The 115,343-nt window shown below is 42.8% G+C and carries 111 protein-coding genes, 11 tRNA genes, 4 pseudogenes, 3 riboswitches and 1 other annotated feature (1 of these 130 running past the window's edge); of the genes and pseudogenes, 85 read left to right on the top strand and 41 right to left on the bottom strand.

The window, feature by feature from the left end; genetic code table 11:
• Positions 1 to 51: 51 nt before the first annotated feature.
• The 13 genes from D0466_RS12645 (at position 52) to D0466_RS12705 (ending at position 2,888) form a co-directional block, all read left to right on the top strand.
• Positions 52 to 127: transfer RNA gene (locus D0466_RS12645), tRNA-Asp, on the top strand.
• A 27-nt stretch (positions 128 to 154) separates the two neighbouring features.
• Positions 155 to 239 (top strand) — tRNA-Tyr (locus D0466_RS12650).
• Positions 240 to 247: 8 nt separating this feature from the next.
• A tRNA-Trp gene (locus D0466_RS12655) sits at positions 248 to 321 on the top strand.
• 8 nt (positions 322 to 329) lie between these two features.
• Positions 330 to 405 (top strand) — tRNA-His (locus tag D0466_RS12660).
• 8 nt (positions 406 to 413) lie between these two features.
• Positions 414 to 488, top strand: a tRNA-Gln gene (locus D0466_RS12665).
• A gap of 59 nt (positions 489 to 547) precedes the next feature.
• A tRNA-Cys gene (locus tag D0466_RS12670) sits at positions 548 to 621 on the top strand.
• Positions 622 to 628: 7 nt separating this feature from the next.
• Positions 629 to 710: transfer RNA gene (locus D0466_RS12675), tRNA-Leu, on the top strand.
• A 20-nt stretch (positions 711 to 730) separates the two neighbouring features.
• Positions 731 to 804 (top strand) — tRNA-Gly (locus D0466_RS12680).
• A gap of 4 nt (positions 805 to 808) precedes the next feature.
• Positions 809 to 885, top strand: a tRNA-Ile gene (locus tag D0466_RS12685).
• A 15-nt stretch (positions 886 to 900) separates the two neighbouring features.
• Positions 901 to 975, top strand: a tRNA-Asn gene (locus D0466_RS12690).
• A 13-nt stretch (positions 976 to 988) separates the two neighbouring features.
• Positions 989 to 1,079 (top strand) — tRNA-Ser (locus D0466_RS12695).
• Between the two features lie 257 nt (positions 1,080 to 1,336).
• Positions 1,337 to 1,846 carry an RNA polymerase sigma factor gene (locus D0466_RS12700; protein WP_325048720.1) on the top strand — a complete coding sequence of 170 codons (510 nt, stop codon included), beginning with the start codon at positions 1,337 to 1,339 and terminating at the stop codon, positions 1,844 to 1,846.
• Positions 1,839 to 2,888 (top strand): hypothetical protein, encoded by a 1,050-nt coding sequence (locus D0466_RS12705; protein WP_117322943.1) that lies wholly within the window; start codon positions 1,839 to 1,841, stop codon positions 2,886 to 2,888. The genes D0466_RS12700 and D0466_RS12705 overlap by 8 nt, the downstream gene beginning before the upstream one ends.
• A gap of 126 nt (positions 2,889 to 3,014) precedes the next feature.
• On the opposite strand, the gene D0466_RS12710 is transcribed toward D0466_RS12705, so the two are convergent.
• From D0466_RS12710 to D0466_RS12730, 5 genes are all read right to left on the bottom strand, one after another.
• Entirely contained in the window at positions 3,015 to 3,746 is a 732-nt protein-coding gene (locus D0466_RS12710) for an ABC transporter permease (RefSeq protein WP_117322944.1), read from the bottom strand.
• A complete protein-coding gene (locus tag D0466_RS12715; protein WP_117322945.1) occupies positions 3,746 to 4,450 on the bottom strand; it encodes an ABC transporter permease in 705 nt (234 codons plus the stop codon). The genes D0466_RS12710 and D0466_RS12715 overlap by 1 nt, the downstream gene beginning before the upstream one ends.
• A complete protein-coding gene (locus D0466_RS12720; RefSeq protein ID WP_117323146.1) occupies positions 4,428 to 5,363 on the bottom strand; it encodes an ABC transporter ATP-binding protein in 936 nt (311 codons plus the stop codon). The genes D0466_RS12715 and D0466_RS12720 overlap by 23 nt, the downstream gene beginning before the upstream one ends.
• Positions 5,364 to 5,537: 174 nt before the next feature.
• Positions 5,538 to 6,899, bottom strand: a complete 1,362-nt coding sequence (locus D0466_RS12725; RefSeq protein ID WP_117322946.1) for a HAMP domain-containing sensor histidine kinase — start codon at positions 6,897 to 6,899, stop codon at positions 5,538 to 5,540.
• Complete coding sequence (locus D0466_RS12730; protein WP_117322947.1) at positions 6,896 to 7,567, bottom strand: response regulator transcription factor; 672 nt, start codon at positions 7,565 to 7,567, stop codon at positions 6,896 to 6,898. Before D0466_RS12730 ends, D0466_RS12725 begins: the two co-directional genes overlap by 4 nt.
• 251 nt (positions 7,568 to 7,818) lie before the next feature.
• Positions 7,819 to 7,896, top strand: a riboswitch (glycine riboswitch).
• Between the two features lie 81 nt (positions 7,897 to 7,977).
• Here D0466_RS12730 and D0466_RS12735 point away from each other — a divergent pair.
• The gene (locus D0466_RS12735) at positions 7,978 to 8,256 is read left to right on the top strand and encodes an ACT domain-containing protein (RefSeq protein ID WP_117322948.1); all 279 of its coding nucleotides are present in this window, start codon (positions 7,978 to 7,980) and stop codon (positions 8,254 to 8,256) included.
• A 16-nt stretch (positions 8,257 to 8,272) separates the two neighbouring features.
• Positions 8,273 to 9,634 carry a PFL family protein gene (locus tag D0466_RS12740; protein ID WP_117322949.1) on the top strand — a complete coding sequence of 454 codons (1,362 nt, stop codon included), beginning with the start codon at positions 8,273 to 8,275 and terminating at the stop codon, positions 9,632 to 9,634.
• Positions 9,635 to 9,829: 195 nt separating this feature from the next.
• Here D0466_RS12740 and D0466_RS22225 read toward each other — a convergent pair whose 3' ends face one another.
• Positions 9,830 to 9,967: a hypothetical protein gene (locus D0466_RS22225; protein ID WP_158555900.1), complete on the bottom strand. Its 138-nt coding sequence runs from the start codon at positions 9,965 to 9,967 to the stop codon at positions 9,830 to 9,832.
• Between the two features lie 454 nt (positions 9,968 to 10,421).
• Here D0466_RS22225 and D0466_RS12745 point away from each other — a divergent pair, with 454 nt between their 5' ends.
• Positions 10,422 to 11,654: a benzoate/H(+) symporter BenE family transporter gene (locus D0466_RS12745; protein WP_117322950.1), complete on the top strand. Its 1,233-nt coding sequence runs from the start codon at positions 10,422 to 10,424 to the stop codon at positions 11,652 to 11,654.
• A 133-nt stretch (positions 11,655 to 11,787) separates the two neighbouring features.
• On the opposite strand, the gene D0466_RS12750 is transcribed toward D0466_RS12745, so the two are convergent.
• Positions 11,788 to 12,003 carry a hypothetical protein gene (locus tag D0466_RS12750; protein WP_233522636.1) on the bottom strand — a complete coding sequence of 72 codons (216 nt, stop codon included), beginning with the start codon at positions 12,001 to 12,003 and terminating at the stop codon, positions 11,788 to 11,790.
• Between the two features lie 147 nt (positions 12,004 to 12,150).
• On the opposite strand from D0466_RS12750, the gene D0466_RS12755 reads away from it, so the two are divergent.
• The 3 genes from D0466_RS12755 (at position 12,151) to D0466_RS12760 (ending at position 14,238) form a co-directional block, all read left to right on the top strand.
• Positions 12,151 to 13,050, top strand: coding sequence for a glycosyltransferase (locus D0466_RS12755; RefSeq protein WP_158555901.1), 900 nt, complete (start codon positions 12,151 to 12,153; stop codon positions 13,048 to 13,050).
• 224 nt (positions 13,051 to 13,274) lie between these two features.
• Positions 13,275 to 13,424, top strand: coding sequence for a hypothetical protein (locus D0466_RS22570; protein WP_199484553.1), 150 nt, complete (start codon positions 13,275 to 13,277; stop codon positions 13,422 to 13,424).
• Complete coding sequence (locus D0466_RS12760; protein ID WP_117322952.1) at positions 13,408 to 14,238, top strand: prohibitin family protein; 831 nt, start codon at positions 13,408 to 13,410, stop codon at positions 14,236 to 14,238. The genes D0466_RS22570 and D0466_RS12760 overlap by 17 nt, the downstream gene beginning before the upstream one ends.
• 422 nt (positions 14,239 to 14,660) lie before the next feature.
• Here D0466_RS12760 and katA read toward each other — a convergent pair whose 3' ends face one another.
• From katA to D0466_RS12775, 3 genes are all read right to left on the bottom strand, one after another.
• Positions 14,661 to 16,115, bottom strand: coding sequence for a catalase KatA (katA, locus tag D0466_RS12765; RefSeq protein ID WP_117322953.1), 1,455 nt, complete (start codon positions 16,113 to 16,115; stop codon positions 14,661 to 14,663).
• A 284-nt stretch (positions 16,116 to 16,399) separates the two neighbouring features.
• Positions 16,400 to 16,636, bottom strand: coding sequence for a hypothetical protein (locus D0466_RS12770; protein ID WP_117322954.1), 237 nt, complete (start codon positions 16,634 to 16,636; stop codon positions 16,400 to 16,402).
• A 133-nt stretch (positions 16,637 to 16,769) separates the two neighbouring features.
• Positions 16,770 to 16,994: an alpha/beta-type small acid-soluble spore protein gene (locus D0466_RS12775; RefSeq protein WP_117322955.1), complete on the bottom strand. Its 225-nt coding sequence runs from the start codon at positions 16,992 to 16,994 to the stop codon at positions 16,770 to 16,772.
• Positions 16,995 to 17,406: 412 nt separating this feature from the next.
• On the opposite strand from D0466_RS12775, the gene D0466_RS12780 reads away from it, so the two are divergent.
• The 8 genes from D0466_RS12780 (at position 17,407) to D0466_RS12815 (ending at position 26,028) form a co-directional block, all read left to right on the top strand.
• Positions 17,407 to 18,378, top strand: coding sequence for a hypothetical protein (locus D0466_RS12780; RefSeq protein WP_117322956.1), 972 nt, complete (start codon positions 17,407 to 17,409; stop codon positions 18,376 to 18,378).
• A 188-nt stretch (positions 18,379 to 18,566) separates the two neighbouring features.
• Positions 18,567 to 19,001: a DMT family transporter gene (locus D0466_RS12785; RefSeq protein WP_117323148.1), complete on the top strand. Its 435-nt coding sequence runs from the start codon at positions 18,567 to 18,569 to the stop codon at positions 18,999 to 19,001.
• Positions 19,002 to 19,039: 38 nt separating this feature from the next.
• Positions 19,040 to 19,525, top strand: coding sequence for a GNAT family N-acetyltransferase (locus tag D0466_RS12790; RefSeq protein WP_158555902.1), 486 nt, complete (start codon positions 19,040 to 19,042; stop codon positions 19,523 to 19,525).
• Positions 19,526 to 19,603: 78 nt separating this feature from the next.
• Complete coding sequence (locus tag D0466_RS12795) at positions 19,604 to 19,924, top strand: hypothetical protein (protein WP_117322958.1); 321 nt, start codon at positions 19,604 to 19,606, stop codon at positions 19,922 to 19,924.
• Between the two features lie 336 nt (positions 19,925 to 20,260).
• The gene (locus D0466_RS12800) at positions 20,261 to 23,305 is read left to right on the top strand and encodes an efflux RND transporter permease subunit (RefSeq protein ID WP_117322959.1); all 3,045 of its coding nucleotides are present in this window, start codon (positions 20,261 to 20,263) and stop codon (positions 23,303 to 23,305) included.
• A 62-nt stretch (positions 23,306 to 23,367) separates the two neighbouring features.
• Positions 23,368 to 24,615 (top strand): amidohydrolase family protein, encoded by a 1,248-nt coding sequence (locus D0466_RS12805; protein ID WP_117322960.1) that lies wholly within the window; start codon positions 23,368 to 23,370, stop codon positions 24,613 to 24,615.
• 131 nt (positions 24,616 to 24,746) lie between these two features.
• Entirely contained in the window at positions 24,747 to 25,565 is an 819-nt protein-coding gene (locus D0466_RS12810; protein ID WP_117322961.1) for an STAS domain-containing protein, read from the top strand.
• An 85-nt stretch (positions 25,566 to 25,650) separates the two neighbouring features.
• Positions 25,651 to 26,028: a GNAT family N-acetyltransferase gene (locus D0466_RS12815; protein WP_325048721.1), complete on the top strand. Its 378-nt coding sequence runs from the start codon at positions 25,651 to 25,653 to the stop codon at positions 26,026 to 26,028.
• Between the two features lie 47 nt (positions 26,029 to 26,075).
• Here D0466_RS12815 and D0466_RS12820 read toward each other — a convergent pair whose 3' ends face one another.
• Entirely contained in the window at positions 26,076 to 26,249 is a 174-nt protein-coding gene (locus D0466_RS12820) for a response regulator (protein WP_117322962.1), read from the bottom strand.
• A 304-nt stretch (positions 26,250 to 26,553) separates the two neighbouring features.
• On the opposite strand from D0466_RS12820, the gene D0466_RS12825 reads away from it, so the two are divergent.
• Complete coding sequence (locus tag D0466_RS12825) at positions 26,554 to 28,263, top strand: alpha-keto acid decarboxylase family protein (RefSeq protein ID WP_407675635.1); 1,710 nt, start codon at positions 26,554 to 26,556, stop codon at positions 28,261 to 28,263.
• Between the two features lie 230 nt (positions 28,264 to 28,493).
• On the opposite strand, the gene D0466_RS12830 is transcribed toward D0466_RS12825, so the two are convergent.
• From D0466_RS12830 to D0466_RS12845, 4 genes are all read right to left on the bottom strand, one after another.
• A complete protein-coding gene (locus D0466_RS12830) occupies positions 28,494 to 28,628 on the bottom strand; it encodes an FbpB family small basic protein (RefSeq protein WP_117322964.1) in 135 nt (44 codons plus the stop codon).
• A gap of 103 nt (positions 28,629 to 28,731) precedes the next feature.
• Positions 28,732 to 29,868, bottom strand: coding sequence for an NAD(P)/FAD-dependent oxidoreductase (locus D0466_RS12835; RefSeq protein WP_117322965.1), 1,137 nt, complete (start codon positions 29,866 to 29,868; stop codon positions 28,732 to 28,734).
• A gap of 559 nt (positions 29,869 to 30,427) precedes the next feature.
• Positions 30,428 to 31,645, bottom strand: coding sequence for an MFS transporter (locus D0466_RS12840; RefSeq protein ID WP_233522637.1), 1,218 nt, complete (start codon positions 31,643 to 31,645; stop codon positions 30,428 to 30,430).
• 95 nt (positions 31,646 to 31,740) lie between these two features.
• Positions 31,741 to 32,313 carry a DUF2087 domain-containing protein gene (locus tag D0466_RS12845; RefSeq protein WP_117322967.1) on the bottom strand — a complete coding sequence of 191 codons (573 nt, stop codon included), beginning with the start codon at positions 32,311 to 32,313 and terminating at the stop codon, positions 31,741 to 31,743.
• A 234-nt stretch (positions 32,314 to 32,547) separates the two neighbouring features.
• Between D0466_RS12845 and D0466_RS23630 the strand changes: the two are divergent.
• Positions 32,548 to 32,714 (top strand): annotated as a pseudogene (locus D0466_RS23630) (ATP-binding cassette domain-containing protein); the annotation flags it as partial.
• Between the two features lie 293 nt (positions 32,715 to 33,007).
• Positions 33,008 to 33,376: a hypothetical protein gene (locus tag D0466_RS12855; RefSeq protein ID WP_117322968.1), complete on the top strand. Its 369-nt coding sequence runs from the start codon at positions 33,008 to 33,010 to the stop codon at positions 33,374 to 33,376.
• Positions 33,377 to 33,743: 367 nt separating this feature from the next.
• Here the strand turns inward: D0466_RS12855 and D0466_RS12860 are convergent, their stop codons facing one another.
• Positions 33,744 to 34,634 carry a manganese catalase family protein gene (locus D0466_RS12860; RefSeq protein WP_117322969.1) on the bottom strand — a complete coding sequence of 297 codons (891 nt, stop codon included), beginning with the start codon at positions 34,632 to 34,634 and terminating at the stop codon, positions 33,744 to 33,746.
• Positions 34,635 to 34,698: 64 nt separating this feature from the next.
• Positions 34,699 to 34,953 (bottom strand): YuzF family protein, encoded by a 255-nt coding sequence (locus D0466_RS12865; protein WP_325048722.1) that lies wholly within the window; start codon positions 34,951 to 34,953, stop codon positions 34,699 to 34,701.
• Between the two features lie 213 nt (positions 34,954 to 35,166).
• Between D0466_RS12865 and D0466_RS12870 the strand changes: the two genes are divergently transcribed.
• The 5 genes and pseudogenes from D0466_RS12870 (at position 35,167) to D0466_RS12890 (ending at position 39,695) form a co-directional block, all read left to right on the top strand.
• A complete protein-coding gene (locus D0466_RS12870; RefSeq protein ID WP_117322971.1) occupies positions 35,167 to 35,454 on the top strand; it encodes a hypothetical protein in 288 nt (95 codons plus the stop codon).
• Positions 35,455 to 35,906: 452 nt separating this feature from the next.
• Positions 35,907 to 36,818: an ArsR/SmtB family transcription factor gene (locus D0466_RS12875; RefSeq protein WP_117322972.1), complete on the top strand. Its 912-nt coding sequence runs from the start codon at positions 35,907 to 35,909 to the stop codon at positions 36,816 to 36,818.
• Between the two features lie 4 nt (positions 36,819 to 36,822).
• Positions 36,823 to 38,082 (top strand): MDR family MFS transporter, encoded by a 1,260-nt coding sequence (locus D0466_RS12880; protein WP_117322973.1) that lies wholly within the window; start codon positions 36,823 to 36,825, stop codon positions 38,080 to 38,082.
• A 79-nt stretch (positions 38,083 to 38,161) separates the two neighbouring features.
• Positions 38,162 to 38,717 (top strand): annotated as a pseudogene (locus tag D0466_RS23480) (DJ-1/PfpI family protein).
• Positions 38,718 to 39,071: 354 nt separating this feature from the next.
• A complete protein-coding gene (locus tag D0466_RS12890; protein ID WP_117322974.1) occupies positions 39,072 to 39,695 on the top strand; it encodes an exonuclease domain-containing protein in 624 nt (207 codons plus the stop codon).
• Positions 39,696 to 39,748: 53 nt separating this feature from the next.
• On the opposite strand, the pseudogene D0466_RS12895 reads toward D0466_RS12890, so the two are convergent.
• Together D0466_RS12895 and brnQ are read right to left on the bottom strand one after the other, a co-directional pair.
• A pseudogene (locus D0466_RS12895) lies at positions 39,749 to 40,343 on the bottom strand (flavodoxin family protein).
• Positions 40,344 to 40,469: 126 nt separating this feature from the next.
• The gene (gene brnQ / locus D0466_RS12900) at positions 40,470 to 41,804 is read right to left on the bottom strand and encodes a branched-chain amino acid transport system II carrier protein (protein ID WP_117322975.1); all 1,335 of its coding nucleotides are present in this window, start codon (positions 41,802 to 41,804) and stop codon (positions 40,470 to 40,472) included.
• Between the two features lie 50 nt (positions 41,805 to 41,854).
• Positions 41,855 to 42,101, bottom strand: a binding site (T-box leader).
• A gap of 519 nt (positions 42,102 to 42,620) precedes the next feature.
• Between brnQ and D0466_RS12905 the strand changes: the two genes are divergently transcribed.
• A complete protein-coding gene (locus D0466_RS12905; protein WP_117322976.1) occupies positions 42,621 to 42,851 on the top strand; it encodes an excisionase family DNA-binding protein in 231 nt (76 codons plus the stop codon).
• Between the two features lie 119 nt (positions 42,852 to 42,970).
• On the opposite strand, the gene D0466_RS12910 is transcribed toward D0466_RS12905, so the two are convergent.
• On the bottom strand, positions 42,971 to 43,240 hold the full coding sequence (locus D0466_RS12910; RefSeq protein WP_117322977.1) for a hypothetical protein: 270 nt from the start codon (positions 43,238 to 43,240) through the stop codon (positions 42,971 to 42,973).
• 356 nt (positions 43,241 to 43,596) lie between these two features.
• Between D0466_RS12910 and D0466_RS12915 the strand changes: the two genes are divergently transcribed.
• The 5 genes from D0466_RS12915 to D0466_RS12935 all read left to right on the top strand — a co-directional run bounded on the left by D0466_RS12915 (position 43,597) and on the right by D0466_RS12935 (position 50,367).
• Entirely contained in the window at positions 43,597 to 46,359 is a 2,763-nt protein-coding gene (locus D0466_RS12915; RefSeq protein ID WP_117322978.1) for a dynamin family protein, read from the top strand.
• 202 nt (positions 46,360 to 46,561) lie between these two features.
• On the top strand, positions 46,562 to 47,821 hold the full coding sequence (locus D0466_RS12920; RefSeq protein ID WP_233522641.1) for an esterase/lipase family protein: 1,260 nt from the start codon (positions 46,562 to 46,564) through the stop codon (positions 47,819 to 47,821).
• 282 nt (positions 47,822 to 48,103) lie between these two features.
• Positions 48,104 to 48,925: a basic amino acid ABC transporter substrate-binding protein gene (locus tag D0466_RS12925; RefSeq protein ID WP_117322979.1), complete on the top strand. Its 822-nt coding sequence runs from the start codon at positions 48,104 to 48,106 to the stop codon at positions 48,923 to 48,925.
• A 66-nt stretch (positions 48,926 to 48,991) separates the two neighbouring features.
• A complete protein-coding gene (locus D0466_RS12930; protein WP_117322980.1) occupies positions 48,992 to 49,648 on the top strand; it encodes an amino acid ABC transporter permease in 657 nt (218 codons plus the stop codon).
• Positions 49,645 to 50,367, top strand: a complete 723-nt coding sequence (locus D0466_RS12935) for an amino acid ABC transporter ATP-binding protein (protein ID WP_117322981.1) — start codon at positions 49,645 to 49,647, stop codon at positions 50,365 to 50,367. The genes D0466_RS12930 and D0466_RS12935 overlap by 4 nt, the downstream gene beginning before the upstream one ends.
• An 86-nt stretch (positions 50,368 to 50,453) precedes the next feature.
• Here the strand turns inward: D0466_RS12935 and nadR are convergent, their stop codons facing one another.
• The 3 genes from nadR to D0466_RS12950 form a co-directional block, all read right to left on the bottom strand.
• The gene (gene nadR, locus D0466_RS12940; RefSeq protein WP_117322982.1) at positions 50,454 to 51,497 is read right to left on the bottom strand and encodes a multifunctional transcriptional regulator/nicotinamide-nucleotide adenylyltransferase/ribosylnicotinamide kinase NadR; all 1,044 of its coding nucleotides are present in this window, start codon (positions 51,495 to 51,497) and stop codon (positions 50,454 to 50,456) included.
• On the bottom strand, positions 51,494 to 52,177 hold the full coding sequence (pnuC, locus tag D0466_RS12945) for a nicotinamide riboside transporter PnuC (protein WP_117322983.1): 684 nt from the start codon (positions 52,175 to 52,177) through the stop codon (positions 51,494 to 51,496). The genes nadR and pnuC overlap by 4 nt, the downstream gene beginning before the upstream one ends.
• 283 nt (positions 52,178 to 52,460) lie before the next feature.
• Positions 52,461 to 52,811 carry a hydrolase gene (locus tag D0466_RS12950; protein WP_407675636.1) on the bottom strand — a complete coding sequence of 117 codons (351 nt, stop codon included), beginning with the start codon at positions 52,809 to 52,811 and terminating at the stop codon, positions 52,461 to 52,463.
• A gap of 164 nt (positions 52,812 to 52,975) precedes the next feature.
• Between D0466_RS12950 and D0466_RS12955 the strand changes: the two genes are divergently transcribed.
• Positions 52,976 to 53,722: an alpha/beta hydrolase gene (locus tag D0466_RS12955; RefSeq protein ID WP_117322985.1), complete on the top strand. Its 747-nt coding sequence runs from the start codon at positions 52,976 to 52,978 to the stop codon at positions 53,720 to 53,722.
• A gap of 79 nt (positions 53,723 to 53,801) precedes the next feature.
• Here the strand turns inward: D0466_RS12955 and D0466_RS12960 are convergent, their stop codons facing one another.
• Entirely contained in the window at positions 53,802 to 56,183 is a 2,382-nt protein-coding gene (locus tag D0466_RS12960) for a M14 family zinc carboxypeptidase (protein WP_117322986.1), read from the bottom strand.
• A 349-nt stretch (positions 56,184 to 56,532) separates the two neighbouring features.
• On the opposite strand from D0466_RS12960, the gene D0466_RS22965 reads away from it, so the two are divergent.
• The 3 genes and pseudogenes from D0466_RS22965 to D0466_RS12970 all read left to right on the top strand — a co-directional run bounded on the left by D0466_RS22965 (position 56,533) and on the right by D0466_RS12970 (position 58,796).
• On the top strand, positions 56,533 to 57,276 hold the full coding sequence (locus tag D0466_RS22965; RefSeq protein WP_407675637.1) for an HAD-IC family P-type ATPase: 744 nt from the start codon (positions 56,533 to 56,535) through the stop codon (positions 57,274 to 57,276).
• Positions 57,270 to 57,695 (top strand): annotated as a pseudogene (locus D0466_RS23635) (HAD-IC family P-type ATPase); the annotation flags it as partial. The gene D0466_RS22965 and the pseudogene D0466_RS23635, both read left to right, overlap by 7 nt.
• Positions 57,696 to 57,863: 168 nt before the next feature.
• Positions 57,864 to 58,796, top strand: a complete 933-nt coding sequence (locus D0466_RS12970; protein ID WP_117322987.1) for a cation diffusion facilitator family transporter — start codon at positions 57,864 to 57,866, stop codon at positions 58,794 to 58,796.
• Here the strand turns inward: D0466_RS12970 and D0466_RS12975 are convergent.
• Together D0466_RS12975 and D0466_RS12980 are read right to left on the bottom strand one after the other, a co-directional pair.
• Positions 58,793 to 59,119, bottom strand: coding sequence for an ArsR/SmtB family transcription factor (locus tag D0466_RS12975; RefSeq protein ID WP_117322988.1), 327 nt, complete (start codon positions 59,117 to 59,119; stop codon positions 58,793 to 58,795). The genes D0466_RS12970 and D0466_RS12975 overlap by 4 nt on opposite strands.
• A gap of 107 nt (positions 59,120 to 59,226) precedes the next feature.
• Complete coding sequence (locus tag D0466_RS12980) at positions 59,227 to 59,931, bottom strand: DUF421 domain-containing protein (RefSeq protein WP_117323151.1); 705 nt, start codon at positions 59,929 to 59,931, stop codon at positions 59,227 to 59,229.
• A gap of 176 nt (positions 59,932 to 60,107) precedes the next feature.
• Between D0466_RS12980 and D0466_RS12985 the strand changes: the two genes are divergently transcribed.
• Complete coding sequence (locus D0466_RS12985) at positions 60,108 to 60,362, top strand: hypothetical protein (RefSeq protein WP_117322989.1); 255 nt, start codon at positions 60,108 to 60,110, stop codon at positions 60,360 to 60,362.
• Positions 60,363 to 60,384: 22 nt separating this feature from the next.
• Here D0466_RS12985 and qoxD read toward each other — a convergent pair whose 3' ends face one another.
• From qoxD to D0466_RS13010, 5 genes are all read right to left on the bottom strand, one after another.
• Positions 60,385 to 60,669 carry a cytochrome aa3 quinol oxidase subunit IV gene (qoxD, locus tag D0466_RS12990; RefSeq protein ID WP_117322990.1) on the bottom strand — a complete coding sequence of 95 codons (285 nt, stop codon included), beginning with the start codon at positions 60,667 to 60,669 and terminating at the stop codon, positions 60,385 to 60,387.
• Position 60,670: 1 nt separating this feature from the next.
• Positions 60,671 to 61,267 carry a cytochrome aa3 quinol oxidase subunit III gene (qoxC, locus tag D0466_RS12995; protein ID WP_117322991.1) on the bottom strand — a complete coding sequence of 199 codons (597 nt, stop codon included), beginning with the start codon at positions 61,265 to 61,267 and terminating at the stop codon, positions 60,671 to 60,673.
• A complete protein-coding gene (gene qoxB / locus D0466_RS13000; protein WP_117322992.1) occupies positions 61,267 to 63,213 on the bottom strand; it encodes a cytochrome aa3 quinol oxidase subunit I in 1,947 nt (648 codons plus the stop codon). The genes qoxC and qoxB overlap by 1 nt, the downstream gene beginning before the upstream one ends.
• A 72-nt stretch (positions 63,214 to 63,285) precedes the next feature.
• Positions 63,286 to 64,212, bottom strand: a complete 927-nt coding sequence (qoxA, locus tag D0466_RS13005) for a cytochrome aa3 quinol oxidase subunit II (RefSeq protein WP_117322993.1) — start codon at positions 64,210 to 64,212, stop codon at positions 63,286 to 63,288.
• Between the two features lie 366 nt (positions 64,213 to 64,578).
• A complete protein-coding gene (locus D0466_RS13010; RefSeq protein ID WP_117322994.1) occupies positions 64,579 to 64,713 on the bottom strand; it encodes a BA3454 family stress response protein in 135 nt (44 codons plus the stop codon).
• 469 nt (positions 64,714 to 65,182) lie between these two features.
• Here D0466_RS13010 and queF point away from each other — a divergent pair, with 469 nt between their 5' ends.
• The 3 genes from queF to D0466_RS13020 all read left to right on the top strand — a co-directional run bounded on the left by queF (position 65,183) and on the right by D0466_RS13020 (position 66,280).
• Positions 65,183 to 65,680 carry a preQ(1) synthase gene (gene queF, locus D0466_RS13015; protein WP_117322995.1) on the top strand — a complete coding sequence of 166 codons (498 nt, stop codon included), beginning with the start codon at positions 65,183 to 65,185 and terminating at the stop codon, positions 65,678 to 65,680.
• Between the two features lie 99 nt (positions 65,681 to 65,779).
• On the top strand, positions 65,780 to 65,923 hold the full coding sequence (locus D0466_RS22230) for a hypothetical protein (RefSeq protein ID WP_158555903.1): 144 nt from the start codon (positions 65,780 to 65,782) through the stop codon (positions 65,921 to 65,923).
• Positions 65,924 to 66,043: 120 nt separating this feature from the next.
• Complete coding sequence (locus D0466_RS13020) at positions 66,044 to 66,280, top strand: hypothetical protein (protein ID WP_142919931.1); 237 nt, start codon at positions 66,044 to 66,046, stop codon at positions 66,278 to 66,280.
• A 250-nt stretch (positions 66,281 to 66,530) separates the two neighbouring features.
• On the opposite strand, the gene D0466_RS13025 is transcribed toward D0466_RS13020, so the two are convergent.
• Complete coding sequence (locus D0466_RS13025) at positions 66,531 to 66,722, bottom strand: hypothetical protein (protein ID WP_117322997.1); 192 nt, start codon at positions 66,720 to 66,722, stop codon at positions 66,531 to 66,533.
• Between the two features lie 276 nt (positions 66,723 to 66,998).
• On the opposite strand from D0466_RS13025, the gene D0466_RS13030 reads away from it, so the two are divergent.
• From D0466_RS13030 to D0466_RS13100, 15 genes are all read left to right on the top strand, one after another.
• On the top strand, positions 66,999 to 67,574 hold the full coding sequence (locus tag D0466_RS13030; RefSeq protein ID WP_117322998.1) for a DUF6230 family protein: 576 nt from the start codon (positions 66,999 to 67,001) through the stop codon (positions 67,572 to 67,574).
• A 20-nt stretch (positions 67,575 to 67,594) separates the two neighbouring features.
• Positions 67,595 to 67,999, top strand: coding sequence for a DUF6114 domain-containing protein (locus D0466_RS13035; protein WP_117322999.1), 405 nt, complete (start codon positions 67,595 to 67,597; stop codon positions 67,997 to 67,999).
• 13 nt (positions 68,000 to 68,012) lie between these two features.
• On the top strand, positions 68,013 to 69,305 hold the full coding sequence (locus tag D0466_RS13040; protein ID WP_117323000.1) for a hypothetical protein: 1,293 nt from the start codon (positions 68,013 to 68,015) through the stop codon (positions 69,303 to 69,305).
• A gap of 609 nt (positions 69,306 to 69,914) precedes the next feature.
• Positions 69,915 to 71,282, top strand: a complete 1,368-nt coding sequence (locus D0466_RS13045) for an aspartate kinase (protein ID WP_117323001.1) — start codon at positions 69,915 to 69,917, stop codon at positions 71,280 to 71,282.
• Between the two features lie 255 nt (positions 71,283 to 71,537).
• Positions 71,538 to 73,259 carry an ABC transporter ATP-binding protein gene (locus D0466_RS13050; protein WP_117323152.1) on the top strand — a complete coding sequence of 574 codons (1,722 nt, stop codon included), beginning with the start codon at positions 71,538 to 71,540 and terminating at the stop codon, positions 73,257 to 73,259.
• Between the two features lies 1 nt (position 73,260).
• Positions 73,261 to 75,072: an ABC transporter ATP-binding protein gene (locus D0466_RS13055; RefSeq protein ID WP_117323002.1), complete on the top strand. Its 1,812-nt coding sequence runs from the start codon at positions 73,261 to 73,263 to the stop codon at positions 75,070 to 75,072.
• A gap of 319 nt (positions 75,073 to 75,391) precedes the next feature.
• On the top strand, positions 75,392 to 75,817 hold the full coding sequence (locus D0466_RS13060) for a DUF4064 domain-containing protein (protein WP_158555904.1): 426 nt from the start codon (positions 75,392 to 75,394) through the stop codon (positions 75,815 to 75,817).
• 44 nt (positions 75,818 to 75,861) lie between these two features.
• Positions 75,862 to 76,170 (top strand): hypothetical protein, encoded by a 309-nt coding sequence (locus D0466_RS13065; protein ID WP_117323004.1) that lies wholly within the window; start codon positions 75,862 to 75,864, stop codon positions 76,168 to 76,170.
• A gap of 219 nt (positions 76,171 to 76,389) precedes the next feature.
• On the top strand, positions 76,390 to 76,647 hold the full coding sequence (locus tag D0466_RS13070) for a type B 50S ribosomal protein L31 (protein ID WP_117323005.1): 258 nt from the start codon (positions 76,390 to 76,392) through the stop codon (positions 76,645 to 76,647).
• Between the two features lie 242 nt (positions 76,648 to 76,889).
• A complete protein-coding gene (locus D0466_RS13075; protein WP_117323006.1) occupies positions 76,890 to 78,941 on the top strand; it encodes a carbon starvation CstA family protein in 2,052 nt (683 codons plus the stop codon).
• 14 nt (positions 78,942 to 78,955) lie between these two features.
• Positions 78,956 to 79,159: a YbdD/YjiX family protein gene (locus tag D0466_RS13080; RefSeq protein WP_117323007.1), complete on the top strand. Its 204-nt coding sequence runs from the start codon at positions 78,956 to 78,958 to the stop codon at positions 79,157 to 79,159.
• 473 nt (positions 79,160 to 79,632) lie between these two features.
• Positions 79,633 to 80,859 carry an ammonium transporter gene (locus D0466_RS13085; RefSeq protein ID WP_117323008.1) on the top strand — a complete coding sequence of 409 codons (1,227 nt, stop codon included), beginning with the start codon at positions 79,633 to 79,635 and terminating at the stop codon, positions 80,857 to 80,859.
• Between the two features lie 12 nt (positions 80,860 to 80,871).
• Positions 80,872 to 81,234, top strand: coding sequence for a P-II family nitrogen regulator (locus D0466_RS13090; RefSeq protein ID WP_117323009.1), 363 nt, complete (start codon positions 80,872 to 80,874; stop codon positions 81,232 to 81,234).
• Positions 81,235 to 81,553: 319 nt separating this feature from the next.
• A complete protein-coding gene (locus D0466_RS13095) occupies positions 81,554 to 82,126 on the top strand; it encodes a TetR/AcrR family transcriptional regulator (protein WP_117323010.1) in 573 nt (190 codons plus the stop codon).
• Between the two features lie 53 nt (positions 82,127 to 82,179).
• Positions 82,180 to 83,106, top strand: coding sequence for an SDR family NAD(P)-dependent oxidoreductase (locus D0466_RS13100; RefSeq protein ID WP_117323011.1), 927 nt, complete (start codon positions 82,180 to 82,182; stop codon positions 83,104 to 83,106).
• A 77-nt stretch (positions 83,107 to 83,183) separates the two neighbouring features.
• Here D0466_RS13100 and D0466_RS13105 read toward each other — a convergent pair whose 3' ends face one another.
• The gene (locus D0466_RS13105; RefSeq protein WP_117323012.1) at positions 83,184 to 83,546 is read right to left on the bottom strand and encodes a VOC family protein; all 363 of its coding nucleotides are present in this window, start codon (positions 83,544 to 83,546) and stop codon (positions 83,184 to 83,186) included.
• Between the two features lie 169 nt (positions 83,547 to 83,715).
• On the opposite strand from D0466_RS13105, the gene D0466_RS13110 reads away from it, so the two are divergent.
• From D0466_RS13110 to D0466_RS22980, 4 genes are all read left to right on the top strand, one after another.
• Positions 83,716 to 84,492 carry a class I SAM-dependent methyltransferase gene (locus D0466_RS13110; RefSeq protein ID WP_233522644.1) on the top strand — a complete coding sequence of 259 codons (777 nt, stop codon included), beginning with the start codon at positions 83,716 to 83,718 and terminating at the stop codon, positions 84,490 to 84,492.
• Positions 84,493 to 84,583: 91 nt separating this feature from the next.
• The gene (locus D0466_RS13115) at positions 84,584 to 84,820 is read left to right on the top strand and encodes a hypothetical protein (RefSeq protein WP_117323014.1); all 237 of its coding nucleotides are present in this window, start codon (positions 84,584 to 84,586) and stop codon (positions 84,818 to 84,820) included.
• A gap of 289 nt (positions 84,821 to 85,109) precedes the next feature.
• On the top strand, positions 85,110 to 85,763 hold the full coding sequence (locus D0466_RS22975) for a hypothetical protein (RefSeq protein ID WP_233522645.1): 654 nt from the start codon (positions 85,110 to 85,112) through the stop codon (positions 85,761 to 85,763).
• A gap of 32 nt (positions 85,764 to 85,795) precedes the next feature.
• A complete protein-coding gene (locus tag D0466_RS22980; RefSeq protein ID WP_233522646.1) occupies positions 85,796 to 86,368 on the top strand; it encodes a hypothetical protein in 573 nt (190 codons plus the stop codon).
• Between the two features lie 111 nt (positions 86,369 to 86,479).
• Here D0466_RS22980 and D0466_RS13125 read toward each other — a convergent pair whose 3' ends face one another.
• Both D0466_RS13125 and D0466_RS13130 read right to left on the bottom strand, forming a co-directional pair.
• A complete protein-coding gene (locus D0466_RS13125) occupies positions 86,480 to 87,895 on the bottom strand; it encodes an NAD-dependent succinate-semialdehyde dehydrogenase (protein ID WP_117323015.1) in 1,416 nt (471 codons plus the stop codon).
• Positions 87,896 to 88,138: 243 nt separating this feature from the next.
• Positions 88,139 to 88,507 (bottom strand): sensor histidine kinase, encoded by a 369-nt coding sequence (locus tag D0466_RS13130; RefSeq protein ID WP_233522647.1) that lies wholly within the window; start codon positions 88,505 to 88,507, stop codon positions 88,139 to 88,141.
• A 229-nt stretch (positions 88,508 to 88,736) separates the two neighbouring features.
• Positions 88,737 to 88,841, top strand: a riboswitch (SAM riboswitch).
• Positions 88,842 to 89,057: 216 nt separating this feature from the next.
• Between D0466_RS13130 and D0466_RS13135 the strand changes: the two genes are divergently transcribed.
• From D0466_RS13135 to D0466_RS13155, 5 genes are all read left to right on the top strand, one after another.
• Positions 89,058 to 89,771: a phosphoadenylyl-sulfate reductase gene (locus D0466_RS13135; protein WP_117323016.1), complete on the top strand. Its 714-nt coding sequence runs from the start codon at positions 89,058 to 89,060 to the stop codon at positions 89,769 to 89,771.
• 76 nt (positions 89,772 to 89,847) lie between these two features.
• A complete protein-coding gene (sat, locus tag D0466_RS13140) occupies positions 89,848 to 90,996 on the top strand; it encodes a sulfate adenylyltransferase (protein WP_117323017.1) in 1,149 nt (382 codons plus the stop codon).
• A gap of 21 nt (positions 90,997 to 91,017) precedes the next feature.
• A complete protein-coding gene (gene cysC / locus D0466_RS13145) occupies positions 91,018 to 91,614 on the top strand; it encodes an adenylyl-sulfate kinase (protein ID WP_117323018.1) in 597 nt (198 codons plus the stop codon).
• Between the two features lie 66 nt (positions 91,615 to 91,680).
• Entirely contained in the window at positions 91,681 to 92,421 is a 741-nt protein-coding gene (locus tag D0466_RS13150) for a sirohydrochlorin chelatase (protein ID WP_117323019.1), read from the top strand.
• A gap of 70 nt (positions 92,422 to 92,491) precedes the next feature.
• Positions 92,492 to 93,397, top strand: a complete 906-nt coding sequence (locus D0466_RS13155) for a sulfite exporter TauE/SafE family protein (RefSeq protein ID WP_117323020.1) — start codon at positions 92,492 to 92,494, stop codon at positions 93,395 to 93,397.
• Positions 93,398 to 94,478: 1,081 nt separating this feature from the next.
• Here D0466_RS13155 and D0466_RS13160 read toward each other — a convergent pair.
• The 3 genes from D0466_RS13160 to D0466_RS13170 form a co-directional block, all read right to left on the bottom strand.
• Positions 94,479 to 95,744 (bottom strand): dicarboxylate/amino acid:cation symporter, encoded by a 1,266-nt coding sequence (locus D0466_RS13160; protein ID WP_117323021.1) that lies wholly within the window; start codon positions 95,742 to 95,744, stop codon positions 94,479 to 94,481.
• Positions 95,745 to 96,045: 301 nt separating this feature from the next.
• Positions 96,046 to 96,957 carry a ketopantoate reductase family protein gene (locus D0466_RS13165; RefSeq protein ID WP_117323022.1) on the bottom strand — a complete coding sequence of 304 codons (912 nt, stop codon included), beginning with the start codon at positions 96,955 to 96,957 and terminating at the stop codon, positions 96,046 to 96,048.
• Positions 96,958 to 97,092: 135 nt separating this feature from the next.
• Positions 97,093 to 97,665 (bottom strand): 3D domain-containing protein, encoded by a 573-nt coding sequence (locus D0466_RS13170; RefSeq protein WP_117323023.1) that lies wholly within the window; start codon positions 97,663 to 97,665, stop codon positions 97,093 to 97,095.
• Positions 97,666 to 97,894: 229 nt separating this feature from the next.
• Between D0466_RS13170 and D0466_RS13175 the strand changes: the two genes are divergently transcribed.
• Entirely contained in the window at positions 97,895 to 98,332 is a 438-nt protein-coding gene (locus D0466_RS13175) for a ferritin-like domain-containing protein (protein ID WP_117323024.1), read from the top strand.
• 105 nt (positions 98,333 to 98,437) lie between these two features.
• Here the strand turns inward: D0466_RS13175 and D0466_RS13180 are convergent, their stop codons facing one another.
• Positions 98,438 to 99,514 carry a M20 family metallopeptidase gene (locus tag D0466_RS13180; protein WP_117323025.1) on the bottom strand — a complete coding sequence of 359 codons (1,077 nt, stop codon included), beginning with the start codon at positions 99,512 to 99,514 and terminating at the stop codon, positions 98,438 to 98,440.
• Between the two features lie 388 nt (positions 99,515 to 99,902).
• On the opposite strand from D0466_RS13180, the gene treP reads away from it, so the two are divergent.
• From treP to D0466_RS13200, 4 genes are all read left to right on the top strand, one after another.
• Complete coding sequence (treP, locus tag D0466_RS13185) at positions 99,903 to 101,324, top strand: PTS system trehalose-specific EIIBC component (RefSeq protein ID WP_117323026.1); 1,422 nt, start codon at positions 99,903 to 99,905, stop codon at positions 101,322 to 101,324.
• A 116-nt stretch (positions 101,325 to 101,440) separates the two neighbouring features.
• On the top strand, positions 101,441 to 103,138 hold the full coding sequence (gene treC / locus D0466_RS13190) for an alpha,alpha-phosphotrehalase (RefSeq protein ID WP_117323027.1): 1,698 nt from the start codon (positions 101,441 to 101,443) through the stop codon (positions 103,136 to 103,138).
• A 23-nt stretch (positions 103,139 to 103,161) separates the two neighbouring features.
• Entirely contained in the window at positions 103,162 to 103,872 is a 711-nt protein-coding gene (treR, locus tag D0466_RS13195; RefSeq protein WP_117323028.1) for a trehalose operon repressor, read from the top strand.
• 125 nt (positions 103,873 to 103,997) lie between these two features.
• Positions 103,998 to 104,552 (top strand): general stress protein, encoded by a 555-nt coding sequence (locus D0466_RS13200; RefSeq protein WP_117323029.1) that lies wholly within the window; start codon positions 103,998 to 104,000, stop codon positions 104,550 to 104,552.
• Between the two features lie 60 nt (positions 104,553 to 104,612).
• Here D0466_RS13200 and D0466_RS13205 read toward each other — a convergent pair whose 3' ends face one another.
• Positions 104,613 to 106,676, bottom strand: coding sequence for a molybdopterin oxidoreductase family protein (locus D0466_RS13205; protein ID WP_117323030.1), 2,064 nt, complete (start codon positions 106,674 to 106,676; stop codon positions 104,613 to 104,615).
• Positions 106,677 to 106,886: 210 nt separating this feature from the next.
• Between D0466_RS13205 and putP the strand changes: the two genes are divergently transcribed.
• The 6 genes from putP (at position 106,887) to ribH (ending at position 113,918) form a co-directional block, all read left to right on the top strand.
• Complete coding sequence (gene putP, locus D0466_RS13210) at positions 106,887 to 108,356, top strand: sodium/proline symporter PutP (protein WP_117323031.1); 1,470 nt, start codon at positions 106,887 to 106,889, stop codon at positions 108,354 to 108,356.
• A gap of 145 nt (positions 108,357 to 108,501) precedes the next feature.
• A complete protein-coding gene (locus D0466_RS13215) occupies positions 108,502 to 109,638 on the top strand; it encodes a DEAD/DEAH box helicase (RefSeq protein ID WP_117323032.1) in 1,137 nt (378 codons plus the stop codon).
• A 127-nt stretch (positions 109,639 to 109,765) separates the two neighbouring features.
• Positions 109,766 to 110,965, top strand: a complete 1,200-nt coding sequence (megL, locus tag D0466_RS13220) for a methionine gamma-lyase (protein ID WP_117323033.1) — start codon at positions 109,766 to 109,768, stop codon at positions 110,963 to 110,965.
• 280 nt (positions 110,966 to 111,245) lie between these two features.
• Positions 111,246 to 111,376, top strand: a riboswitch (FMN riboswitch).
• Between the two features lie 215 nt (positions 111,377 to 111,591).
• Complete coding sequence (gene ribE / locus D0466_RS13225) at positions 111,592 to 112,230, top strand: riboflavin synthase (RefSeq protein ID WP_117323034.1); 639 nt, start codon at positions 111,592 to 111,594, stop codon at positions 112,228 to 112,230.
• A 17-nt stretch (positions 112,231 to 112,247) separates the two neighbouring features.
• Positions 112,248 to 113,438 (top strand): bifunctional 3,4-dihydroxy-2-butanone-4-phosphate synthase/GTP cyclohydrolase II, encoded by a 1,191-nt coding sequence (locus D0466_RS13230; RefSeq protein ID WP_117323035.1) that lies wholly within the window; start codon positions 112,248 to 112,250, stop codon positions 113,436 to 113,438.
• 12 nt (positions 113,439 to 113,450) lie between these two features.
• Positions 113,451 to 113,918, top strand: a complete 468-nt coding sequence (ribH, locus tag D0466_RS13235; protein WP_117323036.1) for a 6,7-dimethyl-8-ribityllumazine synthase — start codon at positions 113,451 to 113,453, stop codon at positions 113,916 to 113,918.
• Between the two features lie 170 nt (positions 113,919 to 114,088).
• On the opposite strand, the gene D0466_RS13240 is transcribed toward ribH, so the two are convergent.
• Positions 114,089 to 114,358, bottom strand: a complete 270-nt coding sequence (locus D0466_RS13240) for a hypothetical protein (RefSeq protein WP_117323037.1) — start codon at positions 114,356 to 114,358, stop codon at positions 114,089 to 114,091.
• Between the two features lie 134 nt (positions 114,359 to 114,492).
• On the opposite strand from D0466_RS13240, the gene D0466_RS13245 reads away from it, so the two are divergent.
• Positions 114,493 to 115,343: the 5' portion of a DHH family phosphoesterase gene (locus D0466_RS13245; protein ID WP_117323038.1), read on the top strand. It continues 337 nt past the right edge of the window; only the first 851 of its 1,188 coding nucleotides appear in the window; the start codon lies at positions 114,493 to 114,495; its stop codon lies off the right edge, out of view.

Consider the following 115,343-nt stretch of genomic DNA (forward strand, 5'->3'; position numbering starts at 1 on the left):
GGCTCATAACCCGAAGGTCGCAGGTTCAAATCCTGTCCCCGCAATCGAAGTGGTCCCGTGGTGTAGCGGTTAACATGCCTGCCTGTCACGCAGGAGATCGCGGGTTCGATTCCCGTCGGGACCGCCATAAACAAAAATTCTCCTAAACAAATATGGAGGGGTAGCGAAGTGGCTAAACGCGGCGGACTGTAAATCCGCTCCCTAAGGGTTCGGCGGTTCGAATCCGTCCCCCTCCACCATCCATGATAGGGGCATAGTTTAACGGTAGAACAGAGGTCTCCAAAACCTCTGGTGTGGGTTCGATTCCTGCTGCCCCTGCCAGCATCATGGCGGCTGTGGCGAAGTGGTTAACGCATCGGATTGTGGTTCCGACATTCGTGGGTTCGATTCCCATCAGCCGCCCCATATACTATTGGGCTATAGCCAAGCGGTAAGGCAACGGACTTTGACTCCGTCATTCGTAGGTTCGAATCCTGCTAGCCCAGCCATCTTTAGGAAAAAGCATTGTAGAGGTAAAAACCTTGGAATCACTAGAAATCCACAGATTGGCGGCATAGCCAAGTGGTAAGGCCAAGGTCTGCAAAACCTTTACCACCGGTTCGAATCCGGTTGCCGCCTCCAATATTATGCCGGTGTGGCGGAATTGGCAGACGCGCACGACTCAAAATCGTGTTCCGTAAGGAGTGTCGGTTCGACCCCGACCACCGGTATTTATAATTTTTATGTTTATGCGGGTGTAGTTTAATGGTAAAACCTCAGCCTTCCAAGCTGATGTCGTGAGTTCGATTCTCATCACCCGCTCCAATATGGGCCTATAGCTCAGCTGGTTAGAGCGCACGCCTGATAAGCGTGAGGTCGATGGTTCGAGTCCATTTAGGCCCACCATATTGAAATATTTGTTCCGCAGTAGCTCAGTGGTAGAGCAATCGGCTGTTAACCGATCGGTCGTAGGTTCGAGTCCTACCTGCGGAGCCATTTTTATGTTTATGGGGAAGTACTCAAGAGGCTGAAGAGGCACCCCTGGAAAGGGTGTAGGTCGCGTGAGCGGCGCGAGGGTTCAAATCCCTCCTTCTCCGCCATATAAGCTGCACCTTCTCTCTCAATAGGATAGAGCAAATTGTGCGAAGCTTCACTGGGATTTTTCACTGTACATAACGAACTGTTGGATGAATTCTTTTTGAGGTCAGGACAACGATTCGTGATAAGTTTGCTAAAATTGGTGAAAAACGACCTTTTATATAAGGGTCTTTTTTTTATATAAAATTTTTCGAAAAGTGCGATAAGTGCATATCCAGTACGTCTAAATAAGAAAGAGATGTCAGTCGAGGGGGCTGGGGTGTTGGGCAATAGGGATGTGCTGGAGTGGTTTCAATTATACAGTGATGTTATATACCAGTTCTTGATTTACCGGACGGGTTCAGCCGATGTGGAAGATTTAGTTCAAGAGGTATTTATAAAGGCGATGAAAGGAATTGAAAGGTATGAAGGAAATGCCAGCCCAAAAACATGGCTTTTTAGTATTGCCCGCAATGTTGCAATTGACGAGATCAGGAGAAGGAAAAGGTACCGGATAAAAAACTTATTATTTGAGTCTCAACATACGCGGGAAACTATTAATAATCCAGAAGAAATTCTGCTTTTAAATGAAGAAAACAAATATATTTTCAGGGTCATTCAATCGCTTAAAGCAGCCTATCGGGACGTTCTCATTATGAGAGGAATCCAGCAGCTCTCTGTGGCGGAAGCCGCTGCGGCACTCGAATGGAATGAAAACAAAGTCCGTTCCACTTATCATCGAGCACGAAAAGCGCTAAAGCAAAGGTTGGGAGGGATATCGGATGAGTAATCAAGATTTGAACGAAATCGACCGGAAACTTAAAGGCATGCCTAAACCTGCTTTAAATAGTCAAAGAAAACAGGAGATATACCATTCCTTGGAGGAGTTTTCTTTGGGACGCAGCAAAAACAATAGGACGGCACACATAACGAAGGAAGTGTTCGTTAAACTGGCGGGTGCATCAGCATTAGCATTAGTTTTCGTGCTATCTGTTATATTTACAAATAATGATAATGATGAATCCATCAGTATAAATTTGCCTGACAGCCAACAAGGAGAAGAAAACACTCGGAAGCCTAATCCAACCTTTATAGTTAACGGCCAAACACTTTACGGCGTAAAAGGGAAGCTCGGAATTAGAAAAGTCAACGGGGAACAACATGAACCAGAATTTATTGGCGGGCCGCAGGGGCGTCACTATGAAGTATATTTTTGGGGGAAGAAGGACGAACTGAATGGAAAGAGATACAAAATGACAGGTACACACGCAGAAACCGGGGGAAAAGTTAAACTGTATGAAACAGAGATTTCCGCTTCTGGAAATAGTGTAATTAAGGCCGATGCCCATAGCGCTGCGAAATTTAGCTTGGATAAACCGGGACTTTGGAAAATCGATGTTACTGTTGACGATAAAGAATTCGCCAGTTTTCAAGTAGATGCAAGAAAACCTTTGACTATTCCGAACGAGTATGACCATGCCAAGGAAATGCTGCATTCCATAAATAAATATGGAATCAACATCCAGGGAATACATAACTCTAATTATATGGCCTTTTTTCATACAAAACCAAATTTTTCCATGATCCTAAAAACGGATACCGGATTTATTTCCTTGATCCATCTTGAGAATAAAACTGGTAAGACATATAAAATTATAAGAAAAGATGGAGCAGAAGACCGCTATCTATATCAAATAATACAAAATGGCAAAAAGAAGCAGCTCTTGGACTCAAATGCAAACATATTTTTCAATATAAACGATGAATATATTTCCATGACAAGGGATAAAAAGCTTCATGAGAAAGTGAAAGCGATTTTTCAGCTTGAATAAAATCAAGTATTGACCTTTGATACAACAAATCAGTGCCATTTAAAGGTGGGAGCGGCTGTACTTTAAGAGGGGAATTGCTATGCAACTCTTTTTGATCCCGCCTCTTTACCCAACCTTTATGCTTCCTTATACTGTTTTTCTGCGAATATATATGAGCCCACCCATGAAAAAGATGATAAATCCCCCCATTATGGCAAAAACAATGGATTCAAAAGAAACAAATAAGGCGCCCCATGATTCTTCACCTGGCGGGACCATGGTTAAAAAGGGCTGAATCCATGGATAATAGGGAGCAAACTTTTCTGAGTTGGCAATAAGGATATTAGGGAGCGTGAATATCACATTAAGCGCCAGTGGTGCAGCAAAGCTGGCCCATGCCATTGATACCCAAAGCATAACAGCAGCGAGGGGCAGTGTTGCGATCCATCCTCCCATCAGCACTTTGCTTAATACTTCAAAAGGAAATGGGTCGGAAAATCCCTTCACAAGTCCTATTCCAATCCATCCGGCAGCAAAAAGAAGCTGATTTAAAGCAATCATTGATATGACGACAATAAATTTTGCAAGATAGACCTGTTCACGGCGGACCGGCAGACTCAGCAATTGCTTCCAGCCGCCATGTAGATGCTCATAACGGCACACAAAGCTCGAAAAGACACCAATTAAAAGAGGAAGAAAGATCAAAGCGTGAACGAAAGTCATAAAAATCAAAGGAGTTACCCAATCATTAGGCGAGGCTTCTATTTGTGTTATCGAAAAACCTACCATTGTGGCTAGGATCGGACTTACAAACACCAATGATAAAATGTTTGTTTTTCGGATTTTAAAAAATTCCGTTTGTATAAGTGACGACAGCATTACTTCACATCCCTTCTTTGAAAATCGACCATTCCAATCAGAAAAAAAATAAATCCGACCAGGATTCCGGCTAAGACAAACCGGTTCGGATCCTGATCGCCTAAAATTAGCGGCCACTTCCAGATGAACCAGACAGGGGCCTTATACGATAACATACAAAAAACGGCTCCAGATATCCCTAATGTAAGCGGGTACGCCTGATTTTGAAAGGTAATCGAAAGCCAGATTTGGAGAGCAAGCACTGGCAGCCCGGCTAACAATGGGTAAAAGCTGTTTCCAAGAAGACTTTGGAAGGGGAAATCCCAGCCAAACTTTAAAGCCACACCCAAGAGAATCGTTCCGATAAATAGCAACAAGCATGAAACGATAAGCATCATGACAGCGATCATGAATTTTGATGAAAAAACATCCCTGCGCCTGATGGGCAAACTGAGCAGATGCTTCCAGGAACTTTGCTGATGCTCAATGTTTGCCAGCTGAGAGGCGATAATTGTCATCCCAAGCAACATAGCTGGTGCTACAAACATATTTACATTTTCCATGAGCCCTTTCCAAACATCCGGCTGCTGCTGGATTAAATAGTCATACCTCACCCGGTAATTCACTATTTGAAGGGCGATGACACCAAATGGACCTAGAAAGACAAGGAACCAAAGCCATTTGCGTTTAACTTTAAGCATGTCAGCTTGCAGAAGTTTTAGCATGTTTCGCACCCCCTTCATCTGTAAGGCCTAGGAAGATCTCTTCCAACGATTTTCGCTGTTCTTCGACCCGATAGATCCCAATGCCATTTTGGACAAGTAAATTGATTACCTTGGCTACATTGTGATCCCTTACATCCTTCAGGTGTAACGCATTGTCTCCTTGTTTGAGCACAAACCCTTTGCCTAAAAGCAGATTTTTTGCTTGCTCCGCATTTTCCACGCGGAGTTTAATTTGCGTTTGCGCCTTATTCCTGAGCGCCTCGATGGAATCATGGAATATCATTTCTCCTTTTGAAATAATCCCCACCTTTGTGGCCATTTGATCGATTTCACTAAGTAAATGGCTGGAAATCAACACTGTTATTCCATATTGCTGAGGCATACTTTTGATTAAATCACGGATTTCATGGATGCCGGATGGATCCAGGCCGTTTGTCGGTTCATCCAGAATCAGCAGCTCTGGATTTCCGAGGAGTGCCGAGGCAATTCCCAGGCGCTGCTTCATTCCGAGTGAATATCCCTTTACAGCCCGGTCTGCATCTTCCGTCAATCGTACAATGGATAAAACCTCATCGATCCGGCTTTTCGGAACGTATATCAGCTTCCGGATTGCTTCTAGGTTCTCCCTGGCTGTAAGATGGGCGTAATAGGAAGGAGACTCCACTAAAGAACCGATTTTTTTTAAAGCTTCAAGATGGCTTCGTTTTACATTTTTTCCGAACAACTCAATCGTTCCTGAATCAGGTTTCATCAATCCAAGCAGCATGCGAATCGTGGTTGTTTTACCAGCCCCGTTCGGACCCAAAAAACCATAAATTTCACCTTTTTCAATCGACAGGTTAACCGACTTAACTGCCGGCCTTCCTTTAAATTTTTTAACTAAATCCGTTGTCTGCACTATTATTTCCTTCATTTCCATCACCTCATTTCCTATATTAACCAGCCAAGGTTAAAAGAGAGGTGCAATGAAGTTTAAAAAGAACTTAAAAAAACACTTTATATATTTGATGGAGTGCAAGATTATAAAAGAATTTTACGTCTGTTTTTTTGCGGAATACACCAACTTTTTTGGAACAAAGGAGTTAACCTATAAACAGCTTCCCGAGGCGTCGAGCTTTCTAATATATATCGTTGTGCCTGTGCCAGTTGATTCGATTTCCCATTCCAGTCCCATTTCCCTTACCATCAGGTCAATGATAACCATTCCGATTCCCGCACCTTTTTGTTTGCTCTCCTGGGAAAAGCCTCTCCCTTTATCTTTAAAAATAAGCTGATTATCGGTCAATGATATTTCTACAAATTTTCCCTCTCTCGCATGGCGAACCACATTTTGGAGCAGGTTATCAATGATTCTCTCGATCCAGTTAGGGTCAACGGTCCAAAAGGCCGGTTGCTGTTGCATTTGCAATTCAACTTCTATTTCATGTTCCTCCAGGATTGGATACCAACCAGCCGCGGCTTCCCGGATAAATCGGTTCATTTCAACTCGATTCAGGTGGCATGGATATTTTCCGGCCGATAACAAAGTGTAAGAAAAAAGGTTATCAATGAGTCCGCTTAAGAAGTCAATTTTATGATCGATTGTCTCTAGGGCTGCTTTTCCTTTTGCAGTATCAATTTCTTGGTTTATGCTGTTCAGGTGGCCCCGGATCGTAGTTAGGGGTGTTCGGATGTCGTGGGATAGATTCGCAATGAGTTCCCGGCGTAATTTTTCCTCTTGTATTTCGCGAAGGCGGCTTCCTTCTAATGCTTGCACCATGCTGTTAAAGCTTTCTTCGATTTGGCCGATTTCATCCATTTTTGAAATTTTGATAGCTAATGGGATACCGGACCCCTTTTTTGCTTCCATGGCCTCCTTCAGACGCAGCAGCCGTTTTCGAATACTCCTGATAAATAAGTAAGAAAGTAAAGCAAATAGAAGCATAAAGGCCAGAAAAACGATTATGAATGCATAATTGTATCCCTCGCTAAGACGTTGGACTGGCGGCTCCAACAGTATACGGTCAACCTTGATCACCATAAAGCCGCTATCCTTTTTTTTTCCTAAGAATGCAACCACCGTATAAGGATCGGCGTCGAAGCTGTCTTTCATAAATTGGATGGTATACGGCACAGACCACTTACCTGGAAGGGTTCCTGAGTAAGAAAAGGTGTCCCGGGTCCGGCCAGTGTGATCCACCCAAAAGATTTCCGATTTAGGGTACTTGTCATTTAACTCTTGAAGCCGCTTTTTAATCTTGGAATCTTCTTTTCCCTCAAGATTTCGCGCCTCACTATGCCACATTTCTGTCAGCTCATTAAATCCTTCATACGGGGTATTTTCATATTCAATGAAAACACCGGGTATATATGTCACCATTGAAGTGAGAGGCATCACAATGGGGATAAACATAATCGCAATCAAAACAAATACGGCAAATTTGAACTGGATCGAGTTATGCCACTTCATCCTTTCACCCGATAGCCGATGCCGCGGATGGTTTCTATGATTTCCGGCTCTGATGGATTTTGTTCAATTTTTTCACGCAAATAGCGGATATGTACCATTAATGTTTTATGATCTCCCTCTATATACTGATCTCCCCACACTTTTTCAAAAAGTTGCTCTTTGGTTAATATTTGGTTTAAATGGCGCAAAAAATATTTGAAAATCTGAAACTGCTTTCCTGTAAGAATAATCTCTTCATTTGTGATAGTGTTTATAATGCTATTTGTCTTTTGATCGATTTCCAGGTGGCGTATCCGGAGCTTAGAAGAAAGGGACTTGTCGTACCTTCGCAGATGGACTTCCACCCGCTTGGCCAATTCCTCTGCATGAAATGGCTTTGTTAAATAATCATCTGCAAATTCGAGACCTTCAAGTTTGTCTTCTATTGCTGATCTTGCGGACAACATAATAATAGGCATCTGAGAGTGCTTGTTTTTTAAACGCTTCCCTAATGAAAATCCGTCCAGCCCGGGAAGCATGACGTCGAGAATTGTTAAATCGTATCCGTCCTCGCGTTCAGGGAGATGAAGGCCTGAAGTGAACCAGTCCACTTCGTATCCCCTGGATTCCAAATATTCCTTGACCCACTTCCCGATTTCCAAATCATCTTCCAGATATAATATTTTCATGAATATCTCTCCCAACTCTTATCTGGTTTAATTTTACAATAGATAGATGGAAAAATGTCTCTGAAATTATCGAAACCAAAACTAGGGAGGTCTAACATGCACATTATAGGGGGCATGGTTCCAATCCTATCATGTGCCAATTTTATTTGGTTCGGATAAAATATTATATTGACCTTGTTATTGGGGATTGTTATAATCGGTTTATTATTTTTAAATAGCAAGCAATGATCGTTGTGGGTAACACTATAACGGGAGCAGCTTCTGGAGAGACCGCTTGCATGCGGCGCCGAAGGATTCACAATCTCAGGCAAAAGGACAGAAGAGTAACTTATGCATATCTTAGGTTATTCTGCTGACTTTCGAGATTGGAGTAATTCCAATCTTTTTTTATTATATTCACAATCAGGGAGATGGACAGTATGAGACGTGCGGTAGTAAGTGTCGTCGGACAGGACAAAGTAGGCATTATTGCGAAAGTGACAAGGGTTTTATCAGACAATGACATCAATATCCTGGATATAAGCCAGACGATCTTACAAGATTTTTTTACAATGATGATGATTGTGGACGTTGCCGGAATCGAAAATCTGGATCGTCTGCAAGATTTGCTTAATGAGGCAGGGGAGGAGCTTTCCCTGAAAATAAATATCCAGCTTGAAGAAATTTTTCAAGCGATGCACCGTGTATGAACAGGAGGGGAAAAAGATGACGATTGCACTCGATGAAATGATGGAAACGATTCGGATGATCCAGATGGAAAACCTGGATATACGCACCGTAACGATGGGGATCAGCCTCCATGATTGTGCGGATTCAGATTTTCAGATTATGAACAAGAAAGTGTATGAGAAAATTGTTAGCTATGCCGGCAATTTGAAGGCGGTCGCTGAAGATGTTGAAAAGGAATATGGCATTCCGATCATAAATAAGAGGATTTCGATAACACCCATTGCCGAAATTATAGGGAATGCAACGAAAGACCAGGCAATCGAACTGGCAAAAACACTTGATAAAGCAGCTATAGAGCTTGGTGTCGATTTTATTGGCGGATATTCCGCGCTTGTACATAAAGGAATCACAAAGGGTGACCAGACTTTGCTTGACGCCCTTCCGGAAGCATTAAGCGTCACAGAGAGAGTTTGTTCCTCCGTTTCAGTTGCCACGACAAGGACGGGAATCAATATGGATGCTGTCCGCCAGATGGGCGTGATTATCAAGGAAGCTGCTGAACGGACAAAAGATCAGGATGGAATGGCCTGTGCCAAACTGGTTGTCTTTTGTAATCCTGTCGAAGATAATCCGTTTATGGCAGGGGCTTTCCATGGAGCCGGAGAAGGAGAAGTTGTCCTCAATGTTGGTGTAAGCGGTCCCGGGGTTGTGCTAAGCGCATTGAAACGCCATCCGGAGGCAGATTTAGGTGAAGTCTCGGATGTCATCAAAAAAACGGCGTTCAAAATTACCCGTGCAGGGGAGATAATCGGGAGGGTCGTGGCAGAACGGTTGGGAGTGCCGTTCGGAATCATGGATCTATCGCTTGCACCGACGAATGCCATGAATGACAGCGTCGCTGAAATTCTCGAGGAAATCGGACTGGAGCGCGTTGGCACACATGGAACGATTGCGGCACTTGCCCTTATGAATGACGCCGTGAAAAAAGGCGGGGCCATGGCAAGTTCGTACGTGGGCGGCTTAAGCGGGGCTTTTATCCCTGTCAGTGAAGACAATGGAATGATCAGAGGCATCATGGATAATTCCCTGACGCTTTCCAAATTGGAAGCCATGACATGCGTATGTTCCGTTGGACTTGATATGATTGCCCTGACTGGTGATGTATCGGCAGCAACATTGTCAGCCCTGATCGCTGACGAAGCGGCGATCGGGATGATTAATAAGAAAACGACAGCAGTAAGGGTGATCCCCGTTCCTGGCAAAGAAGAAGGGGAAATGGTTGAGTTCGGTGGCTTGCTTGGCCGTGCGCCTGTAATGGGAGTCAATCCATATAGTTCTGAAAAGCTAATCCGACGTGGCGGGCGCATTCCGGCCCCACTCCAGGCACTGATTAATTGATCGGAAGAAAAAGAGATAAAAATAGAGTTGGCTCTAGGTATTAGAACCAACTCTATTTTACTTGCTATTGGGGTGAATGGTTATTACTTAACTGCTTCAAAAGTAATTACCTGATGTAGACTTGTTGGATATTGTTTATAAGTATAATCAGCAAAAAATGGTGATATCTCGAAATCCAATTTGCATTAATAACCTTTAAAATTCATTTACTCCACACCATTTCAATTTAAAAGTTTCAAATTCACTGTCGATACATTTACCTTCTTTCCACTTATCATAGCGGCGAAGGGAAACCGTAGTCTGGTCGATATGGTTCACTTCTGATTGAATCATTTGCAGCGTGATAAGGTTGCCTTGTGTATTCTTAAACGTCCGATAGTGGATCTCCCTTCCACAAAATCAGACTGTAAAAATATATCTACTAGTAACCGGCCATCCGGCTCCAAGTGGTTATGAAAATTGGCTAACGCCTTTAAAGCTTTTGCCTCATCATCAATTAACAAAAATGCTCCTGTTGGGATAATAATTGCTTCATAAGTTCTTCTGTTTGAAATGTTTCTATATCTGCTTGAAAAACATTAGCTTCTTTCTTGGTAAGGTCCACATATCGTATAATGACCTTAATAAAATTTAAATGGATTAAGTGGATATAATCTTCAAATTACAGGTATGGACTGCGAAATAATTGGGATAAAAATAGAAATATTCAGGAAATTCGCTTGACAGATGACCATTCCTGTCCCAATTATTATAGTATCGTAAATGACTGTGGACAGGAGTGGTTCAGATGGGGTTGCCAGACAAATATATGGAACGACAGAATGTTTTGAATCCGGAAGGACAATTGAAAAAGGGACATTTTTTGCATAATCTAACAACACAGAATGTATCTTCAGGGCTTATTTCCAGCACGATGGTGATGACAGGCCCGGCTATCATTATATTGGAAGCAGCGGCTGCAGGCCGTTTTACAGATCAGCAAACAATCAATTGGATGTTTGCCGTATATTTTTTCGGTGGGATTTTCGGTATCCTTATGCCAATGCTGTATAAAATCCCAATCACTGGAGGCCACTCGATCACAGGGGTTGCTTTTTTGGCAACGGTTACCTCGCATTTTACTTATCCACAGCTTATCGGCGGATATATGATGTCTGGGCTCTTGATTTTTCTTGTGGGCATTTCCGGCCTGTTTACAAAAATCATCAAGTGGGTTCCGAAAGAAGTTATTTCTGCGATGCTGGCAGGTTTGGTGACTGGTTACGTGGTTAAACTCGTTCCTTCCATTAAAGAGTTACCTCTGGTTGGGGGGATTGCTCTATTGAGTTTCTTCTTAACAACGAAATTTAGCAAGCGTTTGCCGCCGGTAATGGTGGCGGTAGCGGTCGGTTTTGCGACCCTGGCATTGACAAATGGATTGAGTATGGGGGCTGCGGATATCCCATTTTCTTTTCCCTCTATACAATCGCCTGAATTTTCTTTGATGGGAATGCTTACTCTGGCTCTTCCACTCGCCATGCTGATTTTGAGCAATGATGCTGCTCCGGGGATCGGGGCGTTGGAAAGTTCCAATTTTAATCCCCCGATTCGAAAAATCGTATCAATGAGTGGGATATTTTCCATGGTTACGTCTTTTTTCGGGGGACAAAGCGCTAATATCGCGGGCATGATGACAGCAATCAGTGCCGGACCCGATTCAGGTCCCAGGTCAAAACGATATATGGCAGCCATCGTATCGGGTATCGTAATTCTATTGTTTGGAATCTTTTCATGGAAGATTGTTCCGTTCATTCAATCCCTGCCAAAGGCATTCATTTCTCTGTTGGCGGGTTTTGCACTCATAGGGGTTTTGCATTCAAGCCTGCAGATGGCATTTGCCGGAACGAAATATCGCTTGAGTGCGTTATCTGCCTTCATAATCGCGCTGTCAAACGTATCATTTCTGCATATAAGCGCACCGGTATGGGCGCTTGTGTTCGGTGCGGTTATAGCACGCACGGTAGAAAACCAGGATGTTTAAATAGCTAGATGCAGAATGAAAACTATGGTAGAATCCAGCCCGCAGGCAAACTCTGCCGACAGGCTGGATCGATGATTGTGGCAAGACCCTGCATGTAAACTCCCTAGGGAATCGACGCGAACCGTGAAGTGCATCAGGGTACTTCCTTGGATTCCTCATTATAATGTTCACTTAAATAAGGATTTTCAGTTGTTGCATAGTTCACAGAGAGAAGACTCGTATCCGGATCGAGCCCATATAATCCTTTTGCTTTCTTATTCTCTGTTTCCCCGCTCTCAAACTGCGGTTCTTTCCCGTTATTATTTACCACTATATTCATCATCCCTTTAATGGAAATTTTTTTCTTCAAAAAATACATTTCCCTTAAAACATATAAATATACGGCTGCTTTTTGTGCGGTCACTTTCAGGAGATTGTTATGCATATATTATTTTTTGCACCCTACTTTAACCAACCCAGAGGAAATTCAACAACGATCAAGAGATTGGTTCATTTCTTGCATAAACAAAATATCAATACATCCGTCATACCTTATTTGGAAAACGATAACTGGTACTATCCCCAAGCAGATATTTATCATATCCTGCATGCTACCCGTTTTCTGCAATGGTCCAGGGAGAACGGGTTCACCTTAGACCGCCCTTACCTGGTTACCATGGGCGGTACGGACATTAATATTGATCTTCAAGAAGACATGGAAGAGGAGATGTTTGCCTTCCTGGATCATGCTAAGTTCATTACCGTTTTTACGGAGGATGCCAAGGAAAAGGTCAATCATCTTGCCCCGGAATGGGGGGAGAAAACGATTGTGATCACTCAAGGCATTTGGATGCCCTGGAATATTTCAAAGAGGAGCCAGGAAATGATCCCTCGTATTCTTCTCCCTGCCGGTTTACGTCCGGTCAAGGATGTTCTTCACGTTCTTCCTGCGCTTGACCGGCTAAAAGAGGATTACACTGATATGGACTTTACGATACTTGGAGCAAATTTGGACGGGAATGTCCATGCCGAGATCCAAAAAGCGGCAATGTCGAGAAATTGGATGAAGTATGCAGGCGTCGTTCCTTATGAGGTAATGAAAATCTGGTACGAAACAGCCCAAATCGTCATTAACACATCGCAATCCGAAGGACAGTCCATCGCCCTTATGGAAGCGATGGCAATGGGCCGCCCTGTCATCGCGAGGAATAATGAAGCCAATCGGGCCTTGATCAGCCACGGCAGGACGGGCTGGATTTATGAAACAATGCCGGAATTTGCCGAAGCGGTCCATAGTATTGTCAATGACCGCTTCATGCGGGAGATGGTTGTCCAACAAGCCAGGGATTGGATCATTGAACATTGTTCACCGGAAGAAGAGGCAATTGCTTATCATCAGCTATATCGAAAGATTTAAATTCTCGCTAACATAGCGATAGAATTTAGTGAAACCTCCGATAGGCTAAGGGGGTTTTTTATCATACAGGAATCTCTTAATACCGCTGATTTTATCTCATTAATAAGAACCCTAATTATTTAGAAAATTCATCTTATGCCGCCATTAATTTTTGCAATTAGCAATATAATGAAGAGATATCACTTTATCTCCCGGGATTGTAGAATAAGAGAAGGGGGGATTGCATGAAGGTCTTTATCGGATCGAGTATCGTTGTGATTTTACTATGCATAGGAATCTGGCTTATGCTGTCTCCATCATTTAAAAAGATCGGTGACACAGCAAAAAGGATTAAGGAGAAACTAGGGGGGGACGAAGATGGAAACGGCAAGTAAAAAAAGAAAGAATGGTAAGGTTCTAGGGGGAATTATTGTAGGTGCAGCACTCATCCTTGCTGTCTTGATTACCACAATGTTTATTGAGAAAATCCCAAATGGGTATGTAGGGGTGGTCTACAGCCCTAACGGCGGGGTCCAGGATGAAACACTTGGCCAGGGATGGCATCTTGTGGGGTTATTCGATAAAGTTACAATCTATCCTGTAAGGATGCAGACCGTTAACTATAATGATATCCAGGTCGCTACTTCGGATGGGAAAAATGTGACCATCGATTTTGCCTATAATTATAGCATTCAGCCTGACAAGGTAGTGGATGTATTTAATAAGTTTGGTCCTATCGAAGTTGAACAGATCGAGGACTCGTATTTGCGGACCAGGCTTTGGGATGCAGGGCGCAAAGCAATCGCTAAATATTCGGTTATTGACACATACGGGGAAAAATCTTCGGAAGCGGCCGTAAATGTCCAGACGATTTTTTCAGATGATATTCGTGATCTGGGCTTTACGGTAGATAATTTGACTCTGGGTGTGCCTAAACCCGATAAAGCAACCCAGGCGGCAATCGATAAACGGGTCGAGGCAGCTCAGGAATTGGAAAGGAAGCAAATCGAGCTGAAAATCGCCAAAGCAGAAGCACAGAAAAAACAAATTGAAGCAAAAGGGATCGCTGACTACAATGACATCATTAAAAAATCGATATCACAGGAAGTCATACAAAATAAATGGATTGAGAAATGGGACGGTAAGATGCCGAAAGCAACAGGAGCTAATCAATTGATCCAGATACCAATTGATGAACAACAAAAGTAACGCTTCCTGATATCGAGCCAGTCATGCAGGCAGCAGAGAGATAAATGTAAACCGAAATTAGTCTGAATTACTTTGGGTCTGTTTCCTGACGGGCCTTTTTTAGTATATTAAACAGTATAAAACTTTCTTACTTGCATAAATCAGTACACAGGCTGAGTGCATTATATCCTGTAATAATACCTGTGTAACCCAAATCCTCACGAAGCTGCCGCTTTGTTTCGTGCGATTGCTGTCAAAGCCTCCCTTATCCTGCGGGCCTAACCAGACCTCTGTCTTCATCTTAACATAGGCTCCCCATTTGGTAGTTTCCCAGGCAAAAGAAAGAGGCTGGCTCTTTTGAGCCAGCCTCATAATTGAGAAAATGAGAATGAAAATGAGAATTAAAAATTCTCTTATAGTATGATTCTTTTATTGCGTAAATATTAAACTTCGACCGGCAATGACAATCCAAGTCCCTGAGCCACACGAGTTCCATATTCAGGATCAGCTTTATAGAAGTGCTGGATTTGGCGAAGCTTGATTTCTTCAAGAGCAACAGGCTTCATTGCTCCTACAATATTTTCAACCAAACGTGCGCGCTCTTCTTCACTCATTAGGCGGTATAAATCGCCTGCTTGTGTATAGTGGTCATTGTGATCGTAAGCTACGCTGTCAGCGACACCTGTAATAGGAAGTGCGGCAGGCTTGTCTTCAGGTGACTCCTTTGGTCCTCCAAAGCTGTTTGGTTCGTAGTATACAGAACCTCCGCCATTGCTGTCGAATCGCATTTGTCCATCGCGCTGATAGTTATTCACTTCTGCTTTTGGACGGTTGATTGGCAGTGCATTATGGTTTGCCCCAACACGATAACGGTGAGCATCTGAGTAAGCGAATAAGCGTCCTTGGAGCATTTTGTCTGGTGAAGCTTCAATACCAGGGACAAAAGCTCCAGGAGAGAATGTTGCCTGCTCGACTTCTGCGAAATAGTTTTCTGGGTTTTTGTTTAATACCATACGGCCCACTTCGATTAATGGGTAGTCTTTTTGGGACCATACTTTTGTTACATCGAATGGATCGAAGCGGTAAGTATTTGCATCTTCCATAGGCATGATTTGAACATAAAGCTTCCATGCTGGGAAGTCTCCGTTTTCAATGGCATTGAATAAATCCTCTGTATGGTAATCAGGATTTTCCCCTGCAAGCTTTGCTGCCAGATTTACATCAAGGTTTTTAATGCCTTGTTCTGTTTTAAAGTGGTATTTTACCCATACTCCTTCGCCTTGTTCGTTCACCCATTTGAATGTGTGGCTTCCAAAACCGTGCTGATGGCGAAGTGTAGCAGGAATTCCGCGGTCGGACATTAAAATAGTTACCTGGTGTAGAGATTCAGGTGACAGAGACCAGAAATCCCAAACAGCAGTAGGGTTTTTTAAGTGAGTTTTTGGATCTCTTTTTTGAGTATGGATGAAATCCGGGAATTTAATCGCATCACGAATGAAGAAAACAGGCGTATTGTTGCCGACGAGGTCATAGTTTCCTTCTTCAGTGTAAAATTTAACGGCAAATCCGCGCGGGTCACGAACGGTATCAGCAGAACCAAGTTCACCGGCTACAGTGGAGAATCGGATGAACATAGGTGTACGCTTTCCTACTTCTGACAGGAAATTTGCCTTCGTGTATTTGGATACATCATTTGTCACTTCGAAATAACCATGGGCACCTGCGCCTTTAGCATGGACCACACGCTCAGGAACACGTTCTCTATTGAAGTGCGCCAATTTTTCAAGAAGGTGGACATCCTGGATCAATGTAGGGCCGCGCTGGCCGGCTGTCTGGGAGTTTTGGTTATCGCCTACCGGGGCTCCCCAGCTGGTAGTGAGTTTATTATTAGTACTCATAAAAAGGATCACCTCTAATGGATTTTTTAGTATATGCCTATAATAGCATCTAGTAATAAAAAATCAATACTTTTTTATAATAATTATAAATAAGTAGTTTAAAGGGAGTTCCTGTGTGCATGCATTAAGGGGAGAAGATACAATGGGTCAGAGGAGTTATGGTCAATCATCCTTACCATAATGAGTACATATGGAGGAAAACTCGTAAAATCCTATATAATGAAAAACCCCTGTACGGGGTTTTTTCATTATATAATACCTTATTTATTAGAACTGTCGCTGCTCTAAAGCTGCTGGGAAACTTGCTGTGCCAACTGTTGGATTTGCTGCAATTGCTGGGCCGCGTTCATTTCCCGTTGTGCGAACATCTGGGCTTGCATGCCAATTTGAGCGCCGTTTTGGACCTGTTGCATTAACTGTGCATTTTGCTGCTCCTGTTGGCTAAGTACCTGAGCGATTTGTTGGATTTGCTGAAGACATTGCTGTGCTGCCTGCGCTGCTTGAAAAATCTGTTGTGGCATATTCTTCACTCCTTAATAATTTTTATTACAGCAAATAGAATGCCACCAGGCGGTGTAAATATACTAAAATAAAGTAAAGCTGCCTGCTAGGCAGGCAGCAAATCCAAAGATTATAATATTTTGGTGTAGCTTTTTAGCGAGAAGTGTTCGGTGGTGCAACTTGTCCAGATAATTGAGATTGAGCTGTCGCAACAAGACGTTTTACGATCTCACCGCCTACTGAACCGTTTGCACGGGCTGTTTGGTCTGCTCCAAGCTGAATCCCAAACTCAGCAGCAATTTCATACTTGAGTTGCTCAATGGCCATTTCTGCGCCTCGTACTAAAAGGCGATTGCGGCCTCCACTACGATTTGACATGTTTGTTCACCTCCTCATTAAATAAGTTGTCTTTTTTATTAAAACAAATGCCCTGTAAATTTTGGCAGAATGTTCTCAGTTACAAATTTCCATAATAATTTGTGTTGAGAGGAACGAAAGATTGAGTAGCGATTTCTCTACACCACCTTGTAACTCATAATTTTCCTTGGAAATGGAATTTGGCATACTAGCCAGATTCCTTTTTTCATTCGGATTCTCTCAGGTCCAAGAGCCTTTTTCCAATCTTGCATTTTTATAAGGTTGAGCAGCGGATTCACCCTCCTTCCTTAAATCCCTTAATATGGGTAGCATAATTTTATCGTTAATAAAAAAAATATAAAAAAAGTGTATAAAATCATTTGCCTTGCAAAATATATAACTGTGTTTCATCACAATACAAGGAGGAATCAACATGCCACAACGTATTTTTCAGGCAGCACAACAAGCACAGCAATCCCTGCAGCAGATTCAACAAAGAGCCCAGCAATTAGGGATGCAAGCAGGCGGAGGCGTGCAATCCATCATGCAGCCAGGATTTGCTGGAACAGATGCTATGCAGGTAAGACAGGATATCCAGCGTGACTTACAATATGGTGCTTCTCGCCAGCAGCAAGGCGGCTATGGCATGCAAGCAGGAATGACAGGCGGCTATGGCATGCAAGCAGGCGGGGGCGTACAATCCATCATGCAGCCAGGATTTGCAGGCACGGATGCCCAGCAGGTAAGACAGGACATCCAAAGAGACTTGCAATATGGATCTTCCAACCAGCAGCAGGGCGGCTACGGCATGCAAGCAGGAATGACAGGCGGATACGGCATGCAAGCAGGAATGACAGGCGGCTATGGCATGCAAGCAGGAACGGCAGGCGGATTTGGTTCGATGCAAGCAGGCGGAGGTGTACAATCCATCATGCAGCCTGGATTCGCAGGTACGGATGCCCAGCAGGTAAGACAGGACATCCAAAGAGACTTGCAATATGGATCTTCCAACCAGCAGCAAGGCGGCTACGGCATGCAAGCAGGAATGACAGGCGGATTTGGTTCAATGCAAGCAGGTGGAGGCGTACAATCCGTCATGCAGCCTGGATTCGCAGGTACGGATGCCCAACAGGTAAGACAGGACATCCAAAGAGACTTGCAGTATGGTTCTTCCCAGCAGTCAGCCGGCATGCAATCAACTGGCATGCAAGCAGGAATGACAACTGGTTTTGGTTCACAGCAAGTGGGCGGACCAGTACAAGCGATCACACAGGCAGGATTTGCCGGAACAGATGCCCAGCAGGTAAGACAGGACATCCAACGCGATTTACAATATGGATCTGCTACACAACAAGCAGGCCAAACAGGATTCACAAGCGGAACTCAAGGCGGCATGATGCAGTAATACCCTCGTCCGCTTTAATATTAGAAATGCCCTTCTTTGTGAAGGGCATATTCATTAGGAATACGTTTTTCATAGGATTAGGCCTGCCCCAGGGGAGGTCTTTTATTATTTAAGCGAGTTCCCTGCCATTATTTTCTCGTTAAAGTATAATGGATGGATAGAATACGGTTTGGAGGAGAGTTTGCTTGGTGAAAATCATTTTTCCGTTGCTTGCATTATTGGGAGGATTCGCGGTTGCCGTTCAAGCCCAAATAAACGGTGGATTAGGGAAAAAAATAGGGGCCATTGAAGGCTCTTTTGTTTCATTCTTAATAGGGACACTTGCATTATTCTTTTTGGTGTTGTTCTTTGGAAAAGGAAATATATTGGCTGTACAATCTGTGCCGAAATGGCAGCTTATAGGCGGTTTGCTTGGTGCCTTTTATGTCACCGTCATGATTCTTGTGGTCCCCAAAATTGGTGTTGCTCCCACATTGGTTGCGGTAATAGCCGGACAAATCATAATAGGGGCCATCATTGATCATTTTGGATTGTTTGGCGGAGTCAAAATATCAATTGATTTTAAGAAGATTGCAGCCATTGTACTATTATTCGTTTCCCTTTATTTATATAACTACAAATGAATGGAAGAAAACTAAAGAATCAATTTGGGTGGTGGGCGATGGAGAATCTGCAATTTGTTAAAAATTATAAAAATGTTGAGATTCTAAGACACAGCTTTAATGGGCTTGCGGGTGAAATTTTTGGTATCGGATTTGAAAGCTGGTATCTAAGTGGATTTTGCACAGACAAATATAAACCATTTTCTTTTGCAGATGGAAAGCGGATTGTGGCAAACGTTTCTGTCAATGAACTGGACCTTATTATGAACGGCGAGTCAAAACGGGCGATTCAGATCGGGACAGTTATGACACACCGTGATTACAGGAATCAGGGATTGTCACAGGAGTTAATCAACCGGATATTAACGGAATATAAGAATAAACACGATATCATGTACCTGTTTGCGAACCACTCGGTGTTAGACTTCTATCCGAAATTCGGGTTTCATGCTGTGGAAGAAACCCTGTTTACCATCAATTATGATCACGGCGATAGGGAACAAGGATTTATCCGGGAATTAAGCGGGACCAATCAGGCAGATTAACAATTCGTCTTTGAATTTGCGATAAATAGGATTCCAATTTCAAATCCATTTAGCACATCAAATACACCGGAGTTATTGATGTTTTATTGTCTCGATGTATTTAGTGAGGATATTTATTTCCTAGAGGATGAAAATGCGATTGTACTATTTAAGATAGAAGCTGGCTGCCTGCATGTATTTGATATCATAAGCCAGGAAGAAATTGACCTGGCACGGATTATCAATAAGATCGCAAGACCGGAGAATAATAAAGTGGTGTTTCATTTCACTCCGGAGTACGATGGAGTATATATGTCAAAAGAATCTCTTCATAGCAGCAATATGCTTTTTGTAAGATGGAATCATGGCGAGATCCCTTTTCCGGAACATTTCAAGCATCCCATTACATCTCTGGCATAGGATTTTTTTATGCTCTGAATGTTTCAATTAAACAAGTACGGACTGAAAACAGTGAAGCGAAAGCTAAACTGTTTTTTTGTTGGGTTTATTACTTTTTTCACTGTAGGTTATGACTTTAATGCACTACGTGGTATGACTTTTCTCCTGTGATATGTATATTGTTTACAAGAGGAAAAGTAATTAATAGAAAGAAAATATGGAAAATTTTCAATATATGACTTATATTGTAAAATAGATGTTTAGTGCTATTTTCCTATTTTTGTATATTGTGCATGCTGCATCACGGCTTGCTTCCTGCCAGACATAAAAATTGATATAGATTGGGGAAAAGAGAAGATGAAAGCGATAATCCGTTTTAGCATGAGAAATGGAGTGGCGTTATTTTTAATGATTTTATTGATCATTGGGGGAGGAATCTATTCACTTAAACAAATCAATATTGAAAAATATCCGAATGTTGATATTCCATACATGACAGTTGCGGTTCCTTATCCGGGTGCATCACCTGAGCAAATAATGAAAGAAATCGGGGAGCCGGTGGAAAAGGAGCTTATGAATCTGGACGGAGTTGAAAACGTTTATACCGAAGGATATGCCAATGCCGTTTATTTTACTACGGAAAATGCCATGTCCGTTGATATGGAAGAACAAGAGAAGGCAGTACGTGCTGCAATTGATAAAGTAAAATTGCCTGAAGCAGCAGAAGATCCTGAAATCATTCTGCAAGGGCCTGATGGAGACCGTACCGTTTATACAATGGGTGTTTATGCGGAAAAATCAAATGAAGAATTACAGAATATTGTAAAAAATAAAATTGTCCCTGCGCTGGAATCCATCAATGGAGTGAGTGAGGTTGACGTAGGGGGCATTGAAGAAAAACAGATTTCTGTCCGCCTATTGCCCGAGGAATTAAAGAAAAAGGGACTAACCCTGGAGGATGTAAAAAATACAATCCAGGCAAATAATCTTTCTATCCCTACCGGCGATGTTTCTCTATCTGGCCAGGTACTCCCGATACGGGTAAGCAAGGATTTAACATCGATTGATGACTTAAAAAATATAACGGTTTTTACAAAAGGCAGTCCGGATGGAAACAATCCTAAGCCTGGAACAGTGAAGTTGAGTGAGATCGCCAAAATCATATATCAGGCAGAAAATAAGACTGATTTTACAAGGATTAATGGGGAGCCTGGCATCACGATTGGAATTATTCCTGATGGCGGCGAAAACGTAGTGGGGATTGTAGATGAAGCAAAGAAAACGATAAAAGGCTTGGATTTGCGCGAACAGCTTCAAGTGAAAACATTAAGGGACCAATCCATCGAGATAAAGGAATCGGTGCATGCCATGCTGAGGGAAGCTCTGCTTGGCGCATTGATGGCAGTCGTAGTTACTTTGTTGTTCCTCAGAAATATCAGATCCACGCTCATTTCGATTATTTCAATCCCGCTGTCCATTTTAGCATCTTTTACTGTTTTGAACCTGCTGGGGTACACATTGAATATGATGACCCTAGCCGGGATCGCGGTTGCAGTCGGGCGTGTCGTAGATGATTCGATTGTAGTAATAGAAAATGTTTTTAGAAGGGTGAGGGCTTCAAAGGAACGTTCGGAAAAGCTTGTTGAACAGTCAACGAGGGAAGTTGCATCCGCGATTACTTCTTCAACCATTACGACCGTTGCCGTCTTTTTGCCAATGGCTTTTGTACCTGGATTGATTGGCCGCTTTTTTGCACCATTGGCATGGACCGTTGTTATTTCCTTGATATTTTCCTTGGTGGTTGCTATCACAATAGTTCCGCTTTTATCCAGGATTTTCTTGCTTAACATCTCGCCAAAAGAGCACAAAGAGAATAAACTCCAAACCTTATACCGCAAAAGCTTGGGCTGGGCTCTCGGCCATCGTGCCATTTCCCTGATAGCAGCGGTTGTGATCCTGGCCGGTTCGATCGGGCTCATTGCGCCACGGCTTGGAACAACGTTTTTACCTCAGGATAAGGTCAGTAACTACGATGTAAGCATTACGATGGAAAAAGGGACCGCCCCTAAGCTAACAAGCGAGACGGCGTCCAAGGCTGAGCGAATTTTGCTGGATAATAAGAAAGTTAAGCAAGTGAATACCAGTGTTTATGGTGAGCATGAAAGTGCGTCGATTTCTTTTGAATTGAAGAAAAACGTCAGTGATCCAGACAATGTTATTAAAAACATCCGCTCTGACTTTAAACAGATAAAGGCTGCTAAAGAGATTTCCGTTACAGGTGTGGGCGGTGTAGCCGGCGGCGGGCAATCCCAATATGTGCTGATTGTGAAAGGGCCGGATTTTGATGATATTACAAAAGCGAGCAATGACATTGCAGCCGGGTTAAGGGATATTAAAGGCATGGCGGATATTCATACATCCTTAGAAGGGGATGAGCCTGAAATTGTAATGGAAATGGATGAAGATAAACTGGAAGAGCATGGCCTTATGCCTGCGATGGTAGGGAGCAGCTTCCGTGAATTGATCAGCGGGGATGTTGTGGCCACTATTAACATGGACGGCGATAAAAAAGATGTTAAGCTGCTGCTTAATATGGAGAGCGTTAGTTCATTAAAGGAGCTTGAAGAACAAGAGATTCCAAATATAGCGGGCATACCCGTCAAGTTAAAAGATATCGGAACGCTGAAAAATGCAGAAAACCGGACTATCATTACTCACTTGAACTCCAATGAATATGTAATGGTCACGGGTCAAATAACAGATAGCAAAACAGGAGAGATTACAAGCAAAGCTGATAAGCTTGTAAAAGATCTGGATTTGCCTAAAGGGGTCAGCTATTACAAAGAAGGTGCCTCCGCTGCGATGGAAGAGGGATTCACCAATATGGCGATCGCGATTGGAGTCAGTGTCCTTCTCGTATATATGGTCATGGTCATCGCGTTTGGTGAAGGGAAAGCACCATTCGTTATCTTGTTTGCCATTCCGTTCTCGATTATCGGGGCGCTTATCGGCCTCTTTATTGTAAAACAGCCGATTGGCATGCCTGCGATGATTGGGTTATTAATGTTAAACGGAATCGTTGTCACTAATGCGATTGTATTGATAGACCGCGTTAAACAAAATGAAAAGCTGGGTGTTGAAAAGCATGAGGCATTACTTGATGCAGGTGTGGTAAGATTAAGGCCGATATTGATGACGGCTATTGCCACTGTGGGCGCGCTCCTTCCAATGGCTTTGTCAAGCCATGCCGGCATTGTTTCCTCATCCCTTGCTGTGGTCGTAATTGGCGGGCTGACCACTTCAACATTATTGACACTTTTCATCGTTCCGGTGTTGTACAGCCTGTTCCATCCGGCCCGCGGCGTTAAAAATCAGCCGGTTCCAATACGGAATGCGGTTTGAAGGCTTCGAACATGGATTGGCTTTGAGAGCAATTTGAATGAAACTATAGGGAGGTGGACGGGATGTTATTAAAGAATGCGTTTTACTTGGATGAGAACCTGAATGCCGTCCAGGGGAATTTGGTAATTAAGGAAGGAAAAATAGTAATCGGTGAACATGCTGGCTATGATGAAAAAAACATTGAGACCGTGGACTGTGAGGGGTATATCATTATCCCGGGATTGTACAATTCCCATTTTCATGGGTACTCCCTCCTGGCGAAGGGTCTGGCGAAGGATATAAAAATACAGGATTGGTGTAATGATAGTCTTCAAGGGAAAATTCAAGCAGACTTTTTCGGCAAATTGGATCATCTGCCAAGCGATGAATACCGGACAGTATTGATGAAAGCATATGTTGAGATGATCAAGAAGGGAATCGTATTTGCCAGCGAGTCGGAACCGGGCAATTGGCCGGATGTCATTGCGGAAACCATGGAAAATGTGGGGCTGCGTGGTCTGGTGGATTCGCATGAAAAAATTGCTGATTTTTACGGCAAAGAAGTAGGCCGGGTTAGCTATGGAACCCATCTGCTTGAAGAGGAAGATATAACGGATGAAGCTTTATCAGACTGTGAAAGAATTAAGAAATCGTTTGATTCCATCCACTTGGCACATTGTATGGAAAACGGCTGGAGAAAAGATTTAATTTTTGCGAAGTATGGGAAATCTTCTGTGGCGTTGTACCAAGAACGGAATTTGCTCGATGATAAGACTGTTTTGTTCCATGGCGTTCATTTGAATGAGGATGATATTGGAAAATTGGCGGTTAAGGGTGCTTCGGTTGTCCATTGTCCGGTGTCAAACTTTTGGTCCGGGGCAGGGGTTGCACCTGTCGCCAAGATGCTGGATAAAGGCGTTAATGTATGCATTGGCACCGATTATGCAAGCGTAGATATTTGGGAGACCATGAAAGTTGCCTATTATTTACTGAAAAATAATCCATCTGCAAGCAGCTTTACCGCGGAGGATGTATTAAAAATGGCGACCCGGAATGGAGCCGGAGCATACCGTCAAAACTCCGCCGGCTCCATCCAGAACGGCTTTAGCGCTGACCTGGTTTTTATAAAAAAGGATCCTTTCATACCGGATATCCTTTCCGGCGGCTTTTCTACTGTCGTCCACAATCTGCTAATGGAAACACAAGAGGAGCAAATACACCACGTAATGATCGGCGGCAAATGGATCATGTTTAACAGAAAAATCCTAACTGTTGATGAAGAAAAACTAAACACTGACTATCTGCGGATAGTTGACAAAATCTATAAATAGGAATCATATATAGGGGACAGTCCCCCACTGCGCTAACGAGGCGTTGCAGTGGGGGACTGTCCCCCCTTTTGCAGAATATTGTGTTATTATATTTATAGACAACGATTTCTTAGACAAGGGCGTGGGAAAGTATGAGTTCGCTTGAATCTGTTTCTAAATATCTTATCAACAATGCAGCATCACTGGCTGCTGAAATTATAGACTATAATATTACTAAATTGGATTTTACAGTTCCTGATGAAGTCGTAAACAAAGCTATCAATGTCCATACTGAGTTTATAAAGTTGTTGGCCGAGGCTGTTACGAATGCAGATACTTCGATTGTCACCGAAGGGCTCATTGAATGGAGCAAACAGAATGGAGAACGGGAAGCATCGTTAATGGGGAAAATTTCAAGCCTGATTAAACCATATGCAGATACCCGGTTATTCTTTATTAACCAAATCACTAAAATCTCCATCGACCATGGACTTTCAACCGAAGAAGTGGTCATGATCAACAGCCGGGTCAATTATATGCTAGACATCAGTATGACTGAGACCATCCTTGCCTATGAGGAGTACACGGACAACATCATTAAAAAAAGGAGTACGGAGGCTAATGAATTATCAGCACCTGTCGTGCCAATCCAGGATGGAATGGCTGTTCTTCCGTTGATTGGATCCTTTGATTATGACAGAACCGAGCATTTATTAAACAAGGTCGTCCCGAAAATCAGTGAACTGAGGGTAGAATGTTTGATCATTGACTTTTCCGGAATTGTCACCATTGATATGGAGGTAGCCAATCATATATTCAATGTTAATAAAGTCCTTCGACTGCTGGGGATAAATGTAATTGCCACCGGAATCCGTCCTGATTTAGCAACAAAGGCGATTGGCGGTGGCATTGATTTTTCATCAATCAGAACATATGCAAATGTGAAGCAGGCAATAGAAAGCATTGGGTGAAACTATAATATTTGAATTGAAGCCGGTTTCATGGATATAAAATTGATAGGGGTAACGGAGCAAAATTTTCTTTCAGGTAATCAATTTGAAGTTGGATGAGCAACAGGAAAAGCACTTTCAAATTTATGAACGCTGGATGGGCTCCAATGCATTTTTCCTTGCGGCCTGCCAGACCTTCGGCTTCATTTTAAAAGCAATCTATGATGGGGATGGGCTTATTGGCTTCACTTCCTATGGATTTAGAAAAGAAACAAATCGATATCAATTGATCAGCATCATGATCGGGCACCGGTTTCAGGGCAAAGGCTATGGAGTTCCCAGCTTAAAAGCTGTGATCGATGAAATGGTTCAAAAGTGTGGATACAGAGGAATTTACTTATCAGTGATTCACGATAATGAACGGGCCATCCGAATTTATGAAAAGCTGGGATTTAAATCAACATTTGGCTACCAACACTTCTAAAGAAAAAGGTTTTTGGATATAGTCGTCTCCGCCCATATTCATTGCCATCACAATATCCATATTTCCGGTGCGTGAAGAACTGGTAAATTAATATCAAGCAGCAAAATATGAGGTTTTTCCGTTACTACTTGCCGGTCAACATTCTCGAAATCATCAGCAAGGATAGGATGAAAACCCCACTTACTCAAATAATCTTCAATCAATTCCAATCTTTTGGTCATATTCAATTACCAATACTTTGTACATAGCACTACACCTGTTTTTACTCGAAGTATACAAAATCAACCAAATTTTTTACAGGATCTGTTGAGTTAAAAGAAAGTGAAAGTGAATTTAACCTTAAATTATGAGAGTTTAGGTGTTTCATATAGAATTTTTACTTGAGTCGATTGGCGGCTCTTTTTTTCTTTTTCTGTTTAAGGTTTGACTGGGCCGATAGCCTCCCCGCCGGGGATTAGCTGAAATGTGATCGGGTATATAATGGTTGTACGATGACCAACCATGACCCCACTAGGAGTGATAGCCTTGTCAATTTCAAAAACCACAAAAGAGGTGGAAAACGGACGGCCAGATGAAGTCACGCTTGGCCAGTATTTGTTTGACTGCCTAAAAAGCGAGGAAATTCATGAAGTTTTCGGGGTACCGGGAGATTATAACTTTACCCTGCTGGATACGCTTGAAAAATACGAAGGGATTCAATTTATAAATGGGCGAAATGAGCTGAATGCAGGTTATGCAGCTGATGCATATGCCCGTTTAAAGGGGATGGGCGCGCTTATTACGACTTTTGGCGTAGGGGAAATGAGCGCATGCAATGTGATTGCGGGTGCCTACAGTGAAAGTGTGCCTCTTATCCATATTGTAGGATCCCCAAAGTCAAAGGAACAAAAGGAAAAGAAGCTGCTGCACCATACCTTGATGGATGGGGATTATGATGTTTTCCGGAAAGTGTATGGGAACATTACCGGCTACACAGCGATATTGACGCCGGAAAACGCGGAGCTTGAAATCCCGGCAGCAATCAGGATTGCGAAGGAAAAGAAAAAGCCGGTGTATTTGTCAGTCGCCATTGACCTCGTTATGAAACCAATTTTAAGGCACAACATACAGTCGTCCGATGAAAAGATAACAAAAGAAACTTCGTTGCGGGCAGCCATTGCCCATGCGAAAGAAATGTTTGAAACTGCCCGAAGCGCTGTTGTTCTAGTAGATATGCTGGCAGTTCGCTACGGCCTTCAAGACGCTGTCATGCGTCTTGCCGAGGAAATGAATGTACCGGTTGCATCCATGATGCAAGGGAAAGGCGGATTTGACGAGAGTCATCCCAATTATATCGGGACATATGGAGGCCCGTTTGGGAGTGAAAGGGTGTGTGATATCGTTGAAGGAGCCGATTGCGTTATTATCGCAGGGCATGTAAAATCCGATGTGAACCTGGTAAAGTATACGGCAAAGCTGAATCCTTTGAAAACTGTGGATATTCAGCCTGAATTCGTTAGAGTCGGGGCTGCCGAATATGTGAATATTATGGCGGAGGATATGCTGTTTGCTCTGAGGAAAATCGGCTACCTGCAGCCGGAGGCCCCTGTCTGCAACAGGTTTCCATATGATGTTGCCAGCGGCGAACCGGAGCAGCCGATTGCTGCCGCAACTTATTATCCCCGTATTCAACAAATGTTGAAAGAAAAGGATATCGTTATAGCGGAAACAGGTACGATTTCTTATGGGATGTCACAAGTTCGACTGCCAAAGGGGGCAAAGTACATCGCTCAAGGAGGATGGCAGAGCATCGGGTATGGGGTTCCGGCGGCGTTCGGTGCATGTCTGGCGGATAAGAACCGACGCGTATTGCTTTTTACCGGCGAAGGCTCGCTTCAGTTAACAGTACAGGAGATTAGTTCGATGCTGGACTACGAATGCAAACCGATCATTTTCATTCTCAACAACCAGGGATACACGATTGAAAAATATTTGAATGTAAAAAGTGAAAATCAAAAATATAATCAGATTCCCGATTGGAAGTATACACAATTGGAGGAGGTTTTTGGCGGCGATGCTTTCACGGCGAAGGTGCGTACAAACCTTGAATTGGATGACGCGATAAAACGGGCAGAGAGTGAGAGCAAGGGAAAGTTGTCCATCATCGAGATGATCGTCCAAGATTCAATGGATGCGCCTGAGTATCTCAAACGGATGTGGGATTATCTGGTCGAGCAGGAGCAGCATCAGAATTGACTGTACCTTGTTGGAACATCTTGCTTATCTACAAAAAAGTGCAAGGCGCTGTCTCATAAGTGGACTTTCGACTTTGAGACAGCTTTACGATGTTTACCTTTTCAAAAATAAACTGCTTTAGCACTTTAGCGGCTTGGGGGACTGACCCCCAAGCCTTTAAAGCGCTAAAGTGCAATTCCCCTTTTTGGCACAACCCTGACAGGTTATGGTTTTCATGGGATTTAGTAAAATCAAGCAAGCTTTTTAATCTCGTGGCGTTTTTCGATTCGTTTATCAATTTTTTCTAATTCCTGTTTATCATTTAGTAATTCCTTTTTATTTTCTTGGACCAATTCTTCTAATGATTTTGTTAAGCGGCGACGCATACTACTAGCACTCCTTTAGTTTTGAGATAAGATATCAGAAAATATTATATATTTTAAATAATATGATATCCAGCGGAAAGTGCCGTCATTAAATTTGACAGTTTCATGACAATTTGTGACTGTCGTCCATGGCGCTGGCCAAATCATAGTTTTCCAATTCGATTTCCACGTTCCAACCAAGTGCAAGTTTTGCCAGTTGATCTCCCAAGTACGGGCCCATCGTCAAACCAGAAGCACCCAATCCATTTGCAACCAAAATTCCTTTCCATCCGGGTACAGGCCCGATGACAGGGAGAAATCCGGGTGTGTAAGGGCGAAAGCCGGCCCTGGCTTCTATAAAGGTGCTGCCCGATAAGCCAGGGGCAGTTTCAAGTGCTTTATTGAATACTTCATGCAAGCCGCCGGCCGTAATCCGGGTGTCGAACCCGTCTATTTTATTTTCATGGGTTGTGCCGATTACCACCCTCTGGTCTGCAAAAGACAGGAGATATTGGTCACTGGGGGGCATTACAACCGGCCACTTGCTTGTATCAGTCTCCGGCAATTGTAAATGAACAATTTGCCCTTTTTGGACACTGACTTTAAAGTCAATACCCAATGGATGCAGCAATTGATTTGCCCATACACCTGCACAAACGATTACTTTATGGCCGGCAAAAGATTCACCGGCTACAGATACACCTGTTACACGATTGCCGTTAAATAGCAGAGTGGCGTCTCCATAAAGTAGGGTGGCACCATGTTTTTGAGCCGCCCGCAATAAAGAATCCCGTAGAGCGCGCCCATCGACCCGCGCGGCCCCGCTTATATGGACAGAAGCATAGCCTTCAGCCAAAGGAGGAAAACTCGACTTCGTTTTTTCCGGGCTGTACCGGCGGATGTTGCCGATTTCCGGTGCTTCCACCTTACGGGTTTTTGCGCGTTTTTCCATGGCAATAAGTTTTTTTTCATCTGTATGTATGCTAATTGCGCCCACCGGGGCATAACCGGTTTGTGTTTCTCCATCCGCTTCAAGTTCCTCTATCAAGCCTGGATAAAAGCGTGCTCCCGCTTTTGCCAGCTTGTACCAAGCCTGGTTGCGCCGTTGGGATAACCAGGGGCAAACGATCCCTGCCGCTGCATCAGTGGCCCTTCCATTATCTTTTCGGTCAATAATGAGAACTTCAGCCCCTTTTTTTACAAGCTGATAAGCAGTTGAGGCTCCCAGGATACCTGCTCCTACAATAATAAATTTTTTCAAACCTTTGCATCCTTTCATAAACAGTGTCTTTAACATGAAATTAGATCCAAATGAAACCATAAAATGGGCAGTATGATAGATATAAAGGAAGTATGTCACTAAAATGCGGGCAATGTCAAAACCACCATGGATTTCGGGGAGGGATATAAAGTATATGAGTACATAAGGGATGTAGATGTTAAAACGATTTGGAAATCATAAAAATACACACTGCAAATGCTCAACGATGCATTCCGGAAAAATATATATTGACCGAAATTAGAAAAACTCGCCGATTGGCGAGCCATGGAAAGGCGGAGACACAGGCGCAGGACGGGCCCACAAAATGTGGGTCACACAGATGAAGATAAAAGGGAGTGGCGCACTTAGTTTATGTGTTGTTATATTCAGCGTGAAACGTATTATAGCTTCCTGCCTCCAATCCCCCAATACTAAACCTAAGCCCGATGTTCATTCCAACTAAAGCTGTGGACAAAGATATTCTTGGCTGTTCATGCCTATCAGCATGGCTGAAATCATCCAAAAACAAATATATTATTCTGTGGTTCAACTTACACAGTTACTGATTAACATCCCGTACAGAGATAGACTTTGTTCTTATTATGAATAAAGCCAATAAAAGACAGAAGCTGATGCCAATATAGGATATGCCTCCGAAAAAGCCCATCGTTCTAGGGTGGATATATTCAGTGGCGACCCCTGCCATAAACATGGATCCACCATGAATCGTGTTAGAAATCGCTTCTGTAAAACCAAACAGTTTTCCTTGGTGCTCCTCAGGTGTTTCTTTCATGAGCACTGTGTCAAAGCAAGCATTCCCGATACCGGACATAAAAGCGGCGGAAATAAAGATAAGAACGGCCAGTAAAAGAACCTCAATCCTGCTTTGCAGCACAACAAATATGCCTTCTGCCATTAAACAGGCAATGCCAAGCAGGAGAAGATGTTTTTTTAACCGTTTCGCTACAAAAAAACTGAGCATCAGCCCGATTCCTAACGCCCCGTAAAACATTCCGACTCCGATTTCACCCAGTTCATAAATCTTGACGGCATAAACACTAATAAGTACATTATCGATTCCATTTACGCAAGCTACAAAAGCCTGGCACAGAAGAATGATTTGTAATGGAACGGAAGCCAGCAAGATCTTGCTAATGGATGAAAGTTGAGTTTTTTCTTTATTGCCATTATGGGCCGTTTTATCCTCGGCCGGAAATTCAATGTTGGCAATGATTAAAGCCGCAACCAGAAAAGAGAATGCATTGAACCAGAAAGTAAATTGGGGACCGAAGATATATGATACGATCCCGCCTGAAAAGGCTCCCCCAATAAGCACGACTCCAAGCATTACTTGTTCCAGGCTGTTTACCTTTAGCAGACTCGCTTTATTCTCAATGATCTTTATAATGGATGATTTGCGGGCAGGTGCATATATGGCCTCACCCGCCGCCATAACAAAAGAAGTAACATAAACAACCCAGACATCTTCTTTTCCGTCCACAACTAGAAGGGAAAGTGCAAACAGGATTCTGGACAAATCTGTGATGATTAAGATACGTTTTCTTGAAAAACGGTCTGCAAGCATCCCGCCCAGCGGCCCGAACACCACAAAAGGGACCAGCCTGATTGCTAAGGTTAACCCGACTGCGAAACCGGATCCCGTCAGTTGAAGCAGCATGGTTAAAATTGCCACTGAACTAAAACGGTCCCCGATCCCATTTATTACACCGGCAAAGAAGAGCCTTCCGTACTTCTTTTCTTCCCTCAATATTTCCACTCCCAAATCTCCCCTCTTTTTTAATGTCTATCTAATTTGAAATTCATCTAATCAGTTGATTAAAAAAATATGAAGTTCATCATATTTTTTAAAAATTACCTTAACCACCAAAGCTCCTCAGGGTTCAACTCATATTCATTATTTTCCCTATACATGAATTGGCACATGATGAGCTCCCGCCGCAACGTCGCATAATCATCATGAAATCTTGTTAAATATTCATTTACCTCTTTCTCGGGATAAACTTTACCAAACTCTAAAGCTTTAATCATATGTGCAAGCACAACCAGCTTCTTTTTCCGCTGGGCCGGCAAGGATTTTAGTTTTCCTTCCTTTGTGAAAAAGTTGTTGATAATGTCCGCTCTTTCTTCCTGGGAAACAATCATCTCATTTGTCGTTCCTTTGCCGACAGAAAGGATGGCTGAGGCACTTGATTCCAATATTTTTGTATTAAGCGAAAAATAAATCGTATTCTTTTCCCGGCGTTCTTTAATCAATCCAACATCACGCAATTTGGAAATGTGATGGGTGATTGTAGGTGCCTTAAGACCTAGCTTCCCTGCAATCGCCTGGCCATGAAGAGGCCCGTGCTGCAATAAGGCGATGATCCGGATGCGTGTCAGGTCGCCCAATGCCTTGTGAAACTCGACGATTTTGTTTAGCTGCATAAAGAAATCCCCTTGGTTTTATATTTATCTAATTTGATATTAATCTAATTAATGTATTGAAGCAAACTGTTTTTTATTATGAGCGGGAGAAAGGACTGCTGAAGCAACGGACAAATGTAGACTTCAACCTTCCGCTCATTTCCCTTTGGGAGCCTTTCACCCTAAAATCAATAGCTGTTCCGGTATGTTTTTGATTTTTACCTGGATTGATTCGATGAGTTCTTTCATTTTTACATTAATCATTGTCGCCTTACTCATGTGAAAAAGAAAATCGGGAACAAAAAGATTATTAGGGAATCAATCTCGACATTTACCGAGGGGAAATCCTGGGACTGCTTGGGCCAAATGAGGCCGGGAAAACGACAACGATCCGAATGATTGTCGGGCGGAGCTCGATCACGGAAGTGAAATAAAAGCAGATACGATAACAAGATGTTCACTCGTTGGACAAGGAAATCACTATTATAATAATGGGATGGGCGATAAAATCAGCATATCTATCGAGATTGATATGATTGCGGATAAGGGCTAGTTTTCTTGTTCTTCCAACCGTGTTTTTCCTCTATTAATAGACAGCTCTAACAAGCAAAGAGTTTCTTTTGCCATGTTTCTTGAGACCGAGTCATGAACCTTAATTAAATGCAGTTTAATCCGATAAAGAAAGGGAGATTAAACAGCAAAAGGAGATAGACCGTTGGGGATTAAGGAATTAATTTTAAAAATAAATCAATCTGTTGAGGAACTTGACTTGGTAACAACGAGAAAGTATATTGAAGAAAATTTAGAGGTACTGAATGGTAACAAGAACCTTCTGAAGGGAAACGCCCGGGAGTTGCTGGTGTTTTTGACAAACAGGCTGGAATCGGGTTATGAACCTCTCACAAGAGGGGAAATGGCTACCGTCAGTGCCATTAATTCCTTCGCTTCCAAATTTGATGTAAGGTCCATCAAGGTAACGATCAAAGACAAGGAGCAGCTTTTCCTGCGGAAAGATTTTATAGATCACTTGAATGCTGATGCGAAGATCATTCTGGAAGGGATGGGAGCGATCCAAAAAGGATAAGCTTTTAATCCTAAAGGACAGGAATACTGTAAAATATTCCTGTCCTTATTTTATTGGCAAGCTTTGTATGTACAGAAACACCTCTATTTAAGGAGGCGGGACCAATTCTGTTCGCTTACTTCGGTTTCTGCAAATTCGAGGGTGGTTCTATATGGAGAAAAATTGACATGCCGGTTCACTGCAAAAATATTTTCCGATGCGACAAGGAATGGCAAGCGCTTCATTGTATAAATATGTGGCAATCTGTTTAGCTATCATGATTAATTGGTCGGCAGCCATTCAGTTCAGAATATGGCATCCAGGTATGGAGGCGGCAAAAAAAGAACCTGCGGAAAATGGATTCGGCAGGCTTTGTTTTAAGTATTGTTCACATATTGCTCAATAACCTTTTTAAAATTCTTTCATAATCATCCCGATCAATGCCGGGGGCAAACTGCTCCGGCTTCTCCTCGAAGTCAGGGATAGGTGCTCCTTCCGGTATTTCGTCAACTACCCGTAATTGCTCACCGGTTTCAGGGTTCTTGCCTTTCCATATCATCCTGATATCTCGATATTCCGGCTCATCCCATGTATAAAGTATATTGTGCAGGCCTTGATCCATATATTTTTTTGCAGCATCAAATTTATAATTGTCCAAACTTGGGACGGGCAGCATCTTGCCTACTTCAACCCCTGTTGCGACCTCAAGTGCTTTGGCATAAGCAAGAATATGCGTGCCTCCGCGAACGAGAAGAAACCCGCACAGTTCCCTTGCAGTAGGGTGATCTGTCATTTCATAAATCCGCATTTTATGGGTCCGTGCACCAATTTCTAACATGTAATTATACAAAAGATCCTCAACTAGAACGCCTGTGTTGGTTACATATTCGCCGTTCCATGGCCTTCCCATTGAATCACCCGGATAAGCTGTTTGTGCCTGTAATGTATAGTACAATGAATACCTTGCATCCTTACCCTCCTGCAAAGGTGCCGCGTCCGGATCTGCCGGATAGGTATTTCCGAAGGTCAGAAGGTTAATGGTATTGGATACAAGCTCTACATGGGCAAACTCTTCTGCGGATATGCTCGCAATTAAATCATGGAAAGGCTTTAATTTTTTCTTTCCGCGAAAGTTAAAGGATTGGAACATATAATTATTCAATGTGGACATTTCGCCAAATTTGCCGCCTAATAAATCCTGTACCGCAGATGCAGCGTTCGGATCTCCATGTTCAGGCCGAGGAAGAGCGACTTGAAGCCTATTTATGCGTTTAATCATAATAATCCCCCCAATCATATTAGGATTTCGTCTACATCAATGCATATGTCGGGGGAAGTTTGTATTATTCCATTTTATATGAGGGATTCGGAACCACCCAAATAATTTCCTTTGTCCGGATAAAAAAGTTATTGCCGCCCATTTCCACAACGATATGGTCAGGCATGACATTTTTCAGGATCCCCCTGACCGAAAACTTTGTCGTTTGCACGGCCACTTGATTTCCAACAACTGAAGATAATGTTTGATAAACGTATGGATCCTCCAGCTTCCATTCAATCTCTTCCATATCATCCGCTCCCTTATGATCATTTTTCACTGTGCATTATATGAGGAAGGGGTTGAAATGGGTATTTGTCTAGGAACGAATTTTTGGTATTGCTTTTATTAACGATGTCAAAAGGAACCATGGAGAAAGCTTTAAACCTATAACAGGGTGGTGGAAACCTCGTGGTTCCGGGCTCTAGTAACTCGTCCGAAAATTTGAGAGGATGATAGGCTACAATCAAGAAAATCATCGGGGGAATAATCTTTGCGAAGAGTTTCACTGGAATGCCCGAAATGCAAACAACACCATACTTACGATCTTATTCCGGATTTGCCTGCTATTCCGGAAATTCAATTGTCGGACAGTGATACTGAATCATCGTTCAAACAAACGATAGGAAATGCTAAATATCATTGTACGGATTGCGGCTACACATGGAAAAAGTATCGGGGCAAAAAGCCTTATGGCCGGATTAAGGTGAATCATGCCTACACCGGAATTCCCAGGGCCATATTTCACAGTAAAGGCGGATTTGGAATCATTACTGGTTGAACGTAGCGGTATTAAGCAGATGGGGTCGGAGGAGAGGAGTTTAACTGCTAAACCTTGTACGGAGGCTGAAATAGAATGGTTCCGTTCTGAGCTGTATAAAGCTGATTTTAGTAAACTGGGCAGAGGAATACATTCTTCCGGCCTGTGATGGAACACATTGGACCGTTCTAATAGAATTTGACACCCACTGTGAAATCAAACAAGGCAGCAATTACTTCCCGCCTAAATGGAAAAAATTCTGCAAAGCCATCTTCGCCATCAGCGACGGAGAATTTTACTGATCGAGGTCTACTGATGTTGGTCCCCCCCAGCGAGGTAATGCGGTAACACGGCGGGGGACTGACCCCGCTTGACATATTTTATGGAATATTTTAGCATTATTTATAATTCATTCGATGAAAATCGAATGAATTATAAAATTCGTTTTTAATAGAACAGGAGGGGGAGAGCGGTTGACATATTCAGTTAAGGTGGAATATTCACCTGCTTATGAATTGGTCATGAGCTTTTATGCTTTTGTGTATTTTAAAAAGTTGAAGCCGTTGAGCCTGGGCAAAGATTGGTACGAGGAAACGAAAGCTTCTCTTCCGAAAAAGACGGCTTCCGAACTGGAGGATGAGAGATGGGGAGTGCTGCACCGGATGGTTTTATTGATTTCCCAGAGTCCGGGCAAGGCTACGGTACCCGAATTTTTAAAGTGGCTGGAACATGTTCCGGATGGGGAAGTGTTTGAAAGGCTCTCTCCATGGGTGGAATCCATTCCGTCAAATATAGGGGAAATTAAAAAGAAAGTTTTATTTTTTTTAAATGAGTGGCATGAATTCTATTTTCAACATTTTAGCAAGGATATAGTGGGGGATTTGGAGAAGAAGGCGCAGATTATTGCCAGTCTGGCAGAAACGACGGAACCGATAGATTTAATCGAGCAGGTAACGAACGGAATTCGGGTTGAGCCGACGGAATCTTTAAAACAGGTCTATTTGCTGCCCCAGTACCATTGCAGCCCCCATGTGATTCATGATTATTTTCATGGGATGGCGACATACTTGTTTTCCTATACCGCAGCACAACAGGATAAAACAATCAATCTCGATAATATTTCAAGCCTGGCTCATGCACTCTCGGATATTAACAGGCTCAAAATCCTGCAGTTATTGGCGGTTAAAAAAAGGGACCTAACTGAAATCCATGGCCATTTAGGTATTGCAAAAAGTACAGTACACCACCATTTAACGATCTTAAGCAGGGCTGGAATTATCAGAAGGCATTATATGGGCAACACCACCATCTCCTTTTATAGCCTTAGGCCTTTCTTTATTGCGTCATTAACCAATGAACTTAATCGCCTGGTGACAGGAGGTTAGTAAAATGAAGAAGCAGAAGCCGCTTTTCTTTTCCCGAATTAATTATCACCCGATTGTTTATATTCTCCTCATCGGCACGATGCTTGTCTCGCTAACGACCTCCATGAGCGTGCCATTTCTGGCTGTGTATCTGGATAATCATTCAGGACTTGGTTATTCTGTGATCGGAATCATCATCGGTGCGGCACCCTTGGCCGCAACATTTGGAGGCTTCCTGGGAGGCGTTCTATCAGACTTATTCGGCAGAAAAAAATTGATGCTTATCTCCCTTGTGTTCCTCGCCATCACCTATTTTTTTATCACCGAAACAGGAAATCCCTATTTACTTACGGCTATTAGCATCTTCCGCGGACTGTCAGCAGCCTTTTTTGGAACGGTATCTAAAACATTAATGGGCGATGTAATTCCGCCTGAGAAGAGATACCGAGTTTTTTCGTTAAAATATTTTTCTACAAACCTAGGGTATGCTGTCGGACCTGTGGCTGGAGTTTATTTTGGGATAGATGGAAGTTCGGTCGCCTTTCCATTGACTGGTTTTGCCTGTCTGCTCTATGCCATCGTGCTCTTTGCCGGGTTTATGTACAAAAAGTCGGTAAACTTTGAAGAAGAGCCTGGAAATAAGGTGGAAAAAGCCACGCTTGGAAACGCTCTGCATACGATTAAGTCAGACAGGGCCTTGCTGTTTTTTATAATAGGCGGTATTATCCTGACGGCCGTTCACGGACAGATGTCTGTATATGTTTCGCAATATTTAAATAGAAACTTCCGGGACGGAATCGAATTTTTCAGTTATCTATTAAGCATCCATGGCCTCACCATCGTTATATTGCAATTACCTTTAACAAGAATGTTTGAAAAGTATAAAGGAATACCCACAATTACGGCCGGTGCGTTGCTTCTGGCGCTTGGCGAAGTAGGTTTTGGTTTTTCAGAGACAAAACTGTTTCTGATTATTTCAATGGTCATCTTTACTATCGGTGAAATATTCATCATTCCCTCTGAATATGCCGTTATTGACAGCATCACTCCAGAACAAACCCGGGGAACTTACTATGGGACACAGGAGCTTACCCAAGTCGGAAGTTTCTTAGGGCCGTGGTTTGCCGGCACAGTCTTTTCCCAGTTAGGCGCGAAACCCATGTTTGTATGTATGGCAATCTTGGCTGTTGTGAGCATCTTATTTTACATGGAGGGGATGGATCGGTATAAGAAGCAGCACGACAATGATTATGGCCTTCGGAATCAGGCAATTGAAAAAGCGTGATGACAGAAGGGGAAAACATGGGCTGTGCGGAATATATGTCGTGAAGAATTATTGTTGAACAAACAAGGGGGAGTTTACTATGAAAATAGTGATTGTTGCTTTTGATAATTTTACAGATATTGATGTGTTTTCCGTGGGATATACTGAATCGGGTAAGGTTGGTTAGCGGGAAACAGGAGTGGGAAGTGAAAATCATTGGAACGAAGAGCAGCCATACTTCAATTGCTGGATTAGAAATACCCGTGAGCGGGAACCTGGAGGAAATCGAAGAAGCAGACGCCGTGATTTTTTCCAGTGGCCGGGGTACAGCAACTGATAAGGGATCAAGAATACTTGTCCCGAATAAAATTTAATTCAAGCCAATTGATCGGTTCGATGTGTTCAGGAGCTCTGTTGCTTGGTACAGTCGGGATATTGAAAGAAAAGATGGCCACAGCATATCCTATGGTAGTGAAGCAATTGGCGGGTTATGGAGTTGAATCGTAAACGAAAGCTTTGTGCTTGAAGGCCGCATCGCCACTACAGCCGGTTGCCTGGCAGCCCGGGATCTGATCTCCTGGTTGATTAAAGAATTAGCAGGACAGGAAGTGGCGGATTTGGTTTTTGATTATGAAATGAAGGTATTGGATCAGTAAATCTATAAAACATAACCATTTGGCCGCAATGGTTATCCGGGAGTGACCAAAATGTCGGTTAAATGGATGAAACGCAGGAAGGCTCATCTCGCATAACTCTGCTTAATGGACCAAAACTGGGTGGGTTTTATAAAAATTTCACCTATATTGCAAAAAAATCAATATAGAATGCATGGATTGAAAATAATTCCAGAAATTCACTGAGTATGGCATATTTTTGACACTAATGAGATGATTAGAGAAGTTTATCATGTTAGTATGAAGGGCAGAGATGGCCTGCATGCTAATAAATCAAGTTTTGCAATTTTTACCCTGTGCAGGCAACGCAGCGCTTAAATATTGGAGGTTGAATGAATGAACCGACAGAAAAAGTTGGGATTGCTGGTGGACGTTGAAACCACCGGATTAGGTCCGGCTACTGACGAAATCATTGAACTGGCTGTTAAATTATTTTCCTTTCAAGAAGATACAGGAGAGGTTATAGAGATTATCGAGGAAGATTCTTTTTTGAGAGAACCCTTGTCGGACACGGCGAAAAGAAACTATCCAAATGCCTATCGGGTTCATGGAATACCCTATGAAACAGTGGAAGGCAAGACCTTCCTGGATGATAGAATTAAAGCTTATTTTAATCAGACGGATGCTGTTTTTGCACATAATGCTTCTTTTGACCGCAGTTTTCTCTATTATATGTATCCGGAAATAAATGATGCAAAATGGTATTGCACGATGAGGAATGTACCCTGGAAAAACTACGGATTTGCTGACAGCAAGCTGCTGACGCTCCTTAAGGCGCATAATATAACAAGTTATCAATCACACAGGGCGATGGATGATATTACATACTTGATGGAACTGCTAAGGAAAAATAATCCCGACGGTGACACATATCTCAAACAAGTGGTTTCTTACGGTCATATGAGAAGATACCAGCCTGCAGCTGCAAAGAGGGGAAACTGGGCGAAAAGAAAAGCATAATTTATGGGATCAATTCCCCATCGCTTTAAAGCAGTGGGGGACTAATCCCATTTTCATACTGCATTCCCTTCTGAAGGAATCGGGTGTTCTTTCAGCAATCTGGCAAAATGTATTAAATTATAGGCCATTATTTTTGCATGCTGCATTGTGAAATCATTTTCTTGGCCATTTGCTTCAATATAGGAAGGGCGGGGTCCTGCCTCTCCCACCCAATAGGTATCGACATTTGGAGGGATTGTAAATCCAATATGGGATAAAGCATAGATAATGGATCGGGACACATGTTTTGCCCCCATCCTCGTTCCCGGTGACGACCACGCCGCCTACTTTGTTATAGTGAATATATTGGCCTTTCTCATTAGTAAGGCTGCTGCCTCCATATAGCCTTTCTATCGTCAATGTAGCCAAGCTGCTTTGTTCAGAATATCTGCAGCTTTCACTTTCTCGAAGATTTTCGGCCATTCATCTTTTTAGCTAACCGCTTCTGATGTAATTCCGTAATCGATCGTATAGTCTGCCATTGTTAAAATCTCGGTCACTACATCATTCTTTTCGAAAACTGACCACTTCATTGATAAGCGCACGGGTATTAGAAGTCTGCGTGCTATCTTACAAAGTGCAATTGAGCACAAGAGCATGAATCGTCATAAAACCGTCACTCCTTTTTAAGACATCACACTTTATGTTCCCTCTGGGTATATCTAAAAACATGTAAAAGGGGCCTGACCCTTCATCGCTTTAAAGCGGTGGGGGTCTGACCCCTTTTTACTATGTCTATGATACTTTCATCTCTGCTTCTTCTGATACTCCAGCCTCACTGCCCAAATGGCTGAGGGCAATTCCGATTCCTGTGCCAAAAAAGGCCGGTACAATCCATTGAAGGCCTACTGAGGAAAGCGGCAAGAAATCTCTCATCGTTTGCAAGGACCCTAAGTCTAGGCCAAACGCGGCCAACCCATCAATTACGGCGAAAACTCCTGTAAATAACATGGCACTGCCGTAAACCTTTTTCGAATTCCTAAAGAACCGGTTGAAGAACGTTAAAGCGATCAGCACGATTGTTAATGGATAAGCCGTAACCAGGAAAGGTACAGAAACTTTCAGGATTTGAGCCAACCCTAAGTTCGATAGAGTAAAGCCTACAAGAGTTACAGCTAAAACTACTGCTTTGTAGCTGGCTTTCGGGATAAGATTTGAAAAATATTGGCCGCAGGCAGTAGTTAGACCGACAACAGTGGTGAAACAGGCTAACGTGAAGATGAAACCCAGCAGCGTTTTACCGCTTTGTCCTAATAATAGTGTGGATGCGGCGGACAGGATATCTGTCCCGTTTTCGAAGGAACCGGCAGCCGCCATTTTTCCGCCGATTAGACCGAGGCTGATATAAACCAATGATAACAACACACCGGCAATCAATCCGGCTTTCAGTGTATAATTTGTCAACTGCTTTCTGTCACGCACGCCTCTTTGTTGAATGGATGTCAGGATGACGATTCCAAACGCCAAAGCCGCCAGTGCATCCATCGTGTTATATCCTTCAATGAATCCTTTGGAGAATGCCCCGGTTTCATATGCTGCAGAAGGTTCTTGTAAAGGAGCGTCCAATTTTACAAAACCGACTGCACACAGGACAACCATTGCCAACAGAAGGGCCGGTGTGATCCATCGTCCCATATACTTCTCCATTTTGGCTGGATTTAAACTGATTACATAGGCAAGGCTGAAGAATATGGCTGTGAAAATCAATAAATAGAGAGATGAACTTTGCGTTTTGTCAAGAAAAGGGTCTATTCCCATTTCAAAAGCCACATTGGCATTGCGCGGGATTGCTAAAAATGGACCAATGCTTAAATAGATGACGACCATGAATGTTGTACTAAATACCGGATGAACCCGATTCCCAATCGTCTGGACGCCGCCTTTTACAAGTGATACGGCATACAATACGGCAAATGGCAGCCCGACCCCGGTCAGGATGAACCCAGACATCGCAAGCCAGTAAGATGTGCCCGATTCCGCCCCCAAGAATGGCGGGAAAATAAGATTTCCTGCTCCGAAAAACATCGAAAATAACATGAAACCAATAAATAAGGTGTCTAATTTCTTCATTGCAATTTCTCCTTTATTGTTATTTCAAAATAGAAAAACCCGTCCCTATATCCAGGGACGAGTTGCGCTCGCGTTACCACCCTTATTCCGTATCTTTCACTTAAAAAAGAACGGCTCTCAGTCAACGTACCATCATACGTGCTCCAAGGTAACGGCGGAAAACCCGTCAAAGCTTACTTAATTCAGCTTTACATCTCAGAGATGATCTTCGGATGGTCCTTGGACACCGGCTTCCACCTAACTCCGGTTCTCTGTTGAACAAGGCTTCCATCTTACTCTTCTCGTCATTGATTTTTTAATATAAAAGTAATTTACCAGAGCGGAAATGTTATGTCAATATATTTTGATAGTTTGAATAATTCCACTTTTTCTTTATAAAAGGAAAAAATGACCAAAAAGTGCTTGGAAAACAGATCTAGAAAAATCTCATTTTTGAAAGACTGTGGGCGAAATGAGAAACAATTAGGTAAATGGCTGAGCCAAAATACTAAACTTTGTTATAATTAGAAAGGGAACCCGGAATGTGTTGCTGTTAAAAAGTAGCTTATTTCCGATTGAAACGTATGAAATAGCACTAGTAAGCTGGTGCAGGAAGGAAATAGCGTGGTCAATTTAAACCCGTTTGTTCCCCGAGCAACTATCTGCCCAGTTGTTTATACATTAGAGGCCTAAATAGTAACTCGTTATTCCTTGGTTATGAGCAGTCAAATGTGGATTCCCAGTTGGATGGTTTCGAAAAACTGCTGAAGCTTGCCCTGCAAATAGAAGAAAATTATTGGGTATGATGGCGGGAATGATTAAGAAGGATGGGTTTTTATGTATTTAACAATAAAAGAAACAGCAGAATATTTATCGCTGACTGAGGCGCATATCGAGAGCCTGATACAACAGAAGCGGATCCGGACGATTCATGATGGCGAACAGTTTTTAGTCTATAAGGAACAGTTTAATAACCATTTTGAACAGCTCGAAAAGTATAAACGACAACTTGCTGACGAACAGAGCGAACCGATTCCTGAAGATCCCGATGTGAAGGATGAAGACTAGAAGCGTGAAGTGGCAATAATAACCGGATGCATTGATAAGAGGTCCGAAAGAACTTAACTATGTAATATTTTGAAATAGTGTGGGGGACTGCCCCCTTTTCCCGGAGTCCCCCTTTACCCCTATCCGTTGTACAAAGACTGAATCTCTTTCAAATCGTATAAAAGCTGCTGTATCTCATGCTGGGTTAGCCTGAGCGGCATTTGATCGTACAGGGTGATGATTTGCCCGTCTTGATCATCCTGGTGCTTCTTCAAATATTCATATAAACTTGCCAGCTGATTTTGATTAATCACTGATTGTGTATGGAATTCTTTAACTTTTTGTATCGCAAACTCATTTGTATACCCATCAAATTCCCCGGACAAAATGTTTCCTTCCAAATAATACATCAAGCATCACTCCTTTTGTGTTATTTTCCCTTAAAATCGGGTAAATATTTCAAAATGGAAAATTTTGAATGGGGGGTCAGTCCCCCGCTGTACTAACGCTTTAAAGTGTTGGGGGACTGCCCCCCCACTGGTTTAACGCTTTACCGTGCCGGCGTACTGACCCTCGTTATGACCGTTATTATTACAATATAGTAAAACACTGATAAGGAATTGTAAGGTAATTGAAATCTTTGTCGGTCATTGTTTTGGTAAAATAGCAAGTTAGAGATTATATGCTTTTTCATTTGAATAACTGTACTAATTATTTTAAAAATGCATAGACATTACTTTCAATATTTTTATGGCGGAGGATAACCATGATGGAGGAAAATACTTTAATTTCTAAAAAGTATTATGAAACATTGCTTGAATCGGATGGCCAGGTGCATCCTATCGAGGCGCTGAGTGATGCTTTTATAGCCGAGCAGAAGAAAGAAATGCCTGATTTCATGCCGCTTCGTTACGCACAGGGAGAGGTATATTTTCATTATAAAGACTATGAGGCTGCCATTTTTAAATGGGGAAATGTGATGGGTGAATTGGAGCATTGGGCGAAAAAGAATATTGCTGACGCTTATTATGAGATGGCCATCCTTCCGACAGCTGAAGAAATGTATAAGAGCATTTCAACTGACAGCCTGGTCCTAAGGTCTGAGGTTGCGCTTCAGCTGTTTTCCCTATACATAGAGGAAGAGAGGTTCGATTTAGCATCGCGTACCATTAAGGAAGTTGTTTCATTCCATCCAGATTATCCAAATGTTACTGACCTTGCCCGCGCCTTCTTTGAAGAACAAAAAGATTACAACAGTGCGATCGAACTTGCAGTGAATGAAAGCATTCGCACTGAATCGCTGCGTTGGTTTGATGCTTTACAGAAATATGTGGATGAAGGCCATACAAAGCAGCTGCCTCCGGAGTATTTTCTTCAGGTCATGCAAACTGTGTTCAAATCCGATCCCGAGCGGTTTGAGAAACTTGTCCTATCGCTTTGGAGCGTTTATAAAAAACAGAAGGTTTATTTTTCCTGGCTGGCAGCTCTTAATCATTTCTTCCTGCAGGCAGAAGTTGGCCCGTACGATAATTATCCGGGATTGTCTCTAGCCTTTAAGGATACGTATCTCGAACTGATAGACGGCAGATATTTCATCAGGGAAATCGAGGGACTCATTCCCGATTTGCTGTCAAATTGGCTAAAGCTTGCTGATGACACCCATTCTTTGTTTGCAGCAGCTGCTGTTCTTTCCTGGAGTGAAATTTTCCCGGATATAGTGCATTCACTTGCTGTCAGTGATGCAGAAAACCAGCTTTTGAAATCCAAGAAATCTATCAATTCCCTCGAGGAATCAAGGGTTTTGTTTGAAGCCATTGAGCTTTGGGCAGGGCAGCGTGAGCTGGAAATAAGCCAAAAGGACAAATGGTTGGTTCGTGAGCTATTGGATCTTCAGACTAGGCATTTATTGCTTACAGGTACCAGCGGGACTGGCAAATCATCGTTTTTGAATACTGTTCTTGGGGAAGAAATCATCCACAATGATACGTCGGCCTTCGTTTTCGTCAAAGACAGCGACCAGTCAGGGATTTTGGAGATTTCCGATAACGAAATGAAGGATGTGCCGGGTCTGGAGAGCATCTCTATGAGCCGCCGCCAGCGGGATTCCCTTTTTGAAATCAAATTCCCATCCCAATTTTTGCATCAGAATGGTCTATCCCTGATCGATACACCCGGATTAAACGGAAGCGATCCTATAAAATATGAGATCTTCAACTTGCTGAACGCGTGTGATGGCCTGCTTTTCGTTCTGGACGCCGAGACGCCGTTCACAGACCGCGAACGCGATACCGTGATAGAGATAAAAAGGCAGTCTCCTTATACACAGGTGCATTTCCTTTTAAATAAAATGGATAGGGTATACAACGATCAGGATGCACTTCGAATCCTTGAAGAAACGACCGCAAGAATACAATCAATTTTGCCCAAGTCGAAAGTATTTGCGTTTTCGGTTGATTACAATAATGGCAAAAACCTGGACGACTTAGCCCAGTTTCTTTCAACAAACTTCCAAGCTGCAAATCTTGAAGAAGAGCGTGCCGAGAAGCTCTTGTATTTTATCAGGAAAACACTCACATCCATGCTGGAGAAACGGGTGGAAATGGAAAACAAGCTGGTTGATTCCATCAATTGGAACGAAGATATGGTTGTTAAGCTGAATGGTGCCATCAATCAGGTAAACGATTTGGAAAAAGAAAAGACGAGGATTATCAAAAACTCCTATCGCCAGATCAAAGAAGATGTGAAAAAAGAAGTGAACACGAAAATCCCTGAAATTCTGCGGGAATGTGCGGAGATGCTTAATGAAGACAGTGACTTCCGCCGGGTGCATATCGATTTGAATGAAGCAATGAATGATCGGATCCAGGAATATATGAACCATACCGTTCTGCCGAAGTTCTATACCTCGCTTAAAGGGTGGATTTCGGAGTCGAAGGAAGAGTTCAGCCAGAGTCAGTACTTTTTAGAGGAAATGGGCGATGGATTTAACACAATGTACGGCAAAGATCGAATGCATTTGGAATGTGACTTCAGGGTACTTGATGATTGGAGCCGCGACGCAGACCGATTGACAAGCGGCACGCATATCGATGACGTAAATATTCTTATGCGGCATACGCCTGCACAATTGCTCCTGAAGAGTGCAGGAAAGTTATTCGGAGCCATTGGCCAAAATAACACCGCTTTGTATACAAGATATAAAAAGTTTTTGGAGACTCAGGATTACGAGGACGTAACGGCTTCCATCTCCCGTAAATTCCTTTCTCAATTCGAGTTGTTTGAAAAATCGATTGACCGGGATATTAGCATGTTCTTTAGAAATGCTTTGGGCGTCCTGAATGATGCGGTGGAAGAAGCTCATACTGAAATCAAAGAAAGCAAGGAATCCCTGGAAAAAATGCGTGAAAAACCTGAATTGATCCGGGATCCGATTAACTTGTTCGAAGTCCGTTTGCGTATGTATGAATGGATGCTGAATGCTCGTGATATCAACAATATACCACAGCTTGATTCCGTAAAATCAAGTTGACGCGTGAGGGGGGAGAGGCATCCCCCCTTATTTTTCATGGCATTAACTTTTGTCCTTTATCGCATTAATCCATTGGGGTAAGACCCCCGTCACGGTAATGTGCTAATCTGTTGGGGGACTGACCCCCAAACCTGGTAAATTTTGAATTATCAGATAAGAATTGATAAACTAGTTTTGAGAATATTCTTTGAAGGAGGAATTTATGAAAACGCTACCAAAATTTTGTGCAGTTGTGGGTATTGTGTTGTGCCTTGTTTTTTCCCAGACGATTTTGGCCTTTGCCAAAGAGGCGGAGCCTGCAAAGAAAAATAGATACCCTATAGTGCTTGTACACGGCCTCACTGGCTGGGGAGAAGATGAAATGTCAGGGTTCCGTTATTGGGGAGGGCAACGGGATCTAAATGATTTCCTCAATAGCAAAGGATATAAAGTCTATACTGCGGCTGTTGGACCTGTATCGAGCAACTGGGACCGGGCCGCGGAGCTTTATGCATTTATTAAAGGGGGAACCGTGGATTATGGGGCAGCCCATGCGAAGAAACACGGACACGCACGATTCGGCCGGACTTATAAAGGGCTTTATCCAGGTTGGAACGGCAAGAGCAAAATCCATCTGTTAGGCCATAGTATGGGCGGCCAGACATCAAGGATGTTGACGGAATTATTAAGAAGCGGCAGTGCCGAAGAACAAAAGTTTCATAAAAAGTATCCTAAAGAAAAAAAGATTTCAACCCTTTTCCAGGGCAATAAAAAATGGGTTCACAGCATTGCGACAATTGGAACGCCCCATAATGGGTCCACCTATGCTGACAATATTGATTTATTTATTCCGTTTGTAAAGGACCTTATACTGGGAATTGGTGTTTTATCTGGACAAGGCCCAACCTCCATGGTATACGATTTCAAGCTGGACCAGTGGGGATTAAAGAAAAAGCCTGATGAAACCTATGCAGAATATGCTGAAAGGGTATACAACAGCCCTATCTGGAAATCAAGGGACATAAGTGTTCATGATCTATCCACTTATGGAGCGAATGATTTAAATGCCAAAATGAAAACATACACGGATATGTACTATATTTCATATACCGGGGAAGCGACTTACAAATCACCAGTGTCAGGGCATTATTTGCCGCGTGCTAACATGCTTCCATTATTTTTTGAGCCAAGCAGGTTCATCGGAAGCTATACGCGAAACCAGTTTGAACCATACATTGATAAAAGTTGGTGGCCGAATGATGGCCTGGTCAGCGTTAATTCATCTTTATATCCTGCCAAGCACCCTGCCAAATCTTTTAAGGGCGCAATCTTACGGGGCAAGTGGAATTATAAGGCCCCGAAAGCTCATTGGGACCATATGGATTTAGTAGGTATCGGCAGGACAACAAATAGCTTAAACATGAACCAGGTTGAAGAATTCTATATTTCCATTGCAAAGGAACTATCTTCTTTGCCAAAATGATAGAAATTGATAAGTTATCATTCCCCCCGCCGCATTGCCGCGTTACAGCGGTGGGAGAATGACACGAAAGCACTAAAGCATTTATATTATTTTAAGATAATTTTTCTGATAATAGTATAAACATAAAATCAAGCGTATGATGTATAGGAAGGTACTCCATTTCTGTTAATCTACTATATTACTTTAAAGCCGCCTCTTTACTAGTATAAAAAAGATGTTATAATACTTTTAAATATACTGATTTGTTGCATGATTATACCGATATGTTGAGGGGGAAATTGAATGAAAAAGATAGCGTTATTCACAATGGTGATGGTATTTGCTTTTGTCTTGGCTGCCTGCGGGTCAGAGAAGACGGAAAGTGATGGGAAGGAGACTGGCGGATCAGCGGCCGATAAGAAAACGGTCAGGGTCGTAACGGATGCGGCTTATGCACCATTCGAGTCAATGAAAGGTGATGAAGTTGTCGGGTTTGATGTTGACTTCACAAATGCTGTCGCCAAAGAGGCCGGTTATGAGGCGAAAATTGAGCACGTCGGTTGGGATCCATTATTCGTGGAAGTAAAGGATAAAAGGGCGGACTTGGGTATGTCAGCTATTACAATCAATGACGAGCGTAAGCAAACATATCATTTTTCTGTGCCATATTTCCTATCAACCAATAAAATATTAGTTCCTGAAGGCAGTGATATCAAATCGGCTGCGGATCTAAAAGGAAAGACAGTCGCTGTGCAGAATGCCACCACGGGTGCGGAAGCGGTTGAAAAGCTATTCGGCAAAAACAATAAAGATATGAAGAAATTTGAAAATACGAATCTTGCGATCATGGAGCTGAAAAGCGGCGGAGCAGATGCAGTTGTTGCCGACAATACTGTCATTGAAGAGTACGCCAAGAATAACCCGAAAGACAAACTGGTCGTCATTGAGGACAGCAATGCATTCGAATCCGAGTTTTATGGACTAATGTTCCCGAAGGATAGCAAAATTAAAGCAGATTTTGATGAAGCCATTAAAAAGATAATAGAAAACGGTACGTATGCAGAAATCTATAAAAAGTGGTTCAAGGTAGATCCGGATCTTGATAAATTAAAAGAACAACAATAAGAAACAGAAAATTGCGTAGCCCATACATGTGTTACGCAATTTTTGACTATCTGGGGGAGAAAACAAATGGATTTTCGCTTTGATATTATTGTGGAATATGCCCCTTTCTTTTTAAAGGGAACACTGCTCACCATTGGCCTGTCACTGGCAGGTATCGCAATCGGCACCATTCTTGGCTTATTCATTGGGTTGGGGAAAATGCTGAAGAACCGGTGGCTGTCATTTCCGTTTGAATGCTACATAACGATTTTTAGGGGAACACCCCTCATGGTTCAGATCTTATTAATACATTTTGCAGTTGTGCCATTTATTATTGACGACACCAATGGCATTGCGGCAGCCATCATCGCCCTTTCATTGAATGCGGCTGCGTATATTGCCGAGATTTTCCGTGCAGGGATCCTGTCCATTGATAAAGGGCAAATGGAAGCGGCCCGTTCGTTGGGGATGAACCATGTACAGGCTATGAGATATATCATTTTGCCGCAAGCATCCAAAAGGATGATACCGCCGCTGGGAAATGAATTCATTATATTGATAAAAGATTCCTCATTGGCCTCGCTAGTTGCAGCACCAGAAATCATGTATTGGGGACGGGCCATGAACGGACAATATTTCGCAGTATGGGAGCCATACCTGACCGCTGCAGTTATCTATCTATTATTAACACTCTCGTTAAGCTATTTATTACACCGTTTGGAAAGAAGGCTGGCAACGGAATGATCAGGGTAGAGAAACTGAAAAAATCATTTGGGACAAACGAGGTTTTAAGAGATATTAATATTTCCATCCAGCCACAAGAGGTGGTCGTTGTTATCGGTCCTTCCGGTTCAGGAAAATCGACATTCCTTAGATGCATTAACAGGCTTGAAACGATTACTGAAGGACATATATACATAGAAGACAAAGATATCACCGATAAAAAAACAGATATCAATAAAATCAGGGAAAATGTGGGAATGGTGTTTCAGCAATTTAACCTGTTCCCGCATAAAACAGTGATAGAAAATATCATGATCTCTCCTTTGAAAGTGAAAAAAGCAAAGGAATCCGAAGCGAAAGAAAAAGGCATGGCGTTGCTGCGGAAGGTAGGACTTGAAGAAAAGGCGAATGTGTATCCTGATTCTTTATCCGGCGGACAAAAGCAGCGTGTCGCAATTGCGAGGGCACTTGCCATGGAGCCGAAGATTATGCTGTTCGATGAGCCCACTTCCGCTCTTGACCCTGAAATGGTGGGAGAGGTTCTTGAAGTCATGAAGCAGCTCGCGAAGGAAGGGATGACAATGGTCGTGGTCACACATGAAATGGGCTTCGCGCGTGAAGTGGGTGACAGGGTCATCTTTATGGATGGCGGTTATATTGTAGAAGAGAATATTCCTGCCGAACTTTTTGGAAATCCGCAGAACGAAAGAACCAAGTTATTCTTGGGTAAAGTTTTATAGAATCATTGACCCGCTACTCTTATTAAAAGAACTTGGAATGAAACAACCAAAAACAAACCCTTGAGATTTTCACTCAAGGGTTTGTTTTATTGGCGGCCTTCCAATAATCGATTAACATAAAAAACCGCTTTTTCAAGCCTTTCCCCGTAGGTTCCGCTAATCGTTTTATATGTCACTCCATGATTCGCCAACAGGCTTTTCAACAGTTTATTATTCTCTTCCCGCTTTTTTTGTTCCCCGAAGCTCCTGGTGCCGTCATCCACCCATTTGACATCCGGTTCGAGAAAAAGCCATAAATCATAATGCTGCTGCTTTGCTATCTCATCAACGATTGGCTGGCGTATTCCTAAGTATGCCATTGAAAAGAACTGGGTAACAATCGCCTCGGTATCAATAAATATAACCCGGTTGGCATCTTTTAATTTTCTGTTTTCATTACGTTTGTGTTCGAAGGCGATTTCCGGATAATCCGCGGCTATCGTTATATCCTCGCAGCTCCCAAGCCTGTCGTAAAAGTTGCGGCCAAATTCCTCGACATAAACGGTATTAAACAGATTCGCGAGATTCCTGACCATTGTACTCTTCCCGCAAGACTCTGTGCCTACGACCACGACTTTTTTCACAAAATAGGGCCGGACTACAGAAGGCACCATGTCCCAATTTTTTAAAATGCCCTTGGTTCGTAATGCAGTGCCGGAAATCGGATATGTTTTTCTCTCGGGGTCAAGGACGATATGTTCGGCATTTGGATAAAGCCTATGGAATATGGGGGTATAAGAGTGTTCCGAACTGAACACGGTATTAATCGCCTTACCGACAACCTTTTTAATGGCTTCAGCACCTTTATCCCAATCTGAGGGAGAACCTGTTTGCTCATCATATACTTCATGAACGAAAACATGCTCCATGTCCTTTGTCAACTGGACCCACCAGCGCACCCTCATCGTATGAGGCACATAATCAAGAACACCATCTGAATCACATAATTCCTTTTCGTACAAAGGATCATGGGAGACAATGACATGCAGCTCATCAACCATGGAAGAGGCTTGGATCATCGCATATACATGCCCCATATGGGGACAAGGGAGAAACTTCCCCCCATACATACCGACTTTGCCTATTGTCATGCTGCTGCCTCCTGGGTTTCATATAGTTTCATCCAATTGTAATAACCATATATGCTGTTGCATAAGAACGCCGTCCACATCACGAGCATAGAATAATCATTCCCGCCCTGTGAGAGGAGGGTAATAAGCCAAAGTACAATAGAAAGAACATTCACCGCAATCCAAAGAAGCCACTGTTCTGCATATCTTCTTAACATCAGGATTTGGGCGGTAACTGAGAGAACTATTGTTAATGAATCAATGTAAGGGCTCGCACCGCCTATCATCTTGAGGAATATGCCGTACAATACAGATGACACAGCTATGGCTGCAGCAAGTAAATACCAGCCTTTTGCAGTTATCCGCTTCACCCTCACATCTTCGCCCCTAATACTGTCCCTTGTCTGATTCTTTTTCCAAAGATAAATCCCGATAAATTGGATAGGGAAATAAAAAAGTCCATTCAGCATCGCCTCGCCGTATAAATCATAAGAATAGGAAATGTAAGCATATGTACCGGTTTGGATGATGCCGAAATAATAGTTTGCTATTTTTCCTTTGGCGACCAAAACTACACAGAGCATTCCCGTAACGGAGGATATAAGGCCAAGTAACGAGTCATCCCAGGCAAAAAACAGATAAATGGTTATCAGGGTAAAAGTAAGTAACCAAATTTTTTCAAATAATGTCCAATCCTTCATGTCAATATTCTCCATAATTAAGTTTTTATTCCTTATTATACCATGCAGGGAGTACTGTGCATTCTATATCTTCATTCAGGAAAGAAAAGAGGTTCATAAGGAAAAGGCCGGACCCCATTCTTACAATATGGGTATTCCGGCCTTTGGTACTGCTAAGAGGTTGGTATTACTATTAATCCGTTTCCATACATTAAAGTAGCAGAATATCAGTTATTCACGGAAAATAAGGCAATCATTGTACTAGAATCCCGCTTGCAGCGTTAAAAGAATAAGTGACTGGTTTTCACTTGAATTTTTGAATTTCCTCATCCTGCATGAATTTGTCTTCTTCCAATATCCCAATCTCTTCGATAAAGCGTCTTGCTTCGGCATCTCCTAATTTATATATGATGGCATATATTTTTTTAATGCTTTGGTCGTATAAATCATTCGCGGGATCCTTATGATATTCGACATATGGTATATGCGACCGGATATATGCCTGCATATCCGCTGTGTAGCTTTCATCCAAACACGATTTTAATTCATGCAGCTCTTCATCTGTCGCTTCTATTTTAAAGCTTGGGTTCTCTTCGAAAGCCGGGCGGTCAAGCACATCACCGCTAACTAGGTCCACATAATACGTATTCTTCACTGGATTCAATGAACTCACTCCTAACCATTTTTATCCTCTATTTACCACCATTTTTGGCGGACTAACCACTGAATGCCCGATTATAAATAAATAAGCAGGGAATCCGGCAAAATCAACGAATTACTAATAGGCAAGGATATCATATTGAGGTTGGAGGGGAGAGTATGGAGGAAAAATACTCAGTATTAGAGGGAGCCGAGCCGTTCTATTTTGAAGGAAACAATATTGGAATCTTAGTTTCCCACGGTTTCACGGGATCCACACAAAGCATGCGGCCATTGGGGGAGGCATATGCAAAAGCAGGCTACACAGTGTGCGGCCCCAGGCTTAAGGGGCATGGAACCCATTATGAAGAAATGGAAAAAACAACGTACCAGGATTGGGTTGCGTCTGTTGAACAGGGATATCAATGGCTAACAGAGCGTTGTGACACCATTTTTGTAACTGGTTTATCAATGGGCGGAACACTTACTCTGTATTTGGCGGAGAACCATCCGGATATAAAAGCGATCATCCCAATTAACGCGGCAATTGAAATTCAAAATATGGCCGCAGCCCAAAACGTCGAGGCAAGATTTTTGGATGCGATCGGGTCTGATATAAAGAAACCTGGAGTGAAAGAGCTTGCTTATGAAAAAACTCCTGTCCGTTCTATAGGGGAAATCATCAAGTTAATGGAAGATGTAAAATCAAATCTTAGTCAAATAACTTGTCCTGCTTTGATTTTAGTTTCTAAGGAAGACCATGTAGTGCCGCCGGATAACTCGCAAATCATTTATGAACAAATTTCATCCAAGGAAAAAAGGCTGATCCAGATGGATAATAGCTATCATGTAGCAACATTGGATAACGACCAAGACGTTATCATTACAGAAACACTGAACTTTATTGAACAGGTACTAAAAAAATAAGACCACAAAAAAGGCTGAAAGCTGCCGGGAGTTTTTCCCCCGTTAGCTCTCAGCCCTCATTATTTTGTTGGATATGATTTTATTTGTCAAAAATCGAATTAGAGAGCAGGCGGAACAGATAGTCCGTGTGGTCACGGAATCCAGGCTCCAAGCCGATTAGCGTAACATCTTTATCTTTCTCCTGAACTACGACAGCCTGGCCCTTTGCCCCATCCCTGTTTGCCCAATGGCCGGCAATGAAGAAGCCTGGTGAATTATCAAGGGTTGCCAATACTTTATCATTTTGTGTGCCGGTATACCATGTTGGCCGGTATACAAAACCGATATCATTACTTGTATAGCCGGTTGTCGCATCAGTTCCCTTGTAGTCAACTTTAACAATACCGTTGCTGTTCCAGTCGCCGACATTTACTGTATCATCCGTTAATCCAAGTGTATAAGAAGCACGTGATGCGCCAGCGCCAACGGCAATATATTTGCCGCCTTGTTTCAAAAAGATTTCCACCTTTGATTTAAATGCATCAAACTGATCATTCGTTTCAAAACCAAATTCTTTATTCGGGGCCGACAGCTTTTCCGGCAGTGCAATTAGATTCTCCGTTCCACTGTAAACAAACACGTTGAAGCTTTGAAGGCCTTGTTTCGCTACTTCGGCAGGTGAAACCTCGGTAACGTTGAAGCCCAGTCTCCTTAAAGCAAGCTTTGTTCCTGAGTGGGATTGTTGCTTGCCCATACCGCCATCCTTTAAGATTGCAACCTTTAAATCTGAGACCCTGACGGCAGTTTTCGGATACTTTGCTGTAGTGACTTGCACGCCAGAAGCTTTGACCTCAGCGGCTATTTTGCTTGCTGATGTTATTGCATAAAAATTCCCTTTGGAATCACGTTTAATATGAACGCCTTTTTGAAGCAGCGCGTTCACCAATGCCACAGCCTTTACTGAACTGTTTTTAATCAGGTAAGGTCCTTTTCCGGTAACTGCACCCTCATAATCAACTTCTGTTACTTTGGAAGTTTTTACATCAATTGAGCTTTTTACAGGGTTTGCCTGGAAGCCCCATAATTCAGGAAGGCTCCATGCCGAAATATCATACATCGCTGGAGTATCATTGGTAATATCTTCTCCATCCCAAAGCATCGTGTTCGCAAGTCCGGCTTTTGCTTGATTCATGTTGACGATATACGTTCCTTTTGGATAAGATTTTCCTTCGGCTGTAAAATTCTTTGAAGCCTTTACAACCTTAACATCGTTTTTCATTAAGTGGTTTACGGCTTTCTCTGTGACAGTTGGATCATTTTTATCAACCGGCAAAACATAAGCTTTCGGGAAGAATCCTTCTTCATGGAATGGATGGTCAAAATTAATGCCGCGCTTGAACATTTCGAGCTGGTCAGTGATCATACCCTGCTTGTTATCAGTGGCATACTGCAGTGCACCCATTATAGCGTCATACTGCCAGCGCACACCATCCAAATCATTCGTTGGCGCTTCTAGTGTATGACCATAAGCACCGTGATACATCGCATACATTGGTGTAAAGATTGGCGGATAATCATCCCATCCCGCAGAATCGTTACGCTGTGGTATGTATGCTCCTTTCATTTCCTTGTAAAGATTTCCAGTGTATTTGTCCTGATTCTTCATAATTTCATCTTCCATGGCTTCTGCTTGCTTATATGCCCATTTATTGTACAAATCATATTCATAATTCGGATTATGCGGTGGCGTACAAGGCTCAATTAATCCTTGCAGGTTTGGTGCATAGTTCTTTACATAGCCATGCGTATCAAGGAAGACCATTGGGTTCCATTCTTTAATCAGTTCAACCGTTTGTTGTGTTTCCGGCTGTGACTGAGTGATGAAGTCACGGTTCAAATCGATGCCTTGGCCATTAAAGCGAGTAGCATCTACTCTTCCATCCGGATTTGCGACCACATTAAAAATTAGTATGTTGTTTTGAAGAATCTTTTTCGTCTGTTCGTCATTCTGAGTCGCAAAGCGCTCAATCAATTGAATGACTGCATCAGTTCCTATAAACTCGGTACCATGGATTGAGCCATTAATCATTACAGGCACTTTGAATTCAGGATTATCATTGATCCACTCCTGAGCTTTTTGTGGATTTTTGAACATTTCCTTTCTTAAGGCCTTGATCTTCCCGAAATTCCCTTGTGCAGTACGGTCAGAAATCGTTACCACGTAGAGTGGATGTCCGTCAGCAGACCTGCCTTTTACTTCAACTTTTACTCTTTTTGAGTTTGCCGCTATTTGCTCAAGCTTTTCCCTGATTTTTGAGAATTTTAGATAATCATAGTGTTCAGAGTTGAATTTACTGCCATTTTGTTCTTCGTATGTGTTTACATTTGTCCATTTTGGTGCAGCGGCAGAAGAGGTTGTCCAAGGAACGGATGTTAGTATGCTTGCTGCGATAATGCCGGTTAACAATTTCTTTTTTTTCATAGTATTCCTCCTGATTAAACATTCATAGTTATGTATAAATATAATTTTAATTTAGTAGAACGATAGTGGCAATAGGACTATTTTACTATAAAAAATCTAAATATTACCTTTTGTTGTTTCTTCTAAACTGGCAGAGAGAAACTGGGCATGCCAGTGATGATTAGCGGATTATAACGAGTTATGCAAGTAGCCAAAACAATATAATTCTAGTAACCTGAGATTCAGTTCGTTTGAATTTTCAAAAAGGAGATTCAAACATAACATTAGCCCTCTTTATATTTTGACAATCAAACAGCGAGACTTTGGAGACATATTCAATGGTAAGGCGAGGGCATTGATTAGTGCCCTTATGGATATTGCCCCGAAAGAGGCGTTGGTGCGAAGGAATGGAACGGAACAAATGATACACGTGGATGAAATCATGATGGGAGATATCGTGATTGTAAAAACCAGGCCAAAAGATTGCAATGAATGGCGTGGTATCAAAAGGGACCTGGGCGCTGTTAATCAGGCAGCGATTCCAGGTGAATCGGTGCAGGTGGAAAAACGCACTGGAGATGATGTTTTCGCTGGAACATTGAATGAAGAAGGATTATTGGAAATTGAAGTAACCAAATTGGTGGATGATACGACCATTGCAAACATTATTCATCTCGTGGAAGAAGCTCAGGCGGAACGTGCTCCGTCCCAGGCCTTTGTCGATAAGTTTGCGAAATATTACACACCGGTCATAATGATCATAGCAGTGTTAGTTGCCATTATCCGACCTCTTCTTTTCAACGGTGGACGTAATGAGTGGATATACCAGGGGCTTGCTGTATTAGTGGTTGGCTGTCCATGTGCTTTGGTCATTTCCACCCCTGTTTCCATCGTAACCGCAATAGGAACTGCCGCCCGACATGGAGTGCTCATTAAAGGAGGCATACATCTGGAAGAAACCGGCAGCGTAAAGGCCATCGCTTTTGATAAAACAGGAACCCTAACGAAAGGTGTACCTGCCGTAACAGATTTTATCGCTTTGCGGAATTTGATGAAAAACAACATTTTTCATATAAGGGCACCGTTAATGACCTCAGGAATCAAGCAGGTGTGAATGAAGTCCATGTGGAGCTGTTGCCTCAGGATGAACTGGATGTAATCAAATCGCTCCGTAAAGACTTTGGAATGGTAGCGATGATCGGAGATGGTGTAAACGATGCCCCGGCATTGGCTGCCAGTCCTGTTCGTGTTGCGATGGGCGGTGCAGGTACAGACACCGTATTGGAAACAGCGGACATCGCCCTTTTGGGTGATGATTTGAGCAAGCTTCCGTTCACAGTAAAACTGAGCTGAAAAGCGTTAAACATTATCAAACAAAACATCAGCTTTTCAATAGGAATCAAATTATTGGCCCTTGTGCTGGTGATCCCGGGCTGGTTGGCACTCTGGATTGCTATTTTCACAGATATGGGGGCAACATTGTTAGTGACGTTAAACAGCCTGCGATTGCAAAGGGCACAAGAGGAAGAATGAGTTAGAGGGTTTCCCGCTAAAACGGGCAGCCCTTTATTTTTGGGGTATATTGATAAAAATATAAAAGCTGACTATTCGGATAAATAACATAATAACGGTTGAACTTTTTTAAAGGATGACTCATAATATATATGAGCATATATTCATATAAAGAGAGAAGTGATAATTATGGGTCATTCTCATGGACACTCCCACAGCCATGGTCATAGTCACGGACATAGCCATGGAACGGGGAACAAAAAAGCTTTATTGACAGCATTGATCTTAATTACAACGTTTATGGTGGTCGAAGTAATCGGTGGATTGGCAACCAATAGTTTGGCGTTATTATCGGATGCGGGACACATGCTAAGTGATGCCGTTGCATTGGGCCTAAGTTACTTTGCCATCATGCTTGGAGAACGGAAAGCGACACTATCCAAAACGTTTGGGTATAGGAGATTTGAAATCATTGCTGCTTCTATTAATGGAATTACCTTGATGCTTATTTCATTGTATATATTTTTTGAAGCCTTTCAACGGTTCACTAATCCGCCGGCAGTGCAAAGTACGGGGATGTTGATGATCTCTGTAATCGGTTTGTTAGTTAATTTGGCAGCAGCATGGGTCTTAATGAAGGGCGATAAAGAAGAGAACTTGAATGTTAGGAGTGCATTTCTTCATGTGATGGGGGATATGCTGGGTTCTGTAGGCGCGATTGTGGCCGCGTTGCTCATGATGTTCCTTGGATGGGGCATTGCTGACCCGATCGCAAGCGTAGTGGTTGCCATTCTAATCATCATCAGTGGTTGGAGAGTCACAAAGGATTCCTTCAATGTATTGATGGAAGGTACTCCATCGCATATAGATGTGGAAAATGTGAAAGCGTCCCTGCAGAAAATACCGCTTGTTAAAGAAGTACATGACCTGCATGTTTGGTCCATCACTCCAGAGCAACCGATGCTAAGCTGCCATATGGCAATAGCGGGAGCAGGTAATCACGATGAAGTGCTACAGCGCGCACAATCCATCCTCCACGATGATTTTGGTATCGAACATAGTACGATTCAGGTCGAACATGAGGACAATGGATGCCCGAGTCCCCACGGTACCTGCAATTAATGATGGTTGGCGTGTTCAATGGTCTGTCTTAAAATATCCATGACATGTTCATCATCATGGGTATAGTAAAGGGATGTTCCTTCCCTCCGGAATTTCACCAGGCGCAAATTTTTAAGGAAACGGAGCTGGTGGGATACTGTAGATTGCATTAAGGAAAGCTTCTCGGCAATATCATTAACGGAATATTCTCCATGAAAAAGTAAATGCAGGATTCGCAGCCGGGTAGGATCTGATAAGGCTTTAAAGGTCTGGGAAACGATGAATAATGTTTCTTCATCCAAATCGCCTTGAGATGCCGGCTGGTTCTGTTTCTCATGTTTCATTCTAATCAACCTCCCTATGCTAATTATAACGATAACAAGGAAGAAAAAAAATCATGGGTGCCTGTAGCCCATGATTTTTTCGATTAAAACTAGAGGGAAAAACTATTCTATTTGTAAAAAAAAGCTTTAACACTTCCGTTATCATCAACAGTTGCCAACAAAATGTCCTTTATATCGGCATGATATCTCTCCGTTACGAGCTTTTTGAGCCACATTTCATTTTTGTTTATTTCTCTTAAGGCATGAAACTCAATTTTTCCTTCCTTAATAATTGTTCTGGGAAAAACAAAAGGCTTTGTTTCGAGATTCATGTCCATTGGCGTAACCGCTTGATGCTTAGGGTGTAAAAAAAATGAAATGGTTCCGTCTGCTTCCCAGAGAGCCAGGGAAATCTTTTGAACATCTTCCACCTTATTTTTCCTCAGCTCTGATAAAACAAAGTCAAGCGGAATCTTTGCTCTTGCCAAATTCTTGGAGATCAATTGTCCATCTTTTATAAGTGGAAAGGGTTCAGGATCAAGAAAGCTTCGGATCATTTTTGATTTAAGGCACAAAAAAACACCAATATTATGTAAAACCACTAATCCAATCATTGAAATAAAGGACCCTTTTAACCCTAAATTGGGATCTGACAGGGGATGGGCAATGATATTTCCAAATACTAATGCAATAATAAAATCGAGTAATCTTAATTGGGAAATGGACCGCTGCCCCATAATTTTGACCGTAACAAGCAGAAAAAAAAAGGATAATACGGCCCTTAAAACCCATTCAATGGCAGTAAGTGATTCTTGGCTTTGGAAAAAGTGCAACAGAATATCACATCCCATGATTTTCATCACTAAAGTTTTTTATTGCAATAGTATTTCCTGGATTATGAATAATATTTCATAATAAAAGTCAAGAAAAAGCTATGAGTAAATACAGAAAAAGTTTGACAATTTTGTGAACCAAATGGAATAATATATGAAAAGGGAGGATGAGTGAAATGGAAGTAAGGATACTCAATGCTGTAAAGTATATTGGTGGGACAGTACTTACAATTGGCACTATTATATTTTTGTTCGGCTTTTTTGAAAGCGGTTACAGTACATTAACTCCTATTGGGATTGGAACGGTTGTGGGCGCTATTTTTATCTTTCTAATGGGTGTGTTCCTGGTGGCAACTCAAGAAATGCTGGAAAAGACACATAAAGGAAAAAGGGTAGTATTAATGAAAAACAAAAAAGGAGCACCATTGTAAGTGCTCCTTTTGAAATTCCGTATTAAATGTAACCCCAGATCATACATAGCAGTGTACCGAAAATGGTGACCAAAGCGATGAATAATCCGTAATATACATTTGTATAGATTGCTGCTTTATCCTCGGATTCACCAGCGTGCATAAACACGACCAGCTGAAGGCCTGCCTGTATGAATGCTGTTACTAGCAGGACCGTCATGCCTAATTCAAAGGACATGTCCATGAAGTAAACCAAAAGGGCGACTGCAGTGAGAATAAGAGAAAATACAAAGCCCATCACTTGTTTGGCAGGGAATAATTCTTTCATATTACATCATTCCTTTCAGGTAGATGAAGCTGAAGATGAAGATCCAAACTACGTCCAGGAAATGCCAGTAAAGAGAGAAGATAAATGATTTATTGGCTGTTTCAGGAGTCAAGCCGCGTTTTTTTACTTGCAGCAAGATGAATAATCCCCAGAAGAAACCAAGTGTAACGTGCGCTCCATGTGTTCCCAGTGTTGTTAATAGGATAGATGTGAAGGCGCTTGTTTGTATTCCTGCCCCTTCGTGAACATAGTGAACAAATTCATATATCTCAACACCCAAGAATCCGGCACCAAGAAGGAGTGTGACACCCAAGAAAGCAAGCATTGCCTTCTTCTTGCCAAGACGCATGGCATGAATTGCAAGTCCAATGGTAAAACTACTTGTTAAAAGAACGATTGTTTCAATCAATACTGGTGTTATTTTGAAAATCTCTGCTCCATCAGGGCCGCCCGCCGTACGATCAACCAATGTGAAGTATGAGGCGAAAAGTGTTCCGAAAAGCATAATTTCGGCACCCAGGAAAATCCAAAAACCTAAGATTTTCAGGCGGTTTTCTTCAGTACTATATTCAAGTGGAAGCGAGTTATCTATTTTCATTATTTAGCACCTCGCAATTTTGTTTCAGTCTCTTCAACCTCTTCAACGGAAATGTAGTGGCCGTGATCTTTCTCAAACGAACGGAGGGCCATACAAACGAAGATACCGATTGTTGTAAGAATCAAAGGAACCCACAGGCCGAACACAAATGAAAAGCCCCATGCGAAGAAGATACAACCCATAATGAATGGGACCCCGCTGCTGTTTGGCATATGGATTTTTTCATATTTATCTTTAAATAAAACTTGGCCTTTCTTCTTTGAATCCCAATATGCTTCAATTGAGTTAACCTGCGGAACAACCGCAAAGTTATATTCAGGCACCGGAGTATGCGTAGCCCACTCAAGAGTACGCGCGTCCCAAGGATCTGCACTGATGTCTCTTGAAGCATAACGAATACTGTAATAAATATTGTACACAATAACTGCAAAACCAACTGCCATGATAAGAGCACCGATAAATGAAACCATATTCAATGGACCATATCCAGTGGACTCAGAATATGTGTACATGCGTCGCGCCTGGCCATCCAGACCTGTAATATACATTGGCATAAAGGCTAAAAGGAAACCGATTGATAGTAACCAAGCTGCCCATTTACCGAGCTTCTCATTTAACATGAAACCGAACATTTTTGGCCAGTAGTAAGTTAAACCAGCAAGCATAGCGAATACTACACCAGGAATAATTACATTGTGGAAGTGAGCAACTAAGAACATTGTATTATGGTATTGGTAGTCAGCTGCTGACATCGCCAGCATAACCCCGGTCACTCCACCAATTGTAAAGAGCGGAATGAATAGAATGGCATATAGCATTGGAGTGGTAATCTCAATTTTCCCTTTCCAAAGCGTGAACAGCCAGTTGAAAATTTTAACACCGGTAGGAACAGCGATCGCCATTGTGGTAATCGAGAAAATGGAATTCGTTAACGCTCCTTGACCCATTGTAAAGAAATGGTGGGCCCATACCAGGAATGAATAGCCTGCAATAATAACCATTGAAAAAACCATTGATTTATAGCCATATAGGTTACGACGTGCAAAAGTAGAAATGATTTCACTGTATATACCGAATGCCGGCAAGATCAAGATATAAACTTCAGGGTGTCCCCAAACCCAGAACAAGTTCGCCCAAAGCATATCCATACCGCCGTTATCCGTTGTAAAGAAGTTTGTTCCAAATAGGCGGTCCATTGTACCCATTGCCAGTGCTACAGTTAATACAGGGAAAGCAAAAACGATGATAACGTTAGCGACTAGGGAAGACCATGTAAACATTGGCATTTTCATCAAGGTCATCCCAGGTGCTCTCATCTTAAGAATAGTAGTCATAAAGTTGATACCAGTCATCAATGTACCGATACCAGCGATCTGAATCGCAATCATATAATAATTAGTTCCAACTGATTCACTGAATTCATTTCCTGCAAGCGGGAAGTATGAAGTCCAGCCTGCATCAGGAGAGCCGCCGATTACAAACGAAATGTTGAACAGCATGGCACCCATGAAGAATAACCAGAAGCTCAATGCGTTTAAACGCGGGAACGCTACGTCGCGAGCCCCAATCTGTAATGGAACAACAAAGTTCATTAAAGCCATGATAAACGGCATAGCCATGAACAGAATCATAACAACTCCGTGAGTGGAGAAAATCTCATTATAGTGCTGTGCATCCAGTAGCTTGGCATCAGGAGTAGCCAGTTGGGCACGAAGCATGATTGCGTCGACTCCACCACGGAATAACATCAGCAAGGCAGATATTAGATACATAATACCGATACGTTTATGGTCTACCGTTGTCAGCCATTCACGCCATAAATAACCCCATTTTTTAAAGTAGGTTAAGCCGGCGAGTACCGCAATCATAGTAAGGCCAATGGCAACCATAGACGCGTAAATCGCAGGGCTTGGATGAGGTATGGCGAATCTATCAAAAAAGTCCATACTTTTGTGACTCCTTTCGGAAAATGTATTTCTTTGCTTGTTTAAACTATCATCTATCAATATTCCAAAATATTAGTGATTTTTATGTTCTGAATGTTCATGAGAGTCATGCTCAGTATGCTCATCATTTGGATGTTCCTCAGATTCATTCGATCCATGGTCATGTCCACCATTTTCACCTGACGGCGGTGGGTTGAATTCCAGGTGAGTTCCAGTATATGTTGACTTTCCAAGGTGGCCTGGCTCTAACAAATCATCGAACTTTTCTTCAGTAAGAGGTTTAGCGGTAGACTTTACTTCTTCTACCCATTCATCAAATTCAGCTTGAGGCATTGCTTTGACGTCAAAGACATTTTCAGCGGTTCCTTTACCACTGAAGTTTGCGTTACGTCCAAAATATTCACCAGGAACGTCAGCGGCTAAATGTAATGTAGTCACCATGTCCGCCATAGCGTATTTTTGTCCTCCAAGCTGAGGAATCCAGAAGCTTGTGATTGGCCCGTATGAATATAGTTTAAACTCAAGAGCGCGGTCTGTTGGAATATACAAGTAGTTAACGGTTTCGATATCTTGTTCCGGATAACTAAAATGCCATTTCCAGTTAGATGAAGAAGCATAAACGATTAATGGTTCTTTATCTTCGTATCCTTTTGGTGTTGCCTCAACTTCATAGTTGGATTTAACAGACATAAAGGAAAGGAAAGCAACGATCAAAATTGGAATCCCGATACAAAGCGCTTCTACAAGCGCACTTCCTTCAATGTGTGGCGGTTCATAATCTTTGCTTTGTTTTGACGCACGGTACTTTACTAACATAAATACTAATAGTGCGAAAACAACAAGGACAATAAATAACATGATCCAAATTGATAACATAATGTCATCTGCTTGTGTTTGGGCTTGTGGTCCTTTAGGATCCAAGACCATTAAGGGTTCACAACCCGTTAACACGGTGGCAATAGTAAAAAGTACAGTTATTAAAGCCCACTTCAATTTCATAATGTAACCCCTTTCGTAAATAGTAGCCAAAGATACTAAACTACAAAATTGTGAAACATTATTTCACAATTACATTGTAAATCTTTGTAAAATTGTTAATGTGTTCACAAATCAACATCTTTATCTTAGTCCCATGTATGTAAAAATACAAATGAAATTGCAGTATGTCACAAAATGTTCAATATTCTCTGGTGAATCGCTGGAAGCTTTATATAAAAATGGATGAATTGTTAATGAGGGAAAAATGGAAAGAAGGAGTGGGGTATACTATTTTATTAATATAATAATAACAGGTATGCCACGTTCGGTACGGGCCTGAAATATGAATAATAGCAAGCAGGTACCTGTAAGGTGGCCTGCTTCCATTTAATCCGTCCATTGTTTTTCAACTTGTTCGAGGGCTTTGCGGAAAATTTCTTCCTCTTCTTCCTCACGTTTTGCCAGTACATTCGTTTGATAGCTCTTTCCTAAATAATCAATTTTTACAGTCACTTGAACCATGTTTGCCATCCTCTCTGCTGAAATATGCTTATGGGGTGTTAATACCTTCTTTTAAGGAACTTCAAACATTCGGGGGTAATGCGCATAATTTTATGGGAATTCTGAAATTTTTTAGAATAATTTAACAAGGGGGATGCTTGTTAATTAATTAAGTATTGATTAGCTTTTCCTCTATGTTAGAAATTATTTTAAAAAAGAAAATTTGTTCAAATCTTATCATTGCTCCAAGTTGGGAGAAAATACATTGACAGTGGCAACGGTTTTAACTATAGTAACAATGATAAAATGTTAATGTAATCCCCGTGGCAGGGAGAGGTTCATAGCAGCAACCCTCTATAAAAAACTATGGCTTTGATTGCATACGAATCAACCATATCGGGGGGAGATATGGTTTTTGTTTTTTACGGCTGCTTTTTATGGATGTGATCCGCTCTTTTTATGGCACGGTCATTAATAGGGAGGTTTTTTTATGCCTGGAAGAACAGATGAAGAATTGCAAGACATTACACTATTGGGGAATCAGGGAACTAAATATTTATTTGAATATTCACCTGATATTCTTGAGTCGTTTGATAATAAACATCCGAACCGCGACTATTTCGTAAAATTCAATTGTCCCGAGTTCACGAGCCTTTGCCCAATGACAGGCCAGCCGGATTTCGCGACGATTTATATCAGCTACATCCCGGGGGAAAAGATGGTGGAATCTAAATCGCTAAAGCTGTATTTATTCAGCTTCCGCAATCACGGCGATTTCCATGAGGATTGCGTTAATATCATCATGAATGACCTGATCGATTTGATGGATCCGAAATATATAGAGGTGTGGGGAAAATTCACGCCAAGGGGAGGGATTTCTATCGATCCCTACACGAATTATGGAAAGCCGGGGACGAAATATGAACAAATGGCTGAGCATCGCATGATGAACCATGATCTTTATCCTGAGAAAATCGATAACCGATAATTTTCAGGAACATGCGGATTCAGCAAAAAGTCCGGGAAATATGTTTAGATTTAAAGAGATATGGCATTCTAAGAGTGAGATTATCTTAGGAGGTGCTGTATGAGGGACGAAAAGAGCAAAATCCAATATGACGCCCAGGGAAATGTGATTCCTGCAATCGCTAAAGGCAAGGAAGCGGAGCTGGATTCCAAACGCGGTATACAGGACGAGAAAAATCCTGATGATTTTGACATTTACGAATAAACATGTTTAGCAAGGAGGGCTAAGGCAGCCTTCCTTTTTTATTTTATGTTGATGCTGGGTTTTATTAACGCAGATACAGGTGAACCTAACGGGTACACTAATGGCCTGGAGGTGTTTATAATGGCAGGAATCAGTCAAGATGAGAGAGGCATGGGAACCCAAGGGGCGAGAAAACGGCAAAGGGATCAAGCTTGTATCAATCAGTCCCTGGATAACTCTGATTACGCTCCAGGAATGGACGCGGCCGCAACCTGTGACAACCAGGGGGAGGCAGCCCAAAACCAAGCAGGCTCTTCGGGGCGGTTTGGGAATGAATTCGCAAGCGTCGATAACCAAGTGAACAGAAAATTAACATAAACAAGGCGCCCTTCGGGGTGCCTTGTTTTTACAGGGTCTAAGCCCTTAAGGAACCGGTAAGGTGAAGCAGTAAAGCGATGGGGGACTGACCCCCAATACGGTAAAGCGGTAACGTGACGGGGGACTGACCCCAAATACTGTAAGCACAAATGCGGTAACGAATGAGGGACACTGACTCTCGCGCTTTCGCACCTACCCATTGCTAAAACAGGCAGTACTTAAAACAGTGAAAAAAGAGTAACCGAATAGGCTACTTTTTTCTAAAAAGTCGGAAGTTTTCACGAATGACTGCAACCTCTTCTTGGTTCAAACCAACATGGTTTAAAAATGAATCGGCATCCATTCCTAATTGGAAGCTATCCAATTCATGATTGCTTAATGTTAAGTCCCTGTGGAAGGTATTTCCCTCAATAGGCCTTAGAATGCCCATTTCTTTCGCCATGGTTACTCACCTCCTGTCTTTATGTTGCGGAGTATATGAGAGATCATGACAAGAAGTAAAAGGAAATGAATGAATTACGATATGCAATTATCTTATTTTTGGACTTTCTTATACTTTTCGTTCAAATTTGTCTGGGTAAGTCGGTCATTGATACAAACCCGACATTTATCGTAAGAGATTTTTTATTAGCGATATTTTTCGTGCTTGAGAGTTTAACACCGTGGGGATATCGTAAATAAAAGAAGTTTGAATTTTAAAAATATTTGGAGGTGCTCTATGGAAGAAAGAGAGCAGGAAGTACAAGTAAGAAGTGGTTTTAGCAAAAAAGCATTTTGGACATCGCTGGCGTCAGGTTTTTTACTTCTTGGTTTACTGCTTGTTTCTTTTGGTATTTCGGGGGTGGCATGTGCTGTTCCGATCGCAGGGGTAGGCGACTTTTATGTAAAATTTGATCAACTGGAAGGTACAGGCTACACATTCTATCCTAAACTCGGCGAAACGAGCTCATCTGATTCATCGCCTCAGGGTACAAACTTAATTAAGGATGTAACCATTAAAAATTTGCAATTATATAAGGACTTTAAAGTCGGCGGGGATACGATCCGGGTATTGATAACAGCCTCAAAGCCTGTCAGGATTACGGGGCTTCACCATGATGCCGGATTAATCCAGGCGAACGCCAAGTTCCAGAATCTTACTCTTAAAGAAAACAATAGTTCAAATTGGCAAAAGCAATTCGAGCAAACATCTTCCAAGATTACACTTGAAAATGCAAAGCTGAAAACACATTACCTTTTCCAGGAAACAATTAATATGGCAGGAATGAAGCTCACTGTAGAAAAGATTAAATAGACCGTTGGGGAGGGATCTTGATGGAGCGTAGAAGCTGGAAAAAATCACGGACGTTTTGGGGATCTGTCGCGACAATTGTAAGCGGTATCATGATGCTGTGGGTGCCACTGAACCTGTATCTCAGCACATTCCTGCCAGGCTCGGTAGCCATGATAGGGCTGTTGTTTGGCGGTCTATTGATTTTAACCGGATTGTTGGCAATGTTTTTCCCGAACAATTCAAAGATACTTGGTTTTATGACAATATTTTTTTCCATCTTATCCGTAATCGGGGCGCTTGGGGGATTTTTGGTCGGCACTGTATTTGGAATTATTGGAGGGTCATTATTGATTGCCTGGGGGCCTGTAGCAGTGCACGAACCGAAAAGCAAAAAATCGAAAAATCGCAAACCGGAGTTGACGGAAAGCCCTGTTAAGGCAGGGTAAAGGAGACGAGGGGATGATGATAAAGCGTCTGACTAACAAATTGTTAATGGGTATTATCATTTTTCATATCTTAGCGCTATCCTTGCTGCCGCCATTTACCTTTACGGAAGTGAAAGCAGCAGCTGATTCGCCAGGATTCATCATCCAGGCAGATTGGGTGGTCGGAAAGAATATGACTCCATCCATCGTCTTTACGGAAACATCAGGGAGCGATAAGACCCCGATGCTCCGTGTCCACTATGAGGAGGCAGTCATATACGGGATGAAGCTTACCAAGCAATTTAGCACGCCGTCCGGTCCGGTCAGCCTCACGTTAAAAGCTGATGGGCCTGTAAGGATGAGCGGTATGACGGTAGATACAAGCTCACTTTCTTTTAAGGGCGCATGCCTGCGGGCTACGGAAAACATTCCTGATGCAGGCCTTGAAGATGTGACGATGGTTGTACATTATATGAATGCTGGAGGAAGCAATATTGAACAGCTTAGTCTTCAGACAGTAGACGGCAATCAAGGCCCTGCCAAACCAAAAAAGACGCAAATCTTAGTGGATTTGGCGCTTCTTCCGTATACCCAGGCTTTAAAGGAAGTAGAAAAAATTTCATCCGGGAAGAAACCGTTAGTCTGTGACGAACCTGTTGCAGACGAGGGTGATGTTAAACCTGGCGAACCTAAAGCGTCCATTCCGGACGAATTGTCTCGTGAAGACCTTGTTCCTGGGGAAGAAGTTATAGAAGATAGAGTAGGAAAAGTGACAGACCCAGTAACAAAAGTGATTGACCCTGCCACAGGCGTGATCGAACCGGTGACGGGAATAACCGACCCTATTACAGATCCGGTTAAAGACATTGTGAAACCAGTAGAAAAAGTAATAAAACCGGTAACAAAACCAGTGAAAAAAGTACTCAAACCTGTGACCAAACCGGTGAAAAAGATAGTAAAGCCAGTAACCAAACCAGTAAAAGAAGTGGTTAAGCCGGTTGAGGAGAAACTCAAGCCTGTAACGGCACCTGTTAAACATGCACTTTCAGAATCTTGTAAACGGGTAAAAGACACAAAAGGGAAAATCACCAAGGATCTTGGATTGGATCTCATTGACCAGGCATTAAAGGAAGGGAAAACATTGCCTGAGTTGTGTAAGGGTGATGCCTCATTGACGAGAGCCCTGGAAGATTTTGAGGATGGTTTGACAGATATCCTGGGCTTGGATTTCATATTTAAGGCGCTGGGTCAGGATGAAGAGGCAAAATTGAAAAGAATGAAAGAAACACTTAAAAACCAAAAGGATAATTTCATCATTTCACTATGAAACAGGGGAATCATCCTCTGTTTTTTCTATATCAGCGAATTTATAGATATATCCAGCGAAATCTTGAAAATGTCATAGGATTTTTAGATATATCAGCTGTATTTTTGAAATATCGGCTAAATTTCGGATAAATCGGCTGTATCCCTGATATATCAGCGGAATCTAATAAAACCGAAAACTCTGTATGTAGATAAAAATAGGTCGCATCACCTGATCTGCTCAGGCGAATTAGCCTCTGCATCTGAAAACGTATTGAATGCTGCTCCTTCTCTCAAACTTTGCGGGGATTCTTCAAGCGGCGGTGGTCCATTCAAAATGAAATAAAAAAGAAATCATAGGCATTTGGAAATTCAGTCTTGTTACAAGATTTTTGAAAACCCGAAGTTTTCCTTCCAATTCCATAAGAATTCCCGGCAAATTCTGGTATGGTATAATATTATTGATTTTTATGAAAGTTAACGTTTTTCATACTCTTTCGAATTAATTACAGTCCGCCATATGAATACATTTGTTTTTACTGTGTGGAATTTTCAGCTTGATTGTTTGGGGAAAAAGAGTAATAATAGATAATAATTTTACTGATAATTTTAACAATTAGGGGATGTAAGAATGAAGGTTACAAAATTCGGCGGTTCATCGCTGGCGTCAGGTGCTCAGTTAAAAAAGGTTTTGGATATTGTTGTGGCAGACCCGCAAAGAAAGGTAGTTGTGGTTTCGGCTCCTGGAAAACGGTATGCTGATGACATAAAAGTGACCGATTTATTGATTGAGTGCGCTAACCAGCATTTGCAATCCGGTGAAGCGCCGGAACTTGAAAACGCAATTGTAAGCAGATATGGCAGCATCGCTAAAGAACTGGATTTGCCTGAAACCATTACAGAACAAATTCGGAGGGATCTTCTTAAGCTTTTGCAAGGAGATAAAAGCAGCCCGGAAAGATATATGGATGCTGTCAAGGCAAGCGGCGAGGACAATAATGCCAAACTGGTCGCAGCTTACTTCCAGAGCGAAGGATTGGATGCCGTTTATGTAAATCCCCAGGATGCGGGGCTTTTTGTCAGCGATGAAGCTGGTTATGTCAAAATTCTCCCTGAATCATATGACAACCTGTATAAATTACGGGATGAGCCGGCGATCGTGGTCTTTCCTGGATTTTTCGGCTATAACAAGGCTGGTGAAATTGTGACGTTCTCAAGAAGTGGTTCCGATATAACGGGATCCATCCTGGCAAACGGGACAAAAGCGGAATTATATGAGAATTTCACGGATGTTGATGCCGTGTACTCTGTGAATCCGAATGTGGTAAAGAATCCAAAAGAGGTCCGGGAGCTTACATATCGGGAGATGAGGGAGCTTTCGTATGCCGGTTTCTCGGTGTTTCACGATGAAGCATTGATTCCGGCTTTCCGTGCGGGCATCCCGGTGAATATAAAGAACACGAACAACCCATCTGCGGAAGGGACGAAGATCGTCAATAATCGGGATAATACGAATGGTCCTGTCATAGGTATTGCCAGTGACAATGGTTTTTGCAGCATTTATGTCAGCAAATACTTAATGAACCGGGAGATCGGGTTCGGGCGCAGGCTTTTGCATATTTTAGAAGAGAATGGCCTGTCCTATGAGCATATCCCCTCTGGAATTGACGATATCTCAATCATCTTGCGCCAGGACCAGTTCGGCCAGGATCTGGAGGATAAAATTGTATCCCGGATCTACGAGGAACTCCAAGCCGATGAGGTAAAGGTGCAGCATGACCTATCGCTCATCATGATCGTCGGAGAAGGCATGCGGCAAAACGTGGGGACCACGGCAAGAGCCTCCAAGGCATTGGCCGGGGCGAAGGTGAATATCGAAATGATAAACCAGGGCTCCTCGGAAGTGAGCATGATGTTCGGGGTGAAAAATAAGGATGAAGGAAAAGCAGTCCGGGCATTATACGAAGAATTCTTCGCCTCTGTGCCGATTTCACGGTGATCTATATTCCGACCCATTGCAGCCTTGTAATGGGTTTTTTAATGCGCACAAAGTTGGCATAATAAAAGGAATATAGATAAGATTGTATAATAAGAAAAAATGTATGCAAAAAGGAACAGCTTGTTTAGGCAGAACACATCCACGTCCGCCACGTCCTTATGTTTTTCTCCTGTGTGATCAACAACATGTAGGCCGAGTACTAAGTCTCGCCAATCGGTGGGTTTTCTAATAACGGAAGGAAGATCTGTGAAAGATATGAGAAAATTGTCTTTTTTTCTAAAGCCCTATAAGCTCCCAATATTCGTCGCACTTTTCCTGATGCTTTTCGAATTGGCCGTAGAGCTCATCCAGCCGCTCTTGATGGCGAAAATAATTGATGAAGGGATATTGCAGAATGATCTCCGAGTGGTTTATCTGTGGGGAAGTGTTCTTGTGGGAGTGTCCATCCTTGCTTTTATCGGGGGTATCGTGAATTCATTTGCTGCGTCCCATGTCAGCCAGGGTTTCGGATTTGATGTGAGGAAGAGTTTGTTTGAAAAAGTCCAATCCTTCTCCTTCACGAATCTTGATAAACTTTCCGCTTCATCTCTGATTACCAGATTAACAGGAGATGTCACCGTTCTTCAAAATACTGTGTTTATGGGCCTGCGAATCATGATGCGAGCCCCTCTGCTGGTAATTGGCGGGACGGTCATGGCTTTGTTGGTTGATGCTAAATTAGCGTTCATCCTATTAATCACAATCCCGGTCCTGATCTACTTCCTTTTCTGGGTCATGGGCCGGGCCGGGAAGCTTTTTAAGGATGTTCAGTCAAGGCTGGACGCCGTAAATGGCATCATGCGGGAAAATTTAAACGGAATTCGCCTGATTAAGGCGTTTATCAGGAGAGACTTTGAGATTACAAAATTCCGGAATGCCGCTGATCGATTGAAGAACAAAACGGCTGCTTCTTTAAGATTAATAGAAACAACATTGCCCATTTTACTTTTGGTGATGAATATTAGCGTTATTGTGATCCTTTGGTTTGGCAGCAAACAAATAATCACAGGGGATATTAAGGTAGGGGAAGTGGTAGCGATCGTCAATTATGTAACGAGAATTACCGCCTCATTTTCCGTGTTTTCCTGGCTGATTATGGCGCTTTCAAGGGCCGGAGCATCAGCAGGGCGCATAAACGAAGTGTTTTCTACACACATAGATTTACTGGATATGGTAAATGCCGACCCTGCTACGGAAATAAAGGCAGGGAGGGTAGAGTTTTGCAACGTTTCGTTCCAGTATCCGGCTGCGGAAAATCACGTGCTGAACCATGTATCTTTTGTGGCCGAACCAGGTGAAACGGTGGCCATTCTTGGAGGCACCGGTTCTGGGAAAACAACGCTTTTCCATTTGATTCCCCGACTATACGATGCTGATGGCGGGAAGGTGCTTATTGACGGTACAGATGTAAGGCAATTCAAGATTGAAACGTTGAGGAAACAAATTGGCGTCGTACCGCAGGAAGCCCATCTCTTTACTGGAACGGTACGGGAGAACATTGCCTGGGGAAAAGGAGAAGCAACAGATGATGAAATCGTAATTGCGGCCACCGACGCACAAATCCATGGCATGGTCGAAAAGCTGCCGGGACAATATGAAACAATCGTTGGACAAAAGGGCGTCAACCTATCGGGCGGGCAAAAGCAGCGCTTATCAATCGCAAGAGCTCTTGTCAGGAAACCAAAGATCCTCCTTTTGGACGACAGTACCAGTGCTCTGGACGCCAACACGGAAACCAACCTGCTTCAGGCCTTGGAAAAGTACCTGTGTACTACTTTTATCATTACCCAAAAAATCAGTACCGCGAAAGCTGCGGATTTGATTTTGCTCTTGGATGATGGACAGCTGATTGCAAAAGGGAGCCATGAAGAGCTGCTTAGAAGTGAGGGGCTTTATCAAAGAATTTATAAGTCCCAGTTTAGAGAGGAGGCCCTTTGATATGAGACGGATCAACCCTTCAACAGGTCCAAGCCACCACCATGCCCCTAAAACTGCAGCAAAGCCGCGCAACTGGGCATCCACTATCAAGCGTATCTGGATGTATCTGGCCAACAGAAAAGGGCTGTTGATCCTAGTTTTGTTCACGGTTGTTGCCAGCTCTGCAGCAAGCCTGCTCGGCCCCTATCTATTAGGAGTTGCAATAGATGACTTTATTGTGGCAGGGAACACCAGCGCTATGCTTACGCTTTTGGTTTCTTTGATCGGTGTTTACGTTTTTCAATCGGTTACTGTATGGCTGCAAAGTTTCTGGATGATCGGCATCGCCCAGGATACAGTAAACACAATGCGCAATCAATTGTTCGAACATCTGCATAAATTGCCCATCAAGTTTTTCGACCACCGGCAGCACGGAGAATTGATGAGCCGCGTTACCAATGATATCGAAAACGTTAGCTCCACCTTGAATAGCTCGGTTATCCAGATTTTCTCAAGCCTGCTGATGTTGGCTGGAACTGTTGCCGTCATGGTCTGGTTAAGTCCATTGCTCACATTGCTGACCCTTATGATCGTGCCTTTGATGTTTGCCGGAATGAAGTGGATCACGAACCGGACGGGCAGGCTGTTTAGGGAGCAGCAGCGGAATCTCGGAGAATTGAATGGATTTATGGAAGAAACCATCTCAGGCCAGCGGATCGTCAAGACATTCTCCCAGGAGGAAAAAGTGCTAGGCCATTTTGTTGAACGAAGTGAAAAACTAAAACATTCCGGATATCTGGCCCAGGCTTATTCAGGATTTATCCCCAAATTAATGAACGTCTTGAACAATCTTAGCTTTGCGATCATTGCCGGTGTCGGCGGGATACTGGCCTTCAAGGGAGCCATCTCGATCGGGACGATTGTCATCTTTACAGAGTATTCAAGGCAGTTTACCCGTCCGTTAAACGATCTTTCGAATCAGTTTAACACACTGCTTTCCGCAGTAGCCGGTGCAGAAAGGGTCTTTGAAATTTTAGATGAGGAAGAAGAAGAAAAAGATGAAAAAGAAGCTGTAGGTTTAGCGAGTGTGGAGGGAAGAGTCTCTTTTGACAATGTATCATTTTCCTATGAAACGGGTTCAAACACAATCAAGAATGTTAGTTTTCAGGTGAACAATGGGGAAACGGTTGCACTAGTGGGGCCGACAGGAGCCGGGAAAACTACAATCATCAACTTGCTTTCACGCTTTTATGAACCTGATAGCGGACGGATTTTAGTGGACGGCCAGGATACCCGAAATGTTACAAGAGCCAGTCTTCGAAAGAATATGGGCTTTGTCTTGCAGGATTCTTTTTTGTTTGAAGGAAGCATTCTCGAAAACATTCGGTACGGCCGGCTTGAAGCCACGAATGCAGAGGTAGAGGAAGCTGCAAAACTTGCGAATGCCCATTCCTTCATAATGAAGCTGCCTCATGCTTACGACACGGTATTGAATCAAGATGGCGGCGGGATCAGCCAGGGGCAGCGGCAGCTGCTCTCCATTGCCAGAGCCTTATTGGCTGATCCAAAGATTTTGATCCTTGATGAAGCAACGAGCAGCATCGATACCATTACCGAACTGAAAATCCAGGAGGCATTGCAGCGTTTAATGGAAGGAAGGACCAGCTTTGTGATTGCGCACAGGCTTGGAACCATCCGAAAGGCGGACCAGATACTTGTCCTGCGTGAAGGCCGGATTATCGAGAGAGGAACTCATGAATCCCTTATGCGGGAAGAAGGGTTTTATTACGGGCTCTTTAATCGCCAGCATGCTGAAGGGCATTTGACCGGATGAAAGGGGTTTTTTATGTCCTTTTTGCTGGCCGGTGTAATTATCAAGATTCCGTATCTTCAAATCTTTCTTTTTCGAAAGCTCGCCAGGAGGCTGGTTTTCTTGTGGGAAAGATCAGGAAATATGTCAGACAGCGGCCATGTTCGGGACAAAAGAACTGTTTTTACAAGGACATGAAACTTAGTGCTTCTATGTTCGTATAATTTTGAAAGAAGGCCCGCCTTCAGACTAACGATGGAAGGTAAATGGAAATAGGATAAGGGAATATGTCTACTTTTTCACAGGTACCGGTCTGTAGAAGAAAGCTTAGGAGGTTGTGAGGGTGAAGCGAATTGGTGAATATGTTTTAGGGATCATCGGAGTTATTTTGTCAGGATTGATGCTGTTATTCGGATTGCTGTTTCTATTTGTAGAGGGAAATGGCCAGTTGAAATTGGAAATGGAAAAAATGATGCAGAGCGATCCGGCTTTGAACGGCACTGATATTACAGCGGTCATGAACATATTCGGGGCAATCGGCTGGGCGTTTACAATTGCATCCATTCTTGGGTTTGTCCTTGGTTTAGTTGCAATTTTTGTATTAAAAGCACGGAAGCCAAAAGCGGCCGGAATATTCTTTATCACAGGTGGCGTCCTTGTAGGTCTGGTTTCAGTGGGGGCAGGCTTTTTGCCGGGGCTTCTTTATCTGATTGCGGGAATTATGTGCTTGGTACGTAAGGAAAAAACCGGGGATTTTAATGCGGGCTGATATCTCTATAAAGACTGACTAAAGAGCAAGCAAAGGGGATAGAAATGGCGACCATTATAATAAACCGCGAAAAACAACTGATGAACAAATTCAGGGACTATAAAATCCTTATGGATGATAGGGAGATCGGATCAATCAAGGACGGAGAAACGAAAGAATTCACGCTTGAACCTGGAGATTATAAACTGCAAATGCAAATTGACTGGTGCTTGAGCAAGGAAATTTCATTTACGGCAGGTGAGGGTGAAAGGGTCCGGTTCCAATGCGGCACCAGGATAACAGGAAAGAAAATGTTTAATGTGTTGAACTTAATGGAAAAGGCAGATGAAGTAGTATATCTTGACAGAAAATGACGTAAGCTCAGTTCCAAGCGCAGCTCTAAGCCTAACTGCCGCTGCCGCCTGAAACATGGAATAGTGCCTGACCGATTTATTTGAGTAAGCTCCCAAAACCAATTTTCGTCTGCAGAATACAACAAAACATTTGTATAATAATTTGTTTGAGCAATATATTTGTAAATCGTAATGATTCCGGTTATGATGTGTTTATCAATAAAAAAAGAGGTGATACGTTTGAAACCGGAAATACATCCAGAATATCGTAAAGTAGTCTTTATGGACATGAACAGCGGCTTCAAGTTTTTAAGCGGATCCACAAAAAGTTCCAATGAAACGGTTGAATGGGAAGACGGGGAAACGTACCCTGTGTTAAAGGTTGAAGTAACTTCGGATACCCATACTTTTTATACCGGAAGGCAAAAATTTGCCGATAAAGGCGGAAGAGCCGAGCGCTTTATGCAAAAATATAAAATGAGTAATATTAATGGATAGAACGAAGCCTGCATGTGTGATGCAGGCTTTTTTTTGAAGAAAAATACTATTTTAGAAGAATGGCTATCCAAAAATATTGTAGAAAAAACGGGAAAATAAATTGCTTTTAAAATAACCGCTATTTTATAATCAATAATAGAAAGAAAATTCTTAATTTATAGAAAAGGGGGGGTTAGCGGTATAAAAAGCTGAATATCATTTAGAGAAAGAAAACTATAATTTTAAGAGAGGTGGGAGAAAGAATGAAAGCGCTTAAATCAATTCTGCTTTGGGGAGTTATTTCTGCTATTGGGGCTGTTAGTTTTGGTTTTGTTGCCTTAAAACGTGGAGAGAGTATCAACGCAATCTGGATTTTGACTGCCGCTGTCTGTGTGTATGCTGTTGCTTACCGCTTTTATAGTAAATTTATCGCGCAAAAAGTTTTTGAGTTAAATGATGATCGCATTACACCGGCAGAAGCAAATAATGATGGAAAAGACTATGTGCCGACCAATAAATGGGTCCTGTTCGGCCACCACTTTGCTGCGATTGCAGGCGCAGGTCCGCTTGTCGGGCCAATTTTGGCTGCGCAAATGGGCTACTTGCCCGGAACCCTTTGGATTGTGGTAGGGGTTGTTTTGGCAGGGGCTGTACAGGATTTTGTGATTTTATTCGGATCGATGCGAAGAAATGGAAAATCACTTGGTGAAATGATAAAAGAAGAAATCGGCCCAATCACAGGGACGATTGCGATGTTTGGAATTCTTGGAATCATGATTATTTTATTAGCCGTACTCGCTTTGGTCGTTGTGAAAGCGCTTGTAGGAAGCCCTTGGGGTATGTTTACAATCGCGGCCACCATACCTATCGCCATTTTTATGGGGATTTATATGCGTTATATCCGGCCTGGCCGGGTCGGGGAAGGTTCGATAATCGGGATTGTTTTATTGCTTCTTTCCCTTTACGGCGGCCAATTGGTTTCTGAAAATACAACGCTTGCTGCCATGTTTACATTCAGCGGCGAAGCAATTGCTCTTATGATGATTGCCTACGGCTTTATCGCTTCAGTGTTGCCCGTATGGCTTTTGCTTGCACCGCGTGATTATTTAAGTACATTTTTAAAGGTAGGAACGATCATTGGCCTTGCAATAGGGATTCTGGTTGTGGCGCCAAATCTTGAAATGCCTGCCGTCACCAAGTTTATTGACGGAACCGGGCCTGTTTTTTCCGGAAATCTGTTCCCGTTCTTATTCATTACAATTGCCTGTGGAGCTGTATCAGGTTTCCATTCACTCATTTCATCAGGGACTACGCCTAAGATGATCGAGCGGGAATCACATGCCCGGCCGATTGGTTACGGAGCGATGCTTACCGAATCCTTCGTAGCCGTTATGGCTATGATTGCTGCCTGTGTCTTGACACCAGGCATATACTTTGCAATCAATAGCCCGCCTGCAGTAATTGGTCCTGATGCCGTTACAGCTGCAGCAACCATTTCTGACTGGGGGTTCAAACTTACGCCGGACGATTTGACTAATCTGGCTGATAAAGTAGGGGAAGAATCCGTTATTTCACGGACTGGCGGTGCCCCGACCCTCGCGATCGGCATGGCAGTTATTTTCTCCGAAGTGATAGGCGGGGATGCCATGATGGCATTCTGGTACCACTTTGCGATACTCTTTGAAGCATTATTTATCTTAACGACAATAGATGCGGGAACCCGGGTGGGACGCTTCATGATCCAGGATATCATCGGTACCTTCTATAAGCCGTTTGCAAAGACTGATGCGTGGGTCCCGAATATCATTGCAACAGCGCTTTGCGTTTTGGGCTGGGGATATTTCCTGTATCAGGGTGTCATCGATCCGTTAGGCGGCATTAATACCCTATGGCCATTATTTGGAATAGCGAATCAAATGCTTGCAGGAATTGCGCTTCTACTGGGGTCAACTATCCTGTTTAAAATGGGTAAGAAAGCATATACATGGGTTACGCTTGTTCCGACAACCTTCGTATTGATAGTGACGATGACTGCCGGATGGCAAAAACTATTCCATGAAAACCCAAGGATTGGTTTCTTGGCACATGGAAAAGTGTTCAAGGATGCCATTGACAAGGGTGAAATATTGCCGCCTGCGAAAACCATGGGCGAAATGAGACAGGTATTGGTAAACGATTATGTGGATGCAGCCCTGTGTGCGTTCTTCATGCTTATCGTCATAACGGTATTTATATCAGCAGTCCGTTTATGGATTAAGGTGTTAAAGGACCAGGAGGTAACGCTCCATGAAACGGTTCATACCCATCGGGCCTAAAAAGGAGGGAGAAGATGCTTAAGAAAATTTCAGAGATACTGAGTTATCGGAAACAGTTTATTAGCCTGCTTGTGGGTGTACCATCCTATGAAACTTACGTTGACCATATGCGTACACATCATCCGGATGCACAGGTGAAAAGCCGGAAAGAATTTTTCTGCGAAGCTCAAGAAGACCGGTTCAACGCAAAAGGCGGAAAAATTTCACGATGTTGTTAATTAAAAGAAAGATGACTTTTCATGAAAATGAAAGTGAAAGGGTTTGATTTTAAAGGTAAACCGCTTTCTTTTGATGTACCCGCATAGGGAAAAGCACATATAAAACTTGGTTTTTGGGGGTCACTTCAAAGTCTCGATGCTTTTAAAATATAAAAGATAATTTGTAAAAAGACTAAAAAAAATTTAATGGATCGGGAGAAAATAGGAAAAGTAGGAAGCTTTGATAAACCCGCTCTTGAATTTTCCCTATTGCTTGTATTGAAGACTTGAAAAAATAACAATTATCCAGAAGATACTCTCCTTGCGAGGGTATCTTTTTTTGAGGAAAAAACACATGTAAGAAAACATAACATTGTTTTTAAAATATCTGAATTTTTACTTGTATTTTTATTATTCAAACTATATGATAAGTTTAACGACAAATCATGTTAGGAAATATAACATGAAAATAAGGTTAAAAGGGGTGCACTGAAATGGAAATGGGAGATGCAGTATTCATGTTTATTGCAACAATGTTGGTCTGGCTGATGACTCCTGGTATTGCGCTATTTTACGGAGGGATGGTTAAAAGCAAAAATGTGCTAAGCACGGCGATGCACAGTTATATGCCTATGGCAATCGTATCGATTTTATGGGTGCTCGTAGGTTATTCACTCTCCTTCTCTACAGGAGGAAACGCCTTTATTGGGAACCTTGACTGGGCCGGTTTAAAGGGGGTAACTTTTGAACCAAACGGGGATTATAGTGCCACAATTCCCCATAACATGTTCATGTTGTTCCAAATGACATTCGCTGTTTTGACAGTTGCGATTATTTCAGGCGGATTCGCCGAACGTATGAGGTTTTCCGCATTTATCGCTTTTATCATAATTTGGTCCTTACTTGCTTACGCTCCGGTAGCCCACTGGGTGTGGGGAGTTGGAGGCTGGTTGAGGGAGCTTGGTGCCCTGGATTTTGCAGGGGGCAACGTTGTCCATATATCCTCGGGAGTGACAGGGTTGGTACTGGCAATCCTCTTAGGAAAACGCAAGGATCTGGAATCCAGTTCTCCGCACAATCTTCCATTAACGTTTTTAGGTGCAACTTTGATCTGGTTCGGGTGGTACGGATTTAACGTGGGAAGTGCCCTGACGATTAATGATGTTGCCATGACAGTGTTCGTCAATACGGCAATCGCTGCGGCTGCGGGAATACTGGGATGGCTGTTAATCGAATACTACGTCAATAAAAAGCCGACGATGCTTGGGGGCCTCTCAGGAGCGATAGCCGGGCTGGTGGCAATCACTCCGGCTTGCGGATTTGTAACATCAGCCTCATCGATCATCATTGGCCTTGTCGGTGGAATCGTATGTTTCTGGGGAGTTACTTATTTAAAAAAGAAACTCGGCTATGATGATGCATTGGATGCGTTTGGCTTGCATGGCATAGGCGGAACTTGGGGCGGAATCGCAACAGGCCTTTTTGCAACAACATCCGTAAACTCCGGGGGAGCCAATGGCCTTTTCTACGGTGATTTCGGGCTTTTGTGGAAACAAGTTGTGGCAATTGTGGCGACGTTCATTTTTGTGGCTGTCATCACTTACATCATTGCCAGGGTAATTAATGTATTTGTGCCAATCCGTGTTGATGAAGAACAGGAATCACTGGGGCTGGATTTAACGCTGCACGGCGAAAAAGCTTACCATGAAACAAATTTTTAAGGGGGACCAGAGATGGGAGAGACGTTAACAAAAATAGAGATTGTCACACGCCCTAATAAATTTGAACAGTTCAAACAGGAACTGGCGAAAATCGGGGTCAGCGGGATTACGGTTTCTGATGTAAAAGGAACAGGACTTCAAAAAGGATTTGTTGAAACCTACCGGGGTGTGAAGCGTGAAATTACGCTTCACGACCGGATCAAAATTGAAATCGTCGTTTGTGAAGTTCCCGTACATGAGGTGATTGAGGTTGCCAGAAAGTTTTTCAATACCGGTCAGCCCGGGGACGGAAAGGTCTTTATCCATGAACTATCAAATGTGATAAAAATCAGGACAGGGGAAGAAGGGCATGACGCGTTAAAAAATGATAAATAGCTTCCCCGGAGACTGGTAATGCAGGAGGGGGCCCATGGGGAAGTTAGTGAATCTGTTCAATGCGAAAAAGTCGAAGATGATAAACCTGCTTATCTGTGAGTAGGCATATGAGCCTGATGACCGAACTTATTTATCTGTTTACCCTCCCGTTAAAAGAGCTGGAGGAAATGGTGGAAGGGTTAAAAAAATAAATATAAGTGAATGAACGAAGCAAAATTTGTGTATTTTGCTTCTTTTCATTTTTTGACGGTTGTAAATTTATTGGATTTATTTTACAATATTATTAAACAGTGGTCAATTACAGGGAGAATCAGCATTCATGACACCAAGAAAATCAGTGGAGACAGAGCTTTCCAGGGAAAGAATTATGGATACGGCAAGAAGTCTTTTTGTGAAAGAAGGCTATCAGAGTGTTTCGATGAGGAAAATCGCCAAAGAACTCGATTACACGCATGGTGCCATTTATTATCACTTTGAGAATAAAGCGGAACTTTTCTACGCCCTGGTTAAGGAAGACTTTTCTTTATTAGACGGGGTATTGGAGAAAATACTGCGGCAAGATTTTGGGGAAAGGGAAAAGCTCAGGAAGATATTACTCGGATTTATAGAGTTCGGCCTGACACACCCGAACCACTATGAAATCATGTTTTTAACCAGGGATGAAGATGTTCAAAGCCATTTAAAAAAAGGACCAGACCAAAGCTATGAGCTATTTGCACATGCAATTTATGAATTGTGCGGAAGGAAGGTTAACATGAAAACAATTTGGTCGATTTTTTTGAGCATCCATGGATTTGCGGCTGTATACTGCCGGTCGGGCCAAACCTATGAAGATGTAAGCGACCTGGCTGAATCGCATGTTTCTTTGCTGCTAAAAGCGATCGATATGTAGACAGCTTTTTTTGCCATTTTATTGACCACCGGATAATTAAAGGAGGATCTGTCATGAAAAAGGCATTGGTGTTAGGTGCTTCGGGGAGTATGGGCAGTGCCATTGTTTCCGAGCTAATTGAAAGAAACATAGAGGTTAGGGTTTTTTCGAGGAATAAGGAAAAATTGCAAAGTCTTTTCAATGATAAGGAAGTAGTTATCATCGCTGGGGATGTTTTTAATAAAAAAGAGTTAAGGGATGCAGCGGCAGGGGTGGATGTCATTTTCCATGCGATCAATATTCCTTATCAGGAATGGGAAGAAAAACTTGCTGACTTGATGAACAACATTGTGGATGCGGCAAAGGAATCGAAAGCCAGGCTCGCTATAGTGGACAATATTTACGCATATGGGCGGAGCCGGGGGATTCCGTTAACAGAGGAAATGCGGAAAAACCCTCATACAAAAAAAGGGAAACTCCGGTTGGAAGCTGAAAACATGGCTAAGGAATCAGGGATACCGATGTTTATTGCCCATTTCCCTGACTTTTACGGACCTAATGCGGGAAGTACATTGTTGAATTATACATTAGAAAGCATGGTCAAAAATAAGAAGGCGCGATTTGTGGGCGATCAAGCTGCGGCCAGAGAGTATATCTTCACACCGGACGGAGCAAAGGCTATGGTCGAACTCGCCCTGAATGATAAAGCGTATGGCCAAAATTGGAATATACCTGGAACAAGCACGATTACCGGTACAGAAATCCTACAAATGGCAAAACAAGCCACAGGCTATAGTCGACACATTTCGAAAGTTTCAAAAGGAATGATCCGGTTTTTTGGCTTCTTTGATAAATTCATGAAGGAATACCTTGAGATGTACTATTTAACGGAAGAGCCGGTTGTACTTGACGGCAGCAAATATGAGCGTGAGATTGGGCCGGTTCCCCGGACACCATACAGAATTGGCATAGAGATAACGATTGCCCAGCTGAGGGGATAGTCCGAGATGAGTTAATCAATTGGAACGAAAGATGGAAAATCCAAAATTTGGTTTTCCATCTTTTTATTTTAAGAATATTATCCTTTTAATAAAAAGGAATTGCCGTCATCATCTTTAAAGGTCGCGAAGGTTCCCCATTGCATTTCATTCAGCTCGCCCTCGAATTCTACTCCATTATCTTTCATTGTTTGGTAGGTTCCTTTAATATCATCGGTTACGAAAACGATGGATGGCTTCAGTTCAGCCCAGTTTTTCATCATGCTTTTCGGATAGATTACAAGAGCGGTTTCCGCCCCTTTAGGCCCTACCTCCAGCCAATAGCTGCCCGGCGCCATTTCTCTTTCGGCGAAAACATCAAAGCCTGCCTTTTCTGTCCAGAAAGCCTTTGCTTTTTGCTGGTCGTCCACATATACAGCAGTGGTTGCGATTTTAGTGATCATGTTTTTGCCCCTTTATAAGAAATTATAATCCATGACTGTTATTTTATCGGTTCTTCATTGATTTAATCAACTTTGCCTTTATATCCGGGTTGGTTACTTTAAAACGTTTTCCGGAATTTCCCACATTATGTTACCATGGAAAAAGGAATGTTTTAAAGGGGGTTTCCGCTTGTTGGATAGAACATTGAAAAAGGATCGCTGGGATGCAAATTTATATGATGGAAGTCACTCGTTTGTTTCCAAGTTCGGGGAGGATTTAGTTGAGCTGTTAGCACCATTCCGGGGAGAACGGATTCTTGACCTGGGATGTGGTACAGGGGATTTAGCCAATAAACTTCATGAAATGGGGGTTCATGTCATTGGTATTGATAAATCGGAAAACATGGTTCGGAATGCAAAAGAAAAATACCCGCACATTACTTTTACTGTTCAGGATGCAGAAAAGTTAACTTTAGATCGAGAATTTGAGGCGGTGTTTTCAAATGCGGCATTGCATTGGATCAAACAGCCCGAACATGCATTATCTGGAATTTATAATGCCTTAAAACAGGGTGGCAGATTTGTAGCCGAGTTCGGTGGGAAAGGAAATGTCCAAACCATAAGTGATGAAATCGAGATACAATTAACGAAATCTGGGCTTCATGATAAACCGGGACAATTTCCATGGTATTTTCCGAGCATTGGGGAATACTCCACGCTCATGGAGAAAGCGGGATTTAGGGTTATTTTAGCACAGCACTTTAACCGGCCTACACAGTTAGAAGGGGATAGAGGGTTAAGGAATTGGATTGAGATGTTCGCAAGCAGCATGTTTGAAAATGTAAGTGGGGAAATAAAGGAGTTGATCCTTACAAATGTGGAAGAAAACCTGAAAGATGTTTTATTTCAGGATGGCGGATGGATCGCCGATTATAAAAGAATCCGTGTGATGGGGATAAAAGAATAACAAGGCTATGAAATAATACAATAATTGAAATTAAATATATATTATTCAATAAAACCACTTGTTGTTGAATTGTTCCTCTGAGGTGAGTTAGATGAAAAGTAATCGCTATTTTGTTGCCATTTCAACACTTGTTTTAACAACAGGTGTGCTTCTCTTAATTGGATATATATTTACTATTCCATTATTAATGTTTCGATATGAAAATACGGATGAGGCAAATGGTGTATTCGTATCGACTGGTTCAATTTTTCCATTCATTTTTGGCCTGGGCGTCAGTTTTTTACTAGACAAAATCTATGTATATAAGTACCATCGGAAGCTCGGTTGATAAAACCGAGTTTTTTGGCAGGTAAGAAAGTATAAAACTTTCTTACCTGCATAAGTGCAACTACGCCTCTGTCTTCGCCTTTACACAGGGTCGCCAATTTTTGAGTTTTCTAACTTTTTTACGTATTTATAAAACATGCTGACAATAACTGCTAAACTAAAATTAAACAATATCTGATTCCTATATGGGAAATATAGAGGAAGGAAATAAATTAGTAAGAGATTCAAGGATTTTAAAGCACTGGTCCGTTTAAAGAGGCAATGTTCACTCTAAAGCGAGGTTGTAAAGCGTGGATACAAGAATAAAAGAATTAATTGATTTTACAAAAACAAAATTCGGATTGGACGACTATTATTTGCAAACCCATCAACTCTACCGCAATATAAATATCTTCAAAGATACGGTATATACACTTTGTATGGAATGGTTCCCTGCCCACATTACTGAACAGGACGAGGATTTCAATCCTGAAGGTACAGCGGTAATTGACATTGATATTCACAGCCATTTTTTTGAGTCTGTTATTTTCGTCGGTGGGAAGACCTATGCTAAAGGGGTTTCATTTCACATTGTGAATAAGGATGTTATCACAATGTGGGTTGAAAATGAGACGGGCTTGGTGTATGGTAAGCAATTTAAATTGGTAAAGGAAGCTGCGGGGGAATTTTGCTTTCAAGAATGCATTGATGATGTGGATGTATCACCGTCCGGATACATCGAGGTCCATTGTGATCCGCAAGGAAGACTTCTTCTATTTTCCAACAATGGCCATTTCCCAACTAAAGATAGGGTGAAAGAAAAAGCGTTTTCAGTTGATATTGGGGATGTGGAGCAACTGGCAAGGGAGCAATTGAAACTTATTGAAGTCCCTTCTTTGAACAGGAAAGGTTTATTTCCCTATATGCCATGGAAGAAATTTATGTCACCAATGATAAAACCGTGACCATACCTTTCAGTGTAAATGAAAGCCCGCATTTGAAAATAAACAAAATGATTACGTGGCAGACGCCTATCGACAAACCGTTTGAGAGACATGAAATAAATATAATTCAGGGTGTTATGGAGGAGCAGGCATTTTCACGCGAGGCACATCCTGATGGGTTTCCGATAACAGAAGATGAGCAAGGCAAATGTAGCTTAGCGGTGGAGGATTTTTTGCGTTGTGTATTTTCTGAAGACACTGGAAAATGGGTTCTTAAAACTTTGCATCGGGATAATGGATTTATTCACGCCTCATTGAAAACGGATGAACAGGATTTTCGTGTGTTCCAGCGGAAACTTTTAATAATAATTGATCCAAATAGCTTTCAGGCAGTGAATTATATGGATAATGAATCCCTTTTAGAAATGATTCAACACGTTCAGGCACCAGAGAAAATAACAATCCATAAACAGGAGGCATTTGAAAAAATCAGGGGAACCATTGAATTGAAGCCTGTATATGTTTATGACCTTAAACAAGACAAATATATCCTCTGTCGGAAAATGGACAGTAAATATGGTGTTAATGCATCAAATGGTGACATGGTTTCATTAGATGACTTGTAAACATTTCCAATAAGAAGAAAAGAGCAGACAAAAATCATCAATTTGAACTGCACCTTAATTGCTAGACACCCTAACAATTAAGGTGCAGATTTTTATCCTAATTTCACTATTTTATAATCCGAGTGAAATATACTTAATCTCCAAAAATTCCTCAATGCCAAAATGGCCGCCTTCCCGTCCCAGGCCGCTTTGCTTAAAGCCGCCGAAGGGTGCCTGCGGAGTAGATGGCAGTCCGTCGTTCAACCCGATAATTCCATATTCAAGAGCTTCGACTACACGAATACCTTGTGATATGTTTTCTGTGAAAACATAGGCTGCCAGGCCATAAATCGAATCATTGGCCCGCTGTATCGCTTCTTCGGTGGTTTTAAATGAAGAAATCGGCATGACCGGCCCGAAAGTCTCCTCCTGCATGCAAAGCATGTTGTCGTTAATATTTGAAAGGACTGTCGGTTCAACAAACAGCTCTTTGCTTGTTCCGCCAGTTTCCAGCTTTGCACCAAGCTTGATAGCATCATCGATGTGGGCCTGCACTTTTTTCACTGCGCTTTGATTGATTAAAGGCCCAATATCGGTTCCTTCGTCCAATCCATTCCCAACCTTCAATTGTTTTACTTTCGGAATAAGGCGATCGATGAATTGCTCGTAAATCGACTCGTGGACATACACTCTGTTTGAACAAACACAGGTCTGGCCGGCGTTGCGGAACTTGGAAGAGATGACCCCGTCAACAGCTTTATCCAGATCTGCATCTGCAAGGACGATTACAGGCGCATGGCCGCCCAACTCAAGCGATATCTTCTTTACAGTCTCAGCGGACCCTTTCATCAACAGTTTTCCAACTGCGGTTGAGCCGGTAAATGTAAATTTTCTGACGCGGTCGTCCTCGAGCCAGGCCTCGCCAATCTCCTGTGCTTCACCGGTTACGACATTGATAACCCCTTTTGGAATGCCGGCTTGTTCACTAAGCTCGGCTAATTTTAATGCAGTAATCGGAGTTAGTTCAGCTGGCTTGATCACTACAGTGCAGCCTGCTGCCAGGGCCGGTGCGACCTTTCGGGTAATCATCGCTGCCGGGAAATTCCAAGGTGTGATAACAGCAACGACACCAACCGGCTGCTTAGAAACGAAAAGTCTCTTATTTCGCTGGGTTGCAGGGATTGTTTCACCGTAAATCCGCTTCCCTTCCTCCGCATACCACGATAAAAATCCATTGGCATATGACATTTCGCCTGTTGCTTCTTTTAATGGTTTTCCTTGCTCAGTTGTCATCGCTACAGCCAGGTCTTCCATATTCTCGTTAATCAAATCGTACCATTTCCGGATGAGTTCTGAACGTTCGTAAACCGAATATGCAGACCAGTCGCCGAATGCCGCGTGGGCAGCATCAACGGCAAGCTTTGCTTCACTTGAACCACCGTTTGGAATTGTTGCAACCACCTCGCCTGTGGCAGGATTTTTTACCTCGATCGTATCAAGCTTTTCACCCGTCCATTCACCATTAATGAACATTTTATACTGCTCCATGAAAAAAACCTCCTTTGAGTTTTAAAATTCACCTATTAATAAGCTGCGGTAACTCCTAGTTTAGATGTGAAAAGCTCTACCTATGTTGGAAATAGGATGACTTTGCATGGTTGTGTCGTTACATGATGCTATTTTTCTTCTATTATAAAGGATTGTGTTTCCAAGCCCTAAAATATTTGCCTTAATAATTTTTTTTTGGCAGAAATCTGACATATATTCCCGGACGTAAAATTAACCACCTTTTTAAATAGGTACGCCCTCCGTAAATTTTAAGGCTGTCTCTATTATCCACAACCGGGTATTTTTTGACAAAAATATGTCGGCCAGGGGGAAGATAGGGGGACCCCCATTTTGACGTTTATTGGAACAAGGATGTTCACCATCGATCTTATAATAGTCCGAAAAACGGGACAAAAAAGAGCGAATGGCCGGAACAAGCCCGAGACGATCGAGTACGGAAGGCCTGAGTTCCCAGGGAATTTCCCTGCCCTCCTTGATCAGCTCAGCCGCCTCATCCTGCTTTTGCCTGAGCAATGGATGATCGATCTCAGAATTAAGCCGATTAATGGTAATTAGATGGCTGTACAGGTTTTGGCCGATTCCATCATGCAATTCCCTGGATAGCCGGAGAAAAGGTCGAAATCATTTCCTCACCGAAAAAGGGACGACGATTATTGGAAGCGCCAAAACGAATAAGGTGAAAAAGTAAACCAAATAGCAACTTCGCTGACTCATGCGAAGCATTTTTTCTTCGGGGCAGCCCTTTTTTATTAATTCCGAGTAAATTAATCAGAAAACTTATTGACATGAGGAAATATTATGATATTATTTTTAATAATTAATCTTATCAAGAGTGGCGGAGGGAATTGGCCCGATGAAGTCCGGCAACCTGCAAACAAGCAAGGTGCTAAATCCTGCAAAGTGCACTCATTTTGGAAGATAAGGAATGTTTGATACATTGCCTGGTCTTGTCTTTCCGAAATGGAAAGATTTTTTAAATGGCCTGATTGGAAAGATTGGGCTGAACAATAATTGATTTTGGGTAACCGCACACATGTCGCCGGAATATATTTTTACAAACAATAAGGATGGCTGACTAGATAAACTAGAGGCGGTATTGACGCATTTTTTGTTGATGCTGCCTTTTTTGGGGGCATATTAAATGGGTAATTTATTGGTTTATGATCGTTTTGATACGTTTTCCCCTTTGGATTTTTCAATAGATAACGACACAAAAGGGGCGTTGGAGGTTTTAGAGTGGGCGTACGGCCATTATGGGGATGATCTGGTTTATGCCTGCAGTTTTGGGATCGAGGGTATCGTACTGATCGACCTGATATCAAAGGTGAATGATCGTGCGAAGATCGTGTTCCTGGATACGGACCTTCATTTTAAAGAAACCTATGCATTAATAGAACAAGTGAAAGAGCGGTATCCGCTATTACAGATTGAAATGAAAAAGCCGGCGCTTACGCTTGAGGAGCAGGCAGGCCAGCATGGTGAGGCCTTATGGGAAACCCAGCCGAATAAATGCTGTGAAATCAGGAAAATAATCCCGTTAAATGAAGCTCTTTCAGGAGCCAAAGCCTGGTTGTCAGGGCTTAGAAGGGAACAGTCAGAAACAAGGAAAAACACACAATTCATCAATAAGGACAACAAATTCCAATCAGTCAAGATTTGTCCGCTTATCCATTGGACATGGAAGGATGTGTGGCGTTATGCCCATAAAAACGGGCTGCCTTATAACATTCTGCATGACCGCGGCTATCCGAGCATTGGCTGTGAAAAATGCACCAAGCCGGCCTTCAATGAGGAGGATTTAAGGTCAGGGCGCTGGAGCGGAAAAGGGAAAACAGAATGCGGGCTTCATACATGATCGGACGCTAAGAACTGATTGGTGAGCCTCACTGATTCTTACATGAAAAAATGTTAATAATACTGGAGGTATAAAAATGACAACAAGCAAAGCGCATGGAGGAACACTGATCAATCGATGGAACCCGGATTATGATTTCTTCCATATCGATAAGGAAATTGAATTGGACGCAACTGCACTTAGTGACCTGGAATTAATCGGAACGGGGGGCTACAGCCCAATCACGGGATTCCTGACACAGAAGGATTATGATTCCGTTGTAAGCGGCATGCGCCTGGCGGACGGAACTGTCTGGAGTATCCCGATTACTTTGCCTGTGTCTGAAGAAGAAGCGGCAAGCCTTACGATTGGCGAAGAAGTCAGACTGGTGAATGACGGAATAACATATGGCGTAATAAAGGTATCAGATATTTATCAGCCTGATAAGAAGAAGGAAGCGGTGGAAGTTTATCGTACAGACAGCGACGAACATCCAGGCGTTCAAAAGCTTTACAGCAGGGGCAAAACCTATATCGGGGGAGAAATCCAGCTTGTAAAGAGAGTTGCCCGCGGCAAATTCGAGGAGTTCCATCTGGATCCGAAAGATACAAGAAAGGTGTTCCGAGAAAAAGGATGGAACACGGTCGTTGGCTTTCAAACGAGAAACCCGGTCCATCGGGCTCATGAATATATCCAAAAATCAGCACTGGAGATTGTGGACGGTTTATTGCTAAATCCTCTCGTAGGAGAAACGAAGTCTGATGACATCCCGGCGGATATCAGGATGGAAAGCTATCAAGTACTGCTTAAGAATTACTACCCGGAAAACCGTGTATTCCTATCGGTCTTTCCAGCGGCCATGCGTTATGCTGGTCCAAGGGAAGCAATTTTCCATGCGCTCGTCAGAAAAAATTACGGCTGCACCCATTTCATCGTAGGCCGAGACCACGCCGGAGTGGGCAACTATTATGGAACATATGATGCTCAAAAGATTTTCAGCAACTTCACGGAAGATGAACTGGGAATTACCCTTTTATTCTTTGAACACAGCTTTTATTGCACAAAGTGTGAAAACATGGCATCTACGAAAACCTGCCCGCACGGTAAAGAAGACCATGTGATTTTATCCGGAACAAAAGTAAGGGAAATGCTTCGCAGCGGCGAGATTCCGCCTAGCACGTTCAGCCGGAAAGAAGTAGTGGAAGTGTTGATTAAAGGAATGAAAAAAGACACGGTACAGGTTTAACTCGGGAGTAGGAGGGCTAATATGGCTAGTTCAAATGTTACATGGCATGAATCATCACTTTCAAAAGATGTACGCAGGGTCCAAAACGGGCACCATAGTTTTGTTATCTGGTTTACAGGCCTATCGGGATCTGGGAAATCGACAGCGGCCAATGCAGTGGCAGCAAAGCTTTATAAGGATGGAATAAGCAACTATGTGCTGGATGGCGATAACATCCGGCACGGCTTAAATAAGGATCTTGGTTTTTCAGAGGATGACCGGAAGGAAAATATCCGCCGGATCGGCGAGGTTTCCAAATTATTCGTAGACAGCGGACAGGTTGTACTGACTGCGTTTATCTCTCCGTTTCAAGCAGATCGCGATATCGTCCGGGACCTGCTTGATGAAGATGAATTTATCGAGGTTTACGTGAAATGTTCCCTGGAAGAATGCGAAAAGCGCGATCCAAAAGGGCTGTACCAAAAGGCGAGGAATGGCTTGATCAAGGATTTTACCGGCATTGATTCTCCGTATGAGGAGCCAAAAAATCCGGAGTTCGTATTGGAAACCGATCGTTTTTCCATTGAAGAGTGCGTCGATCAGTTGGTCAACTATCTGACAGAACGGAATTTTATCTAAGGATAGGGGAAAATATACTAAAATCGGCCTTCAGTGACTTATATTGAAATTTCGCGAGGGATAAAAATGGATGCCATTCTATATATCTGCCACGGGAGCAGGGTGAAAAAAGCCTGTGATGAGGCAGTTTCCTTTATAAAAGCCTGTATGGAGGAAAACCAGGCCCCAATTCAGGAGTATTGCTTTCTTGAACTGGCAGAGCCGACAATCGAAGAAGCATATAGGCGGTGTGTCCAAAGAGGGGCAACCAGAATCATCGTGGTTCCTGTGTTGCTGCTCACCGCGGTGCATGCTAAAGAAGACATCCCAAATGAGCTGAAAAGGATAGGCACCGGATTCCCCGATGTTCATATGGTATATGGAAGGCCAATCGGCGTTCATCCTAATATGATTGATATTCTGGTTGAACGGATAGCAGAAACAGAAAAAAATCTCGATGAAGACTCCATGGTGCTATTAATTGGCAGAGGTAGCAGCGATCCCGATGTGAAACGTGATTTATCAGAAATAGCCGGGGAGCTTAAGCACAAAACAGGGGTAAGCAGGGTGGATACATGTTTTTTAACAGCGGCAAAACCAGGCTTTGAAGAAGCCTTGGAAACAGTAAAAGAAAGCAGCTTCAAAAAAATATTTATCATTCCCTATCTTCTGTTTACCGGCATATTGATGAATACAATCCAACAAACTATCAAAAACAGCTGCCCAGATGGAGAGAAAGAGTACGTACTATGCAATTACCTTGGATATCATCCTTTAATCGGAGAGATATTGCAAGAGAGAGTTAAGGAATTATCGAGAGGCAATTGAACGCCGGAAAAAAACGTTCAGAATTTGGGATTTCCCTGGACGACAGCCTGGCCGACAAAAGGAGGATTAAATGAAAAAATTACTTGTTTTGGCTTTTGTTGGCTTTCTTGCACAGTTAATTGATGGTTCTTTAGGAATGGCTTACGGAGTTACCTCCTCTTCCCTTTTACTGGCCTTTGGCATAGCTCCGGCTGTAGCATCCGCTTCAGTTCATCTATCTGAAGTGGTAACGACTGCAGCTTCGGGGATTTCCCATATCCGGTTCGGAAATGTTGACAGGAAAATGGTGCTTCGCCTAATCATACCAGGATCTGTCGGTGCTTTCGCCGGTGCCTGCTTTTTAAGCAATTTACCAGGACACCTCGTGAAACCATATATTTCAACATTCCTTTTAATTCTTGGAGTTTATATCATACTCAGATTTTTGTTTCTGTTTAAGCCGACCGAGGACCGGGAGTCCCCGCCTCTGCCATACGCCCAATCCATTCCATTGGGATTGATTGCCGGATTTGCAGATGCTACAGGAGGAGGCGGATGGGGACCGATTGCCACTCCGATCCTTTTATCAAAAAAAGGAATGACAGCCCGTAAGGTAATTGGGACAGTCGACACAACGGAATTTGCGGTCGCGTTGTCAGCCACTCTCGGTTTTGTCATTTCGTTAGGCTGGGACGTAGTCAACTGGATGTGGGTTGCCGCCTTGATGATTGGCGGGGTGATTGCGGCCCCGATTGCAGCTTGGCTTGTAAGAATCATACCTGCACAGTTAATGGGCGTTTTTGTCGGCGGGTTCATTATCATTGTGAATGCCCGGACGCTATTAACCTCGTGGCTGCCTGACTCTTCAGAGCACTATCCGATGATTTACACTATCTTTTTCATATTGTGGGCAACTGCGGTAGCAATCTCGGTCAAAAAATATATCTCAGTCACGAAAAATAATAATCTGGTCAGTGAATCAACGATCCAAAAGTAAGCTGAGTCCTTTTCAGGACTCGGTTTTTTAATTTCTATGAATGTTTCGTACTGGTAAAAAGAAAAAACAATACATATATGAAGGCACCGCTAGAAGGAGATGCCTTTGAACTTATCGGACAGGGAATGGCAGCTGGAAAAAGGGACCTTCCTTAAAAATAGTTATGACGAATGGGTGTGACTCCATTCAAGTTGACAGACCCTGCAATAAGCTCTGCAGCAGTGGAACATGCTTCGGATATCCAACGTAATTCCGCGGATTCCTCATGGGAAAAATCATTGTGGAATCATATGGTAGGTATTGTCTGCTGGAGAACATTTCGAGGATACATAGCCAATGCAAGGCCTTAACGACTACACTACGAGTGGATTGGGGAAGTGGATGCAAACACTTGAACATATGATTCCGAAACCTTTGCTGTAGGCGGATAGCAAAGCGACTATAATGTATGTCACACCTGCCTTTTGCCAGCCTTACCCATCTTTCGATTGATGCTATTAAGGGTATTTCTAAGCATATTGAATCCAGGAGTATATAAACATATAGTGATTCCTGTTTGGGTGGAAAGAATTACAGCGAAGCATTCCGGTTTGCTTCCGCACCAATAGAAGCGGATTTTCAGGTCCTGGCTTTATATTTGATGAGATACCCCTTTTTTTATCGAATCAATTTCAGGGGAAGAAACAGCTGATTTTGAAATAGCCGACCAACCATGTGACCTCACCGTAAAGGCGCACTATGCCGACGCCGGGTGTTTCAGCAATAAGAGGATTTAAAGATTGGGAGGCACGAATGCTATCTTACATGGGAATCAGGATTGATTCTGGTAGTGAAAGGTCGTAGTGGCTATATTTGGTCTAGGGAAAATTGGGAATCTTACGTTCGTTTGGCTCTGTGCTAAAGGAATTTAAAAAGCAACCCGGTATTTAGTAAGGGTGAAAAGGATGGTACGCAGGAAAGAAACTAATTCACAGTTTAAATGGAGCGGGGGTGGACGCACTCGAAAATAAAAACAGATTAAAAAAAGAGACTTCCATCCGCTGAAGTCTCTTTTTTTTAAAATATGAAAATCATTAATTTTTTATTTGGCTAGAACAGAACTTTTATCCAAATTGGTTTCGGGCGCTGTTTCTGTGCGAAATTCACCTTCTGATTTAGAGATTACCACAGTTGCTACACCGTTTCCGATTAAGTTTGTGATTGCGCGTGCTTCCGACATGAAGCGGTCAACACCAAGCAGGAGGGCGATTCCTTCTACAGGGATCATAGGGAATGCCGCGAGTGTGGCCGCGAGTGTGATAAAGCCTGAACCGGTGACTCCGGCAGCACCTTTAGATGTCAACATTAACACACCGAGTAATGTGATTTCCTGCCAGATTGTCAAATCAATGCCATATGCCTGGGCGATGAAAATTGCGGCCATTGACAGGTATATCGAGGTTCCATCCAGGTTAAATGAATAACCGGTTGGCACCACCAATCCGACAACAGGCTTAGAACATCCGTATTTTTCAAGCTTGTTCATCATGCTTGGAAGAGCGGATTCTGATGAAGACGTTCCAAGCACCAACAGGATTTCCTCTTTAATGTACTTAATGAATTTAAAGATATTAAACTTGTAGAATTTTGCAATCGCTCCGAGAATGATTACGATGAACAAGAACATCGTAATATAAACTGAACCCATTAATTTTCCCAAATTGATAAGGGAACCCAAGCCGAATTTTCCGATTGTATAGGACATGGCTCCAAATGCAGCAATTGGAGAAATCTTCATGATCATATTTACGATACCGAAGAAAACGTCTGTCATTTTTTCAAAAAAAGATACAAGTGGCTTTGATTTATCTCCCATGGCAGCCATGGATAAGCCGAATAATACTGCAAAAAACAGGATTGGCAGCAGTTCGCCTTTTGCCATTGCAGCAATGACGTTATCAGGAATAATGTTTACAATAAAGTCTATTGCCCCATGGCTTGTCTCCTTGGCAGCGGCCGTGTATTGAGATACGTCTCCGCCTTCCACAGCATCTTTATTGAATCCCTCACCTGGCTTAACAAGATTGACAACGAGGATTCCGATTGCAAGGGCGAAGGTAGTAACAATTTCAAAGTACAGCAAGGCTTTTCCGCCGATCCGGCCGACTTTTTTCATATCACCCATGCTTCCGATACCAATCGCGACAGTAAAGAACACAATAGGGGCAATGACCATTTTAATCAGTTTAATGAAAACGTCAGCGAGCACTTTTAACTGTTCGCCAAATGCAGGGAAAATTAATCCGACAATAATACCTAACACAATCCCGATTACTACTTGGGCTGTTAAGTTCTTTAATATTCTCATATATATCACTTCCTTTTGTGGAATTTTTGACAGCGCTTTCTATACTAACTTAATGATAGCAGAAAGTTCAGAAAATATTTCATTATGGTTATATTGTTCTTATTGGTCTTTTTGGTCATGAGTTTACGGGCGGTGAATGAAGAGAGAATAAAGTTTATATAAGTTGAACCTAAAGAAGTAAATATGAATGAGCTAAAATATAATGGTCCTAAGTGATCCATTCAAAAATTCAACTTATTAAGTTGAAGGGAAATAAAAAAAGTATCGGAAACGATCTTTCCGATACTTTATGCGACATTATTTATTTTTCAAAAGGCTTGATCAAGCCGTAAAGCGTTTCAACCACCGGCAGAGAAATCCCTGCTTGTTTGGCAAGCCTCAATGCTCCGCCTTGAAGGTGTTCCACTTCCAAGGTTAATCCTTTTCGCCTGTCCTGGTGCATGGAAGAAGTGGCCGAGCTTGGGAATTTGCCGAATTTCGTGAAGGCATGTGCCACTTCTTCATCGGAGAGGGTAACTCCCTGTGATTTCGCAAGCTTCTGCATTTCTTTTAGTACTTTATCCAGCAATTCCGCTGTTGGCGGGGAAGAGAGGATTTCCCCGATTTCCAGTCCTGACGCTGTTGTCACTCCGGAAAATGCAGTGATGAACGTATATTTGTTCCATAATTCATAAAGTATTTCACGGGAAAGCCTGCTTTTCATTTTCGCGTCCCTGGAGATGGCTTCAAGCTGAGAACAAATTTCCTCCTGGGAAGGATGGAGCGGCCCGAAAACAATATCATGTTGTCCGCTTGAATGGATAACATACCCTTTATCATCCAGTGTTGCAATAATATAAGCGCTTCCGCCGATGACAGCATCGAAGCCTAATTCTTTCTGGAGGATCGGGATATGCTCGATGCCGTTTAATAGAGGAAGGACTTTTGCTCCCTTAGTTGCAAGGGTTTTTAATAATGGGATTGTCCCGTTTAAATGATAGCCTTTAACTGCCAGGATCACCAAGTCCGGATTTTCAATATCACCAGCATCCGCGGTAAAATTCAAATGATCAAAATGATAGTCCCCATGGGTACTTTTTATTTCTAATCCATTTTCATTTAGTTGGCGCGCCCGGCCTTCCCTTACAAGGAAGTGTATGTTTTGTCCGGTTTCCGCCAATCTGCCTCCAAAATAGGCGCCAACAGCTCCTGCTCCCATGATTACTATATTCATAGACCGTCCCTCGCTTTTTTTACTACTATTATATCATTTCTAAAATTATTTGAATATTCTTTGAAGGTGGGCTGAGGAGAGGAGGTTGTTTTTTTTGACACAAAAACAGCCTGCATTACTGCAGGCTGTTTGATTTTATTTCTTATAAACCTTGATTTTTACCGTTCTTACTCCCCATTGTATAGCTTTTGATTTTGATGGGATGAACAAGTCAATTTTTTTGCCTCTCATGGCGCCGCCAGTGTCACCAGCAACTGCCATGCCATAGCCTTCCACATATACCTTTGACCCAAGCGGAATTAACTTTGGATCAACTGAGATTACTTTGGCATTTGGATTTTTCTTTAAATTGATGCCTGTAGCGGTGATTCCGCTGCAGCCTTTGCAGCTTGCCGTATAAGCAGTCGCTTTAACTGTCATAGTTTTGTAAGCTGCAGTGCTTGCTGCCTTTTTTGTTCCTGTTTTCTTGGCAGGTGCTTTTGATTTTGATGCCGATCCTGAAACCTTCAGTACCTGCTTAGGTTTAATTACATTGCTCTTAAGTTTATTCCAGCTTTTAAGCTGGCTGACTGTTACTTTATGTTTTTTTGATATGCCCCACAAGGTGTCGCCACTCTTTACCTTATATGTACCAGCTGCCGATGCTGCCCCTGAAAATCCGAATACTAAAAAGAAAGCCGAAGTCGTTAACAGTAGGAATTTTTTCAAAATACTAAATCTCCTTTGTTTATATCGTAAGCATAGAATAACAGCTTAATATAACAGGTATGTTTCAAAGGATTACTAATTATGTTACAAAATGAAGACATTGGTAGGTCTTTTGTAATAAAAAGGACGTATATACTAATAAATGGAAGTTATAGAATAGGTTCCGAAATGGAAAAGCACTTATATTTTCTTCGCCCATATGCTGTAGAAAAAGATATGGGGGATGATTATGTATTACGATTACCGCTATTACTACCGCCAGCAGGACCATGATTTGATCACGAATATAGCGAAGGCCATAGATGGGGAATTTAATGCCATCCAGTGCTATAACAAGCTTTTGAAAATGGTGCCGACCACAAAAGAAAAAAATGTCATTTCTGAGATCATTAAGGATGAAAACGACCATTTGGGGAAGTTCACCCAGATTTATTTCAAATTGACTGGCCGACAGCCAGATGTTGCTAAATCGAATGACTGCCCGAAAAGATTGAAGGACATTTTTGAATTTTCGTTTGAAGACGAACAGGAGTCGGTTGATTTTTATTTGGATATCGCTAATGCCACAGATGATGAAAACATCCGGGAGGTTTTTACCCGCGCTGCAGCAGATGAACAAAACCATGCTATCTGGTTTTTGTATTTCCTCACAAAAACCAGATTATAAAGACAGCCTCGCTGATTGGCGAGACTTATAAGGGTATAAAAAATATAGCTGCCATATATCGCCTCCAAACTAAAGAAAACCCTCCATACTGGAGGGCCTGTGAACTTATGAGTGAACATTGCTTTTGGTAAATTCCTTTGCAAAATCGATCAACATATTTCGGTAAATCGAAACCGAATCAAGGTCAACATATTCGCTGTCGCCATGCCAGCCTGCACCGCTGGGGCCAAATTCAATGGCGGGTATGCCGTAAGCGGCAAAAAAGACCGTGTCTGCAGCTCCATGCTGTCCGAATATTTCTGCTTCCTTATTTGTATGTTTTTCAATGACTGGCCGAAGCAGGGAAATGTAAGGATTCTCGACCTTTGTACTTACCGGAATGCTGAACATTTTCTCCATTACATGTCCATCGGTGATGCTCCTTATTTGCTTGATGATTTCATCCTTGTCCTGAGAGGGAAGATAACGGATATCAAAGCTCATCAGACATTTCTCGGGTACTTTATTATAAACTTCGCCTGCTTTGATTTTTGCAAGATTGATAGAGGGTGAATCATAGAATTCCGTCTGGGCTTGGGTAAAAGGTAGATAAAGCATTTTTTCATAGACATCATACGCCTTTTCAATCGCATTGATTCCTTCCCAAGGACGGCTGGAATGGGAGGGCTTCCCGCTTATTTCAATATCTAATTGAATTACTCCCTTTGACTGCAGGGCAATGCCAAGCTGTGTCGGTTCCGAACATATGACGAAATCCCCGCGATAGCCTTGTTTTGCAAGGTACCCGGAACAGTTGAAGCCTCCTGTTTCCTCGTCAGATACGATCTGCAGCTGTATTTTCAAGCCAAGCTCCTCGAATTTGAGCCGTGCCATCGCACACATCATTGCGGCAACACCCGCTTTCATATCGGCTGTGCCTCTTCCATATAATTTTCCATTTTCAATGATTGGAATGAATTGGTAAGGCTGTCCGCTGACGACATCCACATGGCCATTGAAAATCAATGTTTTATCCCCTTTGCCAATTTCACACACAAGCATCTTATACCCGTTGTTTGTTATTAGGTTTACGGTGAGTCCCCGATCTGTCAGCCACTTGGAGCAATATTCCACCGCTTTATTTGCGCCTTCTTTCGTTGAACTGTCGATTGCCACTAATTCTTTCACTAACTCTCCAAGCATGAGAGAAAAACAACCTCCTTTATAACCCTATATGAGTTTGCTGTCCCCCAACCCCAATAAGAAATTTGTACGATGACCTGGCCCGGCCCCTCAATAAACTATACCCTGACCTCAAAAAATAAACATCTTACATTCCAATTTAAAAGGTTTAATTCATAGAAATGTATCATTCTGGGAAAAAATAAAATAAGAAAGCGGTTTCGATTTTTCTTGACTAATTTGTATATACAAGCTACACTGTAATCACATCATGTATATACAAGTAGTTTTGTTTGGGCGCACAGGATATTGGTCATACAGACGAAGACATGAGGCCGTGGCGCAAATAGTCTGTGTTCTACTTTAAAGTCTAAACAAAATGAAAACGTTAACAGAGGGAGGATTTACAATGGCAAAGGATTACAGCCAAGACGTTAAAAAAATAGTGGATGCCATTGGCGGGAAAGAGAACATCGCTTCTGCCACACACTGTGTTACACGTCTCCGTTTTGCCTTGCAGGATGAAGGCAAAGTGGATAAACAAGCTTTAGAAAATATCGACGTGGTGAAAGGATCCTTTTCTGCTAATGGCCAATACCAAGTCGTAATTGGACAAGGTACCGTTGATCAGGTTTACCGCGAAATGGCAAATCAAACCGGCATCGGAATGGCATCAAAGGAAGAAACGAAAAAAGCAGCGGAGAAAAACCTGAACCCGATACAGCGCGCAGTGAAAACACTGGCCGATATCTTTATTCCGATTCTACCAGCGATCGTGACTGCGGGTCTTTTGATGGGGATCAATAACATCCTTACAGGACCTGGAATCTTCTTTGACGATAAGTCTGTTGTTGATGTTTATACTCAATGGAAAGACTTTGCTGGTATCATAAATTTGATTGCAAATACAGCGTTTACATTCTTACCGGCATTAATTGGTTGGTCTGCGGTCAGGCAATTTGGCGGAAATCCGCTATTAGGGATTGTTTTAGGTTTGGTATTGGTCCATCCTGAACTTCTGAATGCATGGGGATATGCAGATGCAAAAGCAAAAGGTGAAATTCCTACCTGGAACTTATTTGGTTTCCATGTTGATAAAATTGGCTATCAGGGACAAGTGCTCCCTATCTTGTTTGCGTCCTATGTACTTGCAAAAATTGAAATTTTCTTAAATAAGCGGGTTGCAGATTCGATCAAATTATTGGTTGTTGCACCAGTGGCTCTATTAGTAACAGGATTTTTGGCATTTATTGTCATCGGGCCAATTACATTTACAATCGGCAATTGGATTACTGCCTTATTCACAGGAATTTTTGATACTGTACCTGTAATCGGCGGCTTGATTTATGGAGCATTATATGCCCCGCTTGTTATCACTGGTATGCACCATACATTCCTTGCTGTTGACTTCCAATTGATTGGCAGCATTGGCGGAACATTCCTATGGCCGATTGTGGCAATTTCGAACATCGCGCAAGGCTCCGCAGCGCTTGCCATGTTATTTGCAGCACGTGATGAGAAACTGAAAGGATTGTCACTTTCTTCTGCGGTATCTGCGTATCTCGGCATCACAGAACCAGCCATGTTTGGGGTAAATATCCCTAACCGTTTCCCATTCTTCTCGGCTATGATCGGATCAGCTATCGCAGCCATTTTCATAACTATGAATGATGTTATCGCTCCTTCGATTGGGGTTGGCGGACTTCCAGCCATCTTCTCAATCGTTCCAGAAAAATGGGCGCCATTTGCCATCGGTATGGTAATCGCGATTGTTGTACCCTTTGCACTGACATTTGGTATGGCAAAAGTGAGAAATAGAAAAAACGCGTAAGTCCAAAAATTTGTTTTCCACCATTGGTTAATTCCAATGGTTTCCTTTATTTCGGGGGTCAGTCCCCCAGTAAGATAACGCGTTAAAGCAGTGGGGGACTGACCCCCAAATTTATTATGGTGGTGTTTACATTGAATGAATGGTGGAGAAAGTCGACAGTTTATCAAATTTACCCGAAGAGTTTTAATGATACGACCGGTAATGGTACGGGCGATATCAACGGCATTATTGAAAAACTGGATTACTTAAAAGAACTGGGAATCGATGTCATCTGGCTGACGCCGATTTATAAATCGCCTCAGCGGGATAATGGCTATGATATCAGCGACTATTATGCCATACATGAAGAGTATGGGACCATGGGAGACTTCAATAGGCTGCTTTCTGAAGCGCATGATAGAGGCATAAAAATCATCATGGATTTAGTAGTCAACCATACTTCAACTGAACACGAATGGTTTAAAAAAGCAAGCGAATCAAGGGAAAATCCTTATAGAGATTTTTATATTTGGAAAGACCCTGTAAACGGAAAGGAACCAAATAACTGGATTTCCAAATTTGGGGGATCAGCCTGGAAGTTTGACGAAAAGACCGGGCAATACTATTTGCACCTGTTTGATGTTACACAGGGAGACTTAAACTGGGAAAACGAGGCAGTCAGAAAAGAAGTGTATGATATGATGCATTTCTGGTTCGAAAAGGGAATTGACGGATTCAGGCTGGATGTTATTAACCTGATCTCCAAGGACCAGGATTTCCCGAACGATGACGGCGTAACGCCGCCAGGAGACGGCCGGAAATTTTATACAGATGGTCCGCGCGTTCATGAATTCCTTCATGAAATGAATGTTAATGTGCTTTCAAAGTATGATAGCATTACTGTCGGGGAAATGTCGTCCACGACAATTGAAGATTGCATCCGGTACTCCAACCCTGAAAGTGAGGAGCTCAGCATGACCTTTAATTTCCACCATTTGAAGGTGGATTACCCGAATGGGGAGAAATGGGCAATCGGCGATGTTGACTTTTCAGCACTTAAAAGCATCCTGTCCAAATGGCAGGTTGAGATGCACAAGGGCGGGGGCTGGAATGCCTTGTTCTGGTGCAATCATGACCAGCCGCGCATCGTAACACGTTATGGAAATGATGGTGAATTCCATAAAGAATCCGCAAAAATGCTGGCTACTACGATCCATATGATGCAGGGTACGCCATACGTTTACCAGGGTGAAGAAATCGGCATGACCAATCCGAAATTTGACCGCATCGACGAGTACCGGGACGTTGAAACATTGAACTATTACGAAATCATGAAACAACAAGGTAAATCGGAAGAAGAAACCATGGAAATCATCAAGCAAAAATCTCGTGATAATTCCCGTACTCCTGTTCAATGGAATGATTCTGAAAACGCCGGCTTTACGACCGGTACGCCATGGATCGGGGTGGCGAGGAACTATCCGGAAATCAACGCGGAAAAATCGCTGGATGATGAGGATTCTATTTTCTATCATTATAAAAAGCTAATTGCGCTCCGCAAGGAATATGACATCATTACTTACGGTGATTACGAGCTTCTGTTTTCGGAACACGATCAATTATTCGTCTATAAACGGGAGCATGAAGATGAGTTATTGATATCAATCAATAATTTCTATGGAAATGAAGCACTTCTCGATTATTCGGAAAACTTCATGAAAGAAGAATATGACATCAAAGTGCTGATCTCCAATTACCCTGACGCTCCCGAGTTCGGCGGCAGGATGGCCTTCCGTCCATATGAATCCGCCGTTTATCATTTGAAAAAGAAATGATAAAATGAAACTGGTGATTATCATTGAAAAATAAATTCATGAAAATATATGAAGAAATTGCGGTACAAATCCAGGAGGGGAGCCTGAAATCAGGCTCCCTCCTGCCATCTGAGAACGAATTGGCAATCCGGTACGAAACGTCCAGGGAAACAATCAGAAAAGCCTTGAAAATGCTTTCTGAAGAAGGATATATCCATAAGGTACAGGGAAAGGGTTCTATCGTACTCGATGTAAAAAGGCTGGATTTCCCGATATCTGGCCTTACCAGTTTTAAAGAATTGACTCAAAAAATGGGCCAGCGCGCCAAAACAAGTGTGGTGGTGCTGGAAAAGGGCCTACCAGATTTGTATATTCGGCAGCAACTAAAATTGGCAAAAAATGAACATATCTGGGAAATCGCCCGCGTAAGGGAAATTGATGGGGAGAAAATCATCCTGGATAAGGATTTTCTGGCTGCGAAATTCGTTCCAAACATCACGGAAGAAATTTGCCGTAATTCGATTTACGAGTATATGGAAGGAGAGCTTGGGTTATCCATCTCTTTCGCCAAAAAAATCATTACAGTGGAAGATCCTACGGAAGAAGATAGACTATATATTGATTTATCAGGTTTCCAGAAAGTTGTCGTTGTCAAAAACTATGTGTATCTTGATGATGCCAGCTTGTTTCAATATACCGAATCGCGCCATCGTCCCGACAAGTTCCGGTTCGTAGATTTTGCGAGGAGAAAATAAGAAGCTGCCAGTGCCTTTGATATCAATAGTAAAAAGTGGAAGAAAGTAGATTCATGTTAGTTGTCCTCAATGACGGGTATGTATAGAGTAGATTCATCATAATTCGCTACAGGAGGATGATAAAAATGGATAAACGAGTAATTGGAGTTTATGACAACGGTGATGATGCGGTTCGCGCGGTTGAGGAATTAAAAGCGCAAGGATATGACCGTGATGATATTTCAGTTATTGCAAGGGACAGGGATGATGTTGACGCTGTAAATGAAGAAACAGGCACGAAAACAGAGGAAGGCCTTGCAGCTGGTGCAGCGACAGGAGGAATCCTGGGCGGTGCTGCCGGATTATTGGCAGGCGTAGGAGCCCTCGCCATTCCGGGAATCGGCCCAATTCTTGCGGCTGGCCCTATTGCCGCTACATTAACTGGGGCAGCGGTCGGCGCCGGAACTGGCGGACTTGCAGGCGCACTGGTTGGCATGGGAATTCCGGAAGATGAAGCAGATCGATATGAGCGCGATGTCAAAGATGGGAAGCTCCTGGTTTTATTGGATCCAGATGCAAGAAAGAACGATTTACTGGTGAATAATGATTTAAATTCCACAAGGGATTCGTTCGTGGATTCGCGTAACCAGTATGACCGCACTGTCGATATGGACCGCAACGATACACTGCGCAGATATTAAAGGCAAATGAAAAGAAGGATAGATGGAGAGCAGAAGGCTTCTGCTCCATCTATCCTTTTTTCATGAGATCTGATATTCGGGGCCGGCTGCTTTTTCCGCATCAACCCTGCCAGAGAAAAATGTGGCTCCACCGCCCATATCAGCGATTCTATCAGGCGTCAGTGCGTTAACCAGCTGTTTGGCTCCCGGCATGTCGGCCCATAGCCCCTGGCTGACCAAAACTCCCGGAAGGACATTTTCCCCAACCGCTGCCTTTAATACACATTCGCCGCGATGATTGTGGATTCGGACCATGTCACCGTCTTCAATACCCAGCCTGCCGGCATCAACAACATTCATGTGCAGCCGCGGTTCTTTTTCCAACGCGATATGGCGCGCATTATTGGAAAAGGTCGAGTTAAGGAAATTGTGGTTTGGCGCAGGCACGAATAAATACGGCAAATCCCCGTCCTCTACGACTGGATTGTAAACAGGAAGAGGATCGTATCCATCTTTAAGCATTTGCTCGGAATACAGCTCTATTTTTCCGCTTGGAGTTGGAAGCTTGACGGAAATAATAGGCGAGACACTTGCTTTCAAAAATTGCTTTTCCAAAAGGCCTTTTAGAGAAATGCCTTCCAAATACGGATTTGCCGGATTATCCAAAGCTTCTTCAATCAGCTGCTCATCAGTTGCTTTGAAAGCTTTTTCATCAAAGCCCATTCCATCAGCAAGTAATCTAAAAACCTCCGTATTCGACTTTGATTCCCCATACGCTTCGACTACCGGCTGTTGTATTTGCATGTAGTGATGCCAATAGGATGCATAGAAATCGACAGTTTCAAACGATGCCGCGGCAGGGAGGACAATATCAGCGAAGGCGGCCGTTTCCGTTAAAAATAAATCATGTACAACGGTGAATAAATCCTCCCGCATCAATCCCGTGCGAACCTTATTTGCTTCCGGGGCAATCACAGCCGGATTGGAATTATACACGAACATGGAGCGGATGGGATCTTCCAGCTCCAGCAAAGCCTTTCCGATAGCGTTCATATTAATAATCCGGGTCGTTTTATCTTTTAATAAATCAGGTCGTTGAAGCGCCCTGGCATTATGGGCGAGATAACCAGAATTCCCTTTCGTGGCTCCGCCTCCTTTGTGAAGCCATTGGCCGGTAACGGCGGGCAAACAAGAAATGGTGCGTACGCACATGCCGCCATTGTCATGGTGCTGCAAGCCATTCCCAATCCGGATATAAGAAGGCGAGGTGGTTCCATACATACGGGCCAGCTTGTAGATATCGTCCACAGGGACGCCGGTGATGGCAGACACGGTCGGAGGATCATACTGGGCGACCCGCTGTTTCAATTCTTCGGCACCCACAGTGTATTGCTGCAGGAATTCCTCATCTTCCATATTTTCAGCAAATAATACATGCATAATCCCGAGTGCCAAGGCCGCGTCAGTGCCGGGCATTATCGGGATAAACCAATCTGCCCAGCGGCCGGTCTGGTTTTTATGCACATCGATTACGACAATCTTGGCTCCATTTTTACGGGCCTGCTGGGCAATGGTGACCTGGTGCATGTTTGTGCTGACGGCATTGATCCCCCAAAAAATGAAAAGCTTTGAATGGATTGTGTCTTCAGGATCCGTTCCGAACGACCCGCCCATTGTATATTTATATCCCGTGCTGCCTGCCGCATTGCATATGGAACGTTCAAGACGGGTTGCTCCCAGGCGGCTGAAAAAACGCCGGTCCATCCCTTCCGCGCTCAAGTTCCCCATATTGCCATAAAAGCTGTATGGGAGGATGCTTTGAGGGCCGTTGTGGACAATAAGATCCTTCCATTTGGAGGTAATCGTTTCTATCGCTTCGTTCCAGCTGATTCTCTCAAATTTGCCTTCACCCTTGGCTCCAACTCTTTTAAGCGGGTATTCCAGGCGCTTGGGATCATAGAGCCTGGCAGTCATATTGCGGACTTTATTGCAGATATTCCCCTTTGTGACAGGATGCGCCGGGTCCCCTTGCACTTTGATGATTTTGCCATCCTTTTTATGCAAAAGCAGCCCGCATTGATCGGGGCAATCGAGCGAGCAAACGGATGGGAAAACGCCATCTGGCTCATGGATATATGAATGCATAAGAAATTCTCCTAAACTATATGATGTAAGTAGCAATGAACCTGAAAAAATATGATAATTTTTATCTTCAATAATAAAATAATTCTTATTTTCAAGCAAATAGAACTGTTTGGAAATCAGTTTAAAACGACCAGCTGTTAACAAACGTAGAATTTTCTGATATCCTGCTAAATAAGTTACTTAAACATCTAAGAGTAAAGGGGGATTTTTATGGAGTATGGTGTTATAGTATCCATTGCAATTTATATGGTCGGGATGCTCGCCATTGGGTATGCCGCGTACAGGCGTACTTCCAACCTGTCAGATTACATGCTGGGCGGGCGAAATCTGGGGCCGGCGGTAACGGCATTAAGCGCCGGGGCATCCGATATGAGCGGCTGGCTTTTAATGGGCCTTCCCGGTGCGATGTACTTATCGGGCCTCAGCAGCGGCTGGATTGTTATCGGGCTTTGTGCCGGGGCATACCTGAATTGGCTTTATGTTGCACCGCGTTTACGGACATACACAGAAGTAGCCAATAATTCCATCACAATTCCGGATTATTTTGAAAACAGGTTTAAAGACCATTCCCGTATTCTCCGGATAACGTCCGCATTAGTGATCTTAATTTTTTTCACATTTTATACTTCTTCAGGGATGGTATCGGGAGGGCAGTTATTCGAGACAGCATTTAACATGGATTATACGACAGGCATTTGGCTTACGGCTAGCGTAGTCATTCTTTATACCTTATTTGGCGGCTTTCTGGCGGTCAGCTGGACGGACTTTGTACAAGGCACGATCATGTTCATCGCCTTGATCCTTGTCCCTGTCGTGACAGTCATGAACATTGGGAGCATGGACACTACGTTAAATGAAATCCAGTCGATTGACCCAAAACTTCTGCAGGCATTCGAGGGAACGACGGCTATAGGTATTATCTCTTTATTGGCATGGGGTCTTGGGTATTTCGGGCAGCCGCATATCATCGTCCGCTTTATGGCGATTACATCCGTTAAAGAAATGAAAAGTGCGCGAAGAATCGGAATGGGCTGGATGCTATTCTCCATTGTAGGGGCAATGATTACGGGACTATTTGGCATTGCTTATTTCAACAGGAATGGTACGCCGCTGGCAGAAGGCGCGCATGAAACGGTGTTCATCGTCCTGGCGCAAGAATTATTCCCTTCCATGATTACCGGTTTCCTGCTGGCGGCAATCCTTGCAGCCATTATGAGCACTATTGCCGCACAGCTGCTGGTTACTTCCAGTGCGTTGACGGAAGATTTTTATAAATCATTCATCAGGCGTTCCGCTTCCGATAAGGAATTGGTGCTTGTCGGCAGGCTTGCTGTGCTGGGTGTGGCCTTGATTGCGCTTGTGCTTGCCTTGAATCCGAATGAAACCATCCTGAACCTGGTTGGGTATGCATGGGCAGGATTTGGGGCGGCATTCGGGCCGGTGGTGTTGTTAAGCCTGTACTGGAAACGGATGAATAAGATGGGGGCGTTCGCAGGAATGATTGCCGGTGCTGCAATGGTCATTATCTGGGAGCAGATTGATCGATATAAAGAGGTTTACGAGATCATCCCGGGCTTTATTGCCTGCACAATTGCGATCATCACGGTAAGCTTGCTCACTTCAAAGCCGTCTAAGGAAGTGGAGGAAGAGTTTGAATCAGCTGTAAAAGCACTATCTTAATTTATGGACCCTTGCCTTTATGCTTATCAAAGTAAAAGGCAAGGTTTTTTTTCTTAAAAAGAACTTATCTCCCAGGCATTATGTAAATACTAGTATGCATGGTAAAATAATGTTAGCTTCCAAGGAATTATTAAAGGAGATTTTTATGACTGAGACACCGCAATTCATTTCGACTTCAAAACCATTTGTACAAAAAGCCTGGGAAAAAGCAGGGTTTGAACAGGGGACGCCGATTCAGCAAAAGGCCATTCCCGTGATAAAGGAAGGCAAGGACCTAATTGCCGAATCACCGACAGGAACAGGAAAGACGCTTGCCTACCTGATTCCATTGCTGGAAAAAGTCGATCCCCAAAAGCAGACAATCCAGGCCGTGATGCTTGCTTCTTCCCGTGAATTGGTGATGCAGATTGCTGAGGAAATCAGAATCTGGGCCGAGGGCAGCGGAATCACTGGTGCAGCTTTTATCGGAGGAGCCAATCTCAAACGCCAGCTAGAAAAATTGAAAAAACGGCCGCAGGTCATAGTTGGTACACCGGGACGGCTCTATGAATTAATTAACCAAAAGAAAATCAAGATGCACGAGGTGAAAACAATCGTGCTTGATGAAGGGGACCAATTGCTGGTACCCGAGCATATTGGGACGGTGCGCAATATTGTTAAATCCACATTAAAAGATCGGCAGGTCCTGATGTTCTCCGCCACGCTTCCGCCTCACACGGAAAAATTGGCACTGGAATTAACGAATGATCCCGAAACAATCCGAATCGGAAAAAATGAAAACATGCAATCGAAGGTAGACCATATTTATTTTGTATGCGACAAACGCGAAAAAATAAAGGTGCTCGAAAAAATATCACGGCTTAAGGATTTAAAAGGGCTCGCCTTTGCCAATGACATCGCCGAAATAACCGTGATCGGCGAAAAAATGGACTACAAAGGCATAGAACTAGGTGTCCTTCATGGGGAATCCAATAAAATGGATCGGGAAAAATCCCTGCGAAATCTTCGTTCAGGCACATATCCATTGCTGCTTGCGACGGATGTGGCAGCCCGAGGACTTGATATTAAAGGACTCAACACCGTGGTCCATATTGATGTTCCGGCGACCACCGATCAATATATACACCGTTCCGGAAGAACAGGGAGAGCCGGTGCAAGCGGTACGGTGATGTCCATCGTTACAGACAGAGAGGAACGGGAATTAAAAAAGATTGCCCGTGAAATTGGGATTTCCGTCAGTAAAAAAGACTTTTACAAGGGCGAAATCGTAGACGTACGGTAAAGGATGTCAGTCCCCACTGTGTATAGGTAAACGCGTGGGGGACTGACCTCTAAAAAATATGTAAACGCTTCCATTTATCTTTGCTTATACATACTATAAAGCAGGAAGAAAAATGAGGAGGGGAACCATGGGAGAGAAATATAAACATTTCGAAACCGCGGTCGTTCACGAGGGATATGATTCAAAAGACCATGTGGGGAGCCTTGTTGCACCTATTTTTCAAACATCGACATTCACTTTCGACACTGCTGAGCAAGGGGAGAAGCGATTTGCGGGGCAGGAAGAGGGATACATTTATTCACGGCTAGGAAATCCGACGGTTCAAGCGCTGGAAGAGAGAATCGCAGGCTTGGAAGGCGGAGAAGCAGGACTTGCTTTTGGTTCAGGGATGGCTGCGGTTTCAGCTGTCCTGGTAGCCTTGACAAAAGCTGGCGACCATATCGTCTGTTCCCAAGGATTGTACGGCTGTACCTTTGGATTATTACAGCTCATGAAAAACAAATACAACATCAGCCATGATTTCTGTGCCATGGAATCGCCTGAACAGCTATCGGCATTAATCCGACCGGAGACAGCCTGTATTTATATTGAGACGCCTATTAATCCGACGATGAAAATGCTTGACCTGGAGATGATTGCACAGGTTGGAAAACAACAAGGCATTCCGGTCGTGGTCGATAATACGTTTTCTACTCCCTATCTTCAAAGACCGCTTGCTTGGGGCTGTGACATTGTCCTGCACAGCGCGACCAAATACATTTGCGGCCATGGAGATGTCGTGGGAGGCCTGGTCGTGGGCAAAAAAGAGTTTTTGAACAGTGTAGCCATGACTACGCGAAAGGACATTGGCGGGATTATGTCCCCGTTTGATTCCTGGCTGCTGCTGCGAGGCTTGAAAACATTGCCAGTCCGGATGGACCGCCACTCTCAAAATGCCTGCAGGATTTTCTCTAAGCTAAAGAATCACCCAATGATCGATAAAGTATATTATCCGGGGGACCCGAATCACCCGGACCATCACATAGCCCAAAAGCAGATGAAACAGGGAGGCGGGCTTATTTCTTTTGAAATAAAAGGCTCAAAGCAGGATGCCCAGAAGCTGCTTAATAATTTGAAATTAATAAAAATTGCTGTCAGCCTGGGCGATGCTGAAACCCTTATCCAGCATCCGGCGACGATGACACACTCGGTTGTTCCGGAACCATCCAGGCAGGAAATGGGGATCACAGACCAGCTGCTACGCCTTTCATTAGGCCTCGAAGCATGGCAGGATATTTGGGATGATTTGCAGCAGGCATTACATTCTTTAGCTGCTGGATACAAATGAGGAAAAAAATATAAATGGTTTTTAGGATGCTGCCAGCCAACATATTATTTGGCCCTTCATGTGGAACGGTATCCATCTGGCTTTTTTGCCAAGCTCCAATCATCGAAAAAATAATTTAGTTTACCAATTGCCAAATTGTTTAGTTGAACTTATATCAGCGAATAAAGTTTTACATTTTCTTTTGAAAGTGATAAAATTTTGGCAAAGAAGAAGCTTGGGCATTCGCCTGCATCTTCTAAAAACAGAACCGGAAAATGTTGGCATATATCCAGCGTTTTTCTTTGTCCTTCGGGGTCGGGTGAAAATCCCAACCGGCGGTAATGAAGCAATTCTAAGCCCGCGAGCCTGAAAATGGCAGGATTTGGTGAGATTCCAAAGCCGACAGTACAGTCTGGATGGGAGAAGGACAGTATGGAAAATATATAAAGCTAGGAGTCTATTTAAAATAATATTTTTTAATAGGCTTATTTCGCCATATATTTTTGCCGCCATATTCTCCCTTAAAAAGACCCTTCAGGATTTTGCCTGAAGGGTTTTATTTTTAAGGAAGGAGGGTTATAACGCAGCAATCGATTGAATAATAAGGGAAAGTCTATATCACGCTAAACATGAAATAAGGTGAAAAGATGTTTACAGGAATCATAGAAGATATAGGAACGGTTTCATCGTTAAACAGCAGCGGAAACAGCATGGTACTTACCATCACTTCAAAAAAAATTGTCGAAGATGTCCATTTGGGCGATAGCATTTCTGTGAATGGAGTCTGTTTGACAGTGATTTCCTTTACCAGCGAAACCTTTACGGTTGATGTTATGCCCGAGACGGTGAAAGATACCTCCTTAAGGCTGTTAAAAGCCGGGTCGCCGGTTAATTTAGAGCGTGCCATGAGCGCAAATGGCCGATTTGGAGGCCACTTTGTGTCCGGGCATATTGATGGCACGGGTACTATTGTAAAAACGCAAAGGAAGGAAAACGCAGTTTATTATGTGATCCAGCTGGACGATTCACTGAGCAAATACTGTATACCAAAGGGTTCTATCGCAATTGATGGAACCAGCCTCACAATCTTTGATATTCGAGACAACATGGTGACAGTTTCCCTGATTCCGCTTACGCACCAGGACACGGTGCTTGGGAGAAAAAATGCAGGGGATATCGTGAATATTGAGAATGACATGATTGGTAAATACATAATCCATCAAGCGGAAAGCAAGAATCCTAAAAAAGGGATCACATTGGATTTTTTAGCGGAAAATGGATTTTAATAAAGGATGTGGCCAATTTGTTTAATACGATAGAAGAAGCGATTGACGATCTGAAAGCGGGGAAGGCTGTCATTGTAGTGGATGATGAGGACCGGGAAAATGAGGGGGATTTTGTTGTCCTCGCGGAAAAAGCAACACCGGAAGCGATCAATTTTATGGCAACACATGGTCGCGGCCTGATATGCACGACCATTACCGAACAACTGGCCACAAAATTGAACCTGCATCCGATGGTAGACATAAATACAGACAACCACGGAACTGCGTTTACCGTTAGTGTTGACCATATCCAAACGACAACGGGAATCAGTGCTTTCGAGCGCTCAATGACTATCCTTGAGCTTTTGAATCCAGATTCCGTACCGACGGACTTTAGACGACCAGGACATATTTTTCCAATCGTTGCAAAAGAAGGCGGCGTATTGAGAAGGGCCGGACATACAGAAGCATCTGTGGATTTGGCGAAGCTGTCCGGCGCAGCTCCGGCCGGTGTCATTTGTGAAATCATGAAAGAGGATGGATCCATGGCGCGTGTACCGGATTTGATCGAGATAGCGAAGAAACACAACCTCAAACTCATTACAATAGCCGAACTTATCCGCTTCCGGAATAAACACGAAGCACTGGTAAAGCGTGAAGCAGAAGTGAAAATGCCGACTGCGTACGGAGATTTTAAGCTGATTGGCTACTCAAATCCTCTGGATGACCGTGAGCATGTTGCTTTAGTGAAGGGAGAATGGGAATCGGGGGAACCTGTTTTGGTTCGTGTCCATTCAGAATGCCTGACCGGCGATGTGTTCGGCTCTTTCCGCTGCGATTGCGGGCCTCAGCTTCATGCAGCCCTTGCACAAATTGAGGAAGCAGGAAAAGGTGCGTTGATTTATATGCGGCAAGAGGGGCGTGGGATAGGACTCATCAACAAACTTAAGGCATATAAGCTTCAGGAAGAAGGCTTTGATACTGTAGAAGCAAATGAAAAGCTGGGCTTTCCTGCCGAGCTCCGTGATTACGGGATCGGCGCCCAAATCATAAGGGATCTTCGCATTGAAAAGATACGCTTACTGACCAATAATCCAAAAAAAATCTCCGGATTGACCGGCTATGGTTTGGAAATTGTTGAAAGGGTTCCAATCCAGATGCCCGCCAAAAAGGATAATGAGCAATATTTGGAAACAAAAAAAACAAAAATGGGACATCTGTTTTTATAAGGAGGAAGCAACATGGGACAAGTATTTGAGGGAAATTTAATTGGTACTGGCTTAAAAATTGGGATTGTTGTGGGGAGGTTTAATGAATTCATTACCAATAAACTGTTAAGCGGAGCACTGGATGGCTTGAAGCGCCATGGTGTGGATGAAGCTGATGTTGATGTGGCCTGGACTCCGGGTGCTTATGAAATACCAATGATCGCAAAGAAGCTGGTGAATACCGGGAAATATGATGCCGTCATTGGGCTCGGCACCGTAATCCGTGGTGCGACAACACATTATGACTACGTATCCAATGAAACGGCAAAAGGCATTGCTTCCGTATCGCTGGAGACAGGCGTGCCCGTCATTTTTGGCGTGCTGACCACAGAAAATATTGAACAGGCGATAGAACGTGCGGGAACAAAAGCAGGCAACAAGGGGTATGAAGCAGCAGTTTCCGCAATCGAAATGGCTAATCTGGGTAAAATCATCGGGTAAGTAAATTTTGAGCTAATAACATTGTAAAGAATATCGGAAATCGAGAATGAAAAACCGGAAGGAAATAGACCCCTTCCGGTTTTTTGGCGAACAAATGCAGAACCAAAGCGAAATGACGGAGCAAGATTTCCGATGTGTTACGCTTATGATTTTAATGTGCCAATATCCATTTAACTATAAGATTCAATCGCCTGATCCAGTGCGTTAAAGGCTTGGCCAAATGCAGCTGAAGAGGAAACATCACCGGCAATGTCCAAGGCGAGTTGGGCATGATGCGCTTGTGTGACCGCTGTAATAACATTTTCAAGCATTTCTCTCTTTCCACCGGCTGTTTCCTTGGCTTCTTCAAGCATGTCAATGCATTGTACGAGCCGCCCTGATTCAGGATGGTCATAGGTGTACTCCAAGATTTCTTTTGCTTGCTGGAGAAGCTCTTTCACGTAAATCCCTCTTTTCCATCTTAGTCTTCATTATTGTAGACATCCACATGATGTTTATACCGACTTGGATTTACCGCCATAAATGCTACGAAAACAGGGAATAGTATTATTAGTATTTTTTCAGGGGGGATAATATGTACCGTCTTCTAACGCACAATGATTTGGATGGAGTGGGTTGCGGCATTCTTGCGAAAATGGCTCTTAAGGATGAAGTGGAAGTCAGTTACAACTCTATTTCAGCGCTTAATTACCAGGTGGCAGCTTTTCTTGAAAAAGATAACCTGGATATAGAATTATTCATCACCGATCTTTCAGTCAGCCAGGATAATGAAAAAGCTATTTCAAAATTTATTGCTTCCGGCGGAAAAGTAAAGTTAATCGACCACCATAAATCAGCTGAACATCTGAACCAATATGGATGGGCTTCGGTAACGGTAACCCAGCCGGATGGAAAACAGGCATCAGCGACGTCTTTATTTTATCGTTACCTGGTACAAAGGGAATTGCTGAACTCTTCTGCCATCCTTGATGAATTTGTTGAACTTGTCAGGCAGTATGATACATGGGAATGGGATGCGAATGATAATGTCACAGCAAAGCAGTTAAATGATCTTTTCTTCATGTACTCCATTGATGAGTTTGAGGAAAAAATGATGCAAAAGCTTACCGGCACTGCCGCATTTTCATTCGATGAGATTGAACAAAAACTGCTGGACGTTGAGGAGGACCGCGTAGAACGGTATATCCGCAGAAAGAAGCGAGAGGTTTACCAGAGGAATGTGGGCGATTATTTAGCAGGAATTGTCCACGCTGAATCTTATCATTCCGAGCTTGGGAATGAACTCTCCAAGGAGTTTCCGCATTTGGACTACATAGCCATGGTAATGGTTGGGGGCAAACGGATTAGCCTAAGAACCATTCATGATGATGTGGACGTTTCTGAAATAGCCGCAGAATATGATGGCGGAGGACACCAAAAAGCGTC

Origin of the sequence: Peribacillus glennii (genome assembly GCF_003429105.1) — a bacterium.
GTDB classification, from domain to species: domain Bacteria; phylum Bacillota; class Bacilli; order Bacillales; family DSM-1321; genus Peribacillus; species Peribacillus glennii.

Coding starts and splice junctions, on each gene's coding strand:
- D0466_RS13010 (WP_117322994.1), bottom strand. CDS start 64,713: ATGGTTCAAGTGACTGTAAAAATTGATTATTTAGGAAAGAGCTATCAA.
- D0466_RS22225 (WP_158555900.1), bottom strand. CDS start 9,967: ATGATTCAATCAGAAGTGAACCATATCGACCAGACTACGGTTTCCCTT.
- D0466_RS12775 (WP_117322955.1), bottom strand. CDS start 16,994: ATGTCAAATCGTAGTGGAGGCCGCAATCGCCTTTTAGTACGAGGCGCA.
- D0466_RS13065 (WP_117323004.1), top strand. CDS start 75,862: ATGGCGACCATTATAATAAACCGCGAAAAACAACTGATGAACAAATTC.
- qoxC (WP_117322991.1), bottom strand. CDS start 61,267: ATGAAAATAGATAACTCGCTTCCACTTGAATATAGTACTGAAGAAAAC.
- queF (WP_117322995.1), top strand. CDS start 65,183: ATGCCTGGAAGAACAGATGAAGAATTGCAAGACATTACACTATTGGGG.
- D0466_RS22230 (WP_158555903.1), top strand. CDS start 65,780: ATGAGGGACGAAAAGAGCAAAATCCAATATGACGCCCAGGGAAATGTG.
- D0466_RS12975 (WP_117322988.1), bottom strand. CDS start 59,119: ATGAAACATGAGAAACAGAACCAGCCGGCATCTCAAGGCGATTTGGAT.
- D0466_RS13045 (WP_117323001.1), top strand. CDS start 69,915: ATGAAGGTTACAAAATTCGGCGGTTCATCGCTGGCGTCAGGTGCTCAG.
- megL (WP_117323033.1), top strand. CDS start 109,766: ATGGGAGAGAAATATAAACATTTCGAAACCGCGGTCGTTCACGAGGGA.
- D0466_RS12955 (WP_117322985.1), top strand. CDS start 52,976: ATGGAGGAAAAATACTCAGTATTAGAGGGAGCCGAGCCGTTCTATTTT.
- D0466_RS12745 (WP_117322950.1), top strand. CDS start 10,422: ATGGGGTTGCCAGACAAATATATGGAACGACAGAATGTTTTGAATCCG.
- D0466_RS12770 (WP_117322954.1), bottom strand. CDS start 16,636: ATGCCACAACAGATTTTTCAAGCAGCGCAGGCAGCACAGCAATGTCTT.
- D0466_RS13180 (WP_117323025.1), bottom strand. CDS start 99,514: ATGCTTGGAGAGTTAGTGAAAGAATTAGTGGCAATCGACAGTTCAACG.
- D0466_RS12795 (WP_117322958.1), top strand. CDS start 19,604: ATGTTTTATTGTCTCGATGTATTTAGTGAGGATATTTATTTCCTAGAG.
- putP (WP_117323031.1), top strand. CDS start 106,887: ATGGAGTATGGTGTTATAGTATCCATTGCAATTTATATGGTCGGGATG.
- D0466_RS12735 (WP_117322948.1), top strand. CDS start 7,978: ATGGACAGTATGAGACGTGCGGTAGTAAGTGTCGTCGGACAGGACAAA.
- D0466_RS13135 (WP_117323016.1), top strand. CDS start 89,058: ATGGGTAATTTATTGGTTTATGATCGTTTTGATACGTTTTCCCCTTTG.
- D0466_RS12985 (WP_117322989.1), top strand. CDS start 60,108: ATGGAAGTAAGGATACTCAATGCTGTAAAGTATATTGGTGGGACAGTA.
- D0466_RS12960 (WP_117322986.1), bottom strand. CDS start 56,183: ATGAAAAAAAAGAAATTGTTAACCGGCATTATCGCAGCAAGCATACTA.
- D0466_RS13100 (WP_117323011.1), top strand. CDS start 82,180: ATGAAAAAGGCATTGGTGTTAGGTGCTTCGGGGAGTATGGGCAGTGCC.
- D0466_RS13020 (WP_142919931.1), top strand. CDS start 66,044: ATGGCAGGAATCAGTCAAGATGAGAGAGGCATGGGAACCCAAGGGGCG.
- D0466_RS13025 (WP_117322997.1), bottom strand. CDS start 66,722: ATGGCGAAAGAAATGGGCATTCTAAGGCCTATTGAGGGAAATACCTTC.
- D0466_RS22570 (WP_199484553.1), top strand. CDS start 13,275: ATGAAGGTCTTTATCGGATCGAGTATCGTTGTGATTTTACTATGCATA.
- nadR (WP_117322982.1), bottom strand. CDS start 51,497: ATGACAATAGGCAAAGTCGGTATGTATGGGGGGAAGTTTCTCCCTTGT.
- D0466_RS12890 (WP_117322974.1), top strand. CDS start 39,072: ATGAACCGACAGAAAAAGTTGGGATTGCTGGTGGACGTTGAAACCACC.
- ribE (WP_117323034.1), top strand. CDS start 111,592: ATGTTTACAGGAATCATAGAAGATATAGGAACGGTTTCATCGTTAAAC.
- D0466_RS12790 (WP_158555902.1), top strand. CDS start 19,040: ATGGAGAATCTGCAATTTGTTAAAAATTATAAAAATGTTGAGATTCTA.
- D0466_RS13085 (WP_117323008.1), top strand. CDS start 79,633: ATGGAAATGGGAGATGCAGTATTCATGTTTATTGCAACAATGTTGGTC.
- ribH (WP_117323036.1), top strand. CDS start 113,451: ATGGGACAAGTATTTGAGGGAAATTTAATTGGTACTGGCTTAAAAATT.
- D0466_RS13115 (WP_117323014.1), top strand. CDS start 84,584: ATGAAAAGTAATCGCTATTTTGTTGCCATTTCAACACTTGTTTTAACA.
- D0466_RS13080 (WP_117323007.1), top strand. CDS start 78,956: ATGCTTAAGAAAATTTCAGAGATACTGAGTTATCGGAAACAGTTTATT.
- D0466_RS12810 (WP_117322961.1), top strand. CDS start 24,747: ATGAGTTCGCTTGAATCTGTTTCTAAATATCTTATCAACAATGCAGCA.
- D0466_RS13155 (WP_117323020.1), top strand. CDS start 92,492: ATGAAAAAATTACTTGTTTTGGCTTTTGTTGGCTTTCTTGCACAGTTA.
- D0466_RS12805 (WP_117322960.1), top strand. CDS start 23,368: ATGTTATTAAAGAATGCGTTTTACTTGGATGAGAACCTGAATGCCGTC.
- D0466_RS13175 (WP_117323024.1), top strand. CDS start 97,895: ATGTATTACGATTACCGCTATTACTACCGCCAGCAGGACCATGATTTG.
- D0466_RS13105 (WP_117323012.1), bottom strand. CDS start 83,546: ATGATCACTAAAATCGCAACCACTGCTGTATATGTGGACGACCAGCAA.
- D0466_RS13215 (WP_117323032.1), top strand. CDS start 108,502: ATGACTGAGACACCGCAATTCATTTCGACTTCAAAACCATTTGTACAA.
- D0466_RS13030 (WP_117322998.1), top strand. CDS start 66,999: ATGGAAGAAAGAGAGCAGGAAGTACAAGTAAGAAGTGGTTTTAGCAAA.
- D0466_RS12740 (WP_117322949.1), top strand. CDS start 8,273: ATGACGATTGCACTCGATGAAATGATGGAAACGATTCGGATGATCCAG.
- D0466_RS13150 (WP_117323019.1), top strand. CDS start 91,681: ATGGATGCCATTCTATATATCTGCCACGGGAGCAGGGTGAAAAAAGCC.
- D0466_RS12705 (WP_117322943.1), top strand. CDS start 1,839: ATGAGTAATCAAGATTTGAACGAAATCGACCGGAAACTTAAAGGCATG.
- brnQ (WP_117322975.1), bottom strand. CDS start 41,804: ATGAAGAAATTAGACACCTTATTTATTGGTTTCATGTTATTTTCGATG.
- D0466_RS12830 (WP_117322964.1), bottom strand. CDS start 28,628: ATGCGTCGCCGCTTAACAAAATCATTAGAAGAATTGGTCCAAGAAAAT.
- D0466_RS12725 (WP_117322946.1), bottom strand. CDS start 6,899: ATGAAGTGGCATAACTCGATCCAGTTCAAATTTGCCGTATTTGTTTTG.
- D0466_RS12920 (WP_233522641.1), top strand. CDS start 46,562: ATGAAAACGCTACCAAAATTTTGTGCAGTTGTGGGTATTGTGTTGTGC.
- D0466_RS12880 (WP_117322973.1), top strand. CDS start 36,823: ATGAAGAAGCAGAAGCCGCTTTTCTTTTCCCGAATTAATTATCACCCG.
- pnuC (WP_117322983.1), bottom strand. CDS start 52,177: ATGAAGGATTGGACATTATTTGAAAAAATTTGGTTACTTACTTTTACC.
- D0466_RS13125 (WP_117323015.1), bottom strand. CDS start 87,895: ATGGAGCAGTATAAAATGTTCATTAATGGTGAATGGACGGGTGAAAAG.
- D0466_RS12925 (WP_117322979.1), top strand. CDS start 48,104: ATGAAAAAGATAGCGTTATTCACAATGGTGATGGTATTTGCTTTTGTC.
- sat (WP_117323017.1), top strand. CDS start 89,848: ATGACAACAAGCAAAGCGCATGGAGGAACACTGATCAATCGATGGAAC.
- D0466_RS12820 (WP_117322962.1), bottom strand. CDS start 26,249: ATGACCAAAAGATTGGAATTGATTGAAGATTATTTGAGTAAGTGGGGT.
- qoxD (WP_117322990.1), bottom strand. CDS start 60,669: ATGAAAGAATTATTCCCTGCCAAACAAGTGATGGGCTTTGTATTTTCT.
- D0466_RS13200 (WP_117323029.1), top strand. CDS start 103,998: ATGGATAAACGAGTAATTGGAGTTTATGACAACGGTGATGATGCGGTT.
- D0466_RS12730 (WP_117322947.1), bottom strand. CDS start 7,567: ATGAAAATATTATATCTGGAAGATGATTTGGAAATCGGGAAGTGGGTC.
- D0466_RS12970 (WP_117322987.1), top strand. CDS start 57,864: ATGGGTCATTCTCATGGACACTCCCACAGCCATGGTCATAGTCACGGA.
- D0466_RS22965 (WP_407675637.1), top strand. CDS start 56,533: ATGGATATTGCCCCGAAAGAGGCGTTGGTGCGAAGGAATGGAACGGAA.
- D0466_RS13055 (WP_117323002.1), top strand. CDS start 73,261: ATGAGACGGATCAACCCTTCAACAGGTCCAAGCCACCACCATGCCCCT.
- D0466_RS13090 (WP_117323009.1), top strand. CDS start 80,872: ATGGGAGAGACGTTAACAAAAATAGAGATTGTCACACGCCCTAATAAA.
- D0466_RS13205 (WP_117323030.1), bottom strand. CDS start 106,676: ATGCATTCATATATCCATGAGCCAGATGGCGTTTTCCCATCCGTTTGC.
- D0466_RS12710 (WP_117322944.1), bottom strand. CDS start 3,746: ATGCTGTCGTCACTTATACAAACGGAATTTTTTAAAATCCGAAAAACA.
- D0466_RS13035 (WP_117322999.1), top strand. CDS start 67,595: ATGGAGCGTAGAAGCTGGAAAAAATCACGGACGTTTTGGGGATCTGTC.
- D0466_RS13050 (WP_117323152.1), top strand. CDS start 71,538: ATGAGAAAATTGTCTTTTTTTCTAAAGCCCTATAAGCTCCCAATATTC.
- qoxB (WP_117322992.1), bottom strand. CDS start 63,213: ATGGACTTTTTTGATAGATTCGCCATACCTCATCCAAGCCCTGCGATT.
- D0466_RS12800 (WP_117322959.1), top strand. CDS start 20,261: ATGAAAGCGATAATCCGTTTTAGCATGAGAAATGGAGTGGCGTTATTT.
- D0466_RS12915 (WP_117322978.1), top strand. CDS start 43,597: ATGATGGAGGAAAATACTTTAATTTCTAAAAAGTATTATGAAACATTG.
- cysC (WP_117323018.1), top strand. CDS start 91,018: ATGGCTAGTTCAAATGTTACATGGCATGAATCATCACTTTCAAAAGAT.
- D0466_RS13095 (WP_117323010.1), top strand. CDS start 81,554: ATGACACCAAGAAAATCAGTGGAGACAGAGCTTTCCAGGGAAAGAATT.
- D0466_RS13075 (WP_117323006.1), top strand. CDS start 76,890: ATGAAAGCGCTTAAATCAATTCTGCTTTGGGGAGTTATTTCTGCTATT.
- D0466_RS12935 (WP_117322981.1), top strand. CDS start 49,645: ATGATCAGGGTAGAGAAACTGAAAAAATCATTTGGGACAAACGAGGTT.
- D0466_RS13165 (WP_117323022.1), bottom strand. CDS start 96,957: ATGAATATAGTAATCATGGGAGCAGGAGCTGTTGGCGCCTATTTTGGA.
- D0466_RS12930 (WP_117322980.1), top strand. CDS start 48,992: ATGGATTTTCGCTTTGATATTATTGTGGAATATGCCCCTTTCTTTTTA.
- D0466_RS12845 (WP_117322967.1), bottom strand. CDS start 32,313: ATGCAGCTAAACAAAATCGTCGAGTTTCACAAGGCATTGGGCGACCTG.
- D0466_RS12720 (WP_117323146.1), bottom strand. CDS start 5,363: ATGAAGGAAATAATAGTGCAGACAACGGATTTAGTTAAAAAATTTAAA.
- treP (WP_117323026.1), top strand. CDS start 99,903: ATGGCAAAGGATTACAGCCAAGACGTTAAAAAAATAGTGGATGCCATT.
- D0466_RS12780 (WP_117322956.1), top strand. CDS start 17,407: ATGCCACAACGTATTTTTCAGGCAGCACAACAAGCACAGCAATCCCTG.
- D0466_RS12715 (WP_117322945.1), bottom strand. CDS start 4,450: ATGCTAAAACTTCTGCAAGCTGACATGCTTAAAGTTAAACGCAAATGG.
- D0466_RS12905 (WP_117322976.1), top strand. CDS start 42,621: ATGTATTTAACAATAAAAGAAACAGCAGAATATTTATCGCTGACTGAG.
- katA (WP_117322953.1), bottom strand. CDS start 16,115: ATGAGTACTAATAATAAACTCACTACCAGCTGGGGAGCCCCGGTAGGC.
- D0466_RS13160 (WP_117323021.1), bottom strand. CDS start 95,744: ATGAGAATATTAAAGAACTTAACAGCCCAAGTAGTAATCGGGATTGTG.
- D0466_RS12910 (WP_117322977.1), bottom strand. CDS start 43,240: ATGTATTATTTGGAAGGAAACATTTTGTCCGGGGAATTTGATGGGTAT.
- D0466_RS13040 (WP_117323000.1), top strand. CDS start 68,013: ATGATGATAAAGCGTCTGACTAACAAATTGTTAATGGGTATTATCATT.
- qoxA (WP_117322993.1), bottom strand. CDS start 64,212: ATGAAATTGAAGTGGGCTTTAATAACTGTACTTTTTACTATTGCCACC.
- treC (WP_117323027.1), top strand. CDS start 101,441: ATGGTGGTGTTTACATTGAATGAATGGTGGAGAAAGTCGACAGTTTAT.
- D0466_RS12860 (WP_117322969.1), bottom strand. CDS start 34,634: ATGATTAAACGCATAAATAGGCTTCAAGTCGCTCTTCCTCGGCCTGAA.
- D0466_RS12760 (WP_117322952.1), top strand. CDS start 13,408: ATGGAAACGGCAAGTAAAAAAAGAAAGAATGGTAAGGTTCTAGGGGGA.